101 protein-coding genes (2 of these 101 cut by a window edge) are annotated in these 115,343 nt (G+C 53.1%); 50 read left to right on the plus strand and 51 right to left on the minus strand.

Annotated features, from left to right (window positions below):
* On the plus strand, positions 1–647 hold the end of the coding sequence (locus tag B0B12_RS08890) for a bifunctional ADP-dependent NAD(P)H-hydrate dehydratase/NAD(P)H-hydrate epimerase (protein WP_076667990.1). It extends 865 nt beyond the left edge of the window; only the last 647 of its 1,512 coding nucleotides appear in the window; the start codon falls outside the window, past its left edge; the stop codon is at positions 645–647.
* On the opposite strand, the gene B0B12_RS08895 is transcribed toward B0B12_RS08890, so the two are convergent.
* The 11 genes from B0B12_RS08895 to B0B12_RS08945 form a co-directional block, all read right to left on the minus strand.
* Positions 644–1,528, minus strand: coding sequence for a UbiA family prenyltransferase (locus tag B0B12_RS08895; RefSeq protein ID WP_076667992.1), 885 nt, complete (start codon positions 1,526–1,528; stop codon positions 644–646). The two genes, B0B12_RS08890 and B0B12_RS08895, sit on opposite strands and share 4 nt — an antisense overlap.
* A 112-nt stretch (positions 1,529–1,640) precedes the next feature.
* Positions 1,641–2,210, minus strand: a complete 570-nt coding sequence (locus B0B12_RS08900; RefSeq protein WP_076667995.1) for an inorganic diphosphatase — start codon at positions 2,208–2,210, stop codon at positions 1,641–1,643.
* Between the two features lie 46 nt (positions 2,211–2,256).
* Positions 2,257–3,969 carry an alkaline phosphatase PafA gene (gene pafA / locus B0B12_RS08905; RefSeq protein ID WP_083704222.1) on the minus strand — a complete coding sequence of 571 codons (1,713 nt, stop codon included), beginning with the start codon at positions 3,967–3,969 and terminating at the stop codon, positions 2,257–2,259.
* 169 nt (positions 3,970–4,138) lie between these two features.
* Positions 4,139–5,026 carry an ATP synthase F1 subunit gamma gene (atpG, locus tag B0B12_RS08910; RefSeq protein WP_076667998.1) on the minus strand — a complete coding sequence of 296 codons (888 nt, stop codon included), beginning with the start codon at positions 5,024–5,026 and terminating at the stop codon, positions 4,139–4,141.
* A gap of 68 nt (positions 5,027–5,094) precedes the next feature.
* On the minus strand, positions 5,095–6,675 hold the full coding sequence (gene atpA / locus B0B12_RS08915; protein ID WP_076668001.1) for a F0F1 ATP synthase subunit alpha: 1,581 nt from the start codon (positions 6,673–6,675) through the stop codon (positions 5,095–5,097).
* Between the two features lie 2 nt (positions 6,676–6,677).
* Positions 6,678–7,235 carry an ATP synthase F1 subunit delta gene (gene atpH / locus B0B12_RS08920; RefSeq protein WP_076668004.1) on the minus strand — a complete coding sequence of 186 codons (558 nt, stop codon included), beginning with the start codon at positions 7,233–7,235 and terminating at the stop codon, positions 6,678–6,680.
* A 51-nt stretch (positions 7,236–7,286) separates the two neighbouring features.
* Positions 7,287–7,781 (minus strand): F0F1 ATP synthase subunit B, encoded by a 495-nt coding sequence (locus B0B12_RS08925; protein WP_076668007.1) that lies wholly within the window; start codon positions 7,779–7,781, stop codon positions 7,287–7,289.
* Positions 7,782–7,914: 133 nt separating this feature from the next.
* On the minus strand, positions 7,915–8,178 hold the full coding sequence (atpE, locus tag B0B12_RS08930) for an ATP synthase F0 subunit C (protein WP_007653345.1): 264 nt from the start codon (positions 8,176–8,178) through the stop codon (positions 7,915–7,917).
* Between the two features lie 37 nt (positions 8,179–8,215).
* A complete protein-coding gene (gene atpB, locus B0B12_RS08935) occupies positions 8,216–9,250 on the minus strand; it encodes a F0F1 ATP synthase subunit A (protein WP_076668010.1) in 1,035 nt (344 codons plus the stop codon).
* Between the two features lie 44 nt (positions 9,251–9,294).
* The gene (locus tag B0B12_RS08940) at positions 9,295–9,678 is read right to left on the minus strand and encodes a hypothetical protein (protein ID WP_076668013.1); all 384 of its coding nucleotides are present in this window, start codon (positions 9,676–9,678) and stop codon (positions 9,295–9,297) included.
* Positions 9,679–9,683: 5 nt separating this feature from the next.
* Complete coding sequence (locus B0B12_RS08945; RefSeq protein WP_076668016.1) at positions 9,684–9,914, minus strand: AtpZ/AtpI family protein; 231 nt, start codon at positions 9,912–9,914, stop codon at positions 9,684–9,686.
* A 336-nt stretch (positions 9,915–10,250) separates the two neighbouring features.
* On the opposite strand from B0B12_RS08945, the gene porW reads away from it, so the two are divergent.
* The 3 genes from porW to uvrC are packed head-to-tail and all read left to right on the plus strand — an operon-like array spanning position 10,251 to position 17,247.
* A complete protein-coding gene (gene porW, locus B0B12_RS08950) occupies positions 10,251–13,106 on the plus strand; it encodes a type IX secretion system periplasmic lipoprotein PorW/SprE (protein WP_244554654.1) in 2,856 nt (951 codons plus the stop codon).
* A 1-nt stretch (position 13,107) separates the two neighbouring features.
* Complete coding sequence (locus tag B0B12_RS08955; RefSeq protein WP_076668020.1) at positions 13,108–15,414, plus strand: penicillin-binding protein 1A; 2,307 nt, start codon at positions 13,108–13,110, stop codon at positions 15,412–15,414.
* A 12-nt stretch (positions 15,415–15,426) separates the two neighbouring features.
* Entirely contained in the window at positions 15,427–17,247 is a 1,821-nt protein-coding gene (uvrC, locus tag B0B12_RS08960; RefSeq protein ID WP_076668023.1) for an excinuclease ABC subunit UvrC, read from the plus strand.
* Between the two features lie 460 nt (positions 17,248–17,707).
* On the opposite strand, the gene porN is transcribed toward uvrC, so the two are convergent.
* The 9 genes from porN to lipB all read right to left on the minus strand — a co-directional run bounded on the left by porN (position 17,708) and on the right by lipB (position 26,638).
* Positions 17,708–18,565 (minus strand): type IX secretion system ring subunit PorN/GldN, encoded by an 858-nt coding sequence (porN, locus tag B0B12_RS08965; RefSeq protein ID WP_076668025.1) that lies wholly within the window; start codon positions 18,563–18,565, stop codon positions 17,708–17,710.
* 25 nt (positions 18,566–18,590) lie between these two features.
* On the minus strand, positions 18,591–20,189 hold the full coding sequence (gene porM, locus B0B12_RS08970) for a type IX secretion system motor protein PorM/GldM (protein ID WP_076668028.1): 1,599 nt from the start codon (positions 20,187–20,189) through the stop codon (positions 18,591–18,593).
* A gap of 51 nt (positions 20,190–20,240) precedes the next feature.
* Positions 20,241–21,041, minus strand: coding sequence for a type IX secretion system motor protein PorL/GldL (porL, locus tag B0B12_RS08975; protein ID WP_076668031.1), 801 nt, complete (start codon positions 21,039–21,041; stop codon positions 20,241–20,243).
* 76 nt (positions 21,042–21,117) lie between these two features.
* Entirely contained in the window at positions 21,118–22,137 is a 1,020-nt protein-coding gene (gene porK / locus B0B12_RS08980) for a T9SS ring complex lipoprotein PorK/GldK (protein ID WP_076668034.1), read from the minus strand.
* Between the two features lie 225 nt (positions 22,138–22,362).
* Positions 22,363–23,322, minus strand: coding sequence for a PorP/SprF family type IX secretion system membrane protein (locus B0B12_RS08985; protein WP_076668036.1), 960 nt, complete (start codon positions 23,320–23,322; stop codon positions 22,363–22,365).
* A 143-nt stretch (positions 23,323–23,465) separates the two neighbouring features.
* Positions 23,466–24,257, minus strand: a complete 792-nt coding sequence (locus B0B12_RS08990; RefSeq protein WP_076668041.1) for a uroporphyrinogen-III synthase — start codon at positions 24,255–24,257, stop codon at positions 23,466–23,468.
* Positions 24,258–24,318: 61 nt separating this feature from the next.
* Complete coding sequence (locus B0B12_RS08995; RefSeq protein WP_244554655.1) at positions 24,319–25,485, minus strand: DUF4271 domain-containing protein; 1,167 nt, start codon at positions 25,483–25,485, stop codon at positions 24,319–24,321.
* Between the two features lie 31 nt (positions 25,486–25,516).
* Complete coding sequence (locus B0B12_RS09000; protein WP_076668044.1) at positions 25,517–25,921, minus strand: hypothetical protein; 405 nt, start codon at positions 25,919–25,921, stop codon at positions 25,517–25,519.
* Positions 25,922–26,638, minus strand: a complete 717-nt coding sequence (gene lipB, locus B0B12_RS09005) for a lipoyl(octanoyl) transferase LipB (RefSeq protein WP_076668046.1) — start codon at positions 26,636–26,638, stop codon at positions 25,922–25,924. It lies immediately after the preceding gene.
* A gap of 169 nt (positions 26,639–26,807) precedes the next feature.
* Here lipB and B0B12_RS09010 point away from each other — a divergent pair, with 169 nt between their 5' ends.
* Positions 26,808–27,170: a YraN family protein gene (locus B0B12_RS09010; RefSeq protein ID WP_076668049.1), complete on the plus strand. Its 363-nt coding sequence runs from the start codon at positions 26,808–26,810 to the stop codon at positions 27,168–27,170.
* Here B0B12_RS09010 and B0B12_RS09015 read toward each other — a convergent pair.
* Positions 27,167–28,066: a toxin-antitoxin system YwqK family antitoxin gene (locus tag B0B12_RS09015; RefSeq protein ID WP_076668052.1), complete on the minus strand. Its 900-nt coding sequence runs from the start codon at positions 28,064–28,066 to the stop codon at positions 27,167–27,169. The two genes, B0B12_RS09010 and B0B12_RS09015, sit on opposite strands and share 4 nt — an antisense overlap.
* A 230-nt stretch (positions 28,067–28,296) precedes the next feature.
* Positions 28,297–30,123: a molecular chaperone HtpG gene (gene htpG / locus B0B12_RS09020; protein ID WP_076668054.1), complete on the minus strand. Its 1,827-nt coding sequence runs from the start codon at positions 30,121–30,123 to the stop codon at positions 28,297–28,299.
* A 549-nt stretch (positions 30,124–30,672) separates the two neighbouring features.
* Between htpG and B0B12_RS09030 the strand changes: the two genes are divergently transcribed.
* From B0B12_RS09030 to B0B12_RS09045, 4 genes are all read left to right on the plus strand, one after another.
* The gene (locus B0B12_RS09030) at positions 30,673–30,999 is read left to right on the plus strand and encodes a hypothetical protein (RefSeq protein ID WP_076668059.1); all 327 of its coding nucleotides are present in this window, start codon (positions 30,673–30,675) and stop codon (positions 30,997–30,999) included.
* A 232-nt stretch (positions 31,000–31,231) separates the two neighbouring features.
* Complete coding sequence (locus tag B0B12_RS09035; RefSeq protein ID WP_076668061.1) at positions 31,232–33,580, plus strand: TonB-dependent receptor; 2,349 nt, start codon at positions 31,232–31,234, stop codon at positions 33,578–33,580.
* A gap of 53 nt (positions 33,581–33,633) precedes the next feature.
* The gene (locus tag B0B12_RS09040; RefSeq protein ID WP_076668064.1) at positions 33,634–34,203 is read left to right on the plus strand and encodes a hypothetical protein; all 570 of its coding nucleotides are present in this window, start codon (positions 33,634–33,636) and stop codon (positions 34,201–34,203) included.
* A 258-nt stretch (positions 34,204–34,461) separates the two neighbouring features.
* Positions 34,462–35,028 (plus strand): hypothetical protein, encoded by a 567-nt coding sequence (locus B0B12_RS09045; RefSeq protein ID WP_076668066.1) that lies wholly within the window; start codon positions 34,462–34,464, stop codon positions 35,026–35,028.
* A 142-nt stretch (positions 35,029–35,170) separates the two neighbouring features.
* On the opposite strand, the gene B0B12_RS09050 is transcribed toward B0B12_RS09045, so the two are convergent.
* A complete protein-coding gene (locus B0B12_RS09050; RefSeq protein ID WP_076668068.1) occupies positions 35,171–35,803 on the minus strand; it encodes a YdeI/OmpD-associated family protein in 633 nt (210 codons plus the stop codon).
* 126 nt (positions 35,804–35,929) lie between these two features.
* Here B0B12_RS09050 and B0B12_RS09055 point away from each other — a divergent pair, with 126 nt between their 5' ends.
* Together B0B12_RS09055 and B0B12_RS09060 are read left to right on the plus strand one after the other, a co-directional pair.
* Complete coding sequence (locus B0B12_RS09055) at positions 35,930–37,171, plus strand: MFS transporter (protein WP_076668070.1); 1,242 nt, start codon at positions 35,930–35,932, stop codon at positions 37,169–37,171.
* A gap of 241 nt (positions 37,172–37,412) precedes the next feature.
* Complete coding sequence (locus tag B0B12_RS09060; protein ID WP_076668072.1) at positions 37,413–37,739, plus strand: DUF4286 family protein; 327 nt, start codon at positions 37,413–37,415, stop codon at positions 37,737–37,739.
* Positions 37,740–37,891: 152 nt separating this feature from the next.
* Here the strand turns inward: B0B12_RS09060 and B0B12_RS09065 are convergent, their stop codons facing one another.
* The 4 genes from B0B12_RS09065 to B0B12_RS09080 form a co-directional block, all read right to left on the minus strand.
* The gene (locus B0B12_RS09065; protein WP_076668075.1) at positions 37,892–38,365 is read right to left on the minus strand and encodes a GNAT family N-acetyltransferase; all 474 of its coding nucleotides are present in this window, start codon (positions 38,363–38,365) and stop codon (positions 37,892–37,894) included.
* Between the two features lie 149 nt (positions 38,366–38,514).
* Positions 38,515–39,300 (minus strand): acyl-[acyl-carrier-protein] thioesterase, encoded by a 786-nt coding sequence (locus B0B12_RS09070; protein WP_076668078.1) that lies wholly within the window; start codon positions 39,298–39,300, stop codon positions 38,515–38,517.
* Between the two features lie 121 nt (positions 39,301–39,421).
* The gene (locus tag B0B12_RS09075; RefSeq protein WP_076668080.1) at positions 39,422–39,892 is read right to left on the minus strand and encodes a DUF5362 family protein; all 471 of its coding nucleotides are present in this window, start codon (positions 39,890–39,892) and stop codon (positions 39,422–39,424) included.
* A 149-nt stretch (positions 39,893–40,041) separates the two neighbouring features.
* Complete coding sequence (locus B0B12_RS09080) at positions 40,042–42,237, minus strand: prolyl oligopeptidase family serine peptidase (protein WP_076668083.1); 2,196 nt, start codon at positions 42,235–42,237, stop codon at positions 40,042–40,044.
* 222 nt (positions 42,238–42,459) lie between these two features.
* Here B0B12_RS09080 and B0B12_RS09085 point away from each other — a divergent pair, with 222 nt between their 5' ends.
* Positions 42,460–43,128 (plus strand): 2OG-Fe(II) oxygenase, encoded by a 669-nt coding sequence (locus B0B12_RS09085; protein WP_076668085.1) that lies wholly within the window; start codon positions 42,460–42,462, stop codon positions 43,126–43,128.
* Between the two features lie 87 nt (positions 43,129–43,215).
* Here the strand turns inward: B0B12_RS09085 and B0B12_RS09090 are convergent, their stop codons facing one another.
* The 4 genes from B0B12_RS09090 to B0B12_RS09105 form a co-directional block, all read right to left on the minus strand.
* Positions 43,216–44,529 carry a TraB/GumN family protein gene (locus B0B12_RS09090; RefSeq protein ID WP_076668087.1) on the minus strand — a complete coding sequence of 438 codons (1,314 nt, stop codon included), beginning with the start codon at positions 44,527–44,529 and terminating at the stop codon, positions 43,216–43,218.
* Positions 44,530–44,662: 133 nt separating this feature from the next.
* A complete protein-coding gene (locus B0B12_RS09095) occupies positions 44,663–45,517 on the minus strand; it encodes a LytTR family DNA-binding domain-containing protein (RefSeq protein WP_076668089.1) in 855 nt (284 codons plus the stop codon).
* Positions 45,518–45,545: 28 nt separating this feature from the next.
* Positions 45,546–45,755, minus strand: a complete 210-nt coding sequence (locus B0B12_RS09100; RefSeq protein ID WP_076668091.1) for a hypothetical protein — start codon at positions 45,753–45,755, stop codon at positions 45,546–45,548.
* Positions 45,756–45,780: 25 nt separating this feature from the next.
* On the minus strand, positions 45,781–46,782 hold the full coding sequence (locus B0B12_RS09105; RefSeq protein WP_076668094.1) for a sugar phosphate nucleotidyltransferase: 1,002 nt from the start codon (positions 46,780–46,782) through the stop codon (positions 45,781–45,783).
* A 1,081-nt stretch (positions 46,783–47,863) separates the two neighbouring features.
* On the opposite strand from B0B12_RS09105, the gene B0B12_RS09110 reads away from it, so the two are divergent.
* The 4 genes from B0B12_RS09110 to B0B12_RS09125 all read left to right on the plus strand — a co-directional run bounded on the left by B0B12_RS09110 (position 47,864) and on the right by B0B12_RS09125 (position 52,672).
* On the plus strand, positions 47,864–48,442 hold the full coding sequence (locus B0B12_RS09110; protein WP_076668096.1) for a LemA family protein: 579 nt from the start codon (positions 47,864–47,866) through the stop codon (positions 48,440–48,442).
* Positions 48,443–48,534: 92 nt separating this feature from the next.
* On the plus strand, positions 48,535–48,972 hold the full coding sequence (locus B0B12_RS09115; RefSeq protein WP_076668099.1) for a TPM domain-containing protein: 438 nt from the start codon (positions 48,535–48,537) through the stop codon (positions 48,970–48,972).
* 6 nt (positions 48,973–48,978) lie between these two features.
* Complete coding sequence (locus tag B0B12_RS09120) at positions 48,979–49,761, plus strand: TPM domain-containing protein (protein ID WP_076668102.1); 783 nt, start codon at positions 48,979–48,981, stop codon at positions 49,759–49,761.
* 166 nt (positions 49,762–49,927) lie between these two features.
* Positions 49,928–52,672: an ATP-binding protein gene (locus B0B12_RS09125; RefSeq protein WP_076668104.1), complete on the plus strand. Its 2,745-nt coding sequence runs from the start codon at positions 49,928–49,930 to the stop codon at positions 52,670–52,672.
* Here the strand turns inward: B0B12_RS09125 and B0B12_RS09130 are convergent.
* The 3 genes from B0B12_RS09130 to B0B12_RS09140 form a co-directional block, all read right to left on the minus strand.
* Positions 52,669–54,048, minus strand: coding sequence for a sigma-54-dependent transcriptional regulator (locus B0B12_RS09130; RefSeq protein ID WP_076668106.1), 1,380 nt, complete (start codon positions 54,046–54,048; stop codon positions 52,669–52,671). The two genes, B0B12_RS09125 and B0B12_RS09130, sit on opposite strands and share 4 nt — an antisense overlap.
* A gap of 206 nt (positions 54,049–54,254) precedes the next feature.
* Positions 54,255–54,812 carry a hypothetical protein gene (locus B0B12_RS09135; protein WP_076668107.1) on the minus strand — a complete coding sequence of 186 codons (558 nt, stop codon included), beginning with the start codon at positions 54,810–54,812 and terminating at the stop codon, positions 54,255–54,257.
* A gap of 202 nt (positions 54,813–55,014) precedes the next feature.
* The gene (locus tag B0B12_RS09140) at positions 55,015–55,665 is read right to left on the minus strand and encodes a hypothetical protein (protein ID WP_076668108.1); all 651 of its coding nucleotides are present in this window, start codon (positions 55,663–55,665) and stop codon (positions 55,015–55,017) included.
* 221 nt (positions 55,666–55,886) lie between these two features.
* Here B0B12_RS09140 and polA point away from each other — a divergent pair, with 221 nt between their 5' ends.
* Entirely contained in the window at positions 55,887–58,733 is a 2,847-nt protein-coding gene (polA, locus tag B0B12_RS09145) for a DNA polymerase I (protein ID WP_076668109.1), read from the plus strand.
* Positions 58,734–58,846: 113 nt separating this feature from the next.
* Here the strand turns inward: polA and B0B12_RS09150 are convergent, their stop codons facing one another.
* Positions 58,847–60,241, minus strand: coding sequence for an SGNH/GDSL hydrolase family protein (locus B0B12_RS09150; protein ID WP_076668110.1), 1,395 nt, complete (start codon positions 60,239–60,241; stop codon positions 58,847–58,849).
* Between the two features lie 18 nt (positions 60,242–60,259).
* The gene (locus B0B12_RS09155; RefSeq protein ID WP_076668117.1) at positions 60,260–61,498 is read right to left on the minus strand and encodes an OmpP1/FadL family transporter; all 1,239 of its coding nucleotides are present in this window, start codon (positions 61,496–61,498) and stop codon (positions 60,260–60,262) included.
* Positions 61,499–61,732: 234 nt separating this feature from the next.
* Between B0B12_RS09155 and B0B12_RS09160 the strand changes: the two genes are divergently transcribed.
* On the plus strand, positions 61,733–62,641 hold the full coding sequence (locus tag B0B12_RS09160; RefSeq protein WP_083704171.1) for an NAD(P)/FAD-dependent oxidoreductase: 909 nt from the start codon (positions 61,733–61,735) through the stop codon (positions 62,639–62,641).
* Here the strand turns inward: B0B12_RS09160 and B0B12_RS09165 are convergent.
* Positions 62,638–63,483, minus strand: coding sequence for a cyanophycinase (locus B0B12_RS09165; protein WP_076668119.1), 846 nt, complete (start codon positions 63,481–63,483; stop codon positions 62,638–62,640). The genes B0B12_RS09160 and B0B12_RS09165 overlap by 4 nt on opposite strands.
* Positions 63,484–63,846: 363 nt before the next feature.
* Between B0B12_RS09165 and B0B12_RS20280 the strand changes: the two genes are divergently transcribed.
* Genes B0B12_RS20280 through B0B12_RS20295 form a run of 4 tightly spaced genes read left to right on the plus strand, consistent with a single transcriptional unit; the run spans position 63,847 to position 64,660 of the window.
* Positions 63,847–64,023 (plus strand): hypothetical protein, encoded by a 177-nt coding sequence (locus tag B0B12_RS20280; RefSeq protein ID WP_170871841.1) that lies wholly within the window; start codon positions 63,847–63,849, stop codon positions 64,021–64,023.
* A gap of 50 nt (positions 64,024–64,073) precedes the next feature.
* The gene (locus B0B12_RS20285; RefSeq protein ID WP_170871842.1) at positions 64,074–64,250 is read left to right on the plus strand and encodes a hypothetical protein; all 177 of its coding nucleotides are present in this window, start codon (positions 64,074–64,076) and stop codon (positions 64,248–64,250) included.
* Positions 64,251–64,301: 51 nt separating this feature from the next.
* On the plus strand, positions 64,302–64,466 hold the full coding sequence (locus B0B12_RS20290; RefSeq protein ID WP_170871843.1) for a hypothetical protein: 165 nt from the start codon (positions 64,302–64,304) through the stop codon (positions 64,464–64,466).
* A 35-nt stretch (positions 64,467–64,501) separates the two neighbouring features.
* Positions 64,502–64,660 carry a hypothetical protein gene (locus tag B0B12_RS20295; protein WP_170871844.1) on the plus strand — a complete coding sequence of 53 codons (159 nt, stop codon included), beginning with the start codon at positions 64,502–64,504 and terminating at the stop codon, positions 64,658–64,660.
* Here the strand turns inward: B0B12_RS20295 and B0B12_RS09170 are convergent.
* Together B0B12_RS09170 and arfB are read right to left on the minus strand one after the other, a co-directional pair.
* Positions 64,641–65,288, minus strand: coding sequence for a hypothetical protein (locus B0B12_RS09170; RefSeq protein ID WP_076668122.1), 648 nt, complete (start codon positions 65,286–65,288; stop codon positions 64,641–64,643). The two genes, B0B12_RS20295 and B0B12_RS09170, sit on opposite strands and share 20 nt — an antisense overlap.
* 252 nt (positions 65,289–65,540) lie before the next feature.
* Positions 65,541–65,957: an alternative ribosome rescue aminoacyl-tRNA hydrolase ArfB gene (arfB, locus tag B0B12_RS09175; RefSeq protein ID WP_076668124.1), complete on the minus strand. Its 417-nt coding sequence runs from the start codon at positions 65,955–65,957 to the stop codon at positions 65,541–65,543.
* 138 nt (positions 65,958–66,095) lie between these two features.
* On the opposite strand from arfB, the gene B0B12_RS09180 reads away from it, so the two are divergent.
* The 4 genes from B0B12_RS09180 to B0B12_RS09195 all read left to right on the plus strand — a co-directional run bounded on the left by B0B12_RS09180 (position 66,096) and on the right by B0B12_RS09195 (position 71,649).
* Positions 66,096–67,007 (plus strand): alpha/beta fold hydrolase, encoded by a 912-nt coding sequence (locus tag B0B12_RS09180; RefSeq protein WP_076668127.1) that lies wholly within the window; start codon positions 66,096–66,098, stop codon positions 67,005–67,007.
* 135 nt (positions 67,008–67,142) lie between these two features.
* Positions 67,143–68,123 (plus strand): TIGR03885 family FMN-dependent LLM class oxidoreductase, encoded by a 981-nt coding sequence (locus B0B12_RS09185; RefSeq protein WP_076668128.1) that lies wholly within the window; start codon positions 67,143–67,145, stop codon positions 68,121–68,123.
* An 88-nt stretch (positions 68,124–68,211) separates the two neighbouring features.
* Complete coding sequence (locus B0B12_RS09190; protein WP_076668129.1) at positions 68,212–69,291, plus strand: site-2 protease family protein; 1,080 nt, start codon at positions 68,212–68,214, stop codon at positions 69,289–69,291.
* Between the two features lie 186 nt (positions 69,292–69,477).
* Positions 69,478–71,649 carry a T9SS type A sorting domain-containing protein gene (locus B0B12_RS09195; protein WP_076668131.1) on the plus strand — a complete coding sequence of 724 codons (2,172 nt, stop codon included), beginning with the start codon at positions 69,478–69,480 and terminating at the stop codon, positions 71,647–71,649.
* Between the two features lie 48 nt (positions 71,650–71,697).
* Here the strand turns inward: B0B12_RS09195 and B0B12_RS09200 are convergent, their stop codons facing one another.
* Entirely contained in the window at positions 71,698–72,171 is a 474-nt protein-coding gene (locus tag B0B12_RS09200) for an Hsp20/alpha crystallin family protein (RefSeq protein ID WP_244554657.1), read from the minus strand.
* A 605-nt stretch (positions 72,172–72,776) separates the two neighbouring features.
* Between B0B12_RS09200 and B0B12_RS09205 the strand changes: the two genes are divergently transcribed.
* From B0B12_RS09205 to B0B12_RS09225, 5 genes are all read left to right on the plus strand, one after another.
* Positions 72,777–73,691 carry a DUF3667 domain-containing protein gene (locus B0B12_RS09205; RefSeq protein ID WP_244554658.1) on the plus strand — a complete coding sequence of 305 codons (915 nt, stop codon included), beginning with the start codon at positions 72,777–72,779 and terminating at the stop codon, positions 73,689–73,691.
* An 18-nt stretch (positions 73,692–73,709) separates the two neighbouring features.
* A complete protein-coding gene (gene dgt / locus B0B12_RS09210) occupies positions 73,710–75,080 on the plus strand; it encodes a dGTP triphosphohydrolase (protein ID WP_076668134.1) in 1,371 nt (456 codons plus the stop codon).
* 10 nt (positions 75,081–75,090) lie between these two features.
* The gene (locus B0B12_RS09215) at positions 75,091–76,293 is read left to right on the plus strand and encodes a hypothetical protein (protein ID WP_076668136.1); all 1,203 of its coding nucleotides are present in this window, start codon (positions 75,091–75,093) and stop codon (positions 76,291–76,293) included.
* Positions 76,294–76,504: 211 nt separating this feature from the next.
* Positions 76,505–77,842, plus strand: coding sequence for a M16 family metallopeptidase (locus tag B0B12_RS09220; protein WP_076668139.1), 1,338 nt, complete (start codon positions 76,505–76,507; stop codon positions 77,840–77,842).
* Between the two features lie 103 nt (positions 77,843–77,945).
* Positions 77,946–80,033, plus strand: a complete 2,088-nt coding sequence (locus B0B12_RS09225) for an insulinase family protein (protein WP_076668142.1) — start codon at positions 77,946–77,948, stop codon at positions 80,031–80,033.
* 246 nt (positions 80,034–80,279) lie between these two features.
* On the opposite strand, the gene B0B12_RS20300 is transcribed toward B0B12_RS09225, so the two are convergent.
* Together B0B12_RS20300 and B0B12_RS09230 are read right to left on the minus strand one after the other, a co-directional pair.
* Positions 80,280–80,456 carry a hypothetical protein gene (locus tag B0B12_RS20300; RefSeq protein WP_170871845.1) on the minus strand — a complete coding sequence of 59 codons (177 nt, stop codon included), beginning with the start codon at positions 80,454–80,456 and terminating at the stop codon, positions 80,280–80,282.
* 37 nt (positions 80,457–80,493) lie between these two features.
* Positions 80,494–81,408 (minus strand): DUF72 domain-containing protein, encoded by a 915-nt coding sequence (locus B0B12_RS09230; RefSeq protein ID WP_076668145.1) that lies wholly within the window; start codon positions 81,406–81,408, stop codon positions 80,494–80,496.
* Positions 81,409–81,726: 318 nt separating this feature from the next.
* On the opposite strand from B0B12_RS09230, the gene B0B12_RS09235 reads away from it, so the two are divergent.
* Complete coding sequence (locus B0B12_RS09235; RefSeq protein ID WP_076668148.1) at positions 81,727–82,371, plus strand: septal ring lytic transglycosylase RlpA family protein; 645 nt, start codon at positions 81,727–81,729, stop codon at positions 82,369–82,371.
* A gap of 123 nt (positions 82,372–82,494) precedes the next feature.
* Here the strand turns inward: B0B12_RS09235 and B0B12_RS09240 are convergent, their stop codons facing one another.
* The 5 genes from B0B12_RS09240 to B0B12_RS09260 form a co-directional block, all read right to left on the minus strand.
* A complete protein-coding gene (locus B0B12_RS09240) occupies positions 82,495–83,202 on the minus strand; it encodes a DUF4097 family beta strand repeat-containing protein (protein WP_076668151.1) in 708 nt (235 codons plus the stop codon).
* A gap of 27 nt (positions 83,203–83,229) precedes the next feature.
* Entirely contained in the window at positions 83,230–84,087 is an 858-nt protein-coding gene (locus B0B12_RS09245; protein WP_244554659.1) for a DUF4097 family beta strand repeat-containing protein, read from the minus strand.
* A gap of 56 nt (positions 84,088–84,143) precedes the next feature.
* The gene (locus tag B0B12_RS09250; RefSeq protein ID WP_076668154.1) at positions 84,144–84,932 is read right to left on the minus strand and encodes a HEAT repeat domain-containing protein; all 789 of its coding nucleotides are present in this window, start codon (positions 84,930–84,932) and stop codon (positions 84,144–84,146) included.
* Entirely contained in the window at positions 84,919–85,431 is a 513-nt protein-coding gene (locus B0B12_RS09255) for an RNA polymerase sigma factor (protein WP_076668156.1), read from the minus strand. Before B0B12_RS09255 ends, B0B12_RS09250 begins: the two co-directional genes overlap by 14 nt.
* 114 nt (positions 85,432–85,545) lie before the next feature.
* The gene (locus tag B0B12_RS09260) at positions 85,546–87,231 is read right to left on the minus strand and encodes a S41 family peptidase (RefSeq protein ID WP_076668159.1); all 1,686 of its coding nucleotides are present in this window, start codon (positions 87,229–87,231) and stop codon (positions 85,546–85,548) included.
* Positions 87,232–87,513: 282 nt separating this feature from the next.
* On the opposite strand from B0B12_RS09260, the gene B0B12_RS09265 reads away from it, so the two are divergent.
* From B0B12_RS09265 to B0B12_RS09325, 13 genes are all read left to right on the plus strand, one after another.
* Positions 87,514–89,160 (plus strand): TldD/PmbA family protein, encoded by a 1,647-nt coding sequence (locus B0B12_RS09265; RefSeq protein WP_076668161.1) that lies wholly within the window; start codon positions 87,514–87,516, stop codon positions 89,158–89,160.
* Positions 89,161–89,303: 143 nt separating this feature from the next.
* Positions 89,304–90,620, plus strand: a complete 1,317-nt coding sequence (locus B0B12_RS09270; protein WP_076668163.1) for a TldD/PmbA family protein — start codon at positions 89,304–89,306, stop codon at positions 90,618–90,620.
* Between the two features lie 91 nt (positions 90,621–90,711).
* Entirely contained in the window at positions 90,712–91,215 is a 504-nt protein-coding gene (locus B0B12_RS09275; RefSeq protein WP_076668165.1) for a hypothetical protein, read from the plus strand.
* A 56-nt stretch (positions 91,216–91,271) separates the two neighbouring features.
* Positions 91,272–91,889, plus strand: a complete 618-nt coding sequence (locus tag B0B12_RS09280) for a DUF4159 domain-containing protein (RefSeq protein ID WP_076668167.1) — start codon at positions 91,272–91,274, stop codon at positions 91,887–91,889.
* Positions 91,890–92,020: 131 nt separating this feature from the next.
* Positions 92,021–93,016, plus strand: a complete 996-nt coding sequence (locus B0B12_RS09285) for an AAA family ATPase (protein ID WP_076668169.1) — start codon at positions 92,021–92,023, stop codon at positions 93,014–93,016.
* Between the two features lie 48 nt (positions 93,017–93,064).
* Entirely contained in the window at positions 93,065–93,604 is a 540-nt protein-coding gene (locus tag B0B12_RS09290) for a hypothetical protein (RefSeq protein WP_076668170.1), read from the plus strand.
* 12 nt (positions 93,605–93,616) lie between these two features.
* Complete coding sequence (locus B0B12_RS09295) at positions 93,617–94,516, plus strand: DUF58 domain-containing protein (protein ID WP_076668172.1); 900 nt, start codon at positions 93,617–93,619, stop codon at positions 94,514–94,516.
* Between the two features lie 80 nt (positions 94,517–94,596).
* Positions 94,597–95,337, plus strand: coding sequence for a class I SAM-dependent methyltransferase (locus B0B12_RS09300; protein ID WP_076668174.1), 741 nt, complete (start codon positions 94,597–94,599; stop codon positions 95,335–95,337).
* 42 nt (positions 95,338–95,379) lie between these two features.
* On the plus strand, positions 95,380–96,918 hold the full coding sequence (locus B0B12_RS09305; protein ID WP_076668176.1) for a BatA domain-containing protein: 1,539 nt from the start codon (positions 95,380–95,382) through the stop codon (positions 96,916–96,918).
* Positions 96,918–99,098 (plus strand): DUF4175 family protein, encoded by a 2,181-nt coding sequence (locus B0B12_RS09310; protein WP_076668178.1) that lies wholly within the window; start codon positions 96,918–96,920, stop codon positions 99,096–99,098. Before B0B12_RS09305 ends, B0B12_RS09310 begins: the two co-directional genes overlap by 1 nt.
* 153 nt (positions 99,099–99,251) lie before the next feature.
* Complete coding sequence (locus tag B0B12_RS09315; protein ID WP_076668181.1) at positions 99,252–99,716, plus strand: hypothetical protein; 465 nt, start codon at positions 99,252–99,254, stop codon at positions 99,714–99,716.
* 119 nt (positions 99,717–99,835) lie between these two features.
* Positions 99,836–101,641: a hypothetical protein gene (locus B0B12_RS09320; protein WP_076668183.1), complete on the plus strand. Its 1,806-nt coding sequence runs from the start codon at positions 99,836–99,838 to the stop codon at positions 101,639–101,641.
* 200 nt (positions 101,642–101,841) lie between these two features.
* Positions 101,842–102,477 (plus strand): transthyretin-like family protein, encoded by a 636-nt coding sequence (locus tag B0B12_RS09325; RefSeq protein WP_076668186.1) that lies wholly within the window; start codon positions 101,842–101,844, stop codon positions 102,475–102,477.
* Here B0B12_RS09325 and B0B12_RS09330 read toward each other — a convergent pair.
* Together B0B12_RS09330 and B0B12_RS09335 are read right to left on the minus strand one after the other, a co-directional pair.
* Positions 102,474–103,295: an alpha/beta fold hydrolase gene (locus B0B12_RS09330; RefSeq protein WP_076668189.1), complete on the minus strand. Its 822-nt coding sequence runs from the start codon at positions 103,293–103,295 to the stop codon at positions 102,474–102,476. The genes B0B12_RS09325 and B0B12_RS09330 overlap by 4 nt on opposite strands.
* A gap of 278 nt (positions 103,296–103,573) precedes the next feature.
* Positions 103,574–105,715: a sensor histidine kinase gene (locus B0B12_RS09335; RefSeq protein ID WP_244554660.1), complete on the minus strand. Its 2,142-nt coding sequence runs from the start codon at positions 105,713–105,715 to the stop codon at positions 103,574–103,576.
* Positions 105,716–105,863: 148 nt separating this feature from the next.
* On the opposite strand from B0B12_RS09335, the gene B0B12_RS09340 reads away from it, so the two are divergent.
* The 5 genes from B0B12_RS09340 to B0B12_RS09360 all read left to right on the plus strand — a co-directional run bounded on the left by B0B12_RS09340 (position 105,864) and on the right by B0B12_RS09360 (position 113,071).
* A complete protein-coding gene (locus B0B12_RS09340; protein ID WP_076668193.1) occupies positions 105,864–106,628 on the plus strand; it encodes a LytR/AlgR family response regulator transcription factor in 765 nt (254 codons plus the stop codon).
* Between the two features lie 486 nt (positions 106,629–107,114).
* On the plus strand, positions 107,115–108,671 hold the full coding sequence (locus B0B12_RS09345) for a sodium:solute symporter family transporter (RefSeq protein WP_076668196.1): 1,557 nt from the start codon (positions 107,115–107,117) through the stop codon (positions 108,669–108,671).
* On the plus strand, positions 108,649–109,683 hold the full coding sequence (locus tag B0B12_RS09350; protein ID WP_076668198.1) for an alpha/beta fold hydrolase: 1,035 nt from the start codon (positions 108,649–108,651) through the stop codon (positions 109,681–109,683). Before B0B12_RS09345 ends, B0B12_RS09350 begins: the two co-directional genes overlap by 23 nt.
* Positions 109,684–109,724: 41 nt before the next feature.
* Positions 109,725–112,223, plus strand: a complete 2,499-nt coding sequence (locus B0B12_RS09355) for a TonB-dependent receptor (protein ID WP_076668200.1) — start codon at positions 109,725–109,727, stop codon at positions 112,221–112,223.
* An 80-nt stretch (positions 112,224–112,303) separates the two neighbouring features.
* A complete protein-coding gene (locus B0B12_RS09360; RefSeq protein WP_076668202.1) occupies positions 112,304–113,071 on the plus strand; it encodes a 3-hydroxybutyrate dehydrogenase in 768 nt (255 codons plus the stop codon).
* A 181-nt stretch (positions 113,072–113,252) separates the two neighbouring features.
* Here B0B12_RS09360 and B0B12_RS09365 read toward each other — a convergent pair whose 3' ends face one another.
* Both B0B12_RS09365 and B0B12_RS09370 read right to left on the minus strand, forming a co-directional pair.
* Entirely contained in the window at positions 113,253–115,247 is a 1,995-nt protein-coding gene (locus tag B0B12_RS09365) for an OmpA family protein (RefSeq protein ID WP_076668204.1), read from the minus strand.
* Positions 115,248–115,266: 19 nt separating this feature from the next.
* Positions 115,267–115,343, minus strand: the 3' portion of a protein-coding gene (locus tag B0B12_RS09370; RefSeq protein WP_076668206.1) for a PorP/SprF family type IX secretion system membrane protein. The gene runs 877 nt beyond the window's last position; only the last 77 of its 954 coding nucleotides appear in the window; its start codon lies beyond the right edge, outside the window; the stop codon is at positions 115,267–115,269.

The raw sequence follows: 115,343 nt of genomic DNA on the forward strand, positions 1-115,343 counted from the left end.
AAACAGCCGTGCCGGAAGCCATGCTCATACCTGACAGCAACCGCAAGCATCTCTCCAAGCTGCCGGAGTCTGTGGAGAAATTCAACGCCATCGGTATCGGGCCGGGCATTGGCACAGAGCGAGTGACCAAAACACTACTGGGCCAACTATTGGCCACTACGGATGCGCCACTCGTCATCGACGCCGACGCCATCAACCTGATCGCCAGCAGTGACAAGCTCAAAGCCCACCTCCCGAAAGGCAGGGTTATTTTCACGCCCCACCCGAAAGAGTTTGAAAGGCTGGTCTGTCAAAGCAAAAATGAATATGAAAGGTTGGAGGAGCTGCGGGAGTTCTGCAGTGTATACGAATGCTACCTGGTGCTCAAAGGGAGTCACACGGCCATTGCTACGCCGCAAGGAGACATTTACTTTAACACAACCGGCAATGCAGGCATGGCTAGCGGCGGCACAGGCGACGTGCTCACCGGCATCCTGACGGCATTGGTTGCGCAGGGCTATACCTTGAAAGAGGCTTGCCTGTTGGGCGTATACCTGCACGGCCTCGCCGGCGACCTGGCCAAAGAAGAGGTAGGAGAAATCTCGATGATCGCCTCGGATGTGATCCAGCACCTGCCACAGGCTTTTCAGCACCTGCGCCGCGCTTAGCTCACAGCCAGGTATACGAAAGCAAAATGCACCAGCATGGCCCCATCTGCCAGCAGCGCATAATAGATGCGGGGCTTCTCCTCTGATGCATGCCATACAATCAGGCCGGCCACTACAGAGGCGCCCAGCAGACCAACCAGGACTTCACCTTCTTCCGTCAGCAGCACGAGCAACAGGTATAGCAGCAGTAGCGCCAGGGACAAGAGCCGGGTATATTTCTCGCCTAGCAGTCCGGGGAAGGTGAGCGTGCGGGTACGGCGGTCGTAGGTATAGTCGCGGATGTCGAACAGCAGGGCGAGCGCCAGGATAAACAGGAAGCGCCGCAGCCAGATCAGCAGCATGGAGTTGTCTAAAGCAGCGGCCGCATCGATCAAGGGAAACAATACAGTGACGGCTGACCAGACCAAGGCAATAAGGAATACTTTCAGCAAAGGCACGCTCCGAAAAGGCTTGAGCCGCTTGCGCGATAGCGGCACGGTATAGCCCACCGAGATCAGGGCCAGAGCCAGCACAAACCACAAGTTAAGCCGGAGCCCATACAGGAAGAACAGGATCGCCGCCCCCAGCAGACTCAGCAAAGCCAGTACTGCCAATTCCCGTTGGTGTCGTATGCTCCAGGATTGTCCCGCCTCGCTGGCACGCCAGCCCCGCCACATGCGCTGCAGACTGCTGGTGTTGTAGGTAAAGAGCGTCGCCAGAAAGACAAAGCCCGCCATTGGCAGCGACACGTCCAAGCCTGTCAACAGATAGGTCTCCACTGTCAGTCCGAAAGCGCACAGCGAAATGAACACACTGCTGTAGAGCAGGGCTTCTATACCTGTCCGTAGCCAATTGACCAGTGGTTGATGTCGCTTTGTCTTGCTGTGTTCTTTATCTAGCATCCTTCTGCGCAAGTTCGCAATTCAGGTACGGCTTTCAAACCCCGCCTGGCTGTAAATAAAAAAGCCTGACGCAGGTTTACCCCACATCAGGCTTTACAGGAAAAGTAAATTTTTAGATGGTCTTCGGTTCTGTTTCGCCAAAGGTCGCATCGTACAGTCTGATGCTTTCCTTGATGATCTCGTAAGCCGGCTCACGACCCAGGAATTGCTCTACGATCACCTCTTTGTGCTCCAGTTTCTTGTAGTCCTCAAAGAAGCGACGCATTTCCAACAAGGTGTGCGGAGGCAACTCAGAGATGTCGTTGATGTGGCGCACCGACATGTCGTTGTTGGCCACGGCAATGATCTTGTCGTCTTCCTCGTTGTTGTCGATCATGCGCATTACGCCAATCACTTTCGCGTCGATCAGGCACATCGGCACCACTTCCAGCGAGCAGATCACCAGGATATCCAGCGGGTCTTTGTCGTCGCAGTAAGTCTTAGGTATAAAGCCATAGTTGGCAGGGTAGTTCACCGAAGAGAAAAGTACACGGTCCAGTTTCAGCATGCCGCTGTCTTTGTCCAGCTCGTATTTCGCCTTCGAACCCTTTGGAATCTCAATAATGGCAGTTACGACTGCCGGGGCCTCTTCACCATAGCTCACGCTATGCCACGGGTTATTTTTTTCTAAATTCTCCATCATATATTCATCTTAAAAACTGCCGTTCATTTCTTCCCGACAGGTATTGTTACTTCATTAATTCTTGCAAGGGGCGCCCTACGCTTCCGTTTGGCTCCTGTATGTACAGCCAGGAGGCAATGGTCGGGGCAATGTCTGCCACGGCGGTCTCCACAGAGCTTTCGCCCGGTTTCACCTTCCAGCCATACCATACCAGTGGCACGTGCGTGTCATAGTTGCTGTGCGAGCCGTGGGTGGTTCCTTTCTGCGGCCCGCTGCCGTAACCTTCGAACCAGCCTGGCTGCAGCACCACAATCACATCACCGGAGCGCTGGGCGTTGTAGCCGCTTTCCACCCGCGACATTAACCCGCCAGTCCAGCCTGTACGCTGTATCGCATCTGCTGAAATGGCTCTGGCCACGCCTTCGAAACGCATGACATAGTTAGCCGCCGCTTCCTGCACATCTAATCTCTTCAGCTTTTTGCTTTCAATTGTCTTATGATCCAGGTATACCTGCTGGTTGGTGTAACGCTCCACCCAGCGGCCTTTACCGAACATTTTATTCAAATGCTGCTCCAGGGAGTCACGCATCACGCTGGAGGTAGCTGTACCAGCCGGTATCTTCATCGATTCCATATAAGCCGGTACATGCGCCGCACCGTGGTCTGCCGTCAGGAAGATCAGAATATTGTCTTTGCCGATCTCTTTCTCCAGCAGGTTGATCAGTTCTTCCAACTCCCGGTCGAGGCGCAGGTAGATGTCCTGCACTTCAATGGAGTTTGGCCCGAATGAGTGCCCCACATAGTCAGGGGTGGAGTAGCTCAGTGCCAGGAAATCGGTATGCTTGCCCTTACCCAGGTTTTCGCCGCGCAGTGCCGCTTTGGCAAACTCGGTGGTCAGGGTGTTGCCGGCAGGTATAGAGCGGATCAGTTCGTAATCTTTGCCACGGATGGCCGGGATGTTGTGCGGGAATACCGGATTTTCCTCTCCTGGCAGGGCACGCTCCCACGGCATATTGTCGGCTGTGCTCTCAGTATACTGTTCAATCGGCAGCAGCGTGTTCCATACCTCGTTCATGAGTTTGTCCGGATGCTTTTGGTTGTTGAACTCCTGCACCCAATTTGGCAAAGCGCCCGCATAGAACGTGCTCGTGATCCAGTTTCCGGAAGGAGAGTCAAACCAGTAGGCTCCGTTGGCGGTATGACCGGCTGGCAGAATAGCGCCTCTGTCTTTAAGGGCTATACCTACCACTTTCGACTGCATGTTGTTAGACAGGCGCAATTCGTCCGTAATGGTCGTTGTCAGCAGGTTACGTGGCGACATCAAGCCAGCATCCGATGTGCTGCCAACTGTTTTCACCGTCTTGTCCTCTACACAATACATGGATTTTCCTGTCGATCGCTCGTACCAGGAGTTTCCGATGATCCCATTCAGGGCAGGTACGCTACCAGTATACACAGAGGCATGTCCCGGTCCGGTATAGGTGGGCACATAGCTGTACTGGTTGTTCTTGAAATTGAATCCCTGTCGAACCAGTCGCTTGAATCCGCCTTCGCTGTACTTGTCCCAGTAGCGGTACAAAAAGTCGTAGCGCATTTGGTCTACCACGATACCCACGACTAGCTTTGGCCGGCCTTCTACGCCGCTCACCGTCTTGCTTTCCGGTGCATTTGCCGCAACCGGGCTGTTGGCTGTATTAGTTGTCGTACAGGCTTGCACGGCAATTAAGAATACTGCCGCCACTAGGGTCTGAATACCGGATCTAAAACCGCTTAACTTCATGTGTTTGTTGTTGAGTTTCTCAAAGATAGGCAGCACTTCCCAACTTGTGGGCGCCTATGGGCTCCTATAATTGATGTTTTAACAAAAATATAACACACTCTATGATATCCCCAAAAAAAGAACGCCCACCTTGTCTGATGGGCGTTGCTTTTTTATTTGATGATTCAATTTACTCTGCTGCAAGCGCCTCTGCACCACCCACGATCTCGAGGATCTCTTTGGTAATGGCAGCCTGACGCGTCCTGTTGTAGGTAAGCTTCAGTTCTTTGAGCAGCTCGCCCGCGTTTTCTGTCGCTTTGTCCATGGCCGTCATTCGGGCACCGTGTTCTGAGGCATTCGACTCAAGCACCGCTTTGTATACCTGAATCTTAAGCGACTTCGGTATTAACTCCTCGATGATCTGCTCTTTTGATGGCTCGAAGGTATAGTCCGACACGATGTTGTTGGCTGTGTCCTCTACTGGCTTCTCCTCAATTGGCAAGAACTGCTCGGTGCGCACGATCTGCGTCGCCACGTTTCTGAACTCGTTGTAGATAATGTCTACCTGATCGAACTCACGGGCAACGAAACCATTCATGGCGCGCTCTGCTGCTATGCGAACAGTGTCGAAGGAAAGGTTTGCGAAAGTGCCGGTATAATCACCGATTACTTTGTAACCACGCTTGCTCAGCGCCTCGGCACCTTTGCGGCCAATTGTCAGGAAGGTAAGGTTTCCGGCCTCTTGCTGGCTGCGGTATTTGCCCTGTGCCAGCGTGTTGGCTGCTTTAATGATGTTGGAGTTAAAAGCACCCGCCAGACCACGGTCAGACGTTACCACGATCACCAGCACTCTGTTCGCTTCGCGCTTTTCAGAGTAGATGTTCGACACCGATCCTTCTGTCAGTTGAGACAGGTTGGCCAGGATGCCACTCAGGCGCTGCGCATAGGGGCGCATACGCAGAATGTTGTCCTGAGCACGTCTCAACTTGGCAGCCGCCACCATTTTCATGGCTTTGGTGATCTGCTGTGTCGACTGTACCGATGTGATGCGGCTTCTAACCTCTTTTAAACTTGCCATATTTTGTATGTTGTAAGCATAAAGTTAGAGACCGCCTCTTGCAGCAGTCTCTAACTTATAACCAACTATTACTTTTTGTAACGGGCAGAAAGCTCTCTGGCTACCTGCTTGATAACACCCGTTGTCTCGTCGTCCAGCTTACCAGCCAGCAGCGCGTTCAGGGTATCCTGGTGCTGAGCACGCATCGTGCGCAGGAAGTCTTTCTCAAACGTTCTTACTTCGTTCACCGGCACTGTGTCCAGCAAGCCGTTTGTAGCGCAGTAGATGATAGCTACCTGCTCTGCTACAGACACCGGAGAGAACTGCGGCTGCTTCAGGATCTCAAGGTTACGACGACCACGCTCAATTGTCAGCTTGGTAGCGGCATCCAGGTCAGAACCGAATTTCGCAAACGCCTCCAGTTCACGGAACTGCGCCTGATCCAGTTTCAGGGTACCAGATACTTTCTTCATCGCCTTGATCTGCGCGTTACCACCCACACGCGATACCGAGATACCTACGTTGATCGCAGGACGGATACCGGAGTTGAACAGGTTTGTCTCCAGGAAGATCTGACCGTCAGTGATCGAAATTACGTTTGTCGGGATATAGGCAGAAACGTCACCAGCCTGCGTCTCGATGATCGGAAGAGCCGTCAAAGAACCACCACCACGTACCAGGTGACGGATAGACTCAGGAAGGTCGTTCATGTTACGAGCGATCTCGTCAGAAGCGTTAACCTTAGCGGCACGCTCCAGCAGGCGAGAGTGCAGGTAGAATACGTCACCAGGATAAGCTTCACGCCCTGGAGGACGACGCAGCAGTAGAGACACTTCGCGGTAAGCAACGGCCTGCTTGGAAAGGTCGTCATAAACAACCAGTGCAGGACGGCCGGTATCGCGGAAGAACTCACCGATAGCAGCGCCTGTAAACGGAGCAAAGAACTGCATTGGAGCTGGATCAGAAGCAGAAGCCGAAACAACTACTGTGTAATCCATCGCGCCACCTTCAGTCAGTGACTTCACTACCTGTGCTACTGTAGACGCTTTCTGGCCCACGGCAACATATATACAGAACACTGGCTGTCCTTTTTCGAAGAACTCGCGCTGGTTCAGAATCGTGTCAATCGCAACGGCAGATTTACCTGTCTGACGGTCACCGATGATCAGCTCACGCTGTCCACGACCGATCGGAATCATAGAGTCGATCGCCTTGATACCCGTCTGCATTGGCTCGTTTACCGGCTGACGGAATACCACACCTGGTGCTTTACGCTCCAGTGGCATGTCGTACAGGTCACCAGCAATAGGACCTCTACCGTCGATTGGCTGACCTAGTGTGTTCACCACACGGCCAATGATGCCGTCACCTACTTTTACAGAGGCGATGCGGTTGGTTCTTCTTACAGTGGCGCCCTCTTTGATTTCGCTGTAGTCACCGAGCATTACGGCACCTACGTTGTCTTCTTCCAGGTTCAGAACAAGCGCCTGCAGTCCGTTCTCGAATTCTAATAGCTCACCAGATTGTGCTTTGGAAAGGCCATAGATACGAGCGACACCGTCACCCACTTGCAGTACTGTACCTACTTCTTCCAGTTCTGCCTCAGAACGGAAGCCAGATAGCTGCTCTCTTAGTATGGCTGATACTTCGTCAGGTCTTACTTCTGCCATGATTATAATTTATTGATATAGGGGTTGTCTTTAAATTTATTTCTCAGCTTGTTCAGGTTATACTTCACAGAGCTGTCAATCTGCTGATCGCCTACACGGAGCACGAAGCCACCGATCAGAGACGGATCAATTTTTTCTTCCAGTTCTACGCGCTGTCCGGTCTGCGCTACCAGGCGCTTGCCCAGCTCGTTGCGCAGCTCTTCTGTCAACGGCACGGCAGTGGTCACGCTGGCAGTTGTGATGCCTTCGTATACATTGTACTGCTTCACGAACTCCGGCGCGATGAACTCCAGTACCGACTCACGGCCTTTGCGGGCCACAATGCTGAAAAACGCCAGGGTCAGGTCGTTTACCTTGCCTTTGAACACTGCGTTGATCACAGCCAGTTTTTTATCTGACTTCACAACCGGGTTACGCAGCAGGAGCTTCAGGTCTCTGTTGTGGTCCAGTACGTAGGCGAACATATCCATGTCCTCCTTTACCTGCTCCAGCACGCCTCGTTCCCTTGCCAGCTCAATCAGCGACTTTGCGTATCTCGAAGCAACTCTAATTTCTGACATAGTGCTTTATTATGGCCTCCTCACCCATGGTGACAAGGCTATGTGATACGATTAGTTAAGCGTTACTTCGTTGATGTAATCTTTGGCCAGCTCGTGCTGTGCCTGTGGGTTGCTCAGCTCCTTGCGCAGGATACGCTCCGCGATATCCACCGAAAGGGCAGCAGCCATGTTCTTCACCTCTGTGATAGCAGCACGCTTCTCGTTCTCGATAGACTCACGCGCCTGGGCGATCATGCGTCCACCTTCTTCGTTTGCTTTCTGCTTGGCAGTCTCCACCAGCATGTTGGCAGCATCCGAAGCTTCCTTCAGGATTCTGTCGCGCTCCATACGGGCTTCGGCCAGCAGTTTCTCGTTCTCAGCCTTCAGGCCCTGCATCTCCAGCTTTGCTTTTTCAGCGGCAGCCAGTGCGCTTTCAATAGAAACCTCGCGCTCGCGCAGGGCACCCATGATTGGCTTCCAGGCGAACTTGGAAAGCAAGAACAGCACAACGATGAAAGTCAACGTCTGCCAGAAAATTAAACCTATACCTGGGGTTACTAATTCCATTGTGTATGAATTTGAATAATTAGGTTTTAATCAGATGACCGGCTCTCACCGGTGGTGCTTTTAACTATTTAACTATTTTTTGACCTCTCCGTCCGGACCATGCGTCCGGACGAGAGACCAAATACAAAGGTGATTAGCCTTTGAAAGAAATTAGCAAGCAAACTACCACACCGAAAAGTGCAACACCTTCGATAAGGGCAGCCGCGATAATCATAGCAGTCTGGATTTTACCACCAGCTTCTGGCTGACGTGCGATAGACTCCATGGCTGAACCACCGATTCTACCGATACCCAAACCAGCGCCAAGGGCAACCAGACCAGCACCGATACCGGCACCCATGATAGCCAAACCGAAGTCGGTTGTAGCTGCTACTGCTTGAAGCAAAATTGCTAACATAATTATAGTTATATATAGTTAAAAAATAAAAAACAGATTAATGTGCTCCGTCGCCGTGACCGTGGTCACCTACGTGGTCGTGCTCTTCTACTGCGCCACCGAAGTACATCGCAGATAGCAGGGTGAAAATATAAGCCTGCAGCAGGGCCACCAGCAATTCCAGGAAGAACATAAAGATGGCAAACGCCACACTGATCGGTGCTACGGCAACGCTTTGGAAAATAAAGATCAAGCTGAACAACGACAGGATGATGATGTGACCGGCCGTAATGTTGGCGAAAAGACGAACCATCAGGGAGAACGGCTTTGTCAGGATACCAATCAGTTCCACCGGAATCATGATCGGAGAAAGCCATTTTGGCACACCTGGCGTTGCAAAAATGTGTCCCCAGTAGCTCTTATTACCACTGAACACAGTGATCAAAAGCGTCAGGGTAGCCAGCACTAGCGTTACCGCGATGTTACCTGTCAGGTTGGCGCCACCCGGCATCAAACCGAGCAGGTTGTTAAACCAGATAAAGAAGAAGATAGTCAGCAGGTATGGCATGTAGCGCTCGTACTTCGGACCAATGTTGCCTTTGGCGATCTCATCACGAACGAAAATGATAATCGGCTCGAAGAAAGACTGAATACCGCTTGGCGCTTTGCCTCTGTTTTTCTTGTAGCTTCCGGCAATGGTCAGGAACACTGCAAACAGCAGGATCACACTAGCGAAAAGAGAAGCTACGTTCTTTGTAATAGAGAAGTCCAGAAGAGAAGACTGATCCGCTGCCGGCTGGCCATTGGCATCAGCGCGGTAAATGTGACCGTGGTTCAGCACATAGCCATTGTAAGGCACCAGCGCATGGTTCTCGTCGTAGAAGTTACTGGATGAAAACACCTGTGGCGTACCGTTATCGATCAGGATAACCGGAAGGTATAGCGTTACGCCATCGGCGAAGTGCCATGAGTAATCATCCGCGATGTGATGCATGATCAAATCGCCAGGCCTGAACTCGCCACCTTCCGCTGCAGCCTCTGCGTGGACAGAGATCGTCAGGAAGGAAAACAGTAAAATAAATAACTTCTTCATTAAGAGAGATTTAAAAGCAAATTTAAAATCTACAAAAGCTATTTCTAGCTCTGCTTTTTCAATTGCGGTGCGAAGTTAGTTATTAAGCTGTAGATTTCAAACCCGGTAAATAGAAAATATAACGCGAAGAAGTTGAAAACGAATTGCAACTCGTTTTCGGAGTACATATAGATGTAAACAAAAATAACGGCGATGCTGAGGATCATCCGGAAGCCCATCGAGCCGAAATAGTACAGCTGGAAATTGTCCGGATCGTAGCCCACGCCCAGCCGCGACACATAGTAGGCCAGCGCCGTGACAAAAACCATAAAGCCTAAGATATACCAGATGAGCGGGTGAAGGAGCGCGGTGCCTGTATAGAAAGAGAGTAGGCCGATGCCAATGATCACGACACCTGTGAAAATGAGGAGGTTTCTAAAGAATTTCAATGCGCTTACTTTTTATTTAAGGATACTATTACCAACACCATGGAGGCCACCACTGCCAAAACTAACAGCACAATCGTCATCCAGGGGTTTTCGTTGCCCATGCTTTCGTCCAGCTTCGACCCGACCCAGGCGGCCAGTACCATCGCCCCGATCATCTGAAAGGCCAATCCTGAGTACTTCAGGTAGCCTTTGAACGAGTCTTCGCCCTTTTGCTTTTTTTCGTCCGGCTCTGCCATGCGCTGGTTTGTTTTAGATAATTTACAAAATTACGCTTTTTTCATGGGCTTCTCTGCAAATCGTCCATATTTCGCCGAACTTTAGGGCAGCTTGTGCGCCTTCTGAGGCCTGAAACCATTTCTTGTTTTCTATAGTTCAATAGCGGACTTCAGCCTTTATGCAGAGGCCCTTACATAATTGGCATATTATTGTATTTTTGTAGATGGCTTGAAGCCTGCTTGCAGGAGCGGGCCAAATACTTTCAGGTATAGCCAGGCCGTTATTATGGAATAGGCGGCCTGTATATGCTGCACACAATCGACACTTTGGGCAAAAACTCACCATACCTTCTCCTTGTGCTGGCCTGTCTTATGCTGGCGGGCTGTTCAGCTGAGCGCAATAATCCGCTTAGTAAGGCCTATCATAACACCACGGCCCGCTACAACGGCTACTTTTTGGCAAAAGAGAAGCTGGAGGCAATTGAGAAGAGCATTAAGGACAAGACCGTGTATGATTACAACCGGCCGCTGCCCATCTTCCCGCCCATCGACTCTGCCACCTACAAGGCGCACGCCGCCGACCTGGAGGATGTCATCAAAAAGGCCTCTTTCCCGATTCAGTACCACCCCAACAGCAAATGGATCGACGACAGCTACTTGGTCATAGGCAAGGTACGCTTCTATGAACTCAACTTTCCGGAGGCCGCCCAGACGTTCAGGTATGTGAACTCTACCGGCAAAGACCGCCACGTGAAACATGAAGCGCTGGTATGGCTGATGCGCTCGTTCCTGAAACTGGGGGAGACGGACAATGCCTGGCAGGTGTCGGAGTTTCTGCGCAAAGAACGCCTGAACCGCGACAATGCCCGCGAGCTATACCTGGCTCGTGCCGAGTACCACCTCATGCAGGGCGACACGGCCGCCGTGATCGAGAACCTGGACCTGTCGCTGCCGAACTTCACAAATCGCGATGACCAGTCACGTGTGCGCTTCTCCCTTGCCCGCCTCTACCAGGACCGCGGCCAAAGCCAGGAAGCCTATCAGCAGTACAGCCGCATCCTGCGCCGCAACCCGCCCTATGACTTAGGCTTCTTTAGCCGGCTATACCTGGGACAGGTGTCGGAACTGGACGATGCGCAGGACCTGAACCGCATAGCGGGCTATTACCAGAAAATGCTGCGCGACGAGAAAAACGCCGAGTACCGCGACAAGATCTACTACGAGATGGCTGTGTTCGAACGCCGCCAGCAGCATTACGACAAAGCGCTTGAGAGCATTGAGGCCTCGTTGAAAACACCAGGCTCTATACCTAACCAGAAAGCCTATACCTACCTGCTGGCCGGTGAGATCTATTTCGAGAACCTGAACAAATACGACCTGGCGCAGGCCTATTACGACAGCGCCGTGCAGGTATACCCGCAGCAGTCGCTGGAGTATGAGCGGGTGCTCGAACGCCGCAACATCCTCGCCGACTTTGCCAAGCAGTATAACACCATCCAGCTGCAGGACAGTCTGCAGCAACTGGCCTCCCTGAGCGAAGGCGACCGCCTGGCCTTTGTGCAGAACATTGTGCAGCAGGAGGAAGAGGCACGCGTGCAGGAACAGGCCAAACAACTGGAGCAGGAAAAGCAGCGCAAAGCCCGCCGTTCGCAGGAACGACAGGCAGCCGTGACCGTCGGAGGCCGCAATAACCCGGACGCAGCAACTGGAGGCGGCAACACAGGCGGCGTATTCTACTTTGACAATCCGGCGGCCATGGCCACGGCCCGCTCCGAGTTCGTGCGGCGCTGGGGCGACCGTCCGCTGCAGGATAACTGGCGACTCCTGAGCCGCGGCGAAACCGTTGGCGGGCAGGAAGAGGCGATAGCATTGGAACAACCCGCTGACACGGCAGCTGCGGAAACCGAAGAAGGCCGTTCTGCCCGTCTGCAGGCCCAAGTCGAAACCTACCTGCAGAATATCCCGACCACGACACTGGCGCTGCAGCAGTCCGAGAAATTGCTGGAGGACGCTATGTTCCGCTTGGGCAACATCTATGCGCAAAAGCTCAACTCGACAGAAGAGGCCACTGCTACCTACGAGAAATTCCTGCAGCGCTTCTCACAGTCGGAACACGCGGCCGAGGCACACTACAGCCTATACCTGATTTACAGCCGGGAGAGCAATGAGCAGAAGGACACCTATTACGCTAAGATCAAACAGCAGTACCCCAACACGATCTACGCCAAACTGGTAGACGACCCGAACTACATGAGCCAGAACGCGCTCGACAACATCAAGGCACACACCCTCTACGACTCTGCCTTTGCGCAGTACGAGCAGGGTGAATACCAGCGGGCCACCACTACGCTCACTGAACTGAGCCAGGCATACCCGCTCAACGACATACCGGATAAAGTGGCCTTCCTGCATGTGATGATCACGGCACGCTCCGAAAAACCCGAATTGCTCCGTCAGCAACTGATGGCCTTTAAACAACAGCACCCCTCCAGTCCACTGGCTCCGCGCGCTGACGAATTGCTGAAGCGCTACCAGGACCTGGAGAGCAAGCAGCTGCTTCGGCAGGAGGCACCAGCGGCGCCAACCGCCCAAAAGCAGGACGAGCGTACGCCTGAACAGCGGGTTAGCAACAATATCGCGTTGGCATCGGCCCGGGAGCGAAGCGCCGCTATGCAGCCGCAGCCGCGCCCGCTCAACCTGAATACCATACCTGACACGACCGCTGTTCGTCAAGATACAACTACAACTGCTCCCCAGACTGGCACGCCTTTGGATACAGCAGGTATAGCACAGGATACAGCCAGCGCTGTGGCACCAGCAGTGCAGCCGCCTGTCGCCGCTGACCCGTTGGCTTATACCAGTGCTCCTGATTCGGCTTATTATTTTGTCATGCTATACCCTGTGGAGCATGCAGCTTTCAAGGACATCTCGGCCAAATATGAGAAGTATAACAGCACCTATTTCCGCAACCAGAAACTGGTGTTGGAACAGCAACCGTTTGATGGCACCAGAGGATTGCTACTGTTGCGGGCCTTCCCTAACATGAAGGAAGCGCAGGCTTATACTATAAAACAAAAAGCGCCTCAATCCCCGATAGGCAAAATTCGAGGCGTAGAATTCATTACCTTTGCAATATCATCTGGAAACTGGCAGAAGTTCCTACAGAAGAAGGATGTAGAAGAATATCTGAATTACTTCAGAACGAACAATTAACATGGCAACAACCACCCGCCCAAAACCAAAGTCGGTATTCCCCAAGATCATTTCCACACTCTGGCTGCTCTTTTTGAGTGGCCTGGCCGTGTTCATCCTCTATATTTATGCGGTTAGCGTCAACTTCCTGAACCTGTTCGGGGACCTGCCGAACATGCGCACCCTCGAGAACCCGAAGAGTGCCCTTTCCTCCGTGCTTTACTCCGCCGACAACAAGGAACTGGGCAAGTACTTCCGGGAGAACCGCACCCCGATCGAATTCAATGACCTGCCTGAGAACTTTGTGCATGCCCTGATGGCAACAGAGGACATCCGTTTTGAGGAGCACTCAGGTATAGACCCTGAGGCCATGGCGCGCGTGGCTGGCTCCCTGATGATCGGAGCCTCGAAGGGTGGTGGCAGTACCATTACGCAGCAGTTGGCCAAAAACCTGTTCCGCACCCGTGGCGAAGAGCTCAACAATGGCTACCTCAACGACAAGCCTGGATTCCGTACTCTGATCCATAAAACAAAAGAGTGGATCATGGCTGTGAAGTTAGAGCAGTCCTATACCAAGCAGGAGATCATGACCATGTACCTGAACATCTTCGAGTTCGGTAGCAACGCCTTTGGTCTGCAGTCAGCGGCGAAGACGTTTTTTGGCAAGAACGCAAAGGATTTGGAAGTGCATGAGTCGGCCGTGCTGGTAGGTCTGTTCAAGAACCCGAACTACTATAGCCCGAAATTCAACCCGGAGAACTCAAAACGCCGTCGCAATGTGGTGCTTTCGCAGATGGTGAAGTACGGCTACATGACACAGGCGGAATATGACAGCCTGAAAGATCAGGACATCGCCCTGAAGTACCGTGTCGAAAACCAGAACGTTGGCCTGGCGCCTTATTTCCGCACCGAAGCTAGCAAGTTTTTGCTGAAGTGGTGCCGCGAGAACGGCTATGACCTGTATGCCGATGGCTTAAAAATTTATACCACCATCGACTCGCGCATGCAGCAATATGCCGAGCAGGCGGTGGAGGAGCACATGAAGGATCGCCAGAAAGAGTTCTTTGCACACTGGAAGGGCCGTAACCCTTGGATCGATCGCCAGGGCAGGGAGATCCCGAACTTCCTGCAGACTGCTATTAAGCGCACTGACCGCTACCGCAACCTGCACCGTCAGTTCGACGGCAACCAAGACTCCATTAACTTCTACCTGAACAAGAAGATCCCGATGACGGTCTTTACTTATGATGGTGAGAAGGAAATGATGATGAGTCCGCTTGACTCGCTCCGGCACTACAAGCACTACCTGCATACCGGCTTTATGGCCATGGAGCCGCAGACGGGCCACATCAAGGCCTGGGTGGGTGGTATCAATTACAAGCACTTCAAGTACGACCACGTGAAACAGGGCGCCCGCCAGCCGGGTTCTGTCTTTAAACCCTTCCTCTACACGGCAGCTATCGAAAACGGCTACTACCCTTGCTACGAAACGCTCGATACGCAGGTATGTATACCTTTGGGTGATGGCACCATGTGGTGTCCAAACAATGCGGATAATAAGTTCTCCGGTGAGAAGTTTACGCTGCGCAATGCGATGGCAAAGTCAATTAACTCGATTTCGGCCTTCCTGGTAAACAAGCTGGGTGCTGAAACATTGGTGAAGACGGCCAAACGCATGGGTATTACGACGCCGCTGGAGGCGAACCCTTCGCTCGCGCTGGGTGTGAACGACGTAACGCTCTATGATATGGTAGGTGCCTACGGTACTTTCGTGAATAGTGGTACCTGGGTGGAGCCAAACTTTATCACCCGCATCGAGGATAAGCATGGCAATGTGCTGCATGAGTTTGTGCCAAAGACAGTAGATGCGCTTAGCGAAGAGACAGCCTATATGATGGTGCACATGCTGAAAGCGGCGGCTGAGCCAGGTGGTACGGCCTACTACGGTCTGCGCCACCGCAACGGACTGAAAAACGAGATCGGTGGTAAAACGGGTACGACTCAGAATTACTCCGATGCCTGGTTCATGGGTATCACTCCAGACTTGGTGGCCGGTGCCTGGGTAGGTGGCGATGACCGATCCATCCACTTCCGCACCATTGCCCTGGGTCAGGGTAATAAACTGGCGATGCCAATCTATGGCAGCTTCCTGCAGAAGGTATACGCTGACAAATCGCTGGAAAGATCAAAAGAACCATTCCCTAAACCTTCTACGCCTTTATCGGTAGAATTAGATTGCTCTAAGTACAATAACGGCATACCTGTAGACTCTGCCCAACAGGACGAGTTCTACCAGGTTCCTGCCCCGATTGACTTAGATGCTTTCTAATAAGAATGAAGCATGGCTGCAAACGAGAAGTTGCGGGAAAAAATATCCCATTTACCACATAAACCGGGCATTTATAAGTTCTTTGATGATGAGGGCATCATCTATGTAGGCAAAGCGATTGATATCAGAAAGCGTGTCAGCTCCTATTTCAATCGCTCTGCCCAGCATAACAAAAAAACGCTTAAGCTCATTTCCAAGATCAAGGACATCGAGTTCACGATTGTGGACACGGAAGCTGATGCCTTTTTGCTGGAGAACAACCTCATCAAGCAGTACCAGCCCAAGTATAACATTCTGCTCAAAGACGGGAAAACCTACCCTTACATCTGCATTGTAAACGAGCGTTTCCCACGTGTCATCAGTACGCGCAACAAGATCAACGATGGCTCACGCTATTTTGGCCCTTATCCCAGCGGCACGACCATGCACATTGTGCTGGACCTGATCCGGACGCTGTACCCATTGCGCACTTGTACTTATAACCTATCGCCGGAGAACATTGCAGCCGGTAAGTTTAAGGTATGCCTAGAGTATCACATCGGTAATTGCAAAGGCCCTTGCGAAGATCTGATCGACGAAACGACTTACAACCAGTATATCTCTCAGATCCGGAATATCTTGTCGGGTAACCTCTCCATCGCGAAGACCTATTTCAAGGAACGCATGGCAGAGGCTGCGGCAGATTACCAGTACGAGCAGGCACACCGCTATAAACAGAAACTAGACCTGTTAGAGGACTATCAGGCCAAATCAACTGTTGTGAGTAACACGCTCTCAAACATTGATGTGTTCACAATTACCTCCAATGAGAAGTGCGCTTTTGTTAACTATCTGAAGGTGATGAACGGCTCCATTATTCAGACGCAGTCGCTGGAGCTGCACAAAAAACTGGATGAAAGTGACGAAGAGCTGCTTGCCACTGTGATTGTACAGCTGCGACATGAGTTTGAGAGTACGTCCCGCGAGATCATCACGAACATCGAGCTTACCCTTCCACTGGACAACATTACCATCACACAGCCTCAAATTGGCGATAAGCGCAAGTTGCTGAATCTCTCACTTAAGAATGCGATGTACCTGCGCAAAGAGCGTGAAGGACGTCAGGAGCAGAATAAGAGCCTGGGTGAGCAGCGCGAAATACGTGTGCTGGAGACACTGAAAAAAGACCTGCGCCTGACAGAGCTGCCTCGCCAGATCGAGTGCTTCGACAACTCCAACTTTCAGGGTGACAATCCGGTTGCCTCGATGGTTTGTTTTAAAAACGGGAAGCCCAGCAAAAAAGACTACCGGCACTTTCATATCAAGTCTGTGGTTGGGCCCAATGACTTTGAGTCGATGTACGAAGTGGTGACACGCCGTTATAAGCGGTTGTTAGATGAGAATCAGCCATTACCTCAACTCATCATCATCGACGGTGGCAAGGGACAGCTGAGCTTTGCCGTGAAGGCGTTGAAAGACCTCGATCTTTGGGGAAAAATTGCGATCGTAGGTATAGCCAAGCGATTGGAGGAGATCTTTTACCCGGGCGACAAGCTTCCGCTTTATATTGATAAGAAATCGGAGTCTCTTAAACTGATTCAGCGTCTGCGCAACGAGGCCCACCGATTTGCCATCACCTTCCACCGCTCCCGCCGTGATGCAGGCACGCTTAAGACTGAATTGACGGACGTGAAAGGTATAGGCCCTACCACTGCTGATGCACTGCTTCAAAAGTACAGATCAGTGAAGAAGCTGAAGGAACTGACATTAGCAGAGTTGACAGAAGAAGTCGGTCAGCGTAAAGCCCACATTCTGTTCGATTACTTTCATGGTGCTTCAGGAGCTGCATCTTAGGTAGGGATGTAGTGAATTTGCTTGGGCATTGCTCTATATTATACCTTGGCTATTCTGACTCAGCATTTTTTCCAACTATCATTTTTCTCTGTATCCTTAAGCGTCAAGAGAAAATATACCTGAAAGTTTTGTCGCTTTCTTGCTTAATGCTGGTCATATTCCTATTGGCAGGCCGAGGTATAAGTTAAGCCTATTGCACTGTCTTTTCTATACCTTATAAAGCAACCTTTACTACAGAAGCCTCCCGTAACTGGATCTTACTATTGCCTTTTATTTCACGGCATATAAGATGATCTAACAAGTACATTCTATTGATCCCTCAAGTCTAGATCGCTGTTATGCTCAGGTATACCATACCTGAATACATCTTTAACTAGAAGATCAAATTAGCAGAATCTGGCTTTAAGCAAAAAAGGGAGATCTTTTCTGATCTCCCTTTTTTATTATGAGTGTTTTGCAATTAGTAGCTCCAGAGGCTGTATTCGTACTCGATCAGCGCTTCAAGTGCTTCCTGAGCAGCTAACAGACCTTTCTTGCCACCACCGTAGATATCGCCCAGAGCACGGTCGCCAGGGTTTGAAATCTTTGTGATGTAAGAACTGAACAGCCACAGATCAAAAGCGTCAGCCAGGTTCTTGTGCTGTGCGTCGTTCTGTGCATTGTACCAGATGGCCGTTTCAGGATTGTTTCTGAAAACTTTTACCAGATCGCTCATCTTAAAGCTACCTACTGTCTGCTCGAAACCAAGTGGGTTAAGGGTAGAAGGTACCTTAATGCTGATCGTTTGTATATCGTGGTACATGCGAGAGCGCTTCTTATCAAATACTACGTTCTCTTTCAGCTCCAGCAAGTATAGCTGCTTTGCAAAATACTCGTTGCTTACAGGACCTGTTTCTTGTGTAGCTGTCGTACCAAGTGCAGCACCCCAGGCATCATCGTCTTCCTCTTCCTGACCAAAACCAGCTGCGATTTCCTCTTCTGTCAACCCACCGCCCATATCTTTGGCAGTCATGTTGGCAAGGAATTCCTCTCTGGATAAGGGCACGTTTACAGAGTCTGTCTTATAGGCCACCAGCTCGCCGCTTTTTACAGCTTCGATCAATACCTTGGTGATCTCTCTGTTTTCAGAAAACAATGGTCTGTTTTGCTTTTCGCGCAAGTCGATCTTACGCCAAACCGTTTTCTTGAACAATACATCAGACTCCGGAATAGGTCTTGCTGATGGATTGCTGGACTGCGTGGTAGACACTTGCTGTGCTACTGCTCCGTAAGAAAGCATCATACCAGCTGCTACACCTATTACTTTGATAAGTTTCATACTCCTTGTAAGCTTCTAATCTTAATTAGTTAAGTGGGATGGTGAAGATACCGTCGCCAGTTGGCTTAGCGTCAACAGGATTTCCCTGGTAGTTCAGACGCTTCACTTCCATTACTTCGATCGTAACACGGTCGCCTTTGGAAGCTTTAGAGGCAAAACGGCTCAAGTCACCAGTTGGACTAGAGAATTCAGCCTGGTCTACTGGGTTAGAACCTCTCACGAGAAACGCTCTCCACTTCGTTACTCTATAACGAGCTTCTTGTGGTAAAAATTGCTTGAAGCCTTCGTCAGAGATCGCCTGTATTTCCACAGCTCTGATGCCTTGCGCTGGCAAACCTCTCTTCTGATCTACTGGTCGGCCATTCACTACCGTCTGCAGAGATGGTCTTGGCACCGGACGAACCTTGAATGTTTCAGAACCAATGGCGTTGCCGCCGCTGCTTACGTTAAGCTTCACCTCAGTAGTCGTTGGGATGATCGTTACCTGACCTTTCTTAGCACCTTTGATGGCAGAACCACCTGTTGCAGAGAAGCTAGGATCGTATACCGCACCCAGTGCAGGAACCTGTACGTTCAGCTCGTTTGCGCAACCCAGGTATAGGGCCTGAACCGCAGCTGACTGTACCTGAATAACCGGCTTTGCTACAATGTACTCTTCTGTCACGTCGAGTACTTCCTGCTCACCGTTCTTATCGATGATTACCTGACCTTTCCAAGTCTGCTTAGAGTTACCATCCGCGTCGTAGTTGTTGGCAGCAGCTGTGAATTCAATCTGGCCTTTACCGTCAACTACGTTGATTGGCTTGCCCTGGAACGTCATTTTTGGCGTGATCGCGTCAGAAGAAGCGGCAATAAACATGTCCGCCTTGTACTTCGTACCGGCAGCTACTGTCTTAGACTCAGCACGTGCCATCGCGAAGATCTTCTCGAACTTGATGATGTCAGCACCTACTCTTTGAGCCAGGTTCTGCAGCGCGTCTGCTTCGTATTTTAGGATCTCAGCTTCCTTCTGAGAAAGTGTTGCCAAAGCAGCTACCAGTGGCGTCGCTTCGAAGTTCAGCTGAGCGAAGTCTTTGTTGCGCTGGCTACGGTCTTTGGCAGCCATTGGGTCAGTCTTACCATCACGGGCCAGAATGTCCGGCATGTTCGGGTTATACTGCTTCATGAACTTCGCGTAGTTGTTCAATCGCTGCTCCAACTCGTAAGCGGCACCGTTTTTAGCACTAGCAGGTCCAATCATGGTGATAGCCACCAGATCTTCAGCACTTGGGTTTGCATAGCCGGTTTTATCTTCGTTCTCTCCACCTGTTTTTTCAATCAGCGTGTTGCGAAGGCCGCGGATATACTCCACCAATTCACTTGTCTCTTTTCTAACAGCGTTAGCGCTCGCCAAAACAGTTTTGTCTTTGTCTCGGTTACCGCCTTCGCTGACCTTGGATTTAATATTCGTTACAACTCCGCTGTTATCTGTTATTGTCTTATCGTTAACGTCCTTAAGACTTTCATCGATAAACTGGAACTTTAACAGGATAGCAGAGTTCACTTGCAGGGCGAGAAGGGCGGTCAGTACCAGGTACATCATACCGATCATCTTCTGCCGTGGTGTCTCTTTTCCTCCAGCCATTTTCTACTTAGTTACTGTTGTTTTCTTGTTGATTTAGGAAATGATGCGCAATTAACCTTTCATGGCTGTCAGCATGTTACCGTACACTGTGTTGAGTGAGTGTAGGTTATGCGTCAGTTTAGAAACCTCTTGCTTGAACTGCTCAGTGTCTTTGCTGGCGTCAGTCAGGTTTTCCATAGCCATGCTCAGGTTTCCGTAGAACTTGTTCATTGCCTTCAGGTGGTTGTTAGCATCCTGAAGCTCCATTTCGTAAACAGCATTCAAAGCACCTAAGTTTCTTGTCATGCTCTGTACTTGTGTGTGATACTCTTGAGTATCGTTAGCTGCAACCGCCATTCTGGAAAGTGCATCTGCTGTTGTAGCGTAAGCCTGTGTGATGCGGCCCAGCTCATTTCCAGCCTCCTGCACGCGCAGACCATACTCGTTTGTAGCAGCAGTAGCCTGGCTCAGGTCAGCCATTTGAGCAGCTGTTTCGCTCAGTCTGTTCAGGCCAAGACCCAGTGAGTTGATTGTGGCTGGCGTGATGTCAGCGTCACGCATCATCTTGTCAAGCTCTTTTGTAACAGAAGGAGAGTTGTTTGAAGCTGTTGCCGGGATAAGCGCCTCACCAGTGTAGTCATCTGCCAGCTGTGGGTATACTCTTGCCCAATCCGGATCGTGTGGCTGTGGCTGAAACGCACTCAGCGCGAAGATAACGGCCTCTGTACCAAGACCTACAATCAGCATGATGTCGGCACCTGGCCAGTGCTGAATTTTAAACAATGCTCCGATAATTACGACTGCGGCACCTAGACCATAGACTTTGGGCATCAACACGTCGTACAAGAAACTGCGACCTCTAGCTTTGCTCATTTTGTTTTCAAAAATTAAATGTGAACGATTGGGTATTAAATTGTTTAGTTTTTAACTGTAAGGATACTTCTGAAGCTTATCTGAACTCTCTGCCTGATGAGCGGCCAAGATAGATCATGGCGTTGCGGAAGCCGATGTATGATCTGGCTGAGTCCTGATATTCGAAGTTACGGGTACCAGTTTCGAGGAAGTATGCAATATCTTTCCAAGAGCCGCCTCTTACTACTTTGCGCGGCTCGTTGTCATCATAATAAACAGGGTTCAAGTCCCAGGTAATCGGAACAGTAGCGTCAGCGTAAGCATCTTCGCACCACTCGGCTACGTTACCTGCCATGTCGTACAGACCAAAGTCGTTCGGGAAGAACTGGGCTACAGGAGCTGTGTAGGTAAAGCCATCGCTGTAGTAGTCGCCACGGCCAGGCTTGAAGTTAGCCAGCAGACAGCCTTTGGCATTGCGCAGGTATGGACCACCCCATGGGTAAGTTGCCATGTCGCGGCCGCCTCTTGCAGCGTACTCCCACTCCGCCTCAGAAGGCAGACGGAACTGTGGCATTGGCGCCATGCCGTTGTCAGCATTGGCCTGGTTTTTATGCTTCGTTCTCCAGTCAGAGAAATACTTGGCGGCAAACCAGTTTACACCCACCACCGGATATTCATCAAATGCCGGGTGAGAGAAATAGTATTCCATCAAGGGGTCACCCATGTGGTAAGTGAAGTCACGCACCCAAACAGTAGTGTCAGGATACAGGCTCGTCATCACGAAATCTTCGCCCAGCACATCGATCGAGTCATTGACCATTACCTCGATAAACTGGCGATACTCGTTGTTCGTAATCTCGGTTTCGTCCATATAGAAGCCACCAATCGTCACCTGCTTGTTCAGGTTCGCCATAGTTGCCGCAATATCCTGATCAGCCTGACCCATATGGAAGGTTCCGCCCGGGCAGGCAACCATGCCGTAAGGTACAGCCTGTGGATTATAGTCTGGTCGATCCTCTGCGCCTACCAGGTCGCCTTGCGGTCCTCTTCTTAACCCACAACTCGCAAGCAGTACCACCGCCAAAGCGAAGGAAGACAGCTTTAATAGTTTGTTCATGATGACTTTGGAAAAAGTAAATTTTTTAGCAATTATTTATGCACACTATTTCTGGTGTAGCAAATATATTGAGAATTAGAAATAAAACAAAAACAATTAAAATTCTCACTTATTAATAATTTACAAACGGTACAATATCAAGAATATTATACCACATACAATTTATTTTAAGTGTATTTTTTCAAGATTACTGCTTTTCAGCGATAAATACAATATCCTGAATATTTATTTTGTGAAATTATAGCGAGGGGTTCGCACTGGAGGCCTGAACCGAACAACTGGCTCAGGTAATCGATAGGAAACCATCACTTCGTGTGATGTAGGGGCTTTGGCCTCTTTATTAAATGTAGTGAGATCTAATGCATATCCTACTCGCAGCGCGTTGTCCTGCAACATCGCTATACCCACAAGCGCACTAACAGCTTCCTGATGCCGAAAATTCAATCCGCCCCAATATTTTTCATCAAATGTTATGCGGGCGCCTGCATCAAACGAAAAGGTCTCTGTATCATGCTTTAAGAGGGCGGTCGGAGTAAGTACCAACTGGTTGGTCAGGGGCAAATGATAGCCACCCGTCAGGTATAGGTGGTTCTCGCCCACCACGCGGCCACTTCCTGTGTTATCTACGTTCATAAACTGGTAGCTCGAGCCCAGCAAATTGGTCACGCCGGCACCGGCATAGAACTGCTCTGACTCATACCACACGCCCGCGCCCATGTCGAATTTGGAGTCGGAACTGTTAAAAGGAATGTTCGGGTCGCCTTCGTCGATGAAGCGGTAGCTACCTTTCTTTATATTATTGAGATTGCTCTGCAGACCAATGCCCAGCTTGCCCTCGCCCACGTTCAGGTGAAACGAGTAGGAGATGGCCGCCTGCTGGATGCGGGTGTTGGCGATCTGGTCCTGCATCAGGGTGATGCCTAAACCGCCCTTTAGAAGACGCACCGGAGTATGGGCTGTCAGGAGCAGGGTGCGTGGCGAACCGCCATCGTCGAACGAAGCGTCGTAGTTCAGCCACTGGTAGCGGTAGATCGATTGGATTTCCGGACGGTTGGTTATACCTGCGTAAGCCGGGCTGATATACATGCCGTTGAAACCGTAGTGGGTAAATTGAGGCTGCTGCTGCGCCCATGAATTCAGGTGGCATACAAACAGCAGCAAAACGGCAGGTATAATCTTTTTCATAGACTGTTGCAGCTAAGCAAACGTGAACTGGACGTTAGTGGGCCAGCGTTGAACCAAATATAGATATTAAACAGTAAAACGCAAAAGCAAGCAGATGGTTGACGCTACTTGCTTTTGCGTTTCACTGTTTTGTCTGGTTCCGTCTATTTCTTCTGGTTCTGGATGTATACCTCAATCGCTCCCGTCATGGAAGGGGCATTCGGCATCGGTGCCTCTATGTCGAGCTCCAGGCCGGCATCGCGCACTGCCTTGGCTGTGGTTGGCCCAAAAGCCGCTATGCGGGTGTTGTTCTGCTTGAAGTTCGGGAAGTTGATGAACAGCGAGCTGATACCGGATGGGCTGAAGAAAGCGATGCAGTCGTAGGTCACATCGTCCAGGTCCGACAGGTCAGCCTCCACCGTTTTGTAAATGATGGCTTCTGTGTGCTTGATCTTGTTCGCTTTCAGGAAGCCCGGGATATCGTCTTTGCGGATGTTGGAGCACGGGTACAGGAAGTTCTCGTTCTTGTGCTTCTTGATCACCTCGAACAGGTCCTTGGCCGTTTTCTCACCCACAAACAGCTTGCGCTTGCGCAGGGTGATGTACTTCTGGAGGTAGTAGGCCGTCTGATCCGAAATACAGAAATACTTCATGTCAGCCGGCATCTCGATTTTGCTTTCCTGGCAAATTCTGAAAAAGTGGTCCACGGCGTTGCGGCTGGTGAAGATCACAGCGGTGTGCGCGAGGATGTCCACCTTGTCTTTGCGGAACTCCTTGAAGGAAACAGGCTCTACTTCGATAAACGCCCTGAAATCTACCTTAATCCCGTATTTTTCTGCTATAGAGAGATAAGGCGAGTTGTCGGTAGTAGGCTGTGGTTGCGTTACGAGTATGCTCCTGATCGGGATTTTGTGTCTTTCAGGATTTGCCCAAGCCTTTTCTTTACTTTCAGCCATAGAGTATGGAAGTCTGTTTTTATAATATTAGCCTTCTGCCGAAACCGTCTATTTTGTGTTTTTAAAAGTTAAACACGATAAACTTCAGCATAATGGTCAGCGGAATCACTTCTGTGGCGCAAAGGTAAGAAAATAAATGCAAATTTATCACAGATGTCTGCCTATTTACTGTCACAAACACGCGAATAACCGTGATTACCAGCAGCAAAAGCACCGCCATGCTCGAAACCGTGAGTACGGTGTCGGGCGCCACATGGTTGAGCGACAGGTATAGCAGCATGACCACAGGCAAAAAGAGGCCCAGAAACAGCAGAGAGCGCAGAAACTCACTGAATTGAACCTGCACGATCTCCTCCAGTCCGAAGATAAAGCCCATTACTTTCAGGAAAAAGTACTTTAACAGGACGACCGCAAAGATCAGCAAGGTATAGAATAATATCTTGGTCGTGATATCGGCCTCCGACACCGGAAAAAGGCGGTTGAAGATGCGCACGTGTTGCACGTTGGTATGAATGGCCGCAATCAGCAGCGCCATGGACATGGAGAAGGCCACGATAAAGAGCACACTGGACCAGGTACTAAGCGGTTTGGCCAGAATGCCCTCTTCCAGCGACCTTGTGCGCCAGAAGGACTGCGCCCCGAACACTGCCTGAAAGTCGGAGGGGAACGTGGTTTTGAGCCCACCGTAGAGCAGCCCGATCAGCAGCATGAAAATGATGAACGCATTCTGGTTGACGTACTCCCGCAGTCGCACCGAGAAACTCCCCTGCATCGTTTCGTTGTCGGCCCGCTCTGTCTGCACGCGGTTGCGGAAAGAGGCCACATTGGGGTGCTGCGACGGATGCCACACCGACAGCAGGTAGCGCCCGTTCACCGGCTTAACCCGATTGTGCCACGTGGCCAGGTCGAAGGTATAGGTAGAGGTGGAGTCTGCCGTGAAGATGAGCTGGTTGTTCAGGAAAAGGCACAGATCCTTGGGAGCCGTAAACTCGATCACAAAGGGCTTGGCAGGCGCCATGGTCACCCATTGGTGTACCGCACTGTAGCCGCCGTGCAGGTTGGTGGCATAGGGCACCAGATTAGTGGAGCCGGCGTCGTACACCTGCCAGTTGCCGTTCAGGGTGTTCTTCTGCTCCAGCGGCAGCACCTGGGCCTGCAGCGACCCGGCCAGTGCTAAAAGCAGCAGCAACAGCCCGAAGCTATACCTTATGCGGTTGGTGATATGCACGGTCAGGGTGAAAATTTAGGGTAGCTATACCTTAAGAATGCAGCACGCCCTGCATTTGCAGCATGCTGATGTCGATGAGGTGCTCATCGGTGATCGAGTCGGGCACGAACACAAAGCGCTTGTCGTAGATCTTGCCGTCGATGTAATAGCTCACCCAGTACTCGTTGTTGAGCTTGAAAACCGACGGGTCGATCACTTCTACCTGCACAAAGCTTTTGGCCTCCACGTGCTCAAACATGTGGCGCAGCACGGAGGTCTTCACCTCCTCGTCCTTTATCATGCCATAGCCCTTGGAGGTAACGAACACATTGTCGAGCGGCACGTTGTTGTTGTTGATCAGGTACACGTTCCAGGTGCGCTCCTCCGGCGACTCGCCTGTGTAAGCGATGGCCACGGCCACACCCTGAACCGGGGTGAAATCTATATCCTTCTTCATTTAGTCTTTTGTAATGCTTGCCTCGAAAAGGGTAGCCAGGTGGCCCAGGAGTTTTCCCTCCACTTCGGCCATCGGCAATTCGCGGCCCAGCTCTTTGGCAAGCGACGTTACCTGCTTATCGGTAATGCCGCAGGGCACGATGTTATTAAAATAGTCTAAGTCGGTGTTGATGTTGAACGCAAAGCCGTGCATGGTAACCCAGCGGCTGCACTTCACGCCCATGGCGCAGATCTTGCGCGGGTTCTTTTGTTCCACGTGGTCCAGCCACACACCCGTAAGGCCAGGTATACGGCCGGCCTCTATCCCGTAGTCTGCCAGGGTGAGGATAATCGCCTCTTCCAGAAAACGCAGGTACTTGTGGATGTCGGTAAAGAAGTTGTCCAGGTCCAGGATCGGGTAGCCGACGATCTGCCCCGGGCCGTGGTAGGTGATGTCGCCGCCGCGGTTGATCTTGTAGAAGGTGGCGCCCTTGGCTTTCAAGCCTTCTTCGTTGATAAGCAGATTAGACTCGTGCCCGCTTTTACCCAGGGTATAGACGTGCGGGTGCGAGCAGAACAGCAAGTAGTTGGGCGTCGTTTCCTGCTCCTCGGGAGCTGCCGTGCGGTTGCGAGCCTTCCTGTCCAGTATACCTGTAAAGAGCTTGTCCTGGTAATCCCAGGCTTCTTTGTAGTCGATCAGCCCCAGGTGCTCAAATTGTATGGTCTTGTTCTGTGACACGTCTTTTCTCCCTTCTTGTCAGGTATAGCGTATGACTGTTCGTTATGCCGGCCGAGCGGCTATACCCTTAATTTTAGACAAAGATACGGCCGTGTGCGGGCATACGCAAACAACAGCCGCACCAGCTACAGATAAAACCGACTGCCGCCAATATAAGTTTAAGTCTCTTATGACGACTCCGCAAGCATCCCATCTCTCTACCGGCGCCAACGGCGAAGACCTGGCCTGCGAACTGCTGTACCAGAAAGGCTACCGCATTCTGCAACGCAACCTGCGCATGGGCAAAGCCGAGCTCGACATCATTGCCCGCCAGAACGGAGTGCTGGTGTTTGTGGAAGTGAAAACCCGAACCAACGACGAATTTGGCTATCCGGAGGAGTTTGTGAACCGCCGCAAGCAGCGCATGATCCTCAATGCGGCCGATGCTTATATCCTAAAGATTGGCTGGCAGGAAGACATCCGCTTCGACATCATCGCCGTCACGATGAGCAACCCGCCGGAGCTATTCCACATCGAGGACGCTTTTCATTAGCGGCTCGAAGCCCGCTTGTCCAGCTTGTCTTTCTCGTATATGAGGGTGCCGTGGCGGTCGTACTGCTTCACCAGCACTGGCTCTGCCTTTGGCTCGTAGGGGGTTTTAGGGTACTGGTACTCGTACTGGCGGCGGGCCCTGAAATCGAAGTGCTTCACCCAAAGGCCTACTTTGCGCCCCTTTTGGTACTGCCCCATCCACTCAAGCTGCCCGTTTTCGTAGAAGCGATAGTACGTGCCTTGTACTTCCCCGTAGGCATAGGGTATCACTTCTTTTATCTTTTTGGTGCCATTGTAGTACTTCACCACGGCATCGCGCAGAAAACCCTTCTCGAAGTGTTCCTTGGCTAGCAGTATGCCCTCGCGGTTGTAGCGCTCCCAGCGCAGGTGCTTGGTACCGACATAAAAGTAACCTTCTTCGATCACCTCGCCGGCCTGCTCTTTTTTGTAAGGGCCGTGCAGTACTTTGTGCTGGTCGGGGTTGAGTTCGCTGCGGGTTTTGTAGAGTTTGCGACGTTTGGTATCGTAGTAGTATTTCTCAGGTGCGTAGGGGTCTGGCTGCTGGAACTCGACCAGGTAACTGAAGGTCTCGATCACCTCGCGGGGGCCACGGGCACCTGTCTTCACAAAGCCGCGGGCCACTCTGTCGCCCATGAAGTAGCGTTTGTCGGCTTTCTTCTTGCGCTTTTTGGGCTGCTTTTCTTCTATATCCGACGAATCACCTACCTGCACGATAGGCTTGGCGGTATCGGCCAGCGCGATGGCCCCGGCTTTGGCGCTCTGTTTTTCGGCGTTCCGGCTCAGGTTGTAGTCGCTGTTGTAGACACGGGGCTTACAGGCAGCCACACCCAGCACCACAGACAAAACAAACCCGACAAGATAGAGCGTGTGCCTCATATGTTTTCGTTCAGATAAATGAGCCTCTGTTGTTTCCAAAAAGCTATACCTTGTTTTAAGGTAACGTAAATATGCAGATAAATCATATACCTGCCAAGAACCGGCCTTGCAGGTATAGCCCCTATAACTTTAAGCCCGTCGCCTTAGTTCACCCAAAGCCCCTCAAAACAAAAAGCGACACCCAGCCGGGCGCCGCTTTTTACTGTTAAGTGTAATTATGAAAAGTACTGTTATTCTTTGCCGATCAGGTCCACGCTGCGCTTTACGAAGGCGGTAAGGGCCGAACCGGATAGCATGTTCTGCGACAGCAGCGCCAGATCGAAGGCCTGACGGGCGATGCGCTCCTTGTTGTCGTCCTTGGCTTTGAGGATGCGCTGGTTGATGCTGTGGTTCGCGTTGATGGTCACGTTGTAGGTGTCCGGCATGTTGCCCATGAACATCATTCCACCACCGCCAGTCTTGCTCATGTCCTTCATGCGGCGCATAAACTCTGGCAGGGTGATGATTACCGGTGCGTCGTCCGGCGCCATTGGCGCTACCTCTACCTGCATGTTCTGGTTGTTGATGGCCGCCTCGTAGATCTTTTTCAGGTCTTCCTTCTCCGTATCGTTCAGCACACTGTCCTTGGCTTCGTCTTTCTCGATCAGCTTACCGATTGTCTCAGAGTCCACGCGCTTCAGGCTAGTCTTCTCGAGCTTCTGCTCCAACATGCCGATGAAGTGGCTGTCGATGATGGAGTCGAGCTTGAGCACGTCGTAAGAGCGGTTCTGAGCGGCCTCCACGAAGGCGTGCTGCTTGTCGGCGTCGGTGGTGTAAAGCATCACCAGCTGGCCGTTCTTGTCAGTCTGGTTGGCCTGCGTAAATTCCTTGTACTCCTCTAAGGTATAGTACTTGCCTTCGGTGTTCTGCACCAGCACGAAGTCCTTCGCTTTTTCATAGAACTTGTCATCGCTCAGCATGCCGTACTTGATGAACACGTTGATATCCTCCCAGTTGGTCTCAAACGTTGGTCTGTCCTTCTTGAAGATGTCGTTCAGCTTGTCGGCTACCTTTTTGGTGATGTAGGTGTTGATCTTCTTCACGTTGGAATCAGCCTGCAGGAAAGAGCGGCTCACGTTGAGCGGGATGTCTGGCGAGTCGATCACACCGTGCAGCAGCATCAGGAACTCCGGCACCACGTCTTTCACTTCGTCGGTGATGAACACCTGGCGGGAGTAGAGCTGGATCTTGTTACGCTGGATCTCAAAGTCGTTCTTCAGTTTCGGGAAGTAGAGGATACCGGTCAGGTTGAACGGATAGTCCACGTTGAGGTGAATCCAGAACAGCGGCGCCTCGGAGAACGGGTATAGCTCCTTATAGAAGTTCTTGTAATCCTCGTCGGTCAGCTCAGATGGCTGCTTCGTCCAGATCGGGTTCGGGTTGTTGATGGTGTCGCCTTCAAACTCAACCGGCACCGGCAGGAACTTGCAGTATTTGTCGAGGATGGTGCGGATGCGGGCCACTTCCAGAAACTCCTCCGAGTCCTGGGCAATGTGCAGGATTACGTCCGTGCCACGCTCGGCACGCTCGGCCGTCGTGATCGTGAACTCCGTGCTGCCATCGCACTCCCAACGAGCAGGTGCAGCACCCTCCTGGTAAGACTTCGTCACGATCTCCACGCGCTCAGCCACCATAAACGCAGAGTAGAAGCCCAAACCAAACTGACCGATAATCTGATCCTTGTCAGCAGAGGCATCCTTGTAGCGCTCCACAAACTCCGTGGCACCCGAGAAAGCGATCTGGTTGATGTACTTTTTGATCTCCTCGGCCGTCATACCGATGCCGTTGTCAGAGATCGTGATGGTCTTGGCGTCTTTGTCCACTTTCACCGTCACTTTCAGCTCACCCAAGTCACCTTTGTACTCTCCTATAGAAGACAAGCGCTTCATTTTCTGAGTGGCGTCCACGGCATTACTCACCAGCTCACGCAGAAAAATCTCGTGATCGGAGTAAAGGAACTTCTTGATAATCGGGAAAATGTTTTCGGTGTGAATCGAAATATTACCTCTTTCTTCCATGTACTATACTTTTAAAATCTATCTTTTAATAAGTGATGTATCTGTTACAGGCAAGCCCTTTATACCGCGTCTTTCTCGTTCCGGCCTACAGGAAGATCCGAAGGTGACCGGGAAAGCCACTGATTCCAGCTTACGTCGTCCCAGCCTTCAAGCGAAATCCAAGGCCGACCAAATAAGTCCGCTATACCTGCTCCCTTTTCCGGGCTTCAAGGCTGCGACTTTCTATCAGGCATTGCTTCCGGACATTGTCGCTCCGATAAACTAAACGCAGCACTCCTTCAGGAAATACCATTGGGCAGGGGCCTGTCCGTGCAAGCGCTTTCAAATCCTGTTCCACAGGTATAGCAGTCGCTCGTTCGTGACAGGTTGTCAGAAAACATCTGTTATACCTGCTACGTTAAGCAACACACAGGTATAAAACTTGTTGTTTTGGCATGATTCTTCCGCGCCATCATGTGGCTGGTTGAGCCTTTATTCGGTAAATTGTTTGCCGGTCATCGCCATAATGTTTAAAAAACGATTAACTTTGTTTTGATTGACCGACTGTAGGTGTACCGTTTCACGACATATATCGCCCTCTTTCTGCTGCTGCTGTTCACGCGCGCCATGGTGCCGGACCAGCTGCTGCTCAGCCTGCACAGCCATGCCCACACAGAGCACAGCCACCCGGGCGACCAGAAAAACGCGCATGTCGAGAAAAAGCACACACACTGTTCGGTAGAAGACCTGTTCGGAGCACCTTACCAAAGTGCCTCCGCAGTCTATACCTTCCGGGCTCCTATTATGGTTGCCGAGTATGCGGTGCGCTATACCCAGTACCCGGCTTTTCACTCCTTTGCCCGCCTCAGCCTCCGGGGCCCGCCCACGCTGGGCTAAACCTTCCCTGCTTTTTCCAGTCCTACAGCCTGTCGCCTCTCCCGACATCTGTTACCTGACTGGTCTATCAGTTTTGCATACCTGCTGCCCAAGTGTGGCGTAGGGTGCTGCTTGCTGGTATCCTGTACTTATTTCCTGGCATGATGGCTATACCTATACCTGTGTTTGCTTTAGCTGAGCAAATGCGCAGCAGGCTGTAGCCTATACCTTATACCTAAATTTTACACACACTGTGTTCAGAGCTAAATTCATATTAGTGCTGTTGTGGCAGCTGTTGCTGGTAGCCCCGGTGGCCATGGCGCAGGAGCAGCTACACCTCGACGGCGAAGAGCCGGAGCAGGACTGCGGCCTGACGCTTTCGGGCAAGGTGCTGGACCACGATACACGGGAGCCACTGATCGGCGCGACTATTTACATAGAAGAGCTGCAGCGCGGCACCCTGTCGGACGAGTACGGCAACTACCATTTTCACCACCTGTGCCGCGGGAGCTATACCTTAAAGGTGAGCTACGTGGGCTATGAGCCGCTGACCTCCGGCTTCCGGATGGTCTCTTCGACGGTGCGCAACCTGTCGCTGCACGCCGATGCGCAGCAGTTGAAGGCGGTTGAGATTACTGGCAGCCGCTTGCAGGAGCAGGCGCAGGCCACCGAAACGCTCCAGGGGCGCGAGCTGGCGGAAACCCGTGGGCTCTCCTTGGGCGAGTCGCTGAAAAAGCTGACCGGGGTGAGCTCGGTGCAAACCGGCCCTACCGTCTCCAAGCCTGTGATCCACGGCTTGTTTGGTAACCGCGTGGTGATCATGAACAACGGTGTGCGGCACGAGTCTCAGCAGTGGGGCAACGAGCACGCCCCGGAAATCGACCCGCTGAACGCCCAGCAGATGCGGGTGATCAAGGGCGCGGCTGGCGTGCGCTATGGCTCTGACGCTATTGGCGGCATCGTGCTGGTAGAGCCCAACGCGCTCCCGGACTCGGCAGGTATACGCGGCGAAATTGCCCTGATCGGCAGCACCAACAACCGCATGGGCACCGTGGCCGGTATGGCAGAAGGCAAACTACGGCAGCTGCCCCTGAGCTGGCGACTCCATACCTCTGTGAAGAAGGCGGGAAGTGCGCAAGCTCCCAGGTATACCTTGAACAACACGGGCTTTGAGGAGCAGAACCTGGCGGCTACGCTGGGTTATAAGCGGCAGCGCTTCGGGGCGGAGCTGTATTACAGCTACTTCCACACCAAGCTGGGCTTCCTGTCGTCGGCGCACATCGGCAACCTGACCGATCTGGAAAACGCCATTGGGCGGGAGCGGCCGGAGGAGACGGGCAGCTTTACCTATACCATCGCCCGCCCTTACCAGGATGTGACGCACCACCTGCTCAAGGCCAAAGCTTTCTACCAGACAGGCGAGGTAGGCGAGTTGCAGTTCACGTACGGACTGCAGCAAAACGTGCGGCAGGAGTACGACCGCCATCGCAACACCGGCGATCGTCCGCAGCTGGACCTGGACCTGCAGACACACACGACCGAGCTGGTATGGGAGCATAAGCCAATCGCCAACCTCTCCGGAAGCATAGGAGTTTCTACCATCTGGCAGAACAACTCCTACGCCAATGGCACCAGGCCCCTGCTGCCTTACTTCATCAATACCACCATCGGAGCTTTTGCTTCGGAGAAATGGCGAAAGGACAACCTGCAGCTGGAGGCCGGCATCCGCTACGACAACAAGTCGCTCGACATCAAGCGATGGAACCGTACGGAGGGCGTGCTGCGCCCGTCCTATACCTTCCACAACTTTTCCGGCAGCTTCGGCGCCCTGTATGATTTGGGCTATCACTTCACGTTGAGCGCCAATGTGGGCTATGCTTCCCGCGCACCGCACGCTTACGAGTTGTTCGCCAATGGCCTGCACAACAGTGCGGCCTCTTTTGAGCGCGGCAACCCGGAGCTGGTGTCGGAAGACGCTGTGAACACCATGGCCACGCTGAACTACCATTCTAACCTCCGCCTGAACGGAGAGCTTAGTCTCTATTACAACACCATCAACAATTACATTTACCTGCAGATACTGCCGGACTATGCCCTGGGTATAGGCGGCGCCTTCCTGCAGGCCGAGTATAGACAGGCCGATGCCCGTTTCTGGGGAGCGGACCTCAACTTCGACTACGCGCTGACCAACCGGCTGACGCTGAACAATAAAACATCGCTGGTATATGCCAAGAACCGCGAAACAGACAGTTACCTGCCCTTCATTACGCCTGGCCGCACCGACAACACCCTCCGCTACAGCTTCGAGAACGGGACTGCTTCCCGACTTTCGGACAGCTACCTGGCGCTCGGGGGATTGTACGTGGGTCGCCAGGGCCGTTCTGATGCGCAGTCAGACCCTGTTTTAGCGGCACCTGACGCTTACTTTCTATTGCATGCTGAGGCGGGCACCCAACTGCAGTTTGGGAAGCAACAGGTGGAGCTTGGCATTGTGGGCAGCAACCTGCTCAACACCAGCTACCGCGATTATCAGAATCGTCTCCGCTACTTTGCTGACGAGATGGGCCGCATGATCATGTTCCGCATCAAGGTGCCGTTGTAGTCACTTTTCCTTTTTAGAAATCAATTAATTAAACCGAAAACAGTTTATTTATCATGAAAAAATCATTCAGACCATACCTCGCATTCCTGTTCATGGGCAGCTTACTCACTTTTTCTGCTTGCAAAGACGAAGAAGATCCGGAGCCAGACCATGAGCATGATGTGGTAACAACCGTGACCCTGACGCTGACACCTAGCAACGGCGGACAGCCAGTGACAGCCACTTGGGAAGACCTGGACGGCCCGGGCGGCAAGGCTCCGGAGATAGATCAACTGGTGCTTAGCGCCAACACCACCTATACCGGCTCTATCAGCTTCGCATCCGAAGAGGCGCACGACGACCATCACCACGCGCACGACCTGACGGCTGATATTCGGGCAGAGGGTACTGCGCACGAGCTCTTCTATTTTGCAAATCCACAGGGTCTGGTAACTTTCACCAAAACTGACAAAGACGCGAACGGCCGCCCTATTGGTCTGGAGACAACGGCTACCACCACTGCGGCCGTCCAAGGCAAGTTGCGCATCATGCTAAAGCACCAGCCGGGCACCAAGAGCAGCACCAGCAACGAGAACACCGGCGAGACGGATGTGGACATCACCTTCGACACCACCGTGCAGTAAGCTTACTGTGTATCAAGAAAAGGGGCGCCAGTCGGCGCCCCTTTTTATTAGGGCCTTTTAAACCGGTAAATGCGCCTCAAAAAGAAGACTTTTTTGCTAAATCTTCCGTTAGAAACCACATGATAGTGCCGCACGTAAATCCGCTTGCTCTGAAGCAGACCACAGCGTTAGCACGCGAGGCACACCATCTTCTGAATAAAACACTATATTTGACAGATTGATCAAACAACGGAAGCACCATCACGAAACTAAAACTGTATGAACAAACTATTCAGACCATACCTCACTTTTCTGCTGATGGGCACCTTGCTCACTTTCTCGGCCTGCAAAGACGATGATGATCCGGGTCCGGATGAAGAGCAGGAGGTGATTACGGCTGTCACGATCTCGCTGACGCCAACAGGCAAGGGCCAGAATGCGGAAGCCACCATCAGCACGCTGAGCGGAACGCCGGTACAGAACGCACCGCTTACACTTCGCCCGGGCACCGAATACACTGCCGTGGTGACTATGTCCGACGAGAGCAAGAATCCCGTGGCTGATATGACAGCTGAGATTCGCAATGAGCGCGATGAGCACTTGCTCGTGTATACCTTCACGCCGGATGCAGGCAGCAATGCGACGGTAAATGTAGCCGTCACGGACACAGACCAGAACAACCGCCCTCTCGGGCTGGAGTCGACGGTGACAACTGGTGCAGGGACAGGCAATGGTAAGCTGAAAGTCGTGCTGAAACACCAGCCGGGCGGCCTCAAAACAGGCACCAACACCACAGCCGGCGAAACCGACGTGGACGTGAGTTTTAATGTGATTGTAGGAAACTAAGCGCTTGCACGTTAGAGCATACAAAAGACCGCAGCAGGTATAGCCCGCTGCGGTCTTTTGTTTTTTAGAGCTACCTATACCTTTGGGCTGCCTGGGCAGTCTGGTAGGGGATCAAGCTTGAAAGGCCTCGCTATACCTATACCTAGCGGCCGAGTAGTTGCTGTCCCATCAGCATCTCGATGGTTTTGCCGATGCGTCTGGCCCTTGTTTCGGGGCGCTTCGCATCCTGTACGGCCAGCACGTGTTCTTTACGGTGTGTGAAGGCCAGCTTTTCAAATGTCTCCAGCAAACCCGCTGACTCCAGTGCTTCACGCAGATCCTGCGGTATTTCCACGGTCCTGATCTTGCGGTCTATACCCGGCGCATCAACCCCAAACTTCGACGGTGCGCTTCTTTCGGATTCGTGCTTGAAGCGGAGCGAAGACCAGGTTTCATCTATCGCCACTTGCCTCACCGGCACGTAACCCAGGCCCGTTATCGCTTCCCAGCCACTGTCCCGGTTCAGGTCCGACTTTATTCCGGACGATTTTTTGGGATAGGCCACCCACAAAACACCGTTTCGTTTCAGGGTGGGCTCTGCCATCGGCACGTAGTAGTTCAGCTCACGGCTATCGGTAGCAAACACCTGTACGGCATCATAGGCTATACCTGCGGCTGGCGTAGGGTGCACTTCCATACCTTGTGCCTGCAGTGCTTCGGCTATACCTGTAGGCGCGTTGAGCACCAGTACCTGCCATCCCGATTTCAGATTCAATTTCTTGCCGATGTCTTGCATGTTTGTGTCTGGTTGAGTTTCCTGCCCTAAACTAACAGAAATCATCAAAATTTTACAGCCTTTTTGCGGACTCTTTCCACATTATCAGCAAAACGCTATATTTAATGTTGTCATCCCCTGAAACTTATGTCTACAATACAGACTTCCCCACAAAAGCATTACCTGCTCAACGCCTCTGTGATTGTGGCGGCCCTCGGTTATTTCGTAGACATCTACGATTTGGTGCTGTTCAGCATCGTGCGCATCCCCAGCCTGCAGTCGCTGGGCGTGACAGACCCGACGGCCCTGCTGGAAGATGGCGTGATGCTGCTCAACATGCAGATGGCCGGCATGCTGCTCGGCGGCATCGCCTGGGGTGTGCTGGGGGACAAAAAGGGGCGACTGTCGGTGCTCTTCGGTTCCATTTTCCTGTACTCGCTGGCCAACATTCTGAACGGCTTTGTGACGACCATCCCCATGTATGCCGTGTTGCGCTTCGTGGCGGGGGTAGGCCTGGCCGGTGAGTTGGGTGCGGGAATCACGCTGGTATCGGAGGTGCTGCCCAAGGAGAAGCGCGGCTATGGCACCATGGTGGTGGCGACGATCGGCATCTCAGGGGCTATCCTGGCCGGCATCGTGGGCGAGTACTTTGGCTGGCGCACCGCTTACTTTATTGGCGGCGGACTGGGCATGCTGCTGCTCCTGCTGCGGGTAGGGGTATACGAGTCGGGTATGTTCAATAACCTGAAGCAGACCAGCGTGACGCGTGGCAATTTCCTATCGCTCTTCACCAATGCCCAGCGCTTCTGGAAGTACCTCAAGTGCATCCTCATCGGCGTGCCGATCTGGTACATAGTAGGCATCCTGATCACTTTCTCGCCTGAGTTTGGGGTAGCACTCGGCGTGAAAGACACCGTTTCTGCGGCGCGGGCGGTCTCGTTCTGCTACCTGGGCCTGGTCTTCGGTGACTTTGCCAGCGGCTTTTTAAGTCAGCGTTTCCGGAGCCGCCGCAACGTGGTGCTGGGCTTTCTGCTGCTCACCGGCATTTTTATTGGCGTATACCTGCTGGGGCGCAATTTCAGCCTGACCATGTTCTATACCTTGTGCGTGGCGCTGGGCTTCGCCGGGGGTTACTGGGCGGTGTTTGTGACCATCGCGGCCGAGCAGTTTGGCACCAACATCCGGGCCACCGTCACGACCACGGTGCCTAACTTTGTGCGAGGCGCTGTGGTGCCGCTCACCATTGCCTTTACCTACCTGAAAGACGGAGTAGGCCTGGTGCCGGGCGCGCTCCTGCTCGGGGTGCTCTGTCTGGCCGTCGCCGTAGTATCTATCCTGACACTGGCTGAGACTTATGGCAAAGACCTGGATTATATGGAGCCACTGTAGTTTTTTGACAAAGGACTAAGTGACAAAAGACAAAGGATTTAAATAAGAAGGAGGAAGCTTTGTGCCATGCATAGAAACGCGGTGTCCGTTAAAGAATAGCAGGTACAGCGCCTTTGCTTAGATATAGCTTAACCGTCCTTTGTATTTTGTCAAACAGTCCTTTATCCTTTTAACTTCCGTCTTTCTCACAATTTCTAAAGCCTATACCGGACTTATACCTATTGAATTCGTAATTTTGAGTATGATTATCTACAACGTAACTATCAACATCGACAACAGTGTGGCCGAGGAGTGGCTGGACTGGATGAAGAGCACGCACATACCAGAGGTGATGGCCACTGGCTATTTCCTGAACAACCAGATTGCCCGCCTGTTGCACGAGGAGGACAACGGCGGCACGACCTATGCCGTGCAGTATACCTGCCGCAACCTCGAAGACCTGGAAGAATACCAGCGCGACCATGCCCCTGCCCTGCAGGCGAAAGTACAGGAGCGCTATCCCGAGAAGTTTGTGGCCTTCCGCTCTTTGCTCGAGATCGTAGGCCGGGACGTGGAGAAAGCACAATAACCGGATACTGCCGATAAAAGAACAGGCCCCTGCTCAGGTATAGCAGGGGCCTGTTCTTTTATAGGCGTGATCAGCGAATCGGCACAAGGTATAGCACCGCTCAACCGGCTGTGATTATACTTATAACCAGGTATAGCTACTCTAAAAAAGCATTAGTCGGTGGTGTAGGTCTTGATCTGTTCTTCGTTGAAGGTACAGTTGAACCACTCGCTGCTTATGTCGGCTCCTATTTTTTTGTAGAACCCAATGGCAGGTTCGTTCCAGTCCAGCACCTGCCACCTCATGCGTTTGGCACCAATCTCTTTGGCTTCGCGAGCAACGGCGTTGAACAGCATTTTACCGATGCCGCCGCGTCGCAGGCGCTCGGTCACAATCAGGTCTTCCAGGAAAAGCATCTTCCCTTTCCACGTGGAATAACCAATGTAGTACAAGGCTATACCTATAATACCCTCTTCACCTTCGGCCACGAAGAACTTAAAAATCGGATTCTCGCCAAAGCCGTCCCACTTCATGTCCTCCACAGTGTTGGTCACTTCATCCGGCGCCTTTTCATACACAGCCAGCTCTTTGATCAGCGCATGCACTTGCGGCAGGTCGTCTATCGTTCCTCTTCGTATGTTGATCATATTCAATTGTTGATTTTTCTGAAGGCTAAATTGTTAAATGGTTGAATTGTTGACGCATAATTCGGACAGGTCGCGACCTGTCCCTACAAAGCCAATCCCACAACTCGTGACTCAGAACTCGAGACTCTCCACTCTTACCTCCTAAACTCTCAAACTCCTAAACTTCCAAACTTTCTAACTTCCAAACTTTCTAACTTTAGAAACTTCGTCTTCGCCTGCACCAATTCTTTGCCTGATGCGAGGCTGGAGAGTTTGTGCAGAAAAGCATTCACCTCTTCTGCAGGCCCCGCCGTGGCGGTCACGGTGTCGCCCAGCGTGCTTTCAGCCTTAAAGATAATGTCAATTTCGCTTAGCTGCTGCTTTTCGAGCACCTCTACAGGCAAGGTTTCGAGCACCCATTGCAGGTAGCGGGTGTTGGTGACGTGACGGTTCAGGTCGATGTCGTGCCAGCGCACGGGCATTTGTGCCTCATAAGTTCCTTCTTGCAAAGCTGCTAGCTTCCCTTTGGCAAAAGGCAGCGGTTCTTTTCCCGGTACTACTTCTATGGCCGTAATGAATTCGGGTACAGATACCATCTGGCGTTTCACCACATCCATCACCAGCCACACGCTCGTTGCTTGGCCCAGCAGCTCGCGGTCAGCGCCGTATACCCTGAAGTCGCGGTGCAGGAACACCCGCTCCCGGCCCGAAGCCCAGGTCTCCACGGTTATACCTTCGCGGTGCCTGGGGTAGCGGAACATCTCGACCCGCATGCGTTGCAGCACCCAAGTTAGCCCCTGCTCCAACAGCTCGTACATCGAAATGCCCATCGTGGTTGTGTTGTCCCAGGCGGCTTCCTGCATGTAGCCGACCAGTGCCGGCAAGGTTGCCAGCCCGCTTTGGTCGGTTTCGGTGGAACGCACGGTAAAGGCGCTTTGCCCTGTCACTGATTTCATAGCATGAGTGGTAGGTTCGTGTTGCAAGGTACGCAGGAATCAGGTGTGGGGCCAAGTCAGGTATAGGTATAAAAAAAGCACACCTATGCGAGGTGTGCTTTGGAGTGTGCCGTGTTTTCTGCTAAAAGCGTGAACTTCCAAAGTATGCACCTGTGCTCACAGCTATCATCATAATAGCATAAAAGACCAACATAGCTATCGTTAAAATGCCAAGGATCTTGAAAAGTGACTTGAGGTTTTTAAAAGCTTGCGTAACTGTTTCTTCATTATTCTGCTCAAGACCAAACAGCATCTTAGTGGAGAACTTATGCAGGTATAGCAGTGGTAAAAAATACAGCACGGCCATGACTAAATAAAAAAGGCTGAACACTCCACCGCTCATCAGACTATTACCTAATGCAGCCGCTGTATTGGGGTCGCCTTTCAATGTCACGAATACACCCATCAACCCACCTAAGATCATTATCCCAAAGAATACAAAGCCAATGATGGCTAAGAATCTGCCCCACCGGGCGGTATTTTTCAGAAATTCCCTGGAATCCAAGTTTATGCTTAAGCCTTGCGGCTGCTCTTTGTAAAGGTCTGCTTCCATGCAATCATCGTTTTAGGTTAGTTGATTACTTAAATATAAAAATTATGCTATATAAATCAAACGAACCTAATTTATAGCATACACAAAAAAAGCCAGTACCGCATTCCTGCAGTACTGGCCTTTGCAATTTCAATTATCAGCTATACCTGTTACGGCTGCTGCTTGGCATATGGGTTCACGCCCATGTTCTTGTAGAAGAAGGCCCAGGTATCGGCCCACTCCTGAATGAGGAGCGAAGTTGGCTTACCGGCACCGTGGCCTGCACGCACGTCGATGCGGATCAGGTATGGGTTGCCTGGGGCGCCTTTGTCCTGCAGCTCAGAGATGAACTTGAATGAGTGCGCCGGTACCACGCGGTCGTCGTGGTCAGCGGTTTTCACCAGCGTGGCCGGGTATTTCACGCCCTCTTTGATGTTGTGCAGCGGCGAGAATCCATAGAGGTTTTTGAACTGTGCCTCGTCGTCAGAAGAGCCATACTCCGGTACCCAAGCCCAACCAATGGTGAACTTGTGGAAGCGCAGCATGTCCATTACACCCACGGCAGGCATGGCTACTTTGGCCAGCTCAGGACGCTGTGTCATAAAGGCACCCACCAGCAGACCACCGTTGGAACCACCACCCACAGCCAGTTTCTCGCTGGAGGTATACTTGTTGTCGATCAGGTACTCGGCTGCGGCAATGAAGTCGTCGAAAACGTTCTGCTTGTTCGGCGTCATACCGGCTTTGTGCCACTCCTCGCCGTACTCACCGCCACCGCGCAGGTTCGGCATGGCGTATACACCGCCGTTCTCCAGCCACAGCATGTTGGCAATGCTAAAACTTGGGGTCAGGGAGATGTTGAAGCCACCATAAGCGTACAGGTACGTCGGGTTGTTGCCGTTCAGCTCCAAGCCTTTTTTGTGCACGATGAACATCGGTACTTTGGTACCATCCTTCGAGGTATAGAATACCTGCTTGGTCTCGAACGCATCGGTGTTGATGTCCACTTCCGTCTTGCGGAACAGAGTCACTTTGTTATTCGGCACATCGTAGCGGTAAATGGTCGGCGGGTAAGTGAAGGACGTGAAGGTGAAGAAGGTCTCCTTGTCGTCTTTCTCGCCACTGAATCCACCTACCGTACCAATGGCCGGCAGTTCTACCTTGTTCAGTTGCTTGCCGTTGGTGTCGTATACCACCACTTCGCTGGCAGCGTCTTTCATGTAAGAAGCAATGATGCGGCCACCTACTAGCGACACGTTACCCATCACATTCTCGTTCTGCGGCACCACTACTTTCCAGTTCTGCTCCTGCGGTTTTTTCGGGTCGATGAGCACCAGGCGGTAGCGCGGCGCATTCTTGTTGGTGCGCACTAGCAGCTTGTCACCAATGTTGTCCACCACATTGTACTCTGACTCAAAGTTATCCACAATCGGCTTGATGGCAGATTTCGGATCGTTCAGGTCACGGTAGTACAACGCATTAGCACCGCTGGCACCTTCCGACACGTTTAGGATCAGGAAGCGCTCGTCGTCTGTGGTCTGGCCGTAGAAGTTACGCAGTGGCTTGGTTTTGTCTTCGTACACCAGTTGGTCCTGGCTCTGCGGCGTGCCGATCTTGTGGTAGTATACCTTGTGGTACTCGTTCTTGTTGGCCAGTTTGTTGCCTTCGGTCGGGGCGTCGTAGCGGCTGTAGAAGAAGCCGTCTTTGTACCAGCTCGGGCCGGAGAACTTCACCCACTCCACTTTATCATCGAGCTTTTTGCCAGTGGCCACTTCGATCACTTCGTAAGTGTTCCAGTCAGAGCCGCCGCTGGAGGTGCCATACGCCACGTACTTAGCGTTTTTGTCGAAGGCCAGCGCCGTCAGGGCTACTGTGCCGTCGTTAGAAAACTTGTTGGGGTCGAGGAAAACCTTTGGCTCGCTCTCCAGGGTGTTCTGCACGTAGAGCACGCTCTGGTTCTGCAGACCGTTGTTCTTGTAGAAGTAATACTTGCCGCCTTCTTTGAACGGGGCACCATAGCGCTCGTAGTTCCAGATTTTGGTCAGACGCTCTTTGATCTGGTCACGGAACTCGATGCCGTTGAGGTAATCGAATGTCACCTTGTTCTGCGCCTCTACCCACTGGTCTACTTCTTCGTTGTGGGTTTCGAGCCAGCGGTATGGGTCGGCCACCTTCGTGCCGAAGTAATCGTCGGTTTGGTCTACTTTCTTGGTGTCAGGGTAGGTCAGTTGTGCTTCGGCCGTTGCAGCGGCAGCGGTGGTGGTTTCGGTATTCATGCCGGTGGCAGTACTTTCGGTTTGGGTGGACTTGCAGGCTGAGACAGCGCTCAGGCCGCCCGCCAGCAAAAGGACAGTTGTCTTTTTCATAATCGCTTCGCCTATTGGATTTGTTTGGTTTAGGTATAGCAAGCACCGAAGATACGAATTTTCGGAGAAACAAGTCAAAAAGCCATCAAAACGACCGCTAAAACCGTGCGCTTATAGCTTCAATGCCAGCGCCTTCATCTATAAAAAAAATCAGGCCGGTGCATATACAACCAAAGCTCCTGCTCCTTAGTTTTGCCGGCTTTTTATTTGGACAAATGTAGGATGGAGCAAGAGATTTTTTTAGAAAAGGAGAGTGAGGCGTTATTGCTCAAGTTTGAGCAGATAGCTGATCGTTTGTCTGACAAAGGCTACGCGATCATCGATAATTTTTTACAGCCCGACGAGGTTCGCAACCTGCTGGAAGTGCTGCAACTCCACCAGGAGGAGGGCACCTTTAAAAAAGCGGGTATTGGCCCTGCAGAGAGCGTTACCGTGAACAGGCAGGTGCGCGGCGACTTTATTCGCTGGATCGAGCCATCAGAGGCATTGCCGCCCACCCAGGTCTTCCTGGACCGCATGCACGAGATATTGCGCTATATCAACCGCACCTGCTTTCTGGGACTCAAAGATTTTGAATTCCACTTTACCGTCTACCCGCCGGGCACTGTATACCAGCGCCACATCGACCAGTTCAGGACCGACGACCACCGACGCCTGTCGTTTATCTGCTACCTGAACGAAGACTGGCAGCACGAGAACGGCGGCAACCTGCGCCTATACCTGCCCAACGAGGATGGCACAGAGGAAGAAGTAGACGTGCTGCCGATCGCCGGCCGCCTGGCCTGTTTCCGCGCCGATATGATTCCGCATGAGGTACTGGCCGCCAACCGCCACCGCTACAGCCTGACCGGCTGGATGCTGGACCAACTGAACGAACTGACATTCTTATAGGCCAAGCAAAGGCAGGACGCGCCACTTATACCTCAGCTTGAGCAGCAAGTAAGATCTTCCTGCTCAAGCTGCCGTTATCACTTTTCCTTACAAGGTGCTTTTGATGGGCGTTGCCGCTTTCGAGTTACGGATCAGTACGGCGTACTGGTATAGGTCGGTGCTAGTTGGGTTTTCTACGGCAGGGTGAATACCGGCCTGGCCAGGCATTAGGATGCGGGTGGTGGCCAGCAGCGAAGACGTGCGGTAGGGCGAGGCTTCCCCGTTCAGTTTAAAGATGGCCATTGAGTACTCCTGCGTTAAGGCGCGCAGATCCTTGATGCCATTCACGAAGGCCATCGGTCCATCACTGTTCACCCAGGTAGAATTGATATAAGCCTGGCCTTTGTTGAGGGAAGCGGGCATGGCACGTGCCGGAATCATGTTTTCGCTGTCGGAGGCAAAGATGCCGATGGTCGTTACCTTGTTTCTGAACGACGACTCCTGGTTTTTGAGCAGGTATGCAAACGAGTGGTAGCCTTCGTTGACTTCGCTCTGCAAGGCATGCATCAGGCCCCACATGCCATAAAACTGCTCGTTTTGCCACTGGTTTACTTCTGTTAACTTCACCAGATTCAAGAACATCACGCTGTCTCGCTGTACGTTTTCGTGCTGGTAGGCCAGGTTTGTAAGGATGTGCTTCAAATCTGCCGGAGTACTGTCCGATAGGTATACGCTGTCTGTGTTTGCTGCCGCGAGGTAGTCAGAGGCGAAGGCTTGCAGCGCCTGGCTCGTTGATGTGCTGTCGGCCAATAGGCTGTCTAGTGCAGTTAGTCGGCTATTGGCGTTTTTTTCTTTCAGCAGCTCGCCTAGGTGGTGCTTGGTGATGGCAATGTCCTGTATTTTGTCTACCCCCACTATGCTGATTCTCTTGTCAGCGGGCAGCGTTTGGTTGTAGGTATAGATTTTCTGCAGCTTGGCGTAGAACTCCTGGTTGGCCCACTGGGCATTGTAGTTCACCCAGGTCTGGAACACTTCATCCAGCAGGCTTTCATCACCCGACTCTAGGTACCGGTTCAGCAGGTGCGCCTGACTGAAGTCCACTTCAGCCAGATAATGCTTCAGTCCCTTTTTCTGGTTCAGGTGTTTCAGCAGCTCGAAGTCCAGCTCCTGCGGCATGGCAAAACCGTGCACTTCGCCTAGCATGATCACTTTGCTGTCGTAAAAGGCCTCGTCAAACACAGGAAAGTCGTTTGCCCCTACAGCTACTTGCTGCATGTGCTTTTGCAGGTAAGCCTGATGCCGGGAGCTTTCGCCGCCAACAGCAAACAAGGTATAGGTATAGTATACAATAGCGCCTACAAACAGTAGTACAAAGGGTGTGGCAAGCAGGACAAGTGCGGTTCTTTTAATGATCTTTTTCATGGCGAGTTTGGTTTGTGATTTACAACGGCCAAAGGTATAGGCCGGTAAAACACCTCGCTCAGGAAAGGGCTCTGCTGCACGGAAATGGGGCAATTGGCAAGCTGCAGGGGCAAAATGCAAGCCTTTGGGACGGTTAGCAAACCAGCATGTGCTCTTTTACCACGCTGTTGTAGGCACGGGAAACGGGCACCGGCTCGGAGGGGACATCAAAGTGCAGCTTATACCCCTGCGCATTTCCCGACACAGACGCCACGCGGTTCAGGTTGGCCAGGTATGAGCGGTGACAACGCACCACGTGCTGCTCGCTGATCTGACTTTCGAGCCGGCTGAGGCTGCTGCGCAACAGCGCTTTGCGCACGCTGGTGGCTTCGGTATATACCACGGTGCAGTAGTTGTCGCTGGCCGACAGGTATAGCAACTCGCCTGCAGGTATAGTTAGTTTGTCTTTTCCGTTTTCGGCCACCAATTCCAGCATGCCGTCCTGCACAACATCAGGCATTGGCTGCACGGCAGCGGCTGTAACAGATTGGCTATACTTGCGCGTGAGGTAGGCGTAGTTGAGCAGGACCAGCACCGTAGCGGGTAGGGCACCAACCATAAAGCAAACGGTGATCATGTAGCCCACCTGCGCAGCCGAGAAGGGCATAAAGATCGCCAGGTTACCATACACCACACACAGAAAACCAGCCAGCACAAAGCCCGCCATGTTGCGCACAATCTCTTTCCATACCTGCCAGTTGCCCTCCGCAAAATAGGCTTTGAACAGCTTCTGCGTGACCACAAAATCAGTGAGGTTGCCCACCACCGCCACCAAGCCATAGCCGGCCAACAAGTAGTTCTTGTAAGGATGCTGCCAGTTGTAGCTGCCAAAAGGCTGGAACACGACGAGAATAAAGGCGATCAATGAGCCGGAAAGCAAAGCCTGCAGGATGGCTCTGGAATAGCGTAGGTCACGGGCAGGGTATGGCTGGCTGAGAAAGGAGAGCATGTTGGGCTTGATATGGTTTGGTAAATTTTTACAGCTTCTCCTCGCTAGAGTGTGCATTGCGGGCCTGTTTATACCTGCTTTCCCACTCGTTGAGCAGCAAAATGACAGCACTGAGGAGCGCTGTCTTCATCATAAAGCGAAGAGGTTCGATGTCTTTTCCGAATAGATAGGTATCCAGCACAAAACTAACCGCAGCCAGCAGTACCGCAATCTTGAGATATTTCCAGGTATACGCCATGCCTACTTTCCGTTTCGACCTATACCTACTGGGCAAAATTTATCTCGGTGCTGTCGCCAATGTTGAGGCTGTGGCTGAGGCCTTTGAAACTGGCGTCGGAGCCGATGATGGAGTCATGCATCACCGCGTTTTGCAGCTCCGAGTAAGCCCCGATGATGGAGTTGGTCAGTGAAGAGCGGGAGATGGTGGCATTCTCGCCGATGGCCACGTTGGGCCCGATGATGGAATGTGTGATGGTGCAGTTGGCCCCGATGCTCACAGGGGGGATGATGATATTGCCTGGGTAGTGGTCGGAATAATCCTTTTCCCGGAAGCGGGGCTGGCTCAGGAGTTTGGCATTAGCCTCGAGCAAAGTTTCTTTGCGGCCGCAGTCAAACCAGTTGTCTACGTTCCAGGTCACCATTTTCTCGCCCTGCCGAATCATGTGCATCAGGGCGTCGGTCAGGTGATACTCGTTGTGGGTGCGTATACCTTCGGTGATGATGTGCTCGAGCGATCGCACCAGCTTTTCGGGCTGCATGATCTTGTAAAGCCCCACCAGCGCAAAGTTCGACTTCGGAATCTTCGGCTTCTCCACCAATTTCACGATGTACTCGTCCATGCCCACCTCCGTCACGCCAAATAGCGAGGGTTTGGCCACTTTCTTCACGCCGAGCACTGATTTAGGGGAGGCAATGATAGCGTCTAGATCCACCTCCACAATGTTATCGCCGAGCATGATGAGCACGCTGTCTTCGTGTCGGTAAGTCTCGCGGGCAATCCAGAGGGCGTGGCCCAGCCCTTCGCGCGGCTCCTGCACCACAAACTCTGCCCTGATCTCAGGGTATTTCTGCCGCACATAGCTTTCGACCTTGTCGCCGAGGTAGCCGATGATGAACACGTAGTCCTGTATACCTGCCTGCATCAGCCGTTCCACAATGTGGCCCAGTATCGTATTGTCGGCCACCGGCACCAGCGATTTGGGCTGGGTATGCGTGTGCGGACGGAGTTTAGAACCAACACCAGCAACAGGTATAACGACTTTCATATACTACACTTTTTCAGCAATCTAGTAATTTTTCATCAGGATTTAGGGTATTAGGGGGAAGAAAAAAGAGATAAAATTGAGGGGAAGGGTCAGATGGGGATGGCAGGATCGACCAGGTATAGCTTGTCTGGATTCCACCTCCCCCTAGCCCCCTCCTAAAAACAGGAGGGGGAATACGTGCATGATTGACATCCCCTGCCCCTTCGAAAGGGGGACTCTACGGCTACTACTTTTTTATCTGTCATCCTGAAAAGATCTTGGTTGAAGGCAGTTTAAGCAATTGCTATGACACACTTCTGCTCCCTTCGAAGGGGGTTTTCGGGTATTGCCATTCCAAGGTGTAAGCTCCGTAGGTGTAGCACTTCTATACCGGGTCCAAACACCCCCTGACCCTCATTGTCCTTTTAAGAGGGCCTCTACCCCCAGGCGGGGGGGTTAAGCCGCTGCCAATTCTCTGGTATAACTTCCTTGTTAAGCCAGCTTTAAATTCCAGATTTCTCACTAGCGTTCGAAATGACAGATGCTGACAGGTATAGCAAGACTAACTTGCACGGAGACCACGCAGCAATTAGCGGTGCCAGGTGCACTTTTTGACGCTCCACTGTTTGAGCGTTCAGCGAGTTTGGAGCGTCTTGATTTTTTTGCTTACTTTTTGTGTCAAGACAAAAAGTGAGTGCCCGCCGCACAGGCGAAACAATAAAACAGATTAGCTTAAGGCATTGAAAAGTTGACGCTACGCTAGTTATAGGTATACCGCCACTTTGCACCAGCGGCCAGAGTCCGCCCGATAGCTCACACTCGTGGGACGCGAGCGAGGGCATAAGTAGAAGCAACTACAATGGGGCCGGAGGCCCCACCATAGCAGACACGAGCGAGGACGCTTGCGCCAAAAGTGGTTTACCTGCTCACCCGCTACGCACGTTACAAAATATCACCACCCATTATTCAATCCCCTAATCACTTTGCATAAAACACAGATTGACCCACTGAAAACCAATTTTACAACGTCATACTATGTTTTCCGTAATCATATCGCTTAGCTTTGTACTTATATCGTATACCAACTATACCTTCTAAAAACATGAAAAAAATCTTCTTCTACCTGATCGGCTTCCTCATGATCAACTCGCTCTCGTCTTGTGGTTACAACACGATGGTGCAGAAAGACGAAACCGTGGAAACAGCTTGGGCCAACGTGCAGAACGCCTACCAGCGCCGCGCTGACCTCATCCCTAACCTGGTGAACACTGTGAAAGGAGCCGCTAACTTCGAGCGCGAAACGCTTGAAAGCGTGATCAATGCCCGCGCCAAGGCAACCAGCGTGCAGCTGAACGCTGACGACCTGACACCGGAAAACCTGCAGCGCTTTCAGGCGGCCCAAAACGAACTGGGCGGTGCCCTGAGCCGACTGCTTGTTTCCGTAGAGCGCTATCCCGAGCTGAAAGCGAACCAGAACTTCCTGGAGCTGCAGGCGCAGCTGGAAGGCACCGAGAACCGCATTTCGGTCGAGCGGCGCAAATTCAACGAGGCGGTGCAGGACTATAACACCACCGTGCGATCCTTCCCGAACAACCTCATGGCCGGTATTTTCGGCTTCGAGCGCAAAGGCCACTTCCAGGCCGACCCAGGTGCCGAGCGAGCCCCAACTGTGCAGTTTTAAGGTATAAATTGTTGATTGTTAGTTGTTGATTGCTTTCCCTGTGAAAGTGAGGACAATTAACAATCAACAATAAGCAATCAGCAATTCTAGCCATGCCTAAAGATACCATAACCGAAGCGGACGAAAAGGTCATTATGGAGGCCATCCAGCAGGCCGAGCGCAACACCTCTGGCGAGATACGCGTGCACATCGAGAACAACTGCGAAGGCGACGTGCTCGACCGTGCCACCGAGGTATTTGCCCAACTGCACATGCACCTGACCAAACAGCGCAATGGTGTGCTGTTTTATGTAGCCATCAAAGACCATCAGTTTGCCGTGCTGGGCGATGCCGGCATCAACGCCATCGTGCCCGACCACTTCTGGGAAGACATCACCGAAAAAGTGATCTCCCACTTCAAAAAACAAGAGTATGCCAAGGGCCTTGCCAAGGGTGTCATCATGGCGGGCGAGCAACTCAAATCGCATTTCCCATACAGTGACAAAGGCGACCTTAACGAACTGAGCGACGATATTTCGTTCGGAAAATAAAACACCATGAAACGACCTGTTCTGCTCCTATACCTGTTCCTGTGTAGCATCACGGCTTTTGCGCAAAGCGATGATTTCCCGCCCCGGCCCAACCCGCCGCGCCTGGTAAACGACCTTGCCGGCATCCTGACGCAGGGAGAGGTACAGACACTGGAACAGAAACTGGTCAATTACAATGACACCACTTCTACCCAGATCGCGATTGTCACCGTTAAGTCCATTGGCGACTACGATGCCAACCAGTATGCCGCCGAATTGGGCGAGCGCTGGGGCGTGGGAGGCAGCAAGAACGACAACGGTATCGTCATTTTGGTGTCGCTGGAGCCGCGCCGGGTGGCCATTCAGACGGGCTACGGCATGGAGCACATCATCCCGGATGCCATTGCCAAGCGCATTACCGAGCGCACGCTCAAACCGAACTTTCAGCAAGGAGAGTTTTACAAAGGCCTCAACGAAGCCACGAACCTGATCATCAGTCTGGCCAGCGGCGAGTACCAGGCCGACCCACAAGCCAGTCAGGGTGATGGGGAGGGCCCTTCGCTGTTTGCCATCATCCTGATCGTCATTGTGCTGGTGTTCATCATGTCGCGCTTTAAGGGTGGCGGAGGCAGAGGAGGCCGTGGCGTGCGCACGCTGGGCGGCCCGATCCTGGGTCCGGGCTCTTTTGGCACCTTCCGCACAGGCGGCGGTATGTTTGGCGGGGGCGGCGGCTTTGGAGGCGGAGGCGGTGGCTTCGGCGGATTTGGCGGCGGCTCCTTCGGCGGAGGCGGGGCCAGCAGCAGCTGGTAATCAGGCTATATCTGCTGCCTGCTTCCGGCGCATACCACAACATCGTCCGTAGCAGATTCGTACAAGCGGTATTTCCCCCGACATATGATTCTGGCTTTCTTGTCGTTACAGAAAGTATAGCTTCTCAAAAATCCGTACCTTTGCAAACGGAGGGGCATCTGCGCGTATGAAGATAAACAACGAGAACATTAAATCGAAAGTCGTCATTGGCTTCACGCTGGCGCTTTCGGTGGTGGTTTTTGCCATATACCTCACCTATAACAGCTTCACCCAGTTACTCAGCTCAGTCAATGTGCTGGCAGAACCCAATGCCAAGCTGGCCAAGCTGCAGCACACCCTCGCCGATATTGCCACGGCAGAGAGCACCATCCGTGCCTATACCCTTACCACCGAGGACAAGCATTTCCGGCAATACCTCGACAACCTGGGCAACATCAACAGCCAGCTCGACTCGCTCTGCACCCTCATGCAGGACAACCCCGCCGAACTGGCCCAGATCGACTCGGTGTCGGCCCTGTTGCTGGCCCAGCGAAAGAGCCTGGAGGAGCACGTGAACAAGAAAAAGGAGCAGCGCGGCAGCAATGCCTATACCGAAAAGGCCCTGAAGCAGATCGCCTCGGCGGCTTCCAAACAGCCTGCTACCACCACCATCAACCAACGCACCAAAACCACCATCTCGGACAGGCTAGCTTATAATACCGACTCTGCCGCTGCGGTGCCAGTGCAAACCGAGAATAAAAAAGGTATTCTGAACAAGCTCTTTGGCAAACGCAGCGAATCCAAGCAGCAGGAGCCGCCGCAGCCTGTCATTGTTCCGCAGATAAACGTGAGGCAGGAGTACAGCGCCGATACCAGCAAAGCGGCATCTACCAGCATGGCGCCCATCGCCAAGGTTCGCATTGTGCTCAAGGATGTGGAGCGCGAGCTGCAGAAGCAGCAGGAAGCCATGGTAGCCAAGGAACTGGCGCTGCTGCAGCAGGACAAGCAGCTGATGGACCAGGTACGTCGCATGGTGTATGACCTGGAGCGCTATGAGTTGCAGCAGGCTCGCCTTAATGCAACGCAGGCGCAGGAAGTCGCCAAAGAAACATCGCTTGTGCTCTTGCTGGTTGGTGTGTTCGGCTTGGTGAGTGGCATTGCGTTTATCCTGATCATTCTACGTGACCTGACCCGCAGCAGTATGTACAAGGCGGAGCTGAAGCGCTCCCGCAAGGAGGCCATTCAGTTGGCCCGTGCCAAAGAGGCTTTTGTGGCAAACATCAGCCACGAGATCCGCACGCCGCTGAACGTGGTGTTGGGCTTTTCGGAACAGCTGGGCCACACCCAGTTGCAGGAGCAGCAGCACGAGCACCTGCAGGCCATACACGGCGCGGGTCAACATCTGCTGCATATCGTGAACGACGTGCTGGACCTCTCCAAACTCGAGGCCGGTAAGCTGCATCTGCACATGGCGCCTTTCGAGATGTGCCAGCTGCTGGCAGAGGTGGAGCGCACGTTCCGGCTCAAGGCCAGCACCAAAGGCATTGGCTTTAGCTGCACCATGGATGAACAGCTCAAAGGTTACCTGCTGGGTGATTGCCTGCGGCTTCGTCAGGTGCTTTTCAACCTGGTAGACAATGCCATTAAATTCACCCACGACGGTGAGGTGCGCGTGCACTGCAAACTCAAAACGCAGCGCCGTAACCGGGCCGTGGTGCTGATCGAGGTGGCGGACACAGGTATAGGTATACCGATGGAACAGACCGCCCATGTGTTCGGTGAGTTCAACCAGGCCGACGATTCCATCATCCGGAAATACGGTGGCACGGGACTGGGCTTGTCCATTAGCAAAAAGCTGGTGGAGATGCAGGAAGGCTCCCTGACCTTGCGCAGCGTACCGAACGAAGGAACCACCTTCAGCATTGTGCTGCCGATGCAGCGGGTAACGGCTCCCGAGCAGGAAGCTATACCGCAGTTGCAACTTTCTGGCACCGACGTGCTGGCCGGCAAAGCCGTGCTGGTGATCGACGACGATGCCTACAGCCGCACCCTGTGCCAGCTCATACTGGGCCGCAAAGGGATGCAGGTTACCCTGGCAAACGACGGGCAGGAGGCATTGCAGTTCATCAAAGAAAAGTCTTTCGACATCGTGCTGACCGACATTCAGTTGCCGGGCATGAGCGGAAAAGCCGTTGCCAGAGCTATCCGGAAGGAGAACGCCACCATCCCGATCATGGCGCTCACGGCCAACATCATGAGCAGCAACAAGCGCTTCTTCGCCAAAACAGGAATATCCGACCACCTGCTCAAGCCTTTCACAGAACAAGACCTATACCTCAAACTCAGCAAAGCTTTGTCAACACAGGCTATACCTGAAGCGACAGCCGAACATGAGGAGATTATACCTACTACAGGTATAGTCGGGGAAACCTTAGGTATAGCTGAGGCTGAAGGTATAGAAGAGACTCCAAGCACAAGTGAAGCTGCAGGTATAACGGAGACACCAGTTATAGCCGACCCGGAAACTAATACAGAGTCACAACAAACAGATGCTACTATACCTGCCGTCTATACCTTGGATGAGCTGCGTACGTTTGTGGGGGATGATGAGGAAGCGCTTTGGGAGATTGTGGAGGTGCTGGTAGCGGATAATCGGCGCTCATTGGAGCAACTGGAAAATGCAACAGCAGTAGCCAACTGGCAGCAAGCGGGCGAGCTCGCACACAAGATGAAGACTGCTTTCCGCCACCTGCAAGCCAAAACCGTATTGCCCGGTCTGGATGCGCTCGAGCAGGTACTGCACCAGCCAAACTTGCCCACCGATAACTTGCCGGCCACAGCCAAAGAGTTGCAGCACGAAGCCGCGCTTGTGCTCGCCTCCCTCGAAAGCGAACTCAGCAAACGCAAAAAGCCTGAGGAAGCCGCCGTCTAAGCTTCGATGTTATACTGCCGCATTTTGTTGTAGAGCGTCTTGCGGTCGATGTTAAGCAGACGGGCTGCTTTGGATTTGTTGTACTTCACGCGCTCCAGCATTTCGATGATGAGTTCTTTTTCGCTGCGCTCGGTGGCCGTGCGCAGATCCGTGACAGGTAGGGCCACCTGCGTAGCATCGGGTTGCGCCACAATGCTGGTTGGCTCCGGTATGTGATAGGCAATTTCGGGTGGCAGGTCGTCGAGCGTAATCTCGTTGCCTTTGGCCAGCAGCACCGCCCGTTTCACCACATTCTTCAACTCCCGCAAATTTCCGGGCCAGCTATACCTTTCCAAAGCCATCATCACAGCAGTGTCAAAGCCCGACACGTTGCGCTCCAGTTCGTGGTTGGCTACCTGCAGAAAGTGGTTGGCAAACTGCATGATATCGGCCGTGCGGTCGCGGAGTGGCGAGATGTTGATCTTGAACTCGTTGAGGCGGTGGTATAAATCTTCGCGAAACTCGCCCTTGCTCACGGCCTGCACCAAGTCTTCGTTGGTGGCCACGATGATGCGCACATCCACGTCGAGGTCGGTATTGCTGCCGATCTTGCGCACTTTGCGCTCCTGTATGGCCCGCAGCAGCTTCACCTGTATTTCGTACGACAGGTTGCCGATCTCATCCAGAAACAGCGTACCGCCATTGGCTGCCTCAAACTGTCCTTCCTTGTCACCCAGCGCACCCGTAAACGAGCCCTTCACGTGCCCGAACAGTTCGCTGCCGGCCAGTTCTTTGGACAAGGCACCGCAGTCGATGGCGACAAAGGGCTTGTCGTGGCGCTTACTGCGCTGGTGTATTTTGCGGGCCACATACTCTTTGCCGGTACCGCTCTCACCTTCTATGATTACCGACATGCTGGTAGGTGCGATCAGGGCGATATACTCTTCCAGCTGCGTTGACTGCGGGCTGGTACCCTTTACAAAATCAAAGCCTCCCTGCACAGGTATAGCCGGCTTCGTTGCCACGTGCCCCTCGTGCCCGTAAGTCAGCGCCTTCCGGATGGTCAGCAGCGTCTCGTCCGGGTTGATAGGCTTGGCCAGGTACTCAAAAGCACCCATTTTGATGGCTTTCACGGCTGTGCGGATGTCGGCGTAGTGCGTCATCAGGATAACGGGCACTTTGGTGTCGAGCACGCGGATCTGCTCGAGCAGTTCAAGTCCGTTTTTGTCGGGCAGCCGGAAATCTGTCAGGATCAGGTCGAAGCTATCGGCTTTGAGCTGGCTGAGGCCTTCGCCGGCAGTATAGGCGGTTTTTACCTCGTACTGCTGCCGTTTCAGGAACGTGCTCAGCATGAGGCAAAAGGTAGGATCGTCGTCGATTAAGAGTATCTTGGGCATAATCTATTGCAATATACACAACCGCAGGGCAGAGGGGAAATTTTGCCCTGAAATAAGGTGCTCGGCTGGGCATTCCGACTGTTTACCGAAAAGCGGCGCCTAAGGTTGGGCATAAATGTAAGGGACAGGCACAAAACAGAAAAGCCCCCGCTAGGCGGAGGCTCGTTCCATAGATACTAGGGTCGCTAATATCTGTTCTATGTGGCTTATTTTTGGTCTTGGATAATGTTGCCCTGCTCATCAATGCGAACTTTAGCGGTCTGCTGCTGCTCGTTTTTGAACAAGATCTCGTACATGGTTTTGGCACCCTTGCCCTGGGCACTTGCCTGTACGTTGGTGTTCTGCGCGTTTTGGTTGGCCTGCTCGGCGCGGTTCTCCATACCTTGTGCATTGGCACCAGCGGCATTTGCGTTAGGAGAGATGCGGTACACCTCTACAATTTGCCAGCTCTTAAAGGCATCGGCTGCTAACACCTGCTGCACCGGCTCCGGAAGATCCTCTTGCGTGATGGCTTCGCGCTTTTCGTCGCCTGGCTGCGCTGCAGTTTGTGTTTGCGTCTGTGTTTCAGTTGTCACCTGCGTCTGCTGCTCGTAGCTCACCTGATTTCCAGTTTCGGCCTGCGTCTCGGTTTCTGTTTCAGTAGTCTGCTCTACTTTCTCTTTCTTCTTCGACTTCTTCTTGTTCTTGTCAGTCTGCGCGTTGGCGTCAAGAGAGGCAAAGCCAAAGAATGCGATGGCGGCTGCCAGGTAGGTTATTTTTTTCATAGTTTTATTCTGTCGCTCAATTTTAATTTTCATGAAGCCTATTAGTCAAAAGTGTGCCAAAACTATATATAAAAATTATATAACTGAAAATCAATTACTTAAACACAAAACCAAAACTCCCCAAACTGTGGAATCTGCCGGGTGGTGTGGCGGAAATTCCACAGTTTGGGGAGTACAAACTGGGTAATGGAGTATGTCTTGCTTAAGAAGCGCCCAGCATAAGAGCCAGTGCGATCAGAGATCCGAAGCCAATGCCAAAGCCGGCGGCAGCCTTGCCCACTTTGCGTTTGTGCGCCTGCTTTTTAAAGGCATCACGGTAAACGGGCTCTTTCATGAGCTGGTAGTTCGGGTGAAACATGTTATCGACACTAGGTGGAACAGCAGCCGTTACGATGCCTGTCACCAACCCCACAGGAGGGAACAGGAAAGTGGCGCCGGCCGTGCCCCAAAGCGGTCCCTGCCCTTTGTAATACAGCAGAGCGTCGTGGCGGCCCTGGTACATCAGTTCTTCCTGGGTATAGGTGCGCGGAGTGCCGGCAGTCGCTGGCACAGCAGTAGTATTAGAAGCGTACTCGTCCGTGGTTTGCGGCAGTTGGCTCAGCTGGCGCTGCTGCGAAGAGGGTTGGGTGGCAAACTGCATGGAGGCCACATCGCCCCGGAGCACAAAGCGTAAAGGCCCTTTCTCCTCGCTCAGCATGCGATAGTGGATGGTGTCTTCCCCCACTTTCACAATCTTTCCTATCAATTCCTCTCCGCTCTTCTTTACGATCAAATCCTGGCTGTAGCCCAATGTGGCTATCAATACAAAACATACACTAAGTACCGCTTGTTTCCATTTCGTGAGGTGTGTCATCCTGCTCTTATTTTTAATATTTGTTTATTTTCATTCTTGTAGTAGGAAGTTACAAAGACTATTCCATTTATTGTGGAATCTATATATTTTATTTTTACTATGAAAATATTTTCCTCACAAGGTATAGCGAAGCGGCGTATAAACCCGGAACGGCTATACCTTGTGGGCTGCGCGTCTCCCGAAATTTGCAAAGGAAGCCATCAGCCTATACCTTTATACCTATGAGCGAACCACGTAAAAAATTATTCCTGCTTGATGCCATGGCCCTGATCTACCGGGCACACTTTGCCTTCAGCAAAAACCCGCGCATCAACTCCAAAGGCATGAACACCGGCGCTGTGCTCGGCTTCACCAACACGCTGGTAGAAGTGCTTCAGAAAGAGCGCCCCACGCACATCGGGGTCGCTTTCGACTCAGCAGCCAAGACCTTCCGCCACGACAACTTTGCCGAGTACAAGGCTAACCGGCAAGCCATGCCCGAGGATATCTCGCTGGCTATACCTTACTGCAAGAAAATTGTAGAGGCCTTTAACATACCGGTGCTCATCATGGACGGCTATGAGGCCGACGACATCATCGGTACGCTGGCCTGCCGCGCCGAAAAGGACAACTTCGACGTGTACATGATGACGCCCGACAAGGACTATTGCCAGCTCGTGACCGAGCATGTGTTCCTGTACAAGCCTGCCTTCCTGGGCAATGCCGTGGAGGTATGGGACATCGCCAAAGTGCTTGAGAAATGGGAGATCGAGCGGGTGGAGCAGGTAATCGACATTCTGGGTCTGCAGGGCGATGCCGTGGATAACATACCGGGTATACCGGGCATCGGCGAGAAAACCGCCAAGGCGCTCATCCAGCGCTTCGGCTCCGTGGAGAACCTGATTGCCAACGCCGATCAGCTCAAAGGCAAGCAAAAAGAGAACATCGTCAACTTTGCCGATCAGGGCATGATGTCCAAAGAGCTGGCTACCATCCACTGCGACGTGCCAGTTCCGTTCAGCGCTGAGGCCCTGCATTACGACGGCCCGAACGAGGAGCAGTTGGCTGAGCTGTTTGCCGAACTGGAGTTCCGTCAGCTGATGCAGCGCGTGCTGGGCATTGCGATGGCAGATGCACCGGTAGCAAAAACCGCGGCCAGACGCGCCAAGCCCACGAACCAACAACAAACCTCCCTCTTCGATACAGCCGCTGCTGCCACAGCCGAATTGGAAGACGAAGCAGGTATAGCCACCGAGCAAGTACCCTTCCAGCGGTTCAGCAACACTGTGCAGGATTACCACCTGATAGACACACCGGCCCTGCGCCAAAGCCTGATCCGCTACCTGCAGAAGCAGCAGGAGATCTCTTTCGACACCGAGACCAGCAGCATCGACCCGATCACGGCCAGACTGGTGGGTATGTCGTTCAGCTACCTGCCGGGCGAGGCCTATTACGTACCCGTACCACCCGACGATGAAGCAGAAGCCATGCGCATCACCGCTGAGTTCAAAGACATGCTCGAGAACCCCAGTATTGCTAAGATCGGCCAGAACATCAAGTACGACATCCTTGTGCTGAAGAATTATGACATTGAGGTGAGTGGTCCGCTGTTCGACACCATGCTGGCCCACTACCTGCTGGAGCCTGAAATGCGCCACAACATGGACGTGCTGGCCGAGACTTACCTTAACTACAGCCCTATCCCGATCACCGACCTGATCGGCCCGAAAGGCAAGAACCAGATCACGATGGCTGACCTGAAGCCGGAACAGGTGAAGGACTATGCCTGCGAGGACGCTGACATCACACTGCGCCTGAAGCGCTACTTTGAGCCGCTGCTGCAGGAGCAGGGTTTGATGAAACTGTTCAACGAAGTGGAGAACCCGCTCGTGCAGGTGCTGGCAGGTATAGAAAAAGAAGGTATATCGATCGATGCCAACGCGCTGGCCGACATTTCGATGCTGCTCGAGCAGGAGATCAAAGGGATTGAGACCCGCATTTTTGAGCTGGCCGACACCGAGTTCAACATCGGTTCCCCCAAACAGCTCGGCGAGGTGCTCTTCGACAAGATGGGACTGCACGGCAAGGCTAAGATCAAAAAAACCAAAACCGGCCAGTATGCCACCGGCGAGGAAATTCTGTCGAAGCTGGCTGGGGAGCACGAGATCGTGCGCCTGATCCTGGACCACCGCGAGCTGACCAAACTGAAGTCAACGTACGTGGATGCCCTGCCGCAGCTGGTATGCTCCCTCGACAACCGCGTGCATACCTCATTCAATCAGGCCGTGACCGCCACAGGTCGCTTGAGCTCGACTAACCCGAACCTGCAGAACATTCCGATTCGGACAGAGCGTGGCCGCGAAATTCGCAAAGCCTTTGTGCCGCGCGACAGCAAACACCTCATCATTTCGGCGGACTACTCCCAGATTGAGCTGCGCATCATGGCTGACTTCAGCGGCGACCCGACCATGAAAGAGGCTTTCCGCAACGGCCTCGACATTCACGCCTCCACGGCCAGCAAAGTGTTTCACGTGCCACTCGACCAGGTGGACAGCGAGATGCGCCGCAAAGCCAAAACGATCAACTTCGGTATCATCTACGGTATTTCGGCTTTCGGCTTGTCGGAGCGCCTGCGTATACCGCGCCGCGAAGCCGCCGACATCATCGAGGCGTACTTCCAGGAGTTTCCGGCCGTGAAGGAGTACATGGACAGCGCCATCGAGAAAGCGCGCGAGCATGAGTATGTAGAAACCCTGCTGGGCCGCCGCCGCTACCTCCGCGACATCAACTCGCGCAACGCCACCGTGCGCGGTTTTGCCGAGCGCAACGCCGTGAACGCCCCGATCCAGGGCACCGCCGCCGACATCATCAAGATCGCGATGATCAACATACACGAGTACCTACGCCACGAGAACCTGAACACCCGCATGATCCTGCAGGTACACGACGAACTTCTTTTTGATGCTCCAAAAGAGGAAATAGACATCGTGACGCCGAAGATCGTGGAACTGATGACCAACGCCCTGCCCCTGAGCGTGCCAATGGAAGTTGGCTTGGGTGTGGGTAAGAACTGGCTCGAAGCGCATTAAGGTATAGCCGGCTATACCTGCCGCTTATACCTGGCCTATACCTGATAAAACAGAAAAGGCGCCCCCCAATGCGGGAGGCGCCTTTTTTACTTAGCGTTAGAAAACCTCAGAAACTAAGGGAGTGCTACAGTTTTGTACTGTGTCTCGTCTACTTTAGGAATTCTGGCACCATATTTTGCATTAATCACATTGATGAACTCATTCGCTACCAATGCAGCACCTCTTGGCGTGAAGTGGATGCCATCGAGGCTGAAAATGTTACCTGTTACAAAAGCTGAGTTGTAAGCTACGCCATTCTGAGCGAAACCGGTAGACAGCCTGGAAAGGTATGCATTGAAATCGCCATGGGCTAGACCTTTAGCATCTGCAATTGCTTTGATTGAAGCATTGTAGCTATTAGTATGATCTTTGATGATCGCCAGCTCAGCATCAGACAGGACCAGTTGGTCTGGAAGCGGTGTAGCTGATCCCAAATTCTGGCATTTTATCAAATCAGCAGCAGGCAGGAGAATTAGTTCTGTAGGAGTTGCCTTGCGAGGTATACCATCTTCTAACACAACCAATGCGTTAGGGCCCGCCTGGAATGTGATGTGGCCAAGTCCTTTTGCCGCATATCCTGCTGTAAGTTGAGCTGCTTGCTCTGCTGTTAAAACCAGTGCATTGTAGGGCACAGTAGTGAAGAAAGGAATCTTCGTTACATCAGGAATATTTCCCAAGGCACCCTTGGCACCGTTGCTAGTCAGTTGATTTACTAACCCAGCTATGTAAGCCGTAAACATATCCTTGTTTGTTGGATAGTCAGAGCTGGTTGGTGCTGGGGTACCGCCGGCAAGTGCATATCCAAGCACATCGTTATTTCCTATCCACAGCGTGAAGAAAGTTGGGTTTTGGGCCATCGCATCAGCTATAACACTTGTGTTAGGAGATGAAGCAAAGCGTGCAAAGAATGGGTTTGCTGTAGCAGGCTGAGTCATTAACCCTGCTGGGTTACCATATCCAGGGGCTAATAAATGGAATGACTTTGCACCTGGCACACCTAAGTTGTTATAGGGGCCTTGAACAGTTGGTGCTAGTTGACCCAAAAAAGTAGGAGTAAGTGCGGCCGCATTACCAGCTTCAACTGGCGCTAAACCAACATCTCCTCTACAATCAGGCTGTGCACGTAATACTCTTTTCTGTGGCACCTCTACAATGCTAGGGTTCGAAGGGTTAGACCTAGGGCTTCCAACACTCACACCTTCCGGCATCAAAGGCTGTCTGAAATCAGAGCTTCCCCCTACTTGTTCAAACTGCTGGGCCAGAATTGCTGGATAGGATGCTTGCTGTCCCTCACGGTATAGCGCTCCGTCAGCAAAACCCGCTGTCAGGGAGTTTCCTAGCGCCACATAAGTGCTAAAATCTGCTTCTCCCGAACTCGCCGCTGGGCTATCAATCTCCGGATCGCAACTTGTCAGGAACATACCGGCCATCAAGGCCAGCACACTCGATTTATAGAAAATCTTTTTCATATACTTTGCTAAAGAAAATTAGAATTTGAAGTTCAGACCGATACCAGGGATATAGGCGACAGATTTAAACGTACCCGGAACACCGTTAGACAGGTTAGCCGCATCTGTTCTTTCTTTTTTGTTGATGTACAGGAAAGAAGCGTCGATGCTGAAGTTTTCAGAAACAGAGTAGCCTATACCTGCAGAAAGACCGCGCGAGTCAGAGTCCGGCGTTTCTGGCGTCAGGTAGCCGTCCTGCACAGGGGTTTTGTCGAGGTAAGCGCCGGCACGAAGGGCCAAGGCATCGCTCACCATGTACTCACCACCGATGCGGTAGATGAAAGCGTTCTCGTAGTTACGGGCTGCCTCAGATGTAGGGCTGCCCGCTACTGGCTTGCTAAAATCGAAACGCAGTTTCTCGTATGCATCCCAGCCTACATGGCTCACGTCAGCAGCAAGCGTCAGGCGCTCGGTTGGCTTAAAGCCTATACCTACCGAAAGGGTTGACGGCATTGGCAGCTCCGCGTTGAAAGTTGTGCCTTCCGGGAAGTTGCCACGGGCTGCAGCCGGAATGTTGCTGAACATCACGTCGCCACCTTCTACCTTCAGGTCCACTTTAGAGCGGTAGTTCACACCGATAGAAAGCTTCTCCGTTGGCTGGAAGTAGATACCTGCGTTAAAGCCGAATGCCGACTCAGCGCTGCCATCCAGTTCCAGGCCGCCTTCTGTGCCGTCCTGGCTCTGCACCGGCACCGAACGCTGCAGGTTCACGCTTCCGATTACGTAAGAAAGGCCCACACCTATACCCAGCTTGTCGGTAATGGCGTAGCTAACGGTCGGTTGCACATAAATGGCCTGCAGTTTCAGTTGGTTCAGTCCGTAGCGACCGCTCCACTCGTTGCCCCACTCCACAGTGCTACCAAACGGGGTATACACACCAAGACCGGCAGAGAACTTCTCATTAACCTGATACACGCCATATACCTGGAAAGGAGTGCCCAGCGGGTTATCTGTGCGTGCCGTAACACCGCTAGATTCAGGGGCAGAGTAGGCTATTTTAGAGACAAGCGCACTACCGCCTATCGTCACGCCGCTGTAGCCAATGTGGCTCATGGCACCTGGGTTAAAGAAGATGCTGGACGTACCCGTCAGGAGGCCTGTGCCCGTATGGCCCATACCGATCTGGCGCTGGCTAGCCAGGTTCACCTGGTATCCGCCGGCCAGGGCTGTACCTGAAATCAGGGCGCTACCTAATAAGGCTAAGATTTTGCTTTTCATAAAATGCGACTTGTTTTTAGATGTAGGGTGTTAATAAGGTTAAACAAATATATAAAACATTCATACTTAAAAAGCGCTTGCCCCGCCTTTTTTCAAATAAACTCTCATATTAGTCGAAAAACGTGCACCCAGCTGCATGATGATGCCCTCTGGATGGCACCACGGCATTTTTTTGCCCGCCGCCCTACCTCATCCGGGCAATCTACGTTTACATACTCTCAACAGATCAAACCAATGAAGGAAATATATGACGTGATCATCATCGGTGGAGGCCCTGCAGGGCTGAATGCCGCCATGATACTGGGCAGGTCCCGCCGCAAAGTGCTTTTGTTTGACAGTGGAAAGCCCCGCAACCGCTGGTCCAAAAGCATGAATGGCTTCCTGTCAAGCGACGGCGTAAACCCAGCCGATTTTATCCGGAAAGGCCGCGAAGAGCTTAAAAAATACAACATACAGATAGTAGACCATCCCGTGAGCGACGCTACTTACAGTAAAGGCACTTATGTGGTAGAAGCTAGCGAAGGGCACGTGTACCACTCCCGCAAGCTGATATTAGCAACCGGCCTGAAAGACACACTGCCTGAAGTGGAAGGTATAGAGGAACTGTACGGCCTGAGTGTGCACCACTGCCCCTACTGCGACGGCTGGGAAAGCCGTGACAAGGCCATTGCCGTGTACGGAAAGGATCGCTCAGGTATAGGCCAAGCCCTGGCTATGAAAAACTGGAGCAGCGACGTGACCCTCTATACAGACGGCACCCGGAAGCTCAACAACAAAGACATGGAACTGCTTAACCTGAACGAGGTAAAGGTATGCACCGACGCCATTGCCCGGGTGGAAGGAGAAGAAGGTATGCTACAGCGAATTGTACTGCGAAACGGGGAAACGCGGCCGCAGGAGGCCCTTTTCTTTTCCGGTGAGACAAAGCAGCAGTCAGAGCTGGGCCGTCAGCTGGGCTGTGAGTTTACCAGCAAAGGGGTTATCAGGACGCGGCGCCTGCAACAGGCTAACATCCCGGGCCTTTACGTAGCCGGGGATGCGGCCCGCGACATGCAGCTCGTGATTGTGGCGGCGGCCGAAGGCGCCAAGGCAGGCGTGGCCGTCAACATGGAGTTGCAGCAGGAAGACAGGGTAAGGCCCTAGGCCAAGCTGGCGGCAGCATCGCTCGCCTGCTGGGCTGAGCCCGGCAGGTGCTGCTCCACCGGTTGGAACAAGTGCTCCTTCAGGCAATAACGGTAGCCTTCTACCAGCATGTGCATCACCAGGTTCTCCACCGCAATCGGCTCGTTCTCCGATACCTGCCTTGTGTTGGAGAATCTGATCTTGCTGGCGTCGATGATGGTAACGACACCCGTTCCAAACACTTCTATTTTATCGCCCTCTTTGATAATGATGCCGGTCTCCTCGCTCAGCCCGACCCCGACATAGGCCGGGTCGTGTGCCACGGCATGGGCCAACCGACCAAAACGGCCGCGCTCCACAAAGTGTGTGTCGATGTACAGATGGCTGACAAACCCGAAACCGATGGTAGTCTTCATTTCGCCCTTGATGAGCGAGTAGTGCCCGTAGCCGTCGTAGATCATACGGTCCGACATGATGGCGGCACCTGCACTGGTACCGGCTATGATGATGGGCTCCTGGTGATAACGGCGGCGCATGATCTCCAGCAGCTGCGTACCGTTCAGAAACTTATTCAGGCGAACCTGATCGCCTCCGGTAAAGAAAATAACGTCGGCCTGCTGAATACGGCTGATGTATTCGGGCTGGTCTGCAGCGTGGTTTTCATCAATCAGCATGAACTCCACTTTGTTGCAACCCAGTTCCTCGAAAGCCTCTTTGTAAGCCAAACCGGCCTCCTGTGGTTCGGTAGCCGCCGTTGCGATTACTTCTATGTTTGAATGCAAAGGGCATATTTCAGACCTGATTAGCTTAATCAAATCATCGTCAAACCCTCCTCCAAGCGCTATTAAGGTTCCTTTGTACATAGTTATCCAGCTTATGTAGACACAGCCGCTCACTTGGCGGTAAACGGCTGTATATTTTACAATTAAGTGTCCGAAAAGATTTAAAACAGCGCAACAGCGTGCTTTGAGCGCAACAGCGTGCTTTGTTTGTGTCCGTTTTCGAACAAAGACCTGTACGCTATTGGACGGCTTTAGTAGACAGAACTACTATTTATTTACACAACATGTTGATTTACAGTGTTTTATAGTATTGGCACACAAAATGTAATATGCCAATTACAAATAAAAAAAAATTTAGAAGCACCAAGCAACCTTTTACCTAATTGCACTATCTATTAAGTACTTAGAAAGCATAACAAGATTTACCTTTAAATATAAAACGCCATGAAAATCATCATCTTATTATTCGCCATTGTACTGGGTTTCGGAGCCGCCACTAAAAAGACATCTTCTGATATGCGTGAGTCCGCAGCCAAACACAAACTGCAGCAAGAGCAAAGAGAACTGCGCAACTACCCTAACCTGTTGCCAGAAGTGCTGATCGTAGCACCAAAGGCCTGACACCCTGATCGCGTACAACCCTTTCACACATCATCCTAAACTAAATCACTATGAAAATCTTAATTCTTTTGTTCGGACTTACAGCAGCTCTGGGCACCGCAGGCAAGAAAACTGCCAGCGACATAGAAGAGATTAGGCACCGCCAGGAACTGAGAGAGCTGGAACGCTACCCGAACCTGCTTCCTGAGGTAGTCATCACCGTTTCGCGCGACTCTCTGTTAAAGTAGCATAGCCGATCTTACCGATTCCTTAACTCCGCCATTAGTATCTATAAAACCATGAAAATTATCATTCTCCTCTTCGTACTGGTAGCCTCATTTGGCTTTGCCTTGAAAAAAACCATTGACGAGCGTGTGTTGTTGGCCGAGCGCCTGCAGCAGGATCGCGTTACCCTGCTGTACGGCGCCGAAAGCTCTGCTTCCCAGCCAGTGGCCATGCTGTAGCAAACCCCATTAAGGGCCGTCTTGCTACCGATAACATGACCTATACCTTGGCCCAACACCTCTCCAGACCGTATTCTAACTCCTGCCGCACGTTCGCTTCCAAGCTGAGCGACCAGAAAGACATTGCCCTTATAACAGCAATCGCCCGACCTGTGGGAGGTCGGGCGATTGCTGTTATTTTTCCTTCTTCTTGAATATCTTGTTCAGGTCGATGCGCTTCTCAGGCTCTGGCTCCGGAGCAGGCTCCTCTTTTTTACCGAATGGCCATACCTTCTTTTTAGGCGGCTCGGGTTCTTTCTTTTTGCCAAACGGCCAACCCGACTTTTCCTCCTCTTCCTGCTGCTTGCCAAAAGGCCAGATTTTCTTTTTCTCCTTCTTCTCCGGTACAATCACATAGCGGATCGAGATGCCCGTGGCCAGGTTCACCCAGTCTTCGTGGTTGAAGTGCAGGGCCGGCTTTACATCGGCAGAAAGCAAGAAGGGCAGCCCGTTCACTTTATACTCTACCCCCACAATCGCGTCCAGCCCCGTGAACACGCCCTGGTCTTTGAGGTTGCCGATGTGGCCGCCGCCTCCCAGGTAGTAGTTGAATCGCTTACCGAGCATGGGCCAGTGGTGCTGGTAGAGCACCGTGCCGCTGTACTCGCGCGAGCCGACCAGGGCTATACCTTCGAGGGTGCTTTTCTCGGCAACTCGCTGCTGCAGGGTGGCGCCGAACTGGTCACCGCCCAGGCGTATACCCGCCGCTGTTCTGTATTTCTGCGCCTGGCTGGCCGTAGCCGCAGCCGCCACTAAGAGTGTCGTAATAAAAATCTTCTTCATGTCTTGTCTTCGGAGTCCGATTCCTGCCGCTGCAAATATCTTACCTATTCTACAGAAAAGAATCAAACCGCCCGTTCTTGGCCTGTCTTTTTCGAAAATTGAAAGCAGTGCGATATGGCTGACAGTCTTATCGGAACGCACCTGAAGGGCCGCCTCGTATACCTGCGCCAAAAGAAAGCGGCTATAACTCGGTAGCTAGCTTGAAAAGTTTGGTGTGAAAGCCGGCCAGTAGACGAGCGGCCATGCCATACCTTAGTAGTCGTTTTTGAAACCGTTGCGACTGGCTTTTTTGTCGGATTGGCGGCGCTTGCTCTCCAGCCGCTTGCGTACCGAGGCGCGGGTGGGCTTAGTGGCCTTCCGCTTTTTCTGGCGGGTGAGAGCCTGCCGGAGCAGCTCGTAGAAGCGCTCGATGCACTGCTCTTTGTTTTGCAGCTGGCTGCGCTCCGCCTGGCAAACCACCTGCAGGTAGCCCTCGCCGTTGATGCGACTGCCCAGCTTTTCCTGTACCAGCGCCTTTTCTTCCTCGCTCAGCAGCTGCGACTCTGCCACATGGAAACGCAGCTCGACCTTGCTGGCCACCTTGTTCACGTTCTGCCCGCCGGCCCCGCCACTCCGCGAAGCCTGGAAGCTCAGCTCCCGCTCAAAATCACGTTCTTTCAGATCTGTCATTCTGTTACTATACCTTCCAAAATAAACTTATAACCAGCCTTTTATACCTGTTCACCAATAATTTCAGGCCGATTGATACTGTTTCAAATTTTTATGCGTCTTTTGTGAGATTTTTTCTGATCACCCTACCCCTTTTCCATGAAAAAGCTACGCTTTATCTGCGTGTTGCTCACGCTTTTTGCGCTTGCGCATGCTTCTCAGGCCGTAAATAAATCCTTTTACTTCACCACTTCGGACGGCGTGCAACTCTACGTGCGCATGGCGGGTGAGGGCAAGCCTTGCCTATTCATTCACGGTGGCCCCGGCTCCTGGACCAAGTATTTCTACGCCCTCGGCGGCGACGTTGTGGAGCAGGACATGACCATGATCTACGTAGACCAGCGCGGTTGCGGTCGCTCCTCCAGTTCCGAATCCAAAGACTACTCGCTGGCCCGCGTGGTGCAGGACTTTGAGGAACTGCGCGAGCACCTGGGCTACAACAAGTGGATGCTCATGCCGCACTCCTTTGGCGGCACCATCGCCACTGAGTACGCCTACCAGCATCCGAAACGCGTCAGCGCGGCCATTTTCGTCAACTCCACGCTATATCTGAACGATGCGCTGGAGAGCTACGTCAAGAACGGCGCGCGCCTGCTGGGCAAGCCTGAGTCGGAGTTTCGCAAAACGGGCGGCTCTATTGGCGAAGCGCTCAACGGCGTGGCCTCCCAGCTCAACCAGCAGGGCGTGATGTACAAGATGATGTACCCCAAAAAGGAGATGTTTGACCAAATGAACGCCGTGATGGACACCACCATCAACTGGGACTTCGGCAGCAAGGTATGGGACTTCCCCGAATATACGCAGGACTTCACCATCAAAAGCGCCTCGCTCAAAATGCCGGTACTCGTCATCTCGGGCAACAACGACTTGTCCGTTGGTCCGGAGCACTACAAACTGTTCAAGTTCAAAAATGCCACCTACCGGCCGATGGACACCGGCCACTGCCCTTACCAGGAGCAAACGGCACTCTTCCACCAGCACGTAAAGGCCTTCCTGGCGAAGGTAAAATAATCGGGCCTATATACCTAGGCAATCGAAGGGCGGGCCATTGGGGTCTGCCCTTTTTTTGTGCCTGTCGCTCCTTCCGGAACCAAAGTGCAAAGCCTCGCCGTATGCCTTACTACCTAAACCCAAGCGGCTATACCTATGAAGCAACAAGACAGCACCCTGCGCATCGGCTACCACGCCTCGCACGAACAATTTAAACCCAGCGAACTCCTCCGGTTTGTGCAGCAGGCCGAGCAGGCTGGTTTCAATGCCTCCATGTCCTCCGACCATTTTGCCCCCTGGAGCCTCGACCAGGGCGAGAGCGGCTTTGCGTGGTCCTGGCTCGGGGCGGCCATGCAGGCCACCCAGCTGCCTTTCGGCATCGTCAATGCCCCCGGGCAGCGCTACCACCCGGCTATTATTGCGCAGGCCGCCGCTACGCTGGCCGAAATGTTTCCGGAGCGCTTCTGGGTCGCCATGGGCAGCGGCCAGTACATCAACGAGCAGATCACGGGCGAGCACTGGCCCGTAAAGCAGGACCGCAACGACCGACTCAAAGAGTGCGTCGACATCATCCGGGCGCTCTGGGACGGCGAGACCGTCACGCACCACGGCCTGGTGACGGTGGAAGAAGCCAAACTCTGGACCCGCGCCAAAATAGCACCCAAGATCATCGGAGCCGCCATTACCGAGGAAACCGCCGAATGGGTGGGCAGCTGGGCCGACGGCATGATCACGGTATCCAAGCCTCCTAAGGAGTTAAAGAAGATGGTAGATGCCTTCCATCGAGGGGGAGGCGAAGGCAAACCGATGTACCTGAAAGTGCAGCTGTCTTACGCCAAAGACGAAAAAGAGGCATTGCAAGGAGCCCACGAACAGTGGCGTTCCAACATCTTCCCGAGTGCCGTGCTCTCCGACCTACGCACGGCCAAACAGCTGGAGCAGGCGGCCATGTTTGTGCGCGAAGAAGACCTGCGTGCGCATGTGCGCATCTCCTCCGATCCCAACCAGCATGTGGAGTGGCTGCAACAGGACCTCGACCTGGGCTTCAGTCAGCTGATTCTGCACAATGTGAACCTGCAGCAGGAGCGCTTTATCGAGGTGTTTGGCGACAAGGTGGTGCCTCAGCTTTTGGGCTAAGGTATAGCACCGTAACAAAGCATTTCCGACCATTAACTTATAGCCTGTTAGCACGTTACAGGTATAACACGACACGTAGAGACGTCTTATGAAATGGTCCCTTAACCTCGGTAGAATAGCGGGCATCAAAATCCTGATGCACTGGACATTCCTGATCCTGATCGGCTGGATCGTGTTTTCGGAAATGCAGCGTGGCTCCGACCTGATGGCCACCCTCCTGTCGGTTGCCTTTGTGCTGACCATTTTCCTGTGCGTTGTGCTGCACGAGTTAGGCCATGCGCTGATGGCGAAACGCTATGGCGTGGGCACCAAAATGATCACCCTGCTGCCGATTGGCGGTGTGGCCAGTCTGGAGCGTATACCTGAAAACCCGAAAAAGGAACTGATGATCGCCATTGCAGGCCCCGCCGTGAACGTGGTAATTGCCTTCGTGCTTTGGCTGATTCTTCCGCCGCTGCGCGAGCTGCCGGACGAGTCGTTTTTCAGCCGTATTACACCGGCCAACTTCCTATACCTGCTCTTTTTTGTGAACATGATGCTCGTGGTCTTCAACGCTATACCTGCCTTCCCGATGGATGGCGGACGCGTGTTGCGGGCCTTGTTGGCGTTTAAACTGGGCAGAGTGCGGGCCACGCAGATAGCGGCTAACCTCGGGCAGATGCTGGCCATCTTCTTCATGTTCATCGGCTTTTTCTACAACCCCTTCCTGATCCTGATCGGCATCTTCGTGTTTTTCGGAGCTTGGTCTGAGAACGTGGTGGTGCAGCACATCGAGTTTCTGCGCGGCCACCAGGTGCGCGAAGGCATGATGACCAATTTCGTGACTTTGGCACCCACCGAAACAGTGCGCGACGCCCTGGGTAAACTGCTCAAAGGCTCGGAGCATGACTTTGTAGTGGAACAGGACGGGCAGGTGATGGGCACGCTCACGCGCATGCAACTGATACAGGCCGTAAAAGAAGAAAAGGTCGAAAGTCCGGTGGCGGACATCATGACGCAGGAAGTAAAAGCCTTTAACGTGCAGGACAAGTTGGCCGAGGCCTATACCGAGCTGCAGAAAACCAAGGCGCCGCTCTTCCCGGTGCTCGAGAACGGGCGATTGGCCGGCGTCATCAACTCCGACAACATCAACGAATTCATCCTGATAAAATCCGCCCTGGCGCATTAAAGGGCAGAACTTCCGCGCACAGGCGACAGCTATACCTGACATGCTTCATCCGACACACAATTTTATTATATTTGGCAGCAAACCGGCCATACCATGGCATATCCTTTTCCGTAATAGTACGTTATGGCCGCTTTGCATGCCACACTCTAATTTTTCGACAGCTAAACTGACAATCCGCACCTGTATATGACCACCACACTCCTAACACCTGACCGCCTGGGGTCTCGAAGCGCTGCCATGTTGTTGGCACTCCTTCTCTCGGTGATTTCCTTTGCAGCACATGCCTCCGAAGACCTGCACATGGTGCCCATTCCGCTGGAGGAGCGCATCAAGGCTGCCGATATCATTGTGGAGGGCGAGGTGGTGGCCCAGCGCTCGTTCTGGGATGCCCGGCAGGAGTTTATTTACACGGCACACACCGTCCGGCTTTTCAAGGTGTTCAAGGGTGAGCTACAGGAGCGCCAGGTGGAGGTGATCACAGACGGTGGTACAGTAGGCCTGGCCATGCACACGGTGTCGTCGGCTTTGCAGCTGCGCAAAGGGCAGCAGGGCATGTTTTTCCTGACCAAGGGTGCACCTACAGGTATAGCAGCAAGCGCGGCAGCTGTTATCACCAAGCCTTATGGCAGCCGGCAGGGATTTGTGCGCTACGATGTGGCGCAAGGCACCGCCGCCGACCCGTTCAACCAATATAAATCCGTGCAGGAGGTATACAAGAGCGTCACCTCGCGCATGGGACGACAGTACAAAACCGTGTTAGCCAACGAAAAACTGGAGTCAGGTATAAAGGCCCAGCTGAAACAGGAGAGCACACAGGCGACACAGGCCGTAGTGGTAGCGGGCATCAGCCCAACACGCACCAGTGCCGGTACGGGCGCTGTCCTGACCATCACAGGCACGGGCTTCGGCAATACCCGCGGAAACGGCTTCGTGGAATTCCCTAACGCCGACGACGGCGGCACTACCCTGGTGCGCCCCTACGCCTCTGACTATCTATCCTGGACCAATAACCAGATTCGGGTGATCGTACCTTCTTATACCCAGACGGGTGGCACAGCCGGTACAGGCCGCGTGAAAGTGACCGCCAACGACGGAACCTCAGGTATAAGCGCCGCCACGCTCGTGATTGAATTCGCCTACTCTAACGTGGTGGCCGAGGGTGGCAACACGCCTTACCAGCCAGCCCTGATCGACGCCAACCGAAGCGGTGGCTATACCATACAGTTCGCTCCCAGTCTGCAAAGCAGAGCCGCTGCTCAGGAGGGTTTCCGACGTGCCGTGAACAATTGGGTGTGTACCACCAACGTAAACTGGATAATTGGGGCAACTACCACCACCGAGAACGCGGCCGACGACGGACGAAGCGTGATTCGTTTTGCGCCTCCATCCGTGACAGGGCAGAGTGTGCTGGCCCGCACCATCAGCAAGTACAGAGGCTGCGTATCCATCAACGGCACCCGCCGCGACACGATCTTCTGGCTCACCGAGTTCGACATGGAGATCAACAGCAACATCTCCTGGCAGTACGGTCCGGGCGGGCCGAGCGCCAACCAATTTGACTTTGAAACCGTGATCCTGCACGAATTAGGACACGCGCACCAGCTTGGCCACGTTATTTTGCCAAACACCCTGATGCACTACAACATTGCCCGCCAGAAGCAAATCCGCGACCTGACACCGCCTGATATAGCCGGGGCCAACCTGGTGCTGAACCGAAGCCTGAGCCCGCCAATTTGTGGAGGCCGCTCTCCAATGATCCCCAAACTGGACGGCGACTGTAACCTGGCGTCTGAGATTTTCACCTTTGATGCTTCCTTTAACAGCAGTGGCGCCGTGAACGTGATCTGGACAACCAGCAGGGAGACGGGCGTAGCCCGCTTTGTGGTGCAGCGCAGCCCGGACGGGCAGCAGTGGGAGAATGTGGGCGAGGTGCCTGTCACAGGGCAGGCCGGCGACTATACCTTTACGGACAGCGATCCATTACCCCGCCGTAGCTACTACCGCCTGCGCGTGGTATACACCGACAATACCGAGGCTTTCTCAGGCAGGGTGCAGGTACTCAACCCAAGCGACCTGCGTGTTTTCAAGGTATACCCTAACCCGATCGGCCTCACGACAAACACCGACGGCACCCCAAGTGAAACTCTGCGGATAGAGTACCTGGTACGCAGCTCATCCGACATCAGCATGCAGCTCTACGATTTGCAGGGCAGGCTCGTGCGCGACGTGAAAGCTACCGTAACCGACGGCACCGACGTTGTGGAGATCAACGTAGCCGACCTGGCGGCGGGCACCTATGTGCTGCGCTGGAGCGAGGGCAGCAACAGCGGCGTCACCAAAGTGGTGAAAGCGCAGTAAACAGAAAAGGGAGGCTAATCGCCTCCCTTTTCTGTTTTGCCTGACACCTTAATCGATGCTGACGCGTTTGCGGTTTCCCCCGCCAGTGTGCTCCTGTTTTGGCACTGTTATTTTCAGTACACCCTCTTCGTAGCGTGCCTTTATTTCTTCTGGTCTCACAGATTCAGGCAGTTTGAACGAGCGGCTGAATGAGCTGTAGTTATACTCCCGGCGGGTGTAGTTGTCTTCCTCTGTCGAAGTGTCCTGCTCTTTCTGGCTGCTGATGGTGAGCATACCTTCATCTACGTCCACCGCAAAATCGTCTTTCGCCATACCTGGGGCCGCCAGTTCTATGGTGTATTCTCTTTCATTTTCGCGGATGTTAGTGGCAGGCATGTTCCGCATGATCTGCCGCCCGATTTGTGCAGGCATCCGCATTAGGTCGTTCTCAAAGAAACGATCCACGTCACTGAAAAAATCTGTGAAGAACGATCTGGGAACAAGGCTTTCGCCTCCGGTGCGTTCTTTTCTCATGGGCTTCATAGTGGTACCTCCTTTTGGTTTTGGTTTAACATTCTGTATCATCACCCCGACCGGGATGGGGAATCCCACTAATTTCTACGCCTTGTTTTTTTTATAGTTTAACCCTGAATACAAATAAAAAAAAGCGACCAGGAACAAATGAATGTCGCTGGCCGCTTTTCAGGATTAAGGTTTGTTTTCAGATGTCAGGGCATAGGCTCCAGGAGCATAAGCTTATACTCGACGCAGGGTTTTGTCAGTAGCTCGCGTGTAGTTTTCATAGCTTGGAAAGGGACAGTCTGTTTTCCATTGCTCGGAATAGGCTCGAGTAACTGTACAAATGTTGTAAAACATCAGCTGTACGCAAAGGAGACTTTACCTTAAAAGGTAACTAGCATATTACACCTATTATGCTTGATTTTCGGAGCAAAAACACCCTATAAGCCAAATCATCGCAATTTTATTTTTAACTTAACAGCAAAAGGTAACATCCAAAATAACAATGCTGTTGTTGCAACAGCGAATTATTATGACCGTTTGAAATTTCTGTGAGGAGGGGAATGGTAGTATTATTATAGTGAGTATACTATATTTGACAGGTTAAGCATACTGCTTGATGCAAGCTTATGGCGAAGAGAAGACGAAAGTTTGTACAATGCCCCAACTGTGGCTATACCTTTGAGGAGGTAAACAATTACTGCCCCAACTGCGGACAGGAGAACCATGACCTGAATGTGCCGGTGAAACACCTGGTGGAGGAGTTCTTTGAAAGCACCCTGCACTATGACACCAAGTTTTTGCGCACACTCAAGTACCTGATCACCCGCCCCGGTTATCTGACCGAAAAGTTTAACAGGGGCCAGCGTGCTTCGTATGTCCCGCCATTTAGACTTTACGTGTTCATCAGCCTTTTTTTCTTTACTACGGTTGCCGTGTTTGCCTCCAAGAATCTGGTGATGAGCGACACGACGAGCGCAAGTGAGCGGCTAAAGACAACCGATCCGGAGGCTGCAGCCCGTATACTGCAAGCTGACTCGCTTGCCAGGATGCGGGTTGGTTTCACTTTTGGAGACACGGCTGCCGCTCCCGGCGACACGACAGGCCTCATTATTAATGAAGAGGTAGACAACAAGTTCAGGAGTTTTTTAGAGAACGAAGAACAAGCCAGGCAAAGGCTGTTGAAGAACATCTCATTCATGATGTTTGTGCTCATGCCATTTTTCGGGTTCATCCTATACCTGTTTTACCGGTCGCAGCGCCGAAACTACGTGGAGCACCTCATGTTCTCTGTTCATTTCCATACCTTTGTCTTCCTGCTGATCATGTTCGCCATACTGCTAGAGGTGGTATTCCCTAGGATTAGTACTGAAGAGTGGGTGTTTCTGATCAGCACAGTTTATTTGTTCTTTGCGCTGCGCTACGTGTACAAAGAATCGTACCTGGTCACGGCAGCCAAACTGCTACCTGTTGGCTTTGTATACCTGGTATCTTTGGCTATACTGTTTGTAACAACTGTTGGCATCAGCGTGCTGCTCAGTTAATTTATACCTTATTACCACATGAACCTTTCTACCTCCTGGGAACGCTTAATTTCTAAGAAACGCTTCGAAACGACCGATAGTAAGTATAGCTCCGATGAATCGGTGCGTGGCGAGTTTCAGCGCGATTACGACCGCATCGTGTTTTCGTCGGCCTTCCGGCGCCTGCAAAACAAGACGCAGGTGATGCCCATGCCGGAGAGCGACTTTGTGCACACCCGCCTCACGCACAGCCTGGAGGCCTCGGTGGTTGGCCGTTCGCTGGGCCGCATCGTAGGCAAAAGCATACTGGAGCGCTACCCCGACCTGACAGGAGACAAGAACATACAGGAAGCCGACTTTGGTGATATCGTGGCAGCCGCCTGCCTCTCGCACGACATCGGCAACCCGCCTTTTGGCCACTCTGGAGAGGACGCTATCTCAGCCTATTTTCTTAGTGAGGAAGCACAACCTTTCTTGAAGAACCTGACCCAAGCACAACTGGCCGACCTGCAGCGTTTCGAAGGCAATGCCGCCGGTTTTCGGGTACTCACCTATACCTATCCGGCGCACTGCAACCTGCCGGGCGGCCTGAGCCTGACCTATACCACGCTGGCCACTTTCACGAAGTATCCGAAGGAGTCACTGCCGGTCATAGCGGGCACCAAAAACACCAGCGAAAAGAAGTACGGCTTTTTCCAGACAGAGAAAGCCTGGTTCAACACCATTGCCCAGGAGTTAGGTCTGTTGAAAAAAGGAGACTACGACCAGGTATTCTATCACCGTCACCCGCTTGCTTTTCTGGTAGAGGCCGCCGACGACATCTGTTACCGCATCATCGACTTTGAAGACGGCCTAAAGCTCGGCCTGGTACCACATCAACAAGGCATCGCCCTGCTGCGCCAGATTCTGAACGACGCCCCGGACCGTGTCTCCAGCCTGACTTTTTATGATTGGCGCGAAGAGATCGGCTACCTGCGCGCGCGCATCATCGGGAAACTCATTCAAGAGACCACCCAGGTTTTCCTGCAACACGAAGAGGCTATCCTGGCTGGCACCTACGACAAACCGCTCATCAACGAACTCGGCTGCAAGCCAGTGCTCGACCAGATCAAGGACCTCTCCATCGACCTGATCTACCGCAATCGTCCAGTATTGGAAATCGAAGCCGCCGGTTTTGAAGTGCTCGGCGGTCTGCTAGACGCCTGTATGAAAGCTGCCTCCCGCCCGGACTCCAGGCACCACCGCAAGATAGCCGATCTCATCCCGCCGCACTACCTGCAGCTACCCGAAGGTGCCTCCGACTACGAGCGCATCATCCACATCACCGACTTCGTCACCAGCCTCACCGACCAAGCCGCGCTCGGGCTGTACCGGAAGATCAAGGGAATTGAGTTGCCGAGGATGTATTAAGTAAGTGTGTATGCTTCAGGATAACTTGAAAAGGGCAGACTTGCTGCTTATATTGCTATATGCAGCTGTTTTAGCCATTATTGTTTTACGAGTCAACGCCGAAGGAACCGGCTACTTGAGTCCCGACTCAAAGCATTATCTGAATCTAGCGCAGAATTTAAAGGATGGGCACGGTTTCTATGTATTGGACGAAGCGAATACACGAACCTATTTTTCTATTTGGCCAGTTGGCTACCCTGTATTAATCTATCTTTTCTCAGAACTCAGCACGCTCGATGTTTACTGGTCATCTAAGCTTCTTAATTTTATTCTACTTGCGCTGGGCTTCGTTCTTTTGAGGCAATTTAGCCACCCATATGCTTTCATTCTGGCTTCTGTTTATGGAGCGTATACTTTCATGGAAGTTTACAGCTTCACGTGGTCAGAAGCGCCATTCTTATTTCTTATACTGCTATTGGCGGGCATAACTGATACAATCATAAGAGGTCAGCATACAGGTAAAAATATCGCGTTCCTGTTTGTGGTATGCGCCTGCCTTTTCCTCATCCGTTATATTGGTGCGTTTTCATTTGCTGTGCCAGCTCTTTTAGGACTTTACTTTGCTTTCAAAGGGAAGAAGAAGACAGCCATTTACCTGATAATAAGTACAGTTGTACTACTGGCATTAGCAATAGCATATTTGTATAATAATTACCGCCTAAGTGGCTTCACTACTGGGTTCGATCGACTGGAGGACGAGACAGAGTCCTTAGGTGCATTCCTCGCTATGCTTTTCAAGGCCCTCCTAAACGAGTTCCTGATCATCCGTGAGTACAGACCACAAAACCAGCCTGACTACTTGCTGTACATTACAGCTGTTATCCAAATAGCGGTCCTAGCTTTTGTAGCAGCCAAAGTAAAGCGGCATTTCAACTTTTGGCGGGAGTTGAAGCAAAATAGCTTTTCTATGATATGTATAGGTATAGCCTTCCTATACCTGGCTGCCATTTTAGCTCTCCGCTCTATTTCTCACTTCGACGAGCTGGACTATCGGTTGCTGGCGCCTTTCAGCTTCCCGCTTCTTATTGGTTTGGTTTATGCCTTTGTATCCCTTCCAGATAAACACAAAGACATTATCCAAGCCAAGTACGTGCTTTTCGGCTTCTTCTTACTGTCTCTCTTACTTAATCTGCCTAAGAAATTCATTTTGCAGCAGCTGCAGCAACTCCTGTGAATTATACCTGAATCAAGTGGGTCAACAATAAGTTTTCGACAAACACAATCACAAAGTCTGCCCATTTCATCTGCCTGCTCACCCTGTTGGTAGAGAGAACATAGCCATTCAGCTATTTGTGGAAAACCACAGCAGCGTTTAGATTAAATTTATAACTTCTATAACACGTGTCGTGTGTAGAAGAGATTTTCTATTCCTAAACAATCATTTCATGAAACGTAAACTTCTCGTTTGCCTTGTGTGGGTTGCGTCGGGCCTGACGGCTTTCGCCCAGACCAAGAGCAATAAGATTGACTTCACGGAGTACACGCTCCCGAACGGACTGCATGTGATCCTGCACCAGGACAATTCTACGCCGAACGTGGCGGTATCGGTGCTGTACCATGTGGGATCTAAAAACGAGGTGCAGGGCCGCACGGGTTTTGCGCACTTCTTCGAGCACCTGATGTTTGAGGGCACCGAGAACATCGAGCGCGGCCAGTACATGAACATGGTGCAGGCGGCCGGCGGCTCCCTCAACGCCAACACCTCTTTCGACCGTACCTACTACTACGAGTTGCTGCCTTCTAACCAGCTGGCTCTTGGCCTTTGGATGGAAGCAGAACGCATGGTAGGCGCCAAGATCGACGAGGTAGGCGTGGAGACACAGCGCAAGGTGGTGCAGGAGGAGAAGCGCATGCGCATCGACAACCAGCCTTATGGTACTATCCTGGAGAACACTTTCGGGCTGGCCTATACCAAGCACCCGTACAAGATCACTCCGATCGGCACGTTTGAGGACCTCAACAACGCCAAGATCGAGGAGTTCCGCGATTTCTATAAGACCTTCTATGTGCCAAATAACGCGACGCTTTCTATTGCCGGCGACATCAACATCGACGAGACAAAGAAACTGATCGAGCAGTATTTTGCTAAAATTCCGAAAGGCACCAAAGAGGTTCCAAGACCGAACATCACAGAGCCTGCCCAGACAGAGGAACGCCGCAAGATCGTGTATGACAACATCCAGTTGCCAGCCGTGATCCAAGCTTACCACATTCCGGCACAGGGTACCGAAGACCACTACGCCCTGTCTATGCTGACAACTTTGCTTTCCGGCGGACAGAGCGCCCGCATGCCGAAGGCCATTGTGGACAAGCAGCAGAAAGCGGTTGCCGCCCTGTCTATCCCTTTCCCAACTGAAGACCCAGGCTTGTTCCTGACTTACGCCATCGCTAACATGGGCGTGGACGTGAAGGACTTGGAGGCTGCTGTGGATGCCGAGATCGAACTGGTGAAAAAAGAGCTGATAAGCGAGCGTGAGTTCCAGAAGCTGCGCAACCAGATGGAGAGCCAGTTTGTGCAGCAGAACAGCACCGTGGCCGGTCGTGCTGAGAACCTGGCCAACTACCACGTGTACTACGGCGACGCCAACCTGATCAACAACGAGATCGACCGTTACATGAAAGTGACGAAGGAAGATATTCAGCGCGTGGCCAACAAGTACCTCACCAAGAACAACCGCGTGGTGTTGCACTACCTGCCAAAGTCAGCTCAACCTAGTAACTAATTGAATTTTAGATGAAAGACTCTTTGACAAAGGAAGACACTTGATAGCCAAACATCTTTTGTCCATTGTCTCGCGGTCTTTTGTCAATATAAAAGAAATTATCATGAAGAGAATATACAACATACTCCTGCTGATGCTGGCGCTCACCACGGTAGCCACAGCACAGACAAAACAGACGCCTCCTCCGGCTGGTCCGGCTCCTAAAATTGAGCTGGGCAAGTACGAGCACTTCACCCTGAAAAACGGTCTGAAGGTATACGTGGTGGAAAACCACAAACTGCCGGTAGTGAACATGTCGCTGGTGCTGGACCGTGACCCGATTCTGGAGGGCGACAAGGCAGGCTACGTGAGCATGGCCGGTCAGATGATGCGTACCGGCACCAAAACCCGTTCTAAAGACCAGTTCGACGAGCAAGTGGACTTCATTGGCGCTAACCTTTCGTTCAGCTCTACGGGTTTCAGCGCTTCTTCCCTGAAGAAGAACCTGCCTACTTTGCTGGACCTGACGGCTGATGCGCTCCTGAATCCGAACTTCACACAGGAAGAACTCGACAAGGTGAAAAAGCAGATGCTGGCAAACCTGGCTTCTGAAAAAGACAACCCGGATGCCATCGCAGGAAAGATTCGCAACACCCTGCTTTTCGGCAAGAACCACCCGAACGGCGAGTTGATGACTGAGAAGTCGATTGAAAGCATCACGCTGGCTGACGTGCAGAACTACTACAACACCTACTACCGTCCGAATATTGGTTACCTGGCCGTTGTGGGCGACATCACGCCGAAAGAAGCGAAAAAGCTACTGAACAAGTCGTTTGGCAAGTGGAAAAAAGGCAACGTGCCAAGCCATAACTACGACCTGCCGAAGCATGATGGCAAAACACAGGTGGTGATCGTAGACCGTCCGAGCGCGGTGCAGAGTGTGCTTTCGTTCACGAACCCTGTGAACATGAAGCCTGGTGCAGAGGACTATGTGGCAACTCAGGTGATGAACACCATCCTGGGTGGCGGCAGCACTGCCCGCCTGTTCATGAACCTGCGCGAGAAGCACGGCTATACCTACGGCGCTTACTCTACGCTTTCATCTGACAAGATCCTGGGTCGTTTCAATGCCTCGGCCAGCGTGCGCAACGCCGTAACCGACAGCGCCACCACTCAGTTCATGTACGAGCTCAACAAGATCAGAACCGAGCGTGTAACCGACAAAGAACTGGCTTACGCAAAGGCTTACATCACCGGCAACTTCGCCCGTGGCCTGGAGAACCCGAACACCGTGGCCATGTACGCCATCTCTACTGCCCGCTACAACCTGCCAGCCGACTACTATGCCAACTACCTGAAGAAAGTTGAGTCTATCACAGCGGCTGACGTACAGCGCGTGGCACAGCAGTATGTGCGCCCTGACCAGCTATACATTCTGGCTGTAGGCAACGCCAAGGACATCGCTGACAAGCTGGTGGCCTTCGACAAAGACGACAACTCCATTACTTACTTCGATGCGATGGGTGAGAAAGTAGACCGCTCTGCCGCTGCTACCGCTATCCCAGCGGGTGTTACCGCCGACCAGGTGCTGGCCAACTACATCAAGGCCATCGGTGGCAAAGCCAGCATCGACAAACTGCAGGACGTAACCGTGACCAGTAGTGCTACGGTGCAGGGCATGCAGCTGCAGCTCGTGCACAAGCAGCAGGCCAAAGGCAATTACATGCAGGAGCTTTCGATGAACAACAACCCGATGCAGCGCCTGACCATTGCCGGCGACAAAGGCAAAGTAGAAGTTCCGATGCAGGGTGTGAACAAAGAGCTGACTGCCGATGAAGTGAAGATGCAGCGCCTCGAAGCCGATCTGTTCCCGATGCTGCACTACGCTAAAATGGGCATCAAACCAGAGCTGACAGGTATAGAGAAAGTAGACGGCCAGGACGCCTACCTGGTAGAAGTGAAAGTGACCGAAGAGCAGAAGACCGTACACTACTTTGACAAAGCCACTGGCCTGCGCGTAAAGACAGTAACCAACATCCCGACCCCGCAAGGCGTGATGACGCAGACGTCCACCTTCAAAGACTACAAAGACGTGAACGGTGTGAAATTCCCTTATGTGATGGAGAAAGCCGTTGGACCGCAGTCGATGAAGTTCGAAGTGAAGAACATCGAAGTAAACAAAGGACTGAAAGACGACAGCTTCAAGCTCTAAGATAACCCTCCCTTTACCCTTTATTTAGAAAGCGGCGTGCTCTGATGGGCGCGCCGCTTTATTTTTGGTCATGCTTTAGTAGGATACCAAGGTATAGCGCTAGTGTTGCAGGTATAGGCAAAGCTGCGCTGGAGTCAAAGGTATAGTAATCGTCCATTGACCAGAACAACAGGTATAGGGTAGATTAATCTGGCAGAGAATTGCCTAATAAACACAGGTATGGCGCGGCAAGTCCCTCAGCTGCAATTAATGCATAGGTATAGCAGACGCTAAAAAGCAGGTATAGAAATCCTCGTGGCGAAGGTATAGCACAGAATTTCCGGGCTGTAGGTATAGCAGAGTTCTTAAGCTGCAGGTATAGCCATACCCGCCCATGAAAGCAACTGTTCCAGGTATGGCCCGCTGTTTTCCGAAATAGATCATCGGGGTAGGCACTTTCTCTATACCTATACCTGCCTTTCTAAAACAACTCGCCCTGCACGGCTTTCACAAATTTTTTCGGCGGTTTCACATCAAGCCCGCATACCTTGTTCAGCTTTTCGATTAGGTAGGTGGCGAGTTCGGGCGAGGCGGTATTGTCGGGTTCGTGCACAAAGAAGTAGAGCTCCTGCAGTCCGGCCTCGAGCCATACCTTGATTTTTGCCACCCAATCGTCGATGCGGGTATAGTCAGTGGGGTGCAGGCCGTTGCCTACGAAGCGCACCATGGCGGTAGGCGTAGTCAGGCGCATGTGCAGCACGTCGCGCCGCCCCGACACATCGGTCAGCACCGTACTTACCCGGAATCTCTCCAGCACCTCAAACAGCTCCAGCGAGGCCACATTGTCTACAAACCAGTCGGGGTGGCGCAACTCCACGGCCAGCGGCACGCTCTCAGGTATGTACTGCACAAACTTTTCCAGATCGGGTAGTTGCTTAGGTCCGAAGTAGGGCGGTAGTTGCAGAAAAGAGCAGCCCAATTTATCCTCCAACCCAGAGATGGCTTCGCAGAAGGTGGCCGTCAGATCGAGCGAGCTTACCAGCGGGCCTTCGTGGCTGATGAGCTGCGGGAATTTGGGGCAGAACGTGAAGCCCTGCGGCACGGAATTGCGCCAGCGCTCGATCGTATCAGGACCCGGTATGTGGTAGTGCGTGCTATTAAGCTCAATGGTGTTGAACTGCTTTCCATACCATAGCAGCGACTCTTTCTCTTTCATACCCGTCGGGTAGAGTTCACCCACCCATGCCTTGTTCACCCAGACTGGTAGGCCGATGTGTATCTTCGGCCTCTGTGGAAGGCCTGTTTTATACCTGTTCAGCAACGGCAGTGTGTCCGGGTGATCGGGCGGAAGCGTGAAGTTTACAAGGCTGATATCTGAGAGTTTTCCGAAGTCCATGGTACTATGCTTTTATAAAGTATACGCTTTAGCAGAAATTTGAGGTCAGACAAAATATAGCCTGAAAAGTTCCCGTTAAACCACCAACTCCTGACAAAAAACGAAAATATTTTTTGCCAAGGGTTAATTAATCTATCGCTATAAACATATATGAAAATATGCTCATACGAGCTTAAAACAGCACTTTTTGTTTTATATGACTTATAGCGATTTTTACGAGGCTTCACGTATCCCCCTATAACAAGGCCAGAATACAGCGTATAAGCCCTCGTTTTAAAATATTTCCGTAAATTTGCGGGTTCACCAACAAAAAACTATATGAAGAACGATAGAAAGTGCATTCTCTTAACAGTAATCATTTTTCTATTTATCGGAGTTAGTCAACCAACTTTCGCACAAAGAAACGACAACACCCAAATTGGAGCTGCCTCCTGGTACGGCAGCAAATACCACGGAAGAAAGACCAGCAGCGGCGAGCGCTACAACAAAAACGAGATGACCGCCGCACACAAAACCCTGCCTTTCGGCACCATGGTCCGCGTGACCAACCCAGCCAACGACCATTCTGTTATTTTGCGCATCAACGACCGCGGCCCGTTTGTAGGCAAGCGCATTATTGATGTGTCGGAAGCAGCGGCCCGCAAGCTCGGCATGCATTCGGCAGGAGTGGCCACTGTAAAGGTAGAGGTGCTCGACAAGAGCGAAATGGCAGCCGCAACGGCAGAGCCTAAACCAAATGCCTACACCATCCAGACAACGGCCAACCAGCAGAAGGTGGAGGAGCTTAGCCGCAAGCTCAAGGCCTTTGACAAGCACCTGCCGCTGGAGGTAGCCGAGGAGCGGGTAAATGGCCGCAAAGTAGTGCTGCTAAAAGCCGGCAAGTTCAATAGCAGAAACGAAGCCGAAGCCTTCAACGAGCTACTCGAAGAAGAGGGCCTGGCAGGAAAGGTTAGCGAAGCCTAAACGACTAATAGATTACTGATAAGCAAAAAGCGGGACGCCAAGGTATGGCATCCCGCTTTTTGCTTTCAGGTACTTCTTACGATCGCTTTGCCGACGCAAAGCACGATCAGCCACCTGCTATACCTAGTCCTGCTTGCGCAAATAGATGTCGTTGCTGATGCTTTCCAGCTTAATGGGCGAGCCGCCGCCGCTCACATTGCCTTTCAGCTCATACCCCACCATGGGCGCCTTTTGTTTGCTGCCTCCCAGGTCGATGGCCAGATCGGAGTAAACTTCGCCTGTGATGGTTTTCAGGGCCACAACAGCGCCTTTGTTCGGGGCCCAGTTCATATCCACAAAGCCGCTGATGGACTTGGCGCTTACCGGCCCGGTTAACCCCCGTAGCTCTATGTTCCCGTTGATGGTTTCCACAGTCAGGTCGGTGTTGGCCGGCAGGAATATTTCGTAATTGATCTTCGCACAAACGAAGTTGCGGTTGCCGTTCTTGCTGACATTATACTGGCTGTAGTTATTGTCCGGACAGTCCGCTGCCTGCCCGTTTTTGGTCAGCTCTTTGTCCAGGTCCACATCGACGCGGGCACTGGCATTGTCATTCTCGAACTTCAGCTGCAGCGCCTCGTTCAGCTTGCCGCTGTTTATCTCGTAAGTTACTTTGATGTAGGCCTCTTTTTTGTTCCAGGCGCTGATTTTGATGTTTTCGCCGAACTTCAGGTTCAGCTCTACCTTATTGTTCGCAGGCACGGCCAGGGTCCGTTCCACGGTCTTGCTCTGGGCCTGCGCCCCTGCTATTGCCACCAGCCACAGCAGGGCTATTGTCCATATCTTTTTCATAGTTCGGGAGATTTAGATTGTTCTTGTCTATTTGCTTTTGCGGATGTACATGTCGCCGCTGATGGTATAGAGGTTCATCTCGACGCCACCGCCGTTGGTTTTGCCGTCTATGTTGTTGCCCCCGCTCACGCGCGGCAGGTTGCTTTTCGAGTCCCGGGCAATGTTCATGTCGAAGTCTGAGTAAATCTCCCCCTGAATGGTTTTCAGGTTGAAGTTGGCCTTGGTGTTGGCCGGCAGGTGAATGTCGACAGTCCCTGCCACCGTGGAGATGGCGCTCGGCTTGGACTGGTTCAGGCTCGAAAACTTGATCACCATGTCGCTGCTGGTGGCATTGGCTACCACTGGCCCTGTGATGTTGGTGAGCGTGGCATTCCCGTTATTCAACTTCAGCTCTATCTCGCCCTCCACATCGGCAAGGCTCAGGTCACCGCCCATCCAGTTTGTTTCTTCATACACGACCGAGGCATTTTTAGGCACCCGGATGGTATACTTGCCATCCTGTCTGGAAGCTTTCGTAACGGTCAGCGTGTTGCCTTCTTTCGCCACGGACAAGCCCATGCCGGTGTTATCCTCGGCCTGGTTGTAGAGTGGTTTCAGACCGGCGGCGCGCGCGGGAGGAGCCTGATAGCTGGCGGCCTCGATCACCACCTCATCCGAGTTATGCCCGACCACCTTCACATCGCTGTTGTGCATCAGGATGACAACCTTATTGCCCTTCTTGTTTCCCAGCTTGTTTTTATAGACAAGCGGTTTGTCCTGATAGCGCTCGGCCGACTCGCCAGATCCGGGTGCTGTTATGGTGTGGGCTTCATTTCCCTCGTGCGCACTTGCTGGCGCCGCGGATAGCAGAAGACAGGCAACTGCTACTAGTGTTAATCTTTTCATATGGCTCTAATCGCTCTAGTGGTAAGTAAAATCTTTTGTCTTGGTATTGTGCTTTGTTATATCAGGATGCCCAGCCCCTCTGCTGCCTTGCTTTTCACGATCGGGAGCAGGTCTTTCCGGTTCGCCATCTCCTCCAGCTCGCCGACGGCCTCTTTTTCTTTGATCTTGACCAGCATATCGATCAAGGTGAGTTGCATGATCGGGTCGGTCTGCAGTCGCAGCGATTCTGTCAGGGCCTGGCGCACTTCTTTTTTGTGGCTGAACTTATACAGTGCCTCCGAGGCCGCCACCCGCACATTCACGTTCGGGTCCTCGTTCATCGTTGTGATCAGCACCTGTATGATCTCGTCGGGCTGCTCTGCGTCGAACTCCTGGCTTACCAGCCGGATGCGCTCGCTGGCGGAGGCTCCCGCGGTCATCGCCCGCTTCATCTCCTTTACTTCCTCGCGCAGGGCGACAATTTCGGCCTGCTGCTCTGGCGCTACACCCTGGTTCAAGTTCCGACCCAGCCAGAAGGCCCCCAGCACGAAGATGATGCCCGCCGCCACGCGCCAGTAAGTGGCATAGTCCTGCATTGCCGTGAAGAACACCTGTTTCCCCTTTGGCTGCGGCTGCTCGGCTTCCGCCTGTTCGATCTTCTCAAACAGCCAGTCATCGGCCAGCACCCTGATCGATTGGTCCTGCTGTCGTTTGGCGTAGTACTGAAATGGCGCGGCATGTGCCTTCAGGTGCTCAGGCAAGTCCGCTGTCTGGTTAAAGAACGCCTGCAGTTCCTTCTCTTCGGCTACTGTTGTTTCGCCTTCGTAGTACTTTTGCAGCAGTTCCTCTATGTTATCTAACTTCATAATTCTCCAGTTTTAGAAAGCCATCCCTTACGCTTTTGCGGGCCCTTGACAGGATCACCCGCAGGTTGTTCACGGTCAGGCTCGTGATCTGCTCTATTTCTTCAAAGGAGTACCCTTCCACATCGCGCAGGTGCAGCACCAGCTTCTGCTGCTCAGGCAGGACCTCCAGCAGCTTCTGCACATTGCTCATGCTGTCGGTCAGCTCTGAGTGCTGGTAGGGGGTCATGTCTCCTGAGTTCAGGTCCATACCTGTCACGTCGACCATCTGCTTTCGCTTGCCTGCTTTCAGCTTGTCGAGGCACAGGTTTTTGGTGATGGTCATGGCCAGGGCCTCTACGCTGTTGTAGGCATCCAGCTTGTCTTTTTGGGTCCAGAGTTTGAGAAATACATCCTGCAGGATATCCTCCGCTTCTTCTTTGTCATGAAGCAGGAACAGCGCAAGCCGGTAGAGCTTTTGCTTCGCAGGAAGTACCTTTATTTTAAACTCTTGCAGATCCATTCAATTACAAAGACGACCCGGGTTAGGAAACATTACAGCATATTATCAAAAATTTACCGGCTCCAGGTATAGCATCGCCTACTTTCTTATCAAACACCTGATTGTCAGTCGCTTTTACCCCTTTAACGGCTTCTTCTTGAGAGCCGCCAGCAGCTCTTTGGCCTGGCTGTCAGTAGGCTGCAGCTGAATGGCCTTCTCCAGGGCGACCGCAGCTTTTTGATGCTCATCGCCTAGCAAGTGCGCCTTCGCTAACCCGACCAGCGGCCAGGCCTCTTCCTTGTGCCGGCCACTGATGTAGCTGTACCAGGCAATAGCCTCCGGTGATTTTCTAACTAGCAGCAGGTGTTCGCCAAACTCCTTCTCTGCCTTGCTTATCTCTTCGCCATCGGCGCGGGCGTCCTGCACGGCGCGGAAGTGAACCCAGGTAGCCGACTGGAACCCCGCCCGTTCGTATACCTGCCGCATCACGCCAGCTACAGTGTTGTTATATGGCAGCTGCAGTACTGCTTCCAAAGCCGGATCCCTCCCCGCCAGGTAGTCTTTCGAGGTATAGCCGACAGGTAGATCGGGCGCGGTCCAGGGGCGCTTTTCGTCTGTGTGCCAGTCGCGCCAGTAGATGGTGGACACGCGGATGGTGAGCTTACTGTTGGGGAGCTGCATTTTTCTGGAGTCGCCGTAAGCGCTGGGTGAGGAACCCGACGGCTCGCCCACAAACAGGGTGCTGGTGTAAAACTCCAGGTCGTTGGCCAGCAGCTGCGCCGCCGAAAAAGTCTCCCGTCCGATCAGGGTATAGAACTTTCCGAACCGATTGATCTGCTCCGACCGTGCCAGGGCCAATACCAGGGAGCGGTTCAGGTGGTTGTTCCCGCCCGGGTTATACCTGAGGTCCAGCACCAGCTTTTCGACCGGAAAGCCCGCAACGATGCGCTCGATCCTTGCGACGAAAGCCGCCAGCGTTTCATCATCCTTGTCATTGCTTTCGTTGAGCTGCACGTACAGCGTCTTTTGATCCTCCAGCATGTGTAGCCAGAATTTTTCCTTCCTGTTCCATTGGCTCAGGGGCGCTTCTATACCTGTCGCTTCGCTCGCTCCTACAAAGTATACCGGCTTGAATTGCGGGATGGAAGACAATATAACCTCCATGACAGCTCCCTCGCGCGTCTTTACCTCGAATACGATCTCCTCTGAACCTTCGGCTATACCTAGTGCCTCCAGAAATTCGGGCACGACCAGAAAGGTGGGCGCCAGGTGCTTGAAGCCCATTTCGTTGTCGTAATGCACCACTGGCCTCACTTTTTCCAAGGCTTCTTTTGCAGCTGTGCTGCCGATCTGCACCACTTCCGCTCCTACCAGGTGCAGCAGGTCGGGTGTGGTTTCCCGGATGAAGAGGCCGTCATCGAAGAGGGCAAGCTTCACGGGCAGGTGATTCAGAAACAAGGCGGAGTCAGCCGGTGGCGGTGTGGAGGAGTGCGCGCGGCTGTAGGCCACGGTCATGTCCTGCGGCAGCGTGAGGCGGGTGTGGCCATCGCCGATCATAGCCACCAGTTTGGTTAGCCCCACCACGATTTCATGGTCCTGCAGCCTGGGCACCTGCGCATGCAAAACGGCCACAGCGCTGTCAAACGCATGCTGCGACACCTTGTTATAAGGGGACCGGTGCATCTTAGGCATTTGCTCAGCCAGTGCCCTGACATCCTGTTGCCACTGGGCTATCGTCAGCACGTTGGGTTGGGCCTGCACCAGGCTATGCGCCAGCAGCACACAAAGTACGGTGCAACCGAGTAGGAATTGATTCTTCATAGCGACAAAGTCAGGTATAAGTACAAGGCGCAGAAACCGCAGCTGACCCTCCAGTTACAGAGACGCCGCCGGCCTGCAAACATTACACCCGCTCTTTCGCTATTGCGCCAATCACCTATCAGGCTGTTGGCGAGACGCTCATCTGGTAGAGCGGAACAGCCGGTTTATCGATTAAATTGCCTCCTCAAGCTTATAAGTTTGTCTATACTTTGATTTAAGGATGTAATTCCCTAAACTTAGTTACCTAAAACTAAACTAATCTAAACCTTAACTCAAAAGACATTGAAACGACGTCAATTTATTGAGCTATCGGCGTTGGGATTTGGAGGGCTGATGCTGCCTTCTATACCTGTGTTCGGCGATATCATCTCACCCGAGAGAGCGCTGGAGCAGGTAGACCCAGCCTTGAAAAAGCGATTGGCTGATGTAGCCCTTAACACAGCCAAGTCGAGTGGCGCCTCTTATGCCGACGTGCGTATAGGCCGCTACCTGCAGCAGTACGTTTTCACCCGCGAGCAGCAGGTACAGAATATTGTGAACGCCGAGTCTTACGGCGTGGGCGTGCGTGTGCTGGCCAACGGCACCTGGGGCTTTGCCGCCACCTCCGACGTGAGCGACAAAGGTATAGCCAAGGCTGCCCAGGAAGCGGTGGCCATCGCCAAAGCCAACTCCAAACTACAGAAAGAGCCGGTAAGACTGGCCCCTGTGAAAAGCTACGGCGAGGTGAGCTGGAAAACGCCAATTGAAAAGAATGCCTTTGAGGTACCGATCAACGAGAAAGCCGACCTCCTGCTGGCCGCCAATGCCAAGGCGCTGGAGAACGGCGCCAGCTTCGTGAACTCGGCCCTCTTCCAGATAAACGAGCAGAAATACTTTGCCTCTACCGACGGCTCTTACATTGACCAGGACATCCACCGCATCTGGCCAAACTTCACGGTGACGGCTGTAGACAAGGCCACAGGCAAGTTCAGAACCCGTGAGGCCCTCAGCGCCCCGATGGGTATGGGCTGGGAATACATGGTACCGAAAGCGAGCGAGAAGATAAAAGGACCGGAAGGCACTGGCCTAACCGGCTATCGCTACGCCTACGACATGCTCGAAGACGCCGCCCTGGCCGCCAAGCAAGCCAAAGAGAAATTGACAGCCAAATCCGTGGCCGCCGGCAAGTACGACCTTATCCTCGACCCGAACCACCTCGGCCTGACCATCCACGAGTCGGTGGGTCACCCGCTGGAGCTCGACCGCGTGCTGGGCTACGAGGCTAACTACGCCGGTACCTCTTTTGCCACCCTCGACAAGTGGAAATCCAAGAAATTCAAGTACGGCTCCGATAAGGTGCACATCTTCGCAGACAAGACCCAGAAGGGATCGCTTGGCCTGGTAGGCTGGGACGACGAAGGCGTGAAAACCAAGCAATGGGACCTGATCAAGGACGGTATTCTGGTGAACTACCAGGCCATCCGCGACCAGGCGCACATCATCAACGAGCCGGAGTCGCACGGCTGTTGCTACGCCGACAACTGGAGCTCGGTGCAGTTCCAGCGCATGCCAAACGTATCGCTGGCGCCAGGCAAGCAGAAAATGAACGTGGACCAGCTTATCTCAGGCGTGGACAAAGGCATCTACATTGCCGGCCGTGGCTCTTACTCGATCGACCAGCAGCGCTATAACTTCCAGTTCGGCGGCACGGTGTTCTACGAGATCAGCAAAGGCAAGATTGTGGGCATGCTCGAGGACGTGGCGTACCAGAGCAACACGCAAGAGTTCTGGAATTCCTGCATGGGCTCCTGCGACGAGAGCGACTACCGCCTGTTCGGCTCGTTCTTCGACGGCAAAGGTCAGCCTAGCCAGGTGAGCGCCGTTTCGCACGGCTCTGCCCACACGCGCTTCAACGGGGTGAACGTGATCAACACGGCTAGGAAAATCTAAATTAGTTAAGTGTTAAAAGTTATGCGTGTAGAGTCTATACACGGACTCTTGCTCAGCAAAAAGCCTTGTTAGTAGGTATAGCTATACCTGTTATCGCTTCTCAACTTTTAACTCTCAACTCATAACTCTTAACTAAAAACAAGATGGCAATATATACAAGAGAACAGGCGGAGGCTTTGCTGAAAAAGGCCCTGGCTTACTCAAAGGCCGATGAGTGTGAGGTAACGCTCAGCGGTTACAACGGCGGCAACATCCGCTACGCCCGCAACGAGGTGTCGACCAGCGGCGCCGAAGAGAATGTGTCGATGTCAGTAGAGTCTCGCTTTGGCAAGCGCTCCGGTGTGGCTACGATCAACGAGTTTGACGATGCCTCTCTGGAGAAGGTGATCCGTCGCTCGGAGGAGATCGCCCGCATTGCACCGGAAAGCCCGGAGTACGTGCCGATGCTGGGGCCTCAGAAGTACATCACTACCAAAGCACACTTCGATACCACTGCTAAAATTGATCCGGCTTATCGTGCTGAGGCCGCTGCCAAAAGCATCAAGGCAGCCGCCGACAAAGGTCTGACCGCGGCAGGCTTCCTGGAGCATTCCACCAGCTTCATGTCCCGCCTCAACTCCAAAGGCCTGTTTGCCTACCATCCTTCTACTGTGGTAGATTTCTCGGTAACCATGCGCACCGAGGACGGCACCGGCTCTGGCTACGTGACCCAGGATTTCAGCGACGTGAGTAAACTCGATACGGGCGCTGCTTCTCAGATAGCAGCCAGCAAAGCCGTTAATTCTAAAAACGCAAAAGCACTGGAGCCTGGCAAGTACACCGTTATCCTGGAGCCGGCTGCTTCGATCGATTTACTGCGCAACATGTTCGGCAACATGGACCAGCGTAACGCCGAAGAAGGCCGCAGCTTCCTGAGCAAACCGGGAGGCAAAACCAAACTGGGCGAGAAACTGGTAGACGAGCGCATCACCGTATACTCTGATCCGGCGCACGCAGAAATTCCATCCGCACCGTTTGCCGGCGATGGCCGTCCGCGCGAAAAGACTACCTGGATTGACAAAGGCGTGATCAAGAACCTCTACAATTCCCGCTTCTGGGCTGAGAAGACCGGTGCTAAGTCGGTGCCAAACCCAGGCGGCGTGGTGATGGAGGGCGGCAGCCAGTCGCTGGAGGAGATGATCAAGAACACCAAGCGCGGCATTCTGGTAACGCGCCTGTGGTACATCCGCTCCGTGGATCCGCAGACGCTGCTCTATACCGGCCTTACCCGCGACGGTACTTTCTACATCGAGAACGGCAAGATCCAGTACCCGGTGAAGAACTTCCGCTTCAACGAGAGCCCGATCATCATGCTCAACAACCTGGAGGCTTTGGGTCGTCCGCAGCGCATCGGGGGTAACCTGGTGCCGCCGATGAAGATTCGCGACTTCACCTTCACCAGCTTGTCTGACGCGGTGTAAACCATACTGATCTATACCTGGATGCCGTACGCGAAATGTGTACGGCATTCATTTTCGTGTTCATAAAACATGAAAGTCAAGCTAGCCCACCATGAAAACAATACTATCCATAATATTTATCAGCGTTCTTACCTTAAGCGCTGTCTTTGGCCAAGAAGTGAGGTTTATAAACCTGGAATACAGCAGCGCTGCGAGACTGGATAATGCCCGTGTTAAGGTTCATATTTCCCGCGATCCGGACAATGCTTATAGTGTCAGAGTAGAATCTCTATCTCTGCGATCAGCTATAAACCCCAGTACCCTGAAACCGGAAAACAAGCCTAAAGAGCAGAAGATAACCATAACGGAAGAGCAGTTTCGAAACCTTGTCACCTCTTTGGATAGGATAAAGCCAATAGATATCATCAATGGCCCGCACCCCATATTTTTAGACGGGTCCTCCTGTTACATATCTTATGGAGCAAATGGCACAGGCGTTACTTATTATGTGAAAACACCAAACCATGACACCGGCAAAAGGAATCTGAATGATTTTTTAGATGCCTACAAGCTGATTCTTAGAACAGCCGATCTAGACCCGGAGAAAATTCTTTGACCCAGTTTACTGCCAAGCAGATAGAAGCTTAAAGCATAAAAATCTAACCATTCAAATTGCAACCTTTCACCTTCGTCCGACTGCAATACCGCTCCGGCAACTGGGATACCGACCCGCGTATGCCGAGCAATCTGTTGCATTCGTTGATCGAGTATACCACGGTGAAGGTGAACGAGCAGGAAAAAATTATACCGCTGGAGAGTGCCGAGTTGTTCAACTACCCCTTCAGCTACATGAGCGGCCATCGGCTGGTGCAGTTCAACCAGAAGGAGCGGCAGAACTTCGAGACCTATGTGCGCAACGGCGGCTTTGTGTTCGTAGACGACTGCAACCACGACATCGACGGGCTTTTTGCCAGGTCGTTTGAGGAGCAGATGAAGCAGATCTTTGGGCAGGGAGCTTTGAAAAAGATCCCCAACAACCACAAGCTCTACCGCAGCTTCTTCACCTTCGACGAGGGACCGCCTACGACCTCATTTGAGCTCAACGGCTGGGGTGACGACCTGGTGCACGATTACCTGAAGGCGATCGAAATCAACGGTAGAATCGGAGTACTCTACAGTAACAAAGACTACGGCTGCGAGTGGGACTACGACTTTCGGAACAAGCGCTGGCTGGCGGAGGACAATACCAAGTTCGGCGTCAATATCATCATGTATGCGCTGACGAGTTAATGAAATAATTATGAATGAGTAATGACTAATATCCCTGTAAAGGATTCTTCACATGACCATTCTGCAGAAATCCTCTTGATTAACTATTCATTATTAATCATTATTCATTCGTCATTAATAATTAGATACCAGTGACTGAACAAGACATCAACCAACTCCTCAGCAAGCTGCCACAGCTCAAGCAGGAGATACAGAAAGTGATTGTGGGGCAGGAGGAAGTGCTCGACGAGGTGCTGATCACGCTGCTGGCAGGCGGACACGGTCTGCTGGAGGGCGTACCGGGTCTGGCGAAAACCCTGCTGGTGCGCACCCTTTCCAACGCCATGGACCTGAGCTTCCGCCGCATCCAGTTCACGCCGGACCTCATGCCGACCGACATCCTCGGCACGGAGGTGCTGGAGGAGGACCACGCCACCGGCAAACGCTTCTTCAAGTTCAACGAGGGACCGATCTTCGCCAACATTGTGCTGGCCGACGAGATCAACCGGACGCCGCCCAAGACACAGGCGGCCCTGCTGGAGGCCATGCAGGAGTATGAAGTAACGTACGCGGGCACTACCTATACCTTGCCGAAGCCTTTCTTCCTGCTCGCCACCCAAAACCCGATCGAGCAGGCCGGCACCTACCCGCTGCCCGAGGCGCAGCTCGACCGCTTCCTGCTCTACATCAAAATAAAATACCCGACCGAACTCGAAGAACTCAACATCCTCACCAGCACCACCGGTACCCGGCAGGCACAGGTACATCCGGCCATTTCGGGCGAGGAAATACTTCTGTTGCGGCAACTCGTGCGGGAAGTGAGCATCAGCGAGGACCTGCTCACTTATGTCAACCAACTGGTGCGGGCCACACGACCTGACACTACCTCGAGCGACCACATCAGAAACTATGTGCGCTGGGGAGCGGGTCCGAGGGCGGGCCAGGCGCTAATCCTCACCTCCAAGGCGAGGGCCTTGCTACAAGGACGCTTTGCTGTAACGGCCGCCGACGTGCAGACCATGGCTTTCCCGGTGCTGCGACACCGTATACTTGTCAACTTTACGGCCGAGGCCGAACGCATCACCCCTGACAAAGTGGTGGAAGAGCTTCTGCAGCACATCAAACTACCCAAAACGGTGCTGGTTTAGGTATAGCAAACGCAACGCAAGCAACCCAACAAAACAACCTGAAAGCAGATGGAGGAGATAGAAAACGTAAAACTGACGGACGCAGGCACACAGCTCCTGAAAAGGATTGTAGGGGAACGGATCTGTTACTTCCTCACCAACCATATCAAAATACAGGCTACCGGCGGTAAGGTTACCTACTGGGCGCCTGAGTTTGCCATCGGTCTGACCAAAAACAAGCGGGACCACCGCTTCATCAACATCAGCGCCGACTACAAGCTGACACCTCGGTCTTCTACCACCTTCTACGAGTTCGAGATAGAAGAGAGCCGGATGCCGCTCCGCTGTGAAAAATTGTTGCAGTCGGGCCAGCACTCTGAAATCCGTGTGCTGTCGAGCCCTGTGCTGATGATCGAGGTATACCAGGACTGGAATCAGGAGTTTGATGAGGCCATTCACTACGATGCCGCCATTGTGCTGTATACCGACACGCAGAAATTTTTACTGCGGGTACGCGATGAGCTGATCGGGGGTGTGGACATTATACTGGACGAGGCCACAATAGAAGCAGAGCTAATTGATTTGAAACTACGCCAGAGCCTGGTTTAACAGTAGCATTCTATGTCACAAGCAGGGCACAAATTCATCGATCCCAAGGTGCTGGCCACCATCAAAGACCTGCCGCTACTGGCCAAAACCGTGGTGGAGGGCTTTTTGAGCGGGCAGAACCAGAGCATTCGGCGGGGAGCCGGGCTGGAGTTTAGCCAGTACCGCAGCTACCAGCCGGGCGACGATCTGCGCCAACTTGACTGGAAGATGTTTGCCCGCTCCGACCGCTACTACATCCGCGAGGCCGAGGTAGACACCAATATTACGGTGCGCTTCATTATTGACGGCAGTGCTTCGATGGCGCATGAGGACGAAAACGGCTTGACCAAGATGGACTATGCCCGCTTTCTGGTGGCCTCGCTCGCCTACCTGGCCACTACGCAAGGCGATGCGGTGGGTCTGTACGTACTGCATGAGCAGCAGCTGATCAACCTGACGCCCCGCTCCGACAACATGCACCTGCAGCGCTTCTGGCACCAGCTTGCCGAAATAAAACCGAGCGGGCGCTTTCCTGACACGGCCACAGTCAACAATCTGTTTTCGGGTCGACGCCAGAAGGAGCTGACCGTGTTTGTGACCGACCTTTACGAGCACGAGCATGAAATAACGGACCTGCTCTACAAACTGGGCGCACAGCGGCACGAGCTGCTGCTTTGCCACCTGATGAGCCGCAACGAGATGAACTTTACATTTGAAGGCACGCTTACGTTCGAGGACCTGGAAACCGGCCAGACCATACAGGTAGGCACCGCCGAGCAGCGCAAAACGTACCTCACCAAGCTGCAGGATTGGCTTCAGCAAACCGAAAAAGCCATGCGCAACCGTCAGATCACCTACGACCGTTTCGTGACAGACGAACCGCTGGATAAAGCGTTGCGGGCGTTTTTAAAGAATAGACATTTTTTGAGTTAGAAAGGTAGAAAGTATGAGAGTTTAGAAGTGAGTTCTGATTTAGTGAATGAGTGAGGGGGTAATTTTTGAATGTTAAAAAAATGAAAGACAATTTTTCTGGACATGCGGCCGACTACGCCAGGTATAGGCCTACGTACCCGCAGGAGCTGATCGTGCACCTGGCAGATATGGCACCGGACCGTCAGCTGGCCTGGGACTGCGCCACGGGCAACGGACAGGTAGCGGGCATGCTTGCTACACACTTTGCAGAGGTAGTGGGCACCGACATCAGCGAGAACCAGCTGAAAAATGCAGTGCAGCTGCCCAACATTACTTACAAAGTAGAGCAGGCCGAACAATCCTCTTTTTCAGATCACTCTGTTGACCTGATTGTAGTGGCACAGGCTATACACTGGTTCGATTTTGAGCGCTTTTACCAGGAAGTAAAACGGGTACTCAAGCCTGGCGGCCTGATCGCTGTGATCGGATATGGCCTACTACGCACGCACCCTACCCTCGACAACGTAATTAGACATTTCTACAGCAAAGAGGTAGGCCCTTACTGGGACCCGGAGCGCCGTTACCTCGACGAAAACTACCGCACTATTCCGTTCCCGTTCGAGGAAGTAACGGTACCGCCCTTCAGCAGCACCTATACCTGGACACCCGACGACCTGATCGGCTACCTGAACACCTGGTCAGCCGTGAAGCATTACGAGAAACAGCAAGGCCACAACCCCGCGCAGCTGGTCGAGCAGCAACTCCGGGACGCGTTTGAAGGCGAGACGACCACAGTTACATTTGATATCTTAACCAGAGTAGGCAAAGTGAGTCACTCTTAAATTGTTAAACTCCTAAATTCCCAAACTCTCAAACTCCTAAACTTGAACCTCCTCTCCCCATACTGGCTTCTGGCAGCGTCGGCCATACTGGTTCCGATCGCGATCCACCTGTGGAACAGGCGGCAGGGGAAGACTGTGAAGGTAGGGAGCCTGCGCTGGCTGGAGCCCTCGGCGAGCAAGCGCTGGAGCAGCATTAAGCTGAGCGATGTGTGGTTGCTGGTGCTGCGGTGTTTTATTTTGATACTGCTGGCCCTGGCTTTGGCGAAACCCATCTGGGAAGGAACACAAGAAACGCAGCAGGCCCGGAAAGCCGTGTTCATCAGCCCCGAACTGTTGTATAGCACTGCCCTCCGCGACATCAAGCCAACAGTAGACGCCCTGTTGCAGCGCGGCTATACCTTGCACCACTACACCCAAAACTTTGAAACTATACCTACCGAAAAGTGGCAGGCACTAAGCAGCAACCCAACGGACTCTGTCGTGAGCAGTGGCAACTACTGGGGCCTGCTGTCTGCTTTGGCACAGCAGTACGATCAGGCACAGGACAGCGTCTGGCTCTTCACTTCCGACCAGCAGCGGCACTTTACCGGCGCCCCAACCCCTCTGCAGGAAAATATCCGCTGGATTCCGGTGGCCGTAGCGCAAACCCAAAACTGGCTGCAGGCTGCCTATACCTTAAGCCCCGATAGCCTCTTGCTTATCTCAGGCCAGAGCAGTCGTGAAGGCACCAAATTCAATGCTGTGAAAGTGGCCGCTATCGCCCGGGAAGCGAACATCAATGGCAGTCCGGTTAAGTTGAGTTTAGAGGAAGATTCCCTTACAGCGCAGTGGGACAACGGCGCTCCGAAAACAATTGCCATCCGCAAAGAACCACTCCGGATAGGTATAGCGCATGACAAAGCCCAACAGGCAGAGGTACGCTACCTGCAAGCGGCTGTGCAGGCAATCGGCAAGTATACAGGCATTCCCATCGAAACACACGTAACTGCAGCCACCCAACCCGACACTTCCGCTAACTGGTTCTTCTGGCTGAGCGGTGAGGAGGTACCTACCAACTGGCTGGATCAGGTGCAGGAAAATGGCGCCACATTGTGGGTGCAGGCAGCTTCGGAGCCCAGGGCTACCACCGCGCAATTGGCAGGAGCAGGTATAGAGAAAATCAGCTTTCACCAGCTGACAGATTCAGGTATAGCAAATGGTAACTTCACAGGTATAGCGCCAGGTGAAGCAGGCACCGTGTGGCAAACGACAGCCGGAGAGCCTGTGCTTTTGGTGCAGCCACTTGGTTTGGGCAAGGTATACCATTTCAGAAGCGGCTTTGGTCCGGCCTGGAGTCAGTTGGGGCAGAGCGCGCAGCTGCCGGAGCTTTTGCTACCCCTACTCTTACCACAACAAGACGCGAGTCAGTACGATGCCCGTGCGCTGGACGAAACGCAGCTGATGCCAGCTAGCGTGCTGCCAGTTAGTGAGCAAAAAGAATCAGTAAAACAGCAGTACAGTCTCATACCCTGGCTGGTGTTGCTGGCTTTTCTGTTGTTTGTGGCAGAGCGCTTGATCACCAGTAAACGAAAAACCACCTGATGCAGAGCAGTCGCCATACCTTGCAACGTATCCGCCGGGAGTACATCCGGGCGAAGGGAGGACTGTATACCCTTCAGTCGCTGGCTGTGGCCCTGGTAGGAGCGGCCATTCTATATAAGTGGGGACTCGAGGTGCCTTTGTTGGCTGGTTTGGCAATTTTGACGATCCTAGGTGCTTTGCTATACCTGGGTTGGGCCTGGCGCAGCGTGCGACAAACCGATCTGCAGCAAGTGACTCGTCACCTCAACCGCACCTACCCACAGCTCGAGGAGAGCGCCCAGCTCCTGCTTCGTGAAACGTCAGAACTCAACTTGTTGGAGCGCCTGCAGCAACAGCGGGTAGCCAGCCAATTACAGGCCGTTCTACCTCAAAAGCATTCAGTCTTTCATCTGCAAAAGAAGCCCACCTACCTGGCACTGGGTATAGCGGTGCTCGTGGCGGCAGGTATAGCCGCGCTTCCGGCCGCCTCCATTGCCGACGCCACATCGGCCGCGCCCCTGCAACTCGACTTTCCGGATACACCTGCCGCCGTAGCCGACACTGCCGTTACGATTCAGGAGATAAAAATCACTGTCACACCGCCCGCCTACACCGGCCGAAAACCCTATCAGGCCGAGCAGCCCAATCTGCGGGTGGAACAGGGAGCTACCGTCACGTGGCGCATCAGCACCAACCGGCCTGCCCGCACTTTGGAACTGGTGCTCAACGAAGGAAAACCGCTCCCGCTGCAATCTCAAAACGGCCGCTATACCTTGTCACGCACCTTCACCGAGCCGGCGCTCTACCACATTGCCGTCAACGGACAGAAATCAGCCTACTATACCTTGGAGATCATACCGGACGAAGCGCCTGCCATCCAGATCGCGAAACCGGAGCAGTACACTGAGATTCTGTTCGGCGATCCGCAGCGGGTAACCATCCGGGCCGAACTCTCCGACGACTACGGTCTGCGCGATGCCAACATGATCGCCACAGTGGCCAAAGGGACAGGCGAGGCGGTGAAGTTCCGGGAGGAGAAGATAAGTTTGGGCTTCAAGGGCCAAACCCGCAATTTCAGTGTGAACAAGACCATCGACCTCCAAAAGTTGGGTATGACGTATGGCGACGAGCTCTATTTTTACCTGCAGGCCTGGGACAACCACCGCGGCTATACCCGATCCGAGACTTACTTTGTGCAGATCGAAGACACGACCATTGTGGAGAGTATGGACGACCTGACCATGGGTGTGAACCCCGTGCCCGAGTATTTCCGAAGCCAGCGCCAGATCATCATTGACACCGAGAAACTGATCAAGGAACGGAAATCGCTGAGCAGAGCTGTGTTCGAAGAGCGCGGCAACAACCTGGGCGTGGACCAGAAGCTGTTGCGCCTGCGCTACGGCAAGTTCCTCGGCGAGGAGTTCGAGTCAGGTATAGGACCGGGCGGCGGCATCCCCAAGGGCGAAGAAGGCCACGGTGAGGAGGAGCACTTCGCAGGAGACGGTCACGACCACCCCGAGTTTAAAGACGAAACCAGCGTAGAAGCCCTGCTCGACCCTTACCTGCACAAGCACGACCAGGAAGAGGCGGCCACGTTCTTCGAGCCTGCCGTGAAAGCCAAGCTGAAGGGCGCGCTGGCCCAGATGTGGGAAGCTGAGCTGCGGCTACGTACCCACCGTCCGGAAGAAGCGCTGCCTTACGAGTACAAGGCCCTGCGCATGCTCAAGGAAGTACAGCAAAGCACCCGCGCCTACGCTGCCAAAACCGGCTTCGACCCGCCACCGCTCAAAGAGCCCGAAAAGCGCCTGACCGGTGACCTGAGCAAAATAAAAGCTCCAACCGAAAGAAGAACGATTGAAACCGAGAGCAAACTGCCCCATACCCGAGAAGCTTTAAAGTGGCTGGAGAAGCAAAAACAAGGCAACAGATATAGCCAGCAAGATGTGGCGCTGCTCGAGCGGGCCGGACGTGAACTGGCACAAGAGGCACTGGCCAAACCCGGTAGCTACCTCCGCGCCATGCAGGACCTCCGCACCCTTATCGCCGACATCAACGCAAACCGCATCCTTTGCCAGGATTGTCTGATGACGGTAGAGCGGGCTTGGTACGAGCTGTTGCCACCCGCCAAGCCAACGCCGCAAAAGCAGGGCGTGACGAGGAGCAGGCTGGGACGAGGGTATTTGGAAAGGCTGGGGAGTTAGAGAGTTGAGGAGTTTGGGAGTTTGGGAGTTTGGGAGTTTAGGATTTTGGGAGTGGAGGAGTTAGAGAATTGATATGTATCCTCAGTGCAGGGACAAACAAACTTGGTTGGGACTTTTGGCAATACTTCGTGTAAAATAATAAGCAAAACTGACTTGAAAACTATACTTGATTCGGCTTATACCTACTACCTCGAGGGGATCTCCTACAGGGGCAACGGAAGTTTACAAATAACTTCGGTGGAAGCCTTTGAAGGACAGGAGCAACTCGATTTGCAGGTAACGGAAGATCTGAAAATAAAAGGCCACCCACTACGGCCGACTGCACACAGCAGACGATTCGTGATTTTATTCGAACGCCCTGTTGCATGGCAGGTCGTGGACGAGTCGTGGTGTAGTTTTGATGAAAATGAGATAAGAGACACTACAGGAGCATTGCAGATGATTCAGAATTCAAAATATTTTGGGTATGTAAAGGAACAACATGGTTGGTACGAACACTCTCTCGGGCCTGCAAAGCACTACCGAGTCGGCACTGAAAATGAAATCATTGAGGTGGTTTCTTGTAAAGAGCCTGTCATAGAAGAATTGAACACTGAAAATCACTCCCTTGGAACATAACCCACCCCTGCCCCTCCGAGGAGGGGAATGCACACTACGAGCAAAACTCCCCTCTCGGGAGGGGTAGGGGTGGGTCAATCGTGCACCAGACAAATAACCATTCAACAATCAGCAATTACATGACCTTATACCTTCCATACCTTTTCGCTTTGTTTGCTGTGCTCATGCTCAGCTGGCTGGCCTGGCGTTGGCCGGACCGCAGGCGGCTGGTATGGCGGCTATTGGCTAGTGCGGTGGCAGGTGTCAGTCTGGTACTGTTGCTTTTTCCGCCTACCTACCAACGGGCGCTCGATCCGGGCACTGCCATTCTGCTCACCAAAGGCTACACCGCAGATACCTTGGAGAACCTACTGGCCAGTCTGGAGCCCAAGCCCCTTGTGTATACCTACCAAACCGAGGCACAGGAGACAAGCGCTATACCTGACTTGTATACCTTCCAGCAGGAGCAACCGCAGCTGAAGACGGTACACGTGCTGGGCCATGGTCTGACTGAACAGGAACTGCAGGCACTGCAGGACATACAGGTAGTACCGCACCTGTCCGGTATGCCCGCAGGTATATCTTCCGTCACGTGGCCGGATGCCGTGGTGCTGGGCGAGGTCGTGACGGTGGCGGGGCAGTATACCTTGTCTTTTGGAGAAACCTCTACGCTATACCTGCAGGCTGCGGGCCGGGCACAGGACTCCGTTCACTTCAAAAAAGCAGGGCTTCATACTTTCCAGCTGCGCTATACTCCAAAGCAGGAGGGGCGTTATACCTATACCTTGATCTCTAAGTCAGGCAACAGTATAGATACGCTGGGGCAGGTACCTATACAGGTATACCCCGCCGCTAAACCTGCCGCGCTGCTGGTTTCGTCCTTCCCACTCTTTGAGTTCAAATTCCTGAAAAACCACCTGGGCCAGCTGCAACACAAAGTGGCCCTGCGGAGCACGGTTAGCAAGGGGATGTACCAGAGCGAGTGGCTCAACATGCCGCAAACTGACCTGAGCCGCATCACACCCAGACTATTGCAGCAGTTCGATGTCGTGCTGATGGAGCCGCAGGCCCTGCAGGAGCTCAGCAGCGCCGAACGGAGCACTTTGCAGAGCGCCGTTACCGAAGACGGATTGGGTGTACTGACCATCGCAGGCGAGCAGCTGGGCAACCGCACCACCGCTTTCTTCACCAACTTCCAAAGCAGGCGGCTGTCGCAGCAGGATACGCGCAATGCCTGGGCAAACTGGGCAACCGGCGCTCCGACCGAGGCCATATCAGTTTCGCCTTATACCTTGGTGAGCAGTAAGGCCGTGACAGGACTGATAGCAGAGCAAAACAACAACCTGCTGGCGGCAGGGCGCAGAGCTGGCTGGGGCACCGTGGCGATCTCGGTGGTACCCCAAACGTTCAGCTGGCAGTTGGAGGGCAAACAGGGCACTTATGCCAGCTACTGGGCGCATTTACTTTCGTCAGTGGCCAAGCGGGAAGTACAGGAAAAGTTCTGGCAGGTCTCCAAGCCACAAGCGCCGCAGGTGCAGCAACCCCTTACGCTAAAACTAACCGACTATACCTTAACCGCAGCTTCCGCTATACCTTCGCCAACCGTCCGCAGCACCGCCGACACCACCCGGACAGGTATAGCGCTGCGGCAAAGCCCTCACCAGCCAGAGGTATACGAGGGCACTTTCTGGCCGCACTGCACCGGCTGGCATGTGGTAGAGTCACCGGGAGTGGAGCCGTTTTATTTTCTGGTGCAGGACAGCAAGGCTTGGCCGCATCAGGCCATCCAGGCAAAGCGGGAAGCCACTTTGCAGTTCGCATCGCAGCAGCAAGGTATAGGAGTGGCGCAAACTACTGCCCATGTAGCGGAACAGGTGCCGGTCATCTGGTTCTTTCTGTTGTTTGTGCTGAGCAGCGGCTTTCTGTGGCTGGAGGAGAAACTGTAGTGTAGGAAATCTGGCTTCTTTCGTTGAAAACAGGCTGCTCTGGAACCTGATTTTGAGCACAGCTTATACCTTAAATTTTTGGAGCCTGCTTAGTTTGACTTTCGCCAAAATCTCCTCAATTTGCCTCGCTTTTTTCACCTTATATGGTAAAATCATTCGGCCTTTCCAGCTGTCTTTTAGGTTTGTTTTTTCTTACCCTCTTGAGCAGCTGCGAGGGCAACCTGCCTATACCTGGCAAACCGGATGTGATCATTGAAGGGCGCATCACAACAGATGGTACAAAGCCGGCCCCTCAGATGCGGGTCAAGCTTGTCAGAAGCAAACCAGCCTCTCCTGACATAGACGAACTGACTGCCAAAACGGACGCCAACGGCTACTACAGGTTTAAATTCCAGGCTAATCACGAGCTCAACGAGCGGAACTACGGCATCGGCTACGACATCTCTATACCTGAGAACGACCCGTACTTCTGTTCTTCGAGCTATACACAAATCGGCCACCTGCCCAGCGCGGATACCACCTTGGTCTACAACTTTACGCTACCCCGCCGGACCGAGATAAAGTGCGTGTACAAAGACCCGGCAAAAGCCACGCTTTACGAGCTCAACACCATTTTCAGGTTTACTTGTGGCGTAGAGAGCGATGCCAACCAGTTTTTGAACGAGACAGGCGCCGTGAGCATGACCTATACCGAGAACCCGCTCTACATTCCTGCCGACATACCTGTTGTGGTCGTGACCCGAGGTATTGACCGGCAGCAGTTAAAAGCGCTGGAGAAGCAGGACACGATCTTAGTGCCCTACGGAGTTCCTTATACCCACGTCATCGACTTCTAGTGCTCCCTGTAGACTGCCTTCGCCGCGAAGGTATCGAGTAGCTGGATCAGATCAGGTATACATTCGAGGTTTAAGGTATGGCCCACATGCTGGAGGATCTCCAGCTCGCCGTGCGGCAATGCCTGGTACATGGCGCGTCCCATTTCCGGGGTGCAAAGCATGTCTTCTTCGCCGTGCACCACCAACACCGGCACCTGCACTTTCTTCAGTTCCTCTAAATAGTTGCCGCTTTCTTCGGTTGCTCGCACTAGTTTGAGCAGTCGCTCCGGTGTCGGGCTTTGGCTCGTTTTGCTGTTTTTGAGGTTATCGATCGTGATGATCGGGTTGAGGAAATAGCTGCGCCCCAGCACAAAAGGCAGCATCACGTCAAGCATGAGCAGATAGCCGCCGGCCAGCAGCGCCTGTTTCCAACTGGCCCCGATCGCGTCGAAATAAGCGTCTTTGTAAGGGAAGGTAGAGAGCAGCACCCCACGCTGCACCAGCTCCGGATAATGGACCAGAAAGCGTTGCGCCACCGCCCCGCCATAGGATATACCGACCAAGATCGTCTCGCCTGGCAACTGCAGAGCCCGGAGCAGGTGGGCCACATCAGCGGCGTGCGCCTCAAAGCTGCGGTGCTCCGGCGCCTCATCCGACTGCCCCTGAAACACCAGGTCCACGAGCACCAACCGGTACTTTTTGCCCAGCGCATGCACCAGCCCCGCCCAGGCCGCCGTCGACTGCGATAGCCCGTTCAGGAAAACCATCGCCTGTGCGGCCTCCGCATTTCCGTGCAGTTCATAATGCATTTCCAGTCCGTCGGGTAGGCGATGTCGCATGGTGGTATGTGTTTAGAGTGAAAGGTTGGTGCCCTAATCTAAAGGAAAATTCTGAAAGGCGCCGTGCATGGTATAGCCAAACCAGATTTGTATCAGGTGTAGGCTCAAATTTTCGGGGTCAACATTTGTGAAAAGGGCTTCCTGTAGCTAAGCCGGTTGCCCTGCAGGTACAATTGTTAGGCTTCCGCTAGTCCGGTTGGCAACCGACCTATACCTCATTTTTCCTGGCTACTGCCCTTCTGAGCTTGCTCATACGTGCGTGGAACGCGAGCAAGGACTTAACAGATCTCGCCTTCCAATAGCTGCTGCGGCTTATCGGCCACTTGTTCAGGTATAGCCAGCGGAACAATGAAGTAAAATCGGCTTCCCTGCCCCAACACTGTCTCTACTTGTATAGTACCCCCATGCCGTTCCACAAAATCGCGGCAAAGCAACAGGCCCAGTCCGGTGCCTTTCTCGTTGATGGTGCCTTTGGTAGCCATGGCGGGTGTCTCCAGCTTAAAGAGCGTGGCCAGCACATCCGGGCTGATGCCGGTGCCCTGGTCGGTTACGGCTATCGTCGCCATGTTGCCGGGGCCATCTTCCGCAGCCACCTTAATCAGCCCGCCCGGGTACGAGAACTTAATGGCGTTGTGCAGCAGGTTGCGCACCACAAAGTCGAGCATGTGCGCATCGGCACGCACCTGCAACTGTTCCGGCACCCGCACCTGCCAGGCAATCTGTTTCGTGTCGGCCGTGTCTTTGAGCAGGGCCACGTTGCGGTCCACTAGCTCCGCCAGCTGTAGCACCTCCGGCTCGAAGCGCACATGATGCCCCGAGGCCGTCTGGGCCGTGGACCATTGCAACAGGTTTTCGAGCAGGGCCTGCAGGTTGCGCACCGATACCTGCGTATGGGTGGCGAGCTTCTGCATCTGATCGGGCTTCATCTTGTCGGAAAAGTTGACGAGGATGTTCAGAAAAGACTCCAGCGTGGCCAGCGGCGTGCGGATGTCGTGCGAGATGATGGAGAAGAAGCGGTCCTTGAAATAGTTGAGCCGGCGCAGCTTATGCTCCGAGGCTTTGAGCTTGCGCACCGTGTCTTTGAGTTCTTGCGTACGGTGCCGGAGGGCCGCCGTGCGGTTGGCCACCATCACCTCAAGTTCATTTTTCTGTTGTTCGATCAGCAGCTTGCGCTCCGTTTCCTTCTCACGTTCGAGGCGTTCTTTTTCCAGCACTTTGGCGTTAAGCTCGCTTGTTACGGTATTCAGCCTGTAGGCCAGACCAAGCGAGAACAGCACCACTTGCGCCACGATACCAACCTGCGCTGCATACAAGGTCACCATGTTATCCGGCACCAGATGATTCTCTTTCAGAATGAACAACAACGCCCCTATTACGAACGACACATTGGCGATCAGGAAATAAAGCGCCGGCCGATATCCCTGCCGCAGCGCCTGTATACTCGTCAGCACCATAGCCACCAGCACCAAACCACCGATGATGCCGATCAGGCTCACACAGGCCTGCAGCAAATCGAGCGGGGTGAAGTAAGAGAGCAGGCCCATACCTACGGGCAGGATGTAAAGCAAGGCCAGCAGCGTGAGCATTTTGTCCCAGACCGGCATGGTACGCTGCGTGTTGAGGTAGTGGCGCGTGAACAGCACCCGGAACAGGCCGTTGAAGGTGACGATAAACGGGAAACTGTGCGCATTCCAGAGCGGGGAGTTCGGCCAGAGCAGCTCGATGGCGAAGCCGTGGTAAAACATAAAGTACAGGCCCGTGCCCAGCAGCGCCAACACATAATACAGGTAGCTGCGGTCGCGCACCGAGGCAAACAGCACCAGGTTGTAGAGCGTCATCACCAGGATGATGCCGATGAAAATACCCTGCCCGAAAAGCCTGTCGCTGTTGGCGGCGCTCACCTGTTCCGGCAGCAGCAACTGCACCTGCAGCGCCTGTGGCTTGTACAGGTTGATGTCGCCCTGCAGCCGCAGGTATAGCGTGGTGGTACTGTTGGGCAGCAACTCCAGCCGGATGTAGGGTTTATGCGACGGCACGTCCCGCTCGCCGATGGGCAGTAGCTGACCGGTGCGTTTTAAGGTATAGCCTGTCTTGTTTTGCTGATAGAGTTCAATGTGGCTCCAGTCGCCAGTAAAGAGCAGGCGGGTTTGCTCGCGGTCGCTGGGGTTTCGCAACACCACACGTACCCAGTGTACTGTTTTGCCCGGCTGCAGCTCAGCATCTGGATCGTTTAGGGTGAAGCGCTGCATCAGAACCTGGTCGGCAATGAGGGCAGCACTTGGGTCGTGGTATACCTGTAGTGCCTCGGCTATGCGCTGTTCCGAAGCCGTCACATCCACCGTATCCGGTGCCTGCGCACGAGCCTGCAGCGCTGCCAGCAGAAAAGGCAGACAGGCGAGCACCCTAAACAGGCGTCGCAAACAGCAGGTATAGCAAGGGGCAAGCATACGTCAATTTACAAAATAATCTCAGTTCAGCTATACTACCAGGTACAAGAGATTTCGCCAATGGAATCCTTTTGCTATATTGAGCTGCTATACCTGACCTATTTTACCTATACCCTTGCCTATGTCCCAGCTAAAGTTACTGATTGCAGAAGATGATGTGGTGATTGCCCAGAACCTGTCGCTTTCGCTGGAGTCGATGGGCTATGAGGTATGCCAGGTGGTAAGTTCGGGAGAGGAGCTGCTCCTGCAGGTGCACCAGCATCAACCGGACCTGATCATCCTCGACATCACGCTCGAGGGCAAGCTCGACGGCATCGAAACGGCGGCCCTCCTGTCGAAAGCGACGAAAGTGCCCTTCATTTTTATGACGGCTTTCTCGGACAAGGAGACCATCGACAGGGCTAAGCAAACCAACCCGCATGCCTACCTGGTGAAGCCTTTTGATGTCCGAACGCTACAAAGCAGCATCGAGCTGGCCATCCACAATGCCGGCACCCGGCAGTTGCAGCCTGCACAAGCCTCTACTATACCTACCCAGCCCACCGATACCGTGGAGGCCGACAACTTTCTGCTCCACGACGCCCTGTTTGTGAAAGTGCGCAACCGCCTCGAAAAAGTGATGCTCGAAGACATCATCTGGGCCGAGGCGCAGGACATCTACTGCAACATCAAAACCCGCACGCACCTGCACCTGGTCAGCCAAAGCCTGAAGAACCTGGAGCAGCGCCTGCCGACAAACAAGTTTATGCGCGTGCACCGCTCCTACATCGTACAACTCACCGCCATCGAAGCCATCGAGGACAACAACATTCTCATCGGCGGCAAACAGATCCCGATCGGCAACACCCACCGTGACGCCTTGCTCAAGCGACTGCAAATTTTGTAAAGTTTGGGAGTTTAGGAGTTAGAGAGTTCTGATGTAGCAATGTTACACTGTAACGGTGTGTCGGAGTTGCGTGCGTGAGGCCATTTGAAGGAATAGGCAGCGACCTGTGCAATCGAGCCTGTCATCTCGAATGAAATGAGAGATCTGAGTTTTAGTAGAGCATGTTCAATCATCCAGATTTCTCACTTGCGTTTGAAATGACAAAAATCTTGGCCTATGACCCAACCAAGACGTGCACCGCTATACTTTCCCGAACCGTCCAGAAGATTTCCACCGGAAGAAGCAAGCGTAACCTAATCACACACCATCACTTGATTGATTAATTACTCACTCATTCACTAACTCACTCCATCACGCAATTAAAGCCCGCCTCCTCTCTTACCAATTTCACCTCAAATTATTCCCGTTTGGCAAGTATAGCCTTCTGTCAATGTTTATTATTAGCTAAATTAAATCAATCATTCCTTAGCAATAATACCATCAAGCATGAATAGTATGGCATCATCGGAGCTTGTAATAGCTGGTTGGGTACTCGTACTTGCCTATGCAGGCATTATCCTGTTTTTCGTGATCCGGGGGGCACTGCGCATCCGCTCGATCTCCGATTATGCGCTTGGCAGCGTGGCTTTTTCGCCGCTGGCTGTAGGGTTGGCGCTGGCTGCCTCCATGACGAGTGCTGCTACCTTTATAATCAATCCGGGCTTTGTGGCGCTGTACGGCATCAGTGGGGTCATCTCCATGGCCATTGCCCTGCCTGCCGCAGCCCTGGTGTCGCTAGTCGTGCTGACCAAGGGCTTCCGTAAAATGGGGACCGCCGTGAAAGCGCAGACGATGGCCCAGTGGATGGGACTGACCTACAAGAGCCGCGGTTATGCCACGTTCTTTGCCTTCCTGTCGCTGCTGCTCATCACGTTCATTGTCCTCATCTGCGTGGGACTCACCAAGGTGATGGCCAGTGTGCTCAACGTCAACGAGCTGTACATGTGCGCGGGCATTGTGGTATTTGTATTCGGCTACATGATGTTCGGAGGCGCCAACTCGATGGTGTATACCAACATGATTCAGGCGGTGCTGATGCTGATCGTAGCTTTCATCCTGCTAGGCTCCGGCTACGAGCACTTCAGCAACGGCGTGCACGGCTTCCTGGATAAGCTGGCGGCCATCGACCCGCTGCTCGTGTCCACCACCAACCCCGAGAGCTTTCTCTTCCGCGACTACTTTGAGATCATTTTCTGCCAGGTGATCATTGGCATCGCCATCGTTTGTCAACCGCACATCATCACAAAGTCGCTGCTTCTCAAAAACGAAAAAGATGTGAACCTATACCTGCTAACGGGAATCTTGGCGCAGGGCCTCTTCTTCCTGGTGGTATTCGCCGGCCTCTACGCCCGTCTCTCTTTCCCCGACCTAACGGTAAACGGCCAGGAGCTGTCGGTGGACAGCATCATGTCGGTCTATGTGGTGCAGGAGTTCCCGGTATACATGGGCTTGCTGGTGCTGCTGGGGCTCATCTCTGCGGGGCTCTCTACCTTAGAAGGTCTTATCCAGTCACTCTCGATCACCATTACCTCCGATATCCTGACGCCGATCGTGGGCGACAGCATCGCAACACGGGGTGTTGTGGTGAACCGGATTGTGATAGTGGTGCTAGCTGCTGTTACCATCTGGCTGACTTTTGACCAGCTGCAGAACCCGAACCTGAGCGTGGGTATTTTTGCGCAGAATGGGGTATACGCTTATTTTTCGGCCGCCTTCGTGCCGGTGCTGTTTGGCATGTTCCTGCGCCGCGTGCCATTGATTGCGCCGGTGGCGGCCTCCATCACATCGGTTATCGTGCATTTTAGTGTGTACTACGGTGGCCTGACTACCTACATGCAGGCGCCGGTGCGCAACCCGGGCATAGCCGCTGCGCTGGCCATATTGGCTTCGGTGGCGGTCGGCCTTATTTTTTACTATGCTTTCCGAAAACCTGCCACTGAAACGGCAACAGAAGACACGTCACTTTTAACCGAACCGACCTATGAAAGTGAGCTCAAAAACTAAGCTAGCACTGGCCGCGCTTGGCCTGATCTGCCTGCAAACGGCCTGCCAGTCGGCACAGCATTTCGCCACCTCTGCAGGTATAGAAAAGACGGCAGACACCGCAACTGCCAGTACTGAGGCTACCGTAGCCGCTCCAGCTGCAGACCCGGTGTTCGAAGGGTTGAACTACCGGTATGCGGTCAAAAAAGTAAAATTGCCAAACGGCACCAGAGTAGCTTATACCGACGAAGGGAAAGGCCCCGAAACGCTCATCTTCATTCACGGGTTGGGCAGTTACCTACCCGCCTGGGACAAGAACGTGGCTGAACTGAGTAAGCATTATCGCTGCATCGCCATCGACCTGCCCGGCTACGGCAAGTCCGACAAAGCCGATATAACCACAGGTATGGCGAGCTACGCTGACAATGTGCTGGCCCTGATGGATGCGCTCAAATTGGAGCGAGCTACCTTGGTCGGGCACTCCATGGGTGGACAGATCGCCATCACTGCCGCTCTGAAGGCACCGCAGCGCGTCAAGCACCTGGTTCTGGCCGCTCCGGCAGGTATAGAAACCTTCACGGACCAGCAGAAGCAGCTTTTCAAGATGACGGTGACGCCCGAAAGTGTGCAGAAAACCACGCCGGAGCAGGTGGTGGCCAACTTCAAAGTGAACTTCCACCAGATGCCTGCCGATGTGCAATACATGATCGACGATCGCCTGAAAATGGCCGAATCTGCTGAGTTTGGGGCCTACAGTAAAGCGGTGGCGGGCAGCGTGGCCGCCATGGTCGACGAGCCGGTGTACGAGCAGCTGCCGCAGGTGCAGGTACCCACGCTGATTATTTTCGGCGATAATGACGCACTTATACCGAATCGTTACCTGAATCCCAACCTGACCACTCAGGCCGTAGCCGAAACCGCACGCGACCGCATTCCCAACAGCCAGCTGGTGATGCTACCTGAAACGGGGCATTTCCTGCAGTACGAGCAGGCCGGAGCCTTCAACAAAGCGATCCGGGATTTTCTGAAATAGCACTCAAACCATAACCTTAAATATCTAACCTACTTATTCTCATGAAAAAAATCTATTCACTTCTGTTCGCACTCCTGGCAGTCACACAGGTGGCACTGGCCCAAAGCGGCAGTGTGCGAGGCCGTGTGCTCGGGGCCGATACCAGGGAGCCCCTGACAGGTGCCACCGTCCTGCTCGAAGGAACCACCAAAGGCGCCTCGACCGACGCTGCCGGCGAGTTCAGCATCATGGACGTACCGGCCGGCACTTACAACATGCGCATTTCCTATGTGGGCTATACCTTCCCGAGGCAGTCCATCACGGTGACCTCCGGCGGCACCACCGACATCGGCACGGTGTCCATGAACACGACTCAGGTGGTAGGTGAGGAAATTGTGGTAACGGCTTCCCGTCGTCCGGAGAAGCTCACCGAGGCGCCTGCCGCCATCAGTGTGATCTCGTCGCGCGACCTGACTGAGCTGCCTTCTTTCAACGTGGGCGAGTTGCTCAACAAGGTGCAGGGCGTGGAAGTGGTGCGCTCGGGTGTGGCCGGTATCGGTATCAATGCCCGCGGTTTCAACAATGCCTTCAACGTGAAGATGTTCCAGCTTACTGACGGCCGCAACTCCATGCTGCCCGGTGGTACAGGACTTCCGGCCGGTGTTTACAACACGGTGATTAAGGAAGACATTGAGCGTGTGGAAGTGATCCTAGGTCCGTCTTCGGCGCTTTACGGCCCGAACGCGCACAACGGTATCATCAACACCATCACCAAAGACCCACGCCGCCATCCGGGCACTACTGTTACGATCGGTGCCGGTAATCAAAGCGTGCTCACGGCCCGCGCCCGTCATGCCGGTGTGATCAGCAGCAAATTTGCCTACAAAGTGAACGCCGAGTACACTGAGGGCAAGGATTTTGAATTCATCGACACCGTGTATACCGCGCTGGGCCCTAAGCCTGAGTATGACGTGGATTTCGGCTTCAACTTTAAGCGTGCCAGCGCTGCTGTCTATTATACTCCAAGACAAAACATGGACGTGATCCTGGATTACGGCATCGGACAGGGCTCTAACATCGGCGTGACCAACAACGGCCGCAACCAGATCGACGGCTGGACTTTCCAGTACCTGCACGGCCGCATCGTGACGCCGCGCATCTTCGCGCAGGTATACAACACCTGGAACGACGCCGGCGACACTTACCAGATCAACGCCCGCACGACCAACTACCATACCATCCGCGCCATGGGACAGTCGCATGAAGTGGCGCATGAAAAATCGAAGACAGGCGCTGCCAGAGGAGCTTTCTACCCGAATTCACCTGCCGTTGCTTTCCCGGGCTTCATCGACAAGAGCCACCGTCTGAACGGGGAGGTGCAGTACAACAATAGCTACGGTGGTTTTGACGTGATCACGGGCCTGAGCTTCCAGCGCGATGTGGCGTACAGCCGCCAGACTTACCTCGATGACCGCAACGGAGACATCATCCTGAACCAGTACGGCGCTGTGGCGCAGATCGAGCGTGGCCTGGGTGAGCGTGTTCGCGCCGTGGTAGGCGCCCGCCTCGACCGCCACGACAACTACGGCACGCAGTTCAGCCCGAAAGCTGCCCTGACGCTGAATGCCCTAGCCGGTACTTTCAGAGCAACCTACGGACGCGCCTATGCCGCTCCTTCTATCCAGTTCCAGGAGTTTTACCTGAACAACGGCGCTCTGGCCATTCTGGGTAGCGGCGCCGGCCTGACCATACAGAACACCGAGACAGGTGCCATCCGCGAGATCCCGAAACTGGAGCCAGAGCGTGTGCAGACCTTCGAGTTGGGTTACAAAGGTACGCCAACCGAGAAATTTTATGTAGACCTGAGCACCTGGTACTCTATGTCCGAGGACTTTATCTCGCCGCTGACAGGTGTTACGCCGCTTATGGGCAAAGAGAAGGTGATTCGCAAAGGCAGCGAGGATGTAACGGAGGCCGCTTCGAACGCTCTCAACTACTACCTGACTTACCTGAACTATGGCAACGTGAACTCCTGGGGTACGGACCTTGGCCTGAACTATTACCTGAACAACAACTTCAGCATCGGCGCCAAGTACTCCTACTTCAATTCCGACATCACGGACCGCGACAACCTGGACAACGACGCGAACGGCGATGGTAAAGTTTCTAATGTGGAGAGCAGCCTGAACGCTCCGAAGCACCGCTACAACTTCAACTTCACAGCCCGCGACCTGTTCAACAACAAGTTCTTTGGCTCTGTGAACGTGCGCATCCTGCCTGAGTACGACTTCTACTCTGGTTCGCAGGTGGCAGCTAAAGAGAACGAAAACAAGCGCGTAGCACCGCTTCTTTATAACTATGGCCCGCTGGGCGGCTTCACTTCGGTGGATCTGAGCGCCGGCTATAAATTCACACAGATGATTACACTGGGTGCCAGCGTAACCAACCTGTTCGACACAGAGCAGCGTGAGTTTGTGGGTTCACCGATCATTGGCCGTCTGTACTCAGCTGAACTGCGCTTCGACTTCGGAGGCGGCAAGAAGAAAAATGATGTTAGGTAGATTAGAGTAAGGTGAAGGCAGGGCGCCCCGCAAGGGCGCTCTGTTTTTTTGCCTTATATTTTCAATTACATTTTTTACACATGAAGAACGCAATCATTACAGGCGGCACAAGTGGCATTGGCTTAGGTATAGCCCGGCTTTTTGCTGCCCAAGGGTATAATCTGCTCCTGAACGGCCTGGAGAAAAACGGACAGGAAATTGCCGATGACTTGGCGCAGGAGCACCAGGTAAAAGTCTTGTTTTCGTCGGCCAACATGCAGCAGCCGGAGCAGATCCGGGAAATGGTGCGGCAGGCCGAGCAGGCGTTTGGCCAGGTGGATGTGCTTATCAACAACGCAGGTATACAGTATGTCGCGCCGGTCGATGAGTTTCCGGAAGACCGCTGGGACGCCATCATCGCCATCAACCTATCGGCTACTTTCCATGCCTCTAAAGCAGTGTGGCCAGGTATGAAGGCACGTGGTTTCGGACGGATCATCAACATTGCCTCGGCACATGCGCTGCGTGCCTCCGAGTTTAAAGTAGCCTATGTGGCCGCCAAACACGGTGTGGCAGGTATAACGAAGGTACTGGCATTGGAGGGCGCTCCGCACGGCATTACGTGCAACGCCATTTGTCCCGGCTATGTACGCACGCCGCTGGTAGAAGCCCAGATCGCCGACCAGGCGCGTGCGCATCAGATGTCAGAAACGGAAGTAATTGAGAAAGTGATGCTCAAAAAGCAGCCCATCAAGCAGTTTGTGGAAGTCGATGCCCTCGGCAACCTGGCGCTATACCTGGCCTCTGACTCGGCTGCGCAGCTGACAGGCACCATGCTCCCGGTGGATGGCGGCTGGTCTGCTCAATAAGTACTGGCTATACCTTCTCAAGGCTGCTATACCTCATAGTAGACCATAACCAGCTCAAAGCAAAGGTCATCTGCAAGACGCAACCCACGCCTGATTCAGGAGATCCCGATCTTACGCTGACCACAAACAAAAGCCCCGGCACTCCTGTGAGCGCCGGGGCTTTTGCTTTAACCTTAATTTATTACTTGCCGATGATCTTGAACTCAGTACGGCGGTTCACCTGGTGATCTTCTTCGGAGCATTCTACGAAGTCGGCGCACTTGTTACGCAGCCTGGTTTCGCCGTAGCCTTTGGCCACCAATCGCTTGCGGTCTATACCTTTCGACACGATGTAGTCCACAGCAGCCTGGGCTCTTCGCTCTGACAGATCCTGGTTGTACTTGCGTGTCTGGCGGCTGTCGGTGTGTGAGCTCAGCTCGATGCGGATCGTTGGGTTAGCCTTCAGGATACGCACCAGTTTGTCGAGTTCGATGGCTGCATCCGGACGGATATCATGCTTGTCGAGGTCGTAGAAGATGTTCTCCAGTACGATCGGTACGTTTGGCGTGTCGCGGTACATGATCATTTCTACCAGCAGCGAGTCTATGCTGAAGCGGCAATCCGGCGTGAAGAGGATCGTCTGTGTCAGGTAGCCTTTCTTGCTGCCCCGGATGGTGTACTGCATGCCCGCCTCTACTTTGTAGTTGAAATTACCGGTCGAGTCAGAGTGTGTTTCCACCATCGAGCCTACGTTTTCTTCAAACAGCTGCAGCAGCACATTGTCTACCATCACACGCTTCTTGATGTGCGTTCCGGGCTGGTCCACCATTTCGTAGGTCTGACCCACCAGCGTACACTCCACGTTCACCTCTCTGAATTTGTAGATGTTGTCGTAGCCTGATTCGCTCGTTCTGCCGGATGACAGCCAGCCTTTCGTGCCCGAGCTGTCTACGACTATACCTAAGTCGTCGCGCGAGGTGTTGAGCGGATACATCAGGTTCTGTACGCGTGTCCAGCTGCCGTGCTCGCCTTCTGCCCTGAAAATATCGAGGCCGCCAAGGCCTACGTGCCCGTCAGATGAGAAGTAGAGTTTGCCATCGGCGCCAATGCTTGGGAAGCTTTCGCGGCCGCTCGTGTTGATCACATCACCTGCGTTAATAGGCTCTCCCCAGCTGCCGTCGGGTTGGCGCTCGCTGTAATAGATGTCTGTTTCGCCCTTTCCTCCCGGCATATCCGACACAAAGTAAAGGAGCTTGCCGTCAGGCGTAATGGCTGGGTGACCAACCGAGTACTCCTGTGGCTTGTTATACTTAAACGGCTTCACATCGACCCACTCGGTGCCATTGCGACGTGCCATGAAGATCTCGTGGCGGTTGATGTTACCGGTTCCTTTCCCATCGCCTCTGTTCACCCAGCTGGTCGGGTCTGTGTTCACTCTGGCCTGGCTGCGCTTCACACTGTTGGTGCGCGTAAAGTATAGCGTGTTTTCCTTCGGCAGGAACGAGGCTGGTCCGTTGTGGAAGTCCGTGTTGATCTCCTGGCTGAGCGGGCTCGGCTCGCTCCAGGTAGAGTCCTCTTCCATGCTGGCGTAGTAGAGCTGCACAAAACCGTTGCCTGTCCAGTTGAAGCGCTCCTTTTTCTTGTTTTCATCGGTGGGCAGCCTGTCCGAAGAAAACACCATGTCGCCATTCGGCAGTTGAATAGGGCTAAAGTCAACGCCAGTGGAGTTCAGCTTGTCCTCTACAGCAATCTCGTATGAGAGCGGCCTGCTGGTCCAGAAAATAGCGGAGTCGCAGGAGGCGGCTTTCTCCATGGCCATGTTGGCTTGCTCTGGCACGCGGCGGGCGTAGCTGGTGTACAGCTCTTTTGCCTTCTCGTAGTTGCCGTTGCGCTTGGCTGCCTCGGCGTAGTGATAAATGCTGGCCGGTGCCACTGTCTCGAAGCCGGCTGCCTGGGCATACCAGAACTCGGCCTCCTTGCTGTTATTCATCAGGCGGTAGCTGTCGGCAATGCGCTCGAGCAGGTATACGTCCGGCTCTTTGCGCTCCATCAGCTTTTTATAGGCATCCAGTGCCAGGGCGTACTCAAAGCTGTTGAAGTACTTGTCGGCCTCCTTCATCTCTTTTTTCTGCGCCGCAAGGGGCTGCGTGCATAGGGTTGCCAGAAGAATCAGTAGGTATAGGAATCGTAATCTCATGTCTGCTTTCCGGGTGGGTTTAGAAATAACGAGGGGTCAGCATTCGGTTGTCCTGCTTCTTGAAGAAAGAGTAACCCAATGAAATTTCGTGGCTGG

It is taken from the genome of Pontibacter indicus (genome assembly GCF_900156345.1).
GTDB classification, from domain to species: domain Bacteria; phylum Bacteroidota; class Bacteroidia; order Cytophagales; family Hymenobacteraceae; genus Pontibacter; species Pontibacter indicus.

Excerpts from the sequence above, each read along its gene's own strand:
- B0B12_RS09075 (WP_076668080.1), bottom strand. The coding sequence starts at position 39,892 with ATGGAAGCAGACCTTTACAAAGAGCAGCCGCAAGGCTTAAGCATAAAC.
- B0B12_RS09235 (WP_076668148.1), top strand. The coding sequence starts at position 81,727 with ATGAAGAACGATAGAAAGTGCATTCTCTTAACAGTAATCATTTTTCTA.
- B0B12_RS09160 (WP_083704171.1), top strand. The coding sequence starts at position 61,733 with ATGAAGGAAATATATGACGTGATCATCATCGGTGGAGGCCCTGCAGGG.
- B0B12_RS09050 (WP_076668068.1), bottom strand. The coding sequence starts at position 35,803 with ATGCAAGACATCGGCAAGAAATTGAATCTGAAATCGGGATGGCAGGTA.
- B0B12_RS09045 (WP_076668066.1), top strand. The coding sequence starts at position 34,462 with ATGAACAAACTATTCAGACCATACCTCACTTTTCTGCTGATGGGCACC.
- porM (WP_076668028.1), bottom strand. The coding sequence starts at position 20,189 with ATGGCTGGAGGAAAAGAGACACCACGGCAGAAGATGATCGGTATGATG.
- B0B12_RS09095 (WP_076668089.1), bottom strand. The coding sequence starts at position 45,517 with ATGCTCTCCTTTCTCAGCCAGCCATACCCTGCCCGTGACCTACGCTAT.
- B0B12_RS09135 (WP_076668107.1), bottom strand. The coding sequence starts at position 54,812 with ATGAAAAAAATAACCTACCTGGCAGCCGCCATCGCATTCTTTGGCTTT.
- B0B12_RS09310 (WP_076668178.1), top strand. The coding sequence starts at position 96,918 with ATGCAGAGCAGTCGCCATACCTTGCAACGTATCCGCCGGGAGTACATC.
- porN (WP_076668025.1), bottom strand. The coding sequence starts at position 18,565 with ATGAAACTTATCAAAGTAATAGGTGTAGCAGCTGGTATGATGCTTTCT.
- B0B12_RS20280 (WP_170871841.1), top strand. The coding sequence starts at position 63,847 with ATGAAAATCATCATCTTATTATTCGCCATTGTACTGGGTTTCGGAGCC.
- B0B12_RS09180 (WP_076668127.1), top strand. The coding sequence starts at position 66,096 with ATGAAAAAGCTACGCTTTATCTGCGTGTTGCTCACGCTTTTTGCGCTT.
- B0B12_RS09060 (WP_076668072.1), top strand. The coding sequence starts at position 37,413 with ATGATTATCTACAACGTAACTATCAACATCGACAACAGTGTGGCCGAG.
- B0B12_RS08985 (WP_076668036.1), bottom strand. The coding sequence starts at position 23,322 with ATGAAAAAGATTATACCTGCCGTTTTGCTGCTGTTTGTATGCCACCTG.
- atpA (WP_076668001.1), bottom strand. The coding sequence starts at position 6,675 with ATGGCAGAAGTAAGACCTGACGAAGTATCAGCCATACTAAGAGAGCAG.
- B0B12_RS09255 (WP_076668156.1), bottom strand. The coding sequence starts at position 85,431 with ATGGATCTGCAAGAGTTTAAAATAAAGGTACTTCCTGCGAAGCAAAAG.
- B0B12_RS08900 (WP_076667995.1), bottom strand. The coding sequence starts at position 2,210 with ATGATGGAGAATTTAGAAAAAAATAACCCGTGGCATAGCGTGAGCTAT.
- B0B12_RS09125 (WP_076668104.1), top strand. The coding sequence starts at position 49,928 with ATGAAGATAAACAACGAGAACATTAAATCGAAAGTCGTCATTGGCTTC.
- B0B12_RS09105 (WP_076668094.1), bottom strand. The coding sequence starts at position 46,782 with ATGAAAGTCGTTATACCTGTTGCTGGTGTTGGTTCTAAACTCCGTCCG.
- B0B12_RS09275 (WP_076668165.1), top strand. The coding sequence starts at position 90,712 with ATGAAAACAATACTATCCATAATATTTATCAGCGTTCTTACCTTAAGC.
- B0B12_RS09355 (WP_076668200.1), top strand. The coding sequence starts at position 109,725 with ATGAAAAAAATCTATTCACTTCTGTTCGCACTCCTGGCAGTCACACAG.
- B0B12_RS09185 (WP_076668128.1), top strand. The coding sequence starts at position 67,143 with ATGAAGCAACAAGACAGCACCCTGCGCATCGGCTACCACGCCTCGCAC.
- B0B12_RS09120 (WP_076668102.1), top strand. The coding sequence starts at position 48,979 with ATGAAACGACCTGTTCTGCTCCTATACCTGTTCCTGTGTAGCATCACG.
- B0B12_RS09065 (WP_076668075.1), bottom strand. The coding sequence starts at position 38,365 with ATGATCAACATACGAAGAGGAACGATAGACGACCTGCCGCAAGTGCAT.
- B0B12_RS20300 (WP_170871845.1), bottom strand. The coding sequence starts at position 80,456 with ATGATCTATTTCGGAAAACAGCGGGCCATACCTGGAACAGTTGCTTTC.
- B0B12_RS09010 (WP_076668049.1), top strand. The coding sequence starts at position 26,808 with ATGACGACTCCGCAAGCATCCCATCTCTCTACCGGCGCCAACGGCGAA.
- atpB (WP_076668010.1), bottom strand. The coding sequence starts at position 9,250 with ATGAAGAAGTTATTTATTTTACTGTTTTCCTTCCTGACGATCTCTGTC.
- B0B12_RS09215 (WP_076668136.1), top strand. The coding sequence starts at position 75,091 with ATGCTTCAGGATAACTTGAAAAGGGCAGACTTGCTGCTTATATTGCTA.
- B0B12_RS09365 (WP_076668204.1), bottom strand. The coding sequence starts at position 115,247 with ATGAGATTACGATTCCTATACCTACTGATTCTTCTGGCAACCCTATGC.
- B0B12_RS09220 (WP_076668139.1), top strand. The coding sequence starts at position 76,505 with ATGAAACGTAAACTTCTCGTTTGCCTTGTGTGGGTTGCGTCGGGCCTG.
- B0B12_RS09270 (WP_076668163.1), top strand. The coding sequence starts at position 89,304 with ATGGCAATATATACAAGAGAACAGGCGGAGGCTTTGCTGAAAAAGGCC.
- B0B12_RS09100 (WP_076668091.1), bottom strand. The coding sequence starts at position 45,755 with ATGGCGTATACCTGGAAATATCTCAAGATTGCGGTACTGCTGGCTGCG.
- B0B12_RS09230 (WP_076668145.1), bottom strand. The coding sequence starts at position 81,408 with ATGGACTTCGGAAAACTCTCAGATATCAGCCTTGTAAACTTCACGCTT.
- B0B12_RS20290 (WP_170871843.1), top strand. The coding sequence starts at position 64,302 with ATGAAAATTATCATTCTCCTCTTCGTACTGGTAGCCTCATTTGGCTTT.
- B0B12_RS08945 (WP_076668016.1), bottom strand. The coding sequence starts at position 9,914 with ATGGCAGAGCCGGACGAAAAAAAGCAAAAGGGCGAAGACTCGTTCAAA.
- B0B12_RS09250 (WP_076668154.1), bottom strand. The coding sequence starts at position 84,932 with ATGAAGTTAGATAACATAGAGGAACTGCTGCAAAAGTACTACGAAGGC.
- B0B12_RS09170 (WP_076668122.1), bottom strand. The coding sequence starts at position 65,288 with ATGAAGAAGATTTTTATTACGACACTCTTAGTGGCGGCTGCGGCTACG.
- B0B12_RS09345 (WP_076668196.1), top strand. The coding sequence starts at position 107,115 with ATGAATAGTATGGCATCATCGGAGCTTGTAATAGCTGGTTGGGTACTC.
- porK (WP_076668034.1), bottom strand. The coding sequence starts at position 22,137 with ATGAACAAACTATTAAAGCTGTCTTCCTTCGCTTTGGCGGTGGTACTG.
- B0B12_RS09350 (WP_076668198.1), top strand. The coding sequence starts at position 108,649 with ATGAAAGTGAGCTCAAAAACTAAGCTAGCACTGGCCGCGCTTGGCCTG.
- arfB (WP_076668124.1), bottom strand. The coding sequence starts at position 65,957 with ATGACAGATCTGAAAGAACGTGATTTTGAGCGGGAGCTGAGCTTCCAG.
- B0B12_RS09085 (WP_076668085.1), top strand. The coding sequence starts at position 42,460 with ATGGAGCAAGAGATTTTTTTAGAAAAGGAGAGTGAGGCGTTATTGCTC.
- B0B12_RS09340 (WP_076668193.1), top strand. The coding sequence starts at position 105,864 with ATGTCCCAGCTAAAGTTACTGATTGCAGAAGATGATGTGGTGATTGCC.
- B0B12_RS08895 (WP_076667992.1), bottom strand. The coding sequence starts at position 1,528 with ATGCTAGATAAAGAACACAGCAAGACAAAGCGACATCAACCACTGGTC.
- B0B12_RS09000 (WP_076668044.1), bottom strand. The coding sequence starts at position 25,921 with ATGAAGAAGGATATAGATTTCACCCCGGTTCAGGGTGTGGCCGTGGCC.
- atpH (WP_076668004.1), bottom strand. The coding sequence starts at position 7,235 with ATGTCAGAAATTAGAGTTGCTTCGAGATACGCAAAGTCGCTGATTGAG.
- B0B12_RS09260 (WP_076668159.1), bottom strand. The coding sequence starts at position 87,231 with ATGAAGAATCAATTCCTACTCGGTTGCACCGTACTTTGTGTGCTGCTG.
- B0B12_RS09240 (WP_076668151.1), bottom strand. The coding sequence starts at position 83,202 with ATGAAAAAGATATGGACAATAGCCCTGCTGTGGCTGGTGGCAATAGCA.
- B0B12_RS08925 (WP_076668007.1), bottom strand. The coding sequence starts at position 7,781 with ATGGAATTAGTAACCCCAGGTATAGGTTTAATTTTCTGGCAGACGTTG.
- B0B12_RS09110 (WP_076668096.1), top strand. The coding sequence starts at position 47,864 with ATGAAAAAAATCTTCTTCTACCTGATCGGCTTCCTCATGATCAACTCG.
- htpG (WP_076668054.1), bottom strand. The coding sequence starts at position 30,123 with ATGGAAGAAAGAGGTAATATTTCGATTCACACCGAAAACATTTTCCCG.
- B0B12_RS09200 (WP_244554657.1), bottom strand. The coding sequence starts at position 72,171 with ATGAAGCCCATGAGAAAAGAACGCACCGGAGGCGAAAGCCTTGTTCCC.
- B0B12_RS09290 (WP_076668170.1), top strand. The coding sequence starts at position 93,065 with ATGGAGGAGATAGAAAACGTAAAACTGACGGACGCAGGCACACAGCTC.
- B0B12_RS09195 (WP_076668131.1), top strand. The coding sequence starts at position 69,478 with ATGACCACCACACTCCTAACACCTGACCGCCTGGGGTCTCGAAGCGCT.
- B0B12_RS20285 (WP_170871842.1), top strand. The coding sequence starts at position 64,074 with ATGAAAATCTTAATTCTTTTGTTCGGACTTACAGCAGCTCTGGGCACC.
- B0B12_RS09055 (WP_076668070.1), top strand. The coding sequence starts at position 35,930 with ATGTCTACAATACAGACTTCCCCACAAAAGCATTACCTGCTCAACGCC.
- B0B12_RS09165 (WP_076668119.1), bottom strand. The coding sequence starts at position 63,483 with ATGTACAAAGGAACCTTAATAGCGCTTGGAGGAGGGTTTGACGATGAT.
- atpG (WP_076667998.1), bottom strand. The coding sequence starts at position 5,026 with ATGGCAAGTTTAAAAGAGGTTAGAAGCCGCATCACATCGGTACAGTCG.
- uvrC (WP_076668023.1), top strand. The coding sequence starts at position 15,427 with ATGGCTGCAAACGAGAAGTTGCGGGAAAAAATATCCCATTTACCACAT.
- B0B12_RS09190 (WP_076668129.1), top strand. The coding sequence starts at position 68,212 with ATGAAATGGTCCCTTAACCTCGGTAGAATAGCGGGCATCAAAATCCTG.
- porL (WP_076668031.1), bottom strand. The coding sequence starts at position 21,041 with ATGAGCAAAGCTAGAGGTCGCAGTTTCTTGTACGACGTGTTGATGCCC.
- B0B12_RS09225 (WP_076668142.1), top strand. The coding sequence starts at position 77,946 with ATGAAGAGAATATACAACATACTCCTGCTGATGCTGGCGCTCACCACG.
- B0B12_RS09090 (WP_076668087.1), bottom strand. The coding sequence starts at position 44,529 with ATGAAAAAGATCATTAAAAGAACCGCACTTGTCCTGCTTGCCACACCC.
- B0B12_RS09155 (WP_076668117.1), bottom strand. The coding sequence starts at position 61,498 with ATGAAAAGCAAAATCTTAGCCTTATTAGGTAGCGCCCTGATTTCAGGT.
- B0B12_RS09245 (WP_244554659.1), bottom strand. The coding sequence starts at position 84,087 with ATGAAAAGATTAACACTAGTAGCAGTTGCCTGTCTTCTGCTATCCGCG.
- B0B12_RS08990 (WP_076668041.1), bottom strand. The coding sequence starts at position 24,257 with ATGGCTGAAAGTAAAGAAAAGGCTTGGGCAAATCCTGAAAGACACAAA.
- B0B12_RS09330 (WP_076668189.1), bottom strand. The coding sequence starts at position 103,295 with ATGCGACATCGCCTACCCGACGGACTGGAAATGCATTATGAACTGCAC.
- pafA (WP_083704222.1), bottom strand. The coding sequence starts at position 3,969 with ATGAAGTTAAGCGGTTTTAGATCCGGTATTCAGACCCTAGTGGCGGCA.
- B0B12_RS08955 (WP_076668020.1), top strand. The coding sequence starts at position 13,108 with ATGGCAACAACCACCCGCCCAAAACCAAAGTCGGTATTCCCCAAGATC.
- B0B12_RS20295 (WP_170871844.1), top strand. The coding sequence starts at position 64,502 with ATGACCTATACCTTGGCCCAACACCTCTCCAGACCGTATTCTAACTCC.
- B0B12_RS09115 (WP_076668099.1), top strand. The coding sequence starts at position 48,535 with ATGCCTAAAGATACCATAACCGAAGCGGACGAAAAGGTCATTATGGAG.
- B0B12_RS09015 (WP_076668052.1), bottom strand. The coding sequence starts at position 28,066 with ATGAGGCACACGCTCTATCTTGTCGGGTTTGTTTTGTCTGTGGTGCTG.
- dgt (WP_076668134.1), top strand. The coding sequence starts at position 73,710 with ATGAACCTTTCTACCTCCTGGGAACGCTTAATTTCTAAGAAACGCTTC.
- B0B12_RS09295 (WP_076668172.1), top strand. The coding sequence starts at position 93,617 with ATGTCACAAGCAGGGCACAAATTCATCGATCCCAAGGTGCTGGCCACC.
- B0B12_RS09080 (WP_076668083.1), bottom strand. The coding sequence starts at position 42,237 with ATGAAAAAGACAACTGTCCTTTTGCTGGCGGGCGGCCTGAGCGCTGTC.
- B0B12_RS09300 (WP_076668174.1), top strand. The coding sequence starts at position 94,597 with ATGAAAGACAATTTTTCTGGACATGCGGCCGACTACGCCAGGTATAGG.
- B0B12_RS09130 (WP_076668106.1), bottom strand. The coding sequence starts at position 54,048 with ATGCCCAAGATACTCTTAATCGACGACGATCCTACCTTTTGCCTCATG.
- B0B12_RS09070 (WP_076668078.1), bottom strand. The coding sequence starts at position 39,300 with ATGAAATCAGTGACAGGGCAAAGCGCCTTTACCGTGCGTTCCACCGAA.
- polA (WP_076668109.1), top strand. The coding sequence starts at position 55,887 with ATGAGCGAACCACGTAAAAAATTATTCCTGCTTGATGCCATGGCCCTG.
- B0B12_RS09360 (WP_076668202.1), top strand. The coding sequence starts at position 112,304 with ATGAAGAACGCAATCATTACAGGCGGCACAAGTGGCATTGGCTTAGGT.
- B0B12_RS09320 (WP_076668183.1), top strand. The coding sequence starts at position 99,836 with ATGACCTTATACCTTCCATACCTTTTCGCTTTGTTTGCTGTGCTCATG.
- B0B12_RS09140 (WP_076668108.1), bottom strand. The coding sequence starts at position 55,665 with ATGACACACCTCACGAAATGGAAACAAGCGGTACTTAGTGTATGTTTT.
- B0B12_RS09150 (WP_076668110.1), bottom strand. The coding sequence starts at position 60,241 with ATGAAAAAGATTTTCTATAAATCGAGTGTGCTGGCCTTGATGGCCGGT.
- B0B12_RS09040 (WP_076668064.1), top strand. The coding sequence starts at position 33,634 with ATGAAAAAATCATTCAGACCATACCTCGCATTCCTGTTCATGGGCAGC.
- atpE (WP_007653345.1), bottom strand. The coding sequence starts at position 8,178 with ATGTTAGCAATTTTGCTTCAAGCAGTAGCAGCTACAACCGACTTCGGT.
- B0B12_RS09205 (WP_244554658.1), top strand. The coding sequence starts at position 72,777 with ATGGCGAAGAGAAGACGAAAGTTTGTACAATGCCCCAACTGTGGCTAT.